This is a genomic window from Achromobacter sp. SX5, from assembly GCF_056711425.1.
Genome location: NZ_CM160041.1, coordinates 57,672 through 169,476, shown reverse-complemented (window position 1 = coordinate 169,476; position 111,805 = coordinate 57,672). Strand labels below are relative to the sequence as shown.

General features: G+C 67.6%; 108 protein-coding genes and 2 tRNA genes (2 of these 110 only partly in view). 75 read left to right on the top strand and 35 right to left on the bottom strand.

The features are described from left to right. The 12 genes from hisC to AC1M14_RS00750 form a co-directional block, all read left to right on the top strand. Positions 1–537: the 3' portion of a histidinol-phosphate transaminase gene (hisC, locus tag AC1M14_RS00805; protein ID WP_479730773.1), read on the top strand. The gene continues 564 nt to the left of window position 1, outside the view; 537 of the gene's 1,101 nt are visible here — the last part of the coding sequence; its start codon lies beyond the left edge, outside the window; it ends in the stop codon at positions 535–537. A gap of 1 nt (position 538) precedes the next feature. Next, positions 539–1,126 (top strand): imidazoleglycerol-phosphate dehydratase HisB, encoded by a 588-nt coding sequence (gene hisB / locus AC1M14_RS00800; protein ID WP_102773026.1) that lies wholly within the window; start codon positions 539–541, stop codon positions 1,124–1,126. Positions 1,127–1,158: 32 nt separating this feature from the next. Continuing rightward, complete coding sequence (locus AC1M14_RS00795; RefSeq protein WP_102773025.1) at positions 1,159–1,857, top strand: imidazole glycerol phosphate synthase subunit HisH; 699 nt, start codon at positions 1,159–1,161, stop codon at positions 1,855–1,857. A gap of 55 nt (positions 1,858–1,912) precedes the next feature. Beyond that, on the top strand, positions 1,913–2,653 hold the full coding sequence (hisA, locus tag AC1M14_RS00790; protein ID WP_102773024.1) for a 1-(5-phosphoribosyl)-5-[(5-phosphoribosylamino)methylideneamino]imidazole-4-carboxamide isomerase: 741 nt from the start codon (positions 1,913–1,915) through the stop codon (positions 2,651–2,653). Continuing rightward, positions 2,650–3,453 carry an imidazole glycerol phosphate synthase subunit HisF gene (gene hisF / locus AC1M14_RS00785; protein ID WP_102773023.1) on the top strand — a complete coding sequence of 268 codons (804 nt, stop codon included), beginning with the start codon at positions 2,650–2,652 and terminating at the stop codon, positions 3,451–3,453. The genes hisA and hisF overlap by 4 nt, the downstream gene beginning before the upstream one ends. 120 nt (positions 3,454–3,573) lie before the next feature. Then, positions 3,574–3,978 carry a phosphoribosyl-AMP cyclohydrolase gene (gene hisI / locus AC1M14_RS00780; protein ID WP_102773022.1) on the top strand — a complete coding sequence of 135 codons (405 nt, stop codon included), beginning with the start codon at positions 3,574–3,576 and terminating at the stop codon, positions 3,976–3,978. Next, on the top strand, positions 3,975–4,325 hold the full coding sequence (locus AC1M14_RS00775) for a phosphoribosyl-ATP diphosphatase (RefSeq protein ID WP_102773021.1): 351 nt from the start codon (positions 3,975–3,977) through the stop codon (positions 4,323–4,325). Before hisI ends, AC1M14_RS00775 begins: the two co-directional genes overlap by 4 nt. A gap of 18 nt (positions 4,326–4,343) precedes the next feature. Next, complete coding sequence (locus tag AC1M14_RS00770; protein ID WP_102773020.1) at positions 4,344–4,712, top strand: histidine triad nucleotide-binding protein; 369 nt, start codon at positions 4,344–4,346, stop codon at positions 4,710–4,712. 14 nt (positions 4,713–4,726) lie between these two features. Beyond that, complete coding sequence (tatA, locus tag AC1M14_RS00765; RefSeq protein ID WP_102773019.1) at positions 4,727–4,954, top strand: Sec-independent protein translocase subunit TatA; 228 nt, start codon at positions 4,727–4,729, stop codon at positions 4,952–4,954. Positions 4,955–5,026: 72 nt separating this feature from the next. Next, positions 5,027–5,524, top strand: coding sequence for a Sec-independent protein translocase protein TatB (gene tatB / locus AC1M14_RS00760; protein WP_102773018.1), 498 nt, complete (start codon positions 5,027–5,029; stop codon positions 5,522–5,524). Continuing rightward, positions 5,521–6,312 (top strand): twin-arginine translocase subunit TatC, encoded by a 792-nt coding sequence (gene tatC, locus AC1M14_RS00755; RefSeq protein ID WP_102773017.1) that lies wholly within the window; start codon positions 5,521–5,523, stop codon positions 6,310–6,312. Before tatB ends, tatC begins: the two co-directional genes overlap by 4 nt. A gap of 76 nt (positions 6,313–6,388) precedes the next feature. After that, positions 6,389–6,754: a helix-turn-helix transcriptional regulator gene (locus tag AC1M14_RS00750; RefSeq protein WP_479730772.1), complete on the top strand. Its 366-nt coding sequence runs from the start codon at positions 6,389–6,391 to the stop codon at positions 6,752–6,754. Here AC1M14_RS00750 and AC1M14_RS00745 read toward each other — a convergent pair. Then, positions 6,751–7,911 (bottom strand): trypsin-like peptidase domain-containing protein, encoded by a 1,161-nt coding sequence (locus AC1M14_RS00745; RefSeq protein WP_102773015.1) that lies wholly within the window; start codon positions 7,909–7,911, stop codon positions 6,751–6,753. The genes AC1M14_RS00750 and AC1M14_RS00745 overlap by 4 nt on opposite strands. Before the next feature lie 19 nt (positions 7,912–7,930). Here AC1M14_RS00745 and AC1M14_RS00740 point away from each other — a divergent pair, with 19 nt between their 5' ends. Continuing rightward, positions 7,931–8,707 (top strand): Nif3-like dinuclear metal center hexameric protein, encoded by a 777-nt coding sequence (locus AC1M14_RS00740; RefSeq protein WP_111826200.1) that lies wholly within the window; start codon positions 7,931–7,933, stop codon positions 8,705–8,707. A gap of 85 nt (positions 8,708–8,792) precedes the next feature. On the opposite strand, the gene mscL is transcribed toward AC1M14_RS00740, so the two are convergent. Continuing rightward, a complete protein-coding gene (gene mscL / locus AC1M14_RS00735; protein ID WP_102773013.1) occupies positions 8,793–9,239 on the bottom strand; it encodes a large conductance mechanosensitive channel protein MscL in 447 nt (148 codons plus the stop codon). A 140-nt stretch (positions 9,240–9,379) separates the two neighbouring features. On the opposite strand from mscL, the gene petA reads away from it, so the two are divergent. The 9 genes from petA to AC1M14_RS00690 all read left to right on the top strand — a co-directional run bounded on the left by petA (position 9,380) and on the right by AC1M14_RS00690 (position 16,107). Next, a complete protein-coding gene (gene petA, locus AC1M14_RS00730; protein ID WP_102773012.1) occupies positions 9,380–10,021 on the top strand; it encodes a ubiquinol-cytochrome c reductase iron-sulfur subunit in 642 nt (213 codons plus the stop codon). Positions 10,022–10,091: 70 nt separating this feature from the next. Continuing rightward, entirely contained in the window at positions 10,092–11,480 is a 1,389-nt protein-coding gene (locus AC1M14_RS00725; protein WP_102773011.1) for a cytochrome b, read from the top strand. 23 nt (positions 11,481–11,503) lie between these two features. After that, positions 11,504–12,355 (top strand): cytochrome c1, encoded by an 852-nt coding sequence (locus AC1M14_RS00720; protein WP_102773010.1) that lies wholly within the window; start codon positions 11,504–11,506, stop codon positions 12,353–12,355. 154 nt (positions 12,356–12,509) lie between these two features. Beyond that, positions 12,510–13,121 carry a glutathione S-transferase N-terminal domain-containing protein gene (locus tag AC1M14_RS00715; protein WP_006216817.1) on the top strand — a complete coding sequence of 204 codons (612 nt, stop codon included), beginning with the start codon at positions 12,510–12,512 and terminating at the stop codon, positions 13,119–13,121. Between the two features lie 12 nt (positions 13,122–13,133). Further along, positions 13,134–13,583: a ClpXP protease specificity-enhancing factor gene (locus tag AC1M14_RS00710; RefSeq protein WP_102773009.1), complete on the top strand. Its 450-nt coding sequence runs from the start codon at positions 13,134–13,136 to the stop codon at positions 13,581–13,583. 76 nt (positions 13,584–13,659) lie between these two features. After that, positions 13,660–13,735: transfer RNA gene (locus AC1M14_RS00705), tRNA-Thr, on the top strand. Positions 13,736–13,943: 208 nt separating this feature from the next. Further along, entirely contained in the window at positions 13,944–14,702 is a 759-nt protein-coding gene (locus tag AC1M14_RS00700) for a GAF domain-containing protein (protein WP_258231402.1), read from the top strand. Position 14,703: 1 nt separating this feature from the next. After that, positions 14,704–14,910: a sulfatase gene (locus tag AC1M14_RS00695; RefSeq protein ID WP_111826202.1), complete on the top strand. Its 207-nt coding sequence runs from the start codon at positions 14,704–14,706 to the stop codon at positions 14,908–14,910. A gap of 171 nt (positions 14,911–15,081) precedes the next feature. Further along, complete coding sequence (locus AC1M14_RS00690; protein WP_479730771.1) at positions 15,082–16,107, top strand: ABC transporter substrate-binding protein; 1,026 nt, start codon at positions 15,082–15,084, stop codon at positions 16,105–16,107. 6 nt (positions 16,108–16,113) lie between these two features. On the opposite strand, the gene AC1M14_RS00685 is transcribed toward AC1M14_RS00690, so the two are convergent. The 4 genes from AC1M14_RS00685 to AC1M14_RS00670 form a co-directional block, all read right to left on the bottom strand. Then, positions 16,114–17,592: a surface lipoprotein assembly modifier gene (locus tag AC1M14_RS00685; RefSeq protein ID WP_479730770.1), complete on the bottom strand. Its 1,479-nt coding sequence runs from the start codon at positions 17,590–17,592 to the stop codon at positions 16,114–16,116. Between the two features lie 96 nt (positions 17,593–17,688). Next, complete coding sequence (locus AC1M14_RS00680) at positions 17,689–18,576, bottom strand: HupA family protein (protein WP_479730769.1); 888 nt, start codon at positions 18,574–18,576, stop codon at positions 17,689–17,691. A gap of 143 nt (positions 18,577–18,719) precedes the next feature. Next, positions 18,720–19,607 (bottom strand): Slam-dependent surface lipoprotein, encoded by an 888-nt coding sequence (locus tag AC1M14_RS00675; RefSeq protein ID WP_479730768.1) that lies wholly within the window; start codon positions 19,605–19,607, stop codon positions 18,720–18,722. Positions 19,608–19,670: 63 nt separating this feature from the next. Further along, positions 19,671–22,676, bottom strand: a complete 3,006-nt coding sequence (locus tag AC1M14_RS00670; protein WP_479730767.1) for a TonB-dependent receptor domain-containing protein — start codon at positions 22,674–22,676, stop codon at positions 19,671–19,673. Positions 22,677–23,008: 332 nt separating this feature from the next. Between AC1M14_RS00670 and AC1M14_RS00665 the strand changes: the two genes are divergently transcribed. Genes AC1M14_RS00665 through AC1M14_RS00655 form a run of 3 tightly spaced genes read left to right on the top strand, consistent with a single transcriptional unit; the run spans position 23,009 to position 25,847 of the window. Then, a complete protein-coding gene (locus AC1M14_RS00665) occupies positions 23,009–23,800 on the top strand; it encodes an ABC transporter permease (RefSeq protein WP_479730766.1) in 792 nt (263 codons plus the stop codon). Further along, positions 23,797–24,576, top strand: coding sequence for an ABC transporter ATP-binding protein (locus tag AC1M14_RS00660; protein WP_102773002.1), 780 nt, complete (start codon positions 23,797–23,799; stop codon positions 24,574–24,576). The genes AC1M14_RS00665 and AC1M14_RS00660 overlap by 4 nt, the downstream gene beginning before the upstream one ends. Next, complete coding sequence (locus AC1M14_RS00655) at positions 24,573–25,847, top strand: NnrS family protein (protein WP_479730765.1); 1,275 nt, start codon at positions 24,573–24,575, stop codon at positions 25,845–25,847. The genes AC1M14_RS00660 and AC1M14_RS00655 overlap by 4 nt, the downstream gene beginning before the upstream one ends. Before the next feature lie 10 nt (positions 25,848–25,857). On the opposite strand, the gene AC1M14_RS00650 is transcribed toward AC1M14_RS00655, so the two are convergent. Continuing rightward, a complete protein-coding gene (locus AC1M14_RS00650) occupies positions 25,858–26,619 on the bottom strand; it encodes a Crp/Fnr family transcriptional regulator (RefSeq protein WP_479730764.1) in 762 nt (253 codons plus the stop codon). Positions 26,620–26,773: 154 nt separating this feature from the next. Between AC1M14_RS00650 and AC1M14_RS00645 the strand changes: the two genes are divergently transcribed. Together AC1M14_RS00645 and AC1M14_RS00640 are read left to right on the top strand one after the other, a co-directional pair. Next, positions 26,774–26,849, top strand: a tRNA-Asn gene (locus AC1M14_RS00645). A gap of 106 nt (positions 26,850–26,955) precedes the next feature. Next, positions 26,956–28,161 carry an aminotransferase class V-fold PLP-dependent enzyme gene (locus AC1M14_RS00640; protein WP_479730763.1) on the top strand — a complete coding sequence of 402 codons (1,206 nt, stop codon included), beginning with the start codon at positions 26,956–26,958 and terminating at the stop codon, positions 28,159–28,161. Positions 28,162–28,182: 21 nt separating this feature from the next. Here the strand turns inward: AC1M14_RS00640 and AC1M14_RS00635 are convergent, their stop codons facing one another. After that, entirely contained in the window at positions 28,183–29,082 is a 900-nt protein-coding gene (locus AC1M14_RS00635; protein ID WP_102773514.1) for a DMT family transporter, read from the bottom strand. A gap of 129 nt (positions 29,083–29,211) precedes the next feature. On the opposite strand from AC1M14_RS00635, the gene AC1M14_RS00630 reads away from it, so the two are divergent. The 7 genes from AC1M14_RS00630 (at position 29,212) to AC1M14_RS00600 (ending at position 38,710) form a co-directional block, all read left to right on the top strand. Further along, complete coding sequence (locus AC1M14_RS00630; protein WP_479730762.1) at positions 29,212–30,105, top strand: helix-turn-helix domain-containing protein; 894 nt, start codon at positions 29,212–29,214, stop codon at positions 30,103–30,105. Between the two features lie 78 nt (positions 30,106–30,183). Next, on the top strand, positions 30,184–31,611 hold the full coding sequence (locus AC1M14_RS00625; RefSeq protein WP_479730761.1) for a DUF2868 domain-containing protein: 1,428 nt from the start codon (positions 30,184–30,186) through the stop codon (positions 31,609–31,611). After that, complete coding sequence (locus AC1M14_RS00620; protein WP_479730760.1) at positions 31,604–32,992, top strand: GTPase/DUF3482 domain-containing protein; 1,389 nt, start codon at positions 31,604–31,606, stop codon at positions 32,990–32,992. Before AC1M14_RS00625 ends, AC1M14_RS00620 begins: the two co-directional genes overlap by 8 nt. A gap of 344 nt (positions 32,993–33,336) precedes the next feature. Next, the gene (locus AC1M14_RS00615; protein WP_102772995.1) at positions 33,337–34,947 is read left to right on the top strand and encodes an ABC transporter substrate-binding protein; all 1,611 of its coding nucleotides are present in this window, start codon (positions 33,337–33,339) and stop codon (positions 34,945–34,947) included. A 116-nt stretch (positions 34,948–35,063) separates the two neighbouring features. Next, on the top strand, positions 35,064–36,035 hold the full coding sequence (locus AC1M14_RS00610) for an ABC transporter permease (protein ID WP_102772994.1): 972 nt from the start codon (positions 35,064–35,066) through the stop codon (positions 36,033–36,035). A 10-nt stretch (positions 36,036–36,045) separates the two neighbouring features. After that, complete coding sequence (locus tag AC1M14_RS00605) at positions 36,046–36,972, top strand: ABC transporter permease (protein WP_102772993.1); 927 nt, start codon at positions 36,046–36,048, stop codon at positions 36,970–36,972. Between the two features lie 7 nt (positions 36,973–36,979). Further along, entirely contained in the window at positions 36,980–38,710 is a 1,731-nt protein-coding gene (locus AC1M14_RS00600) for an ABC transporter ATP-binding protein (RefSeq protein ID WP_479730759.1), read from the top strand. A 162-nt stretch (positions 38,711–38,872) separates the two neighbouring features. Here the strand turns inward: AC1M14_RS00600 and AC1M14_RS00595 are convergent, their stop codons facing one another. Next, positions 38,873–40,348, bottom strand: coding sequence for a YdgA family protein (locus AC1M14_RS00595; protein ID WP_111826213.1), 1,476 nt, complete (start codon positions 40,346–40,348; stop codon positions 38,873–38,875). Between the two features lie 305 nt (positions 40,349–40,653). On the opposite strand from AC1M14_RS00595, the gene AC1M14_RS00590 reads away from it, so the two are divergent. The 4 genes from AC1M14_RS00590 to AC1M14_RS00575 all read left to right on the top strand — a co-directional run bounded on the left by AC1M14_RS00590 (position 40,654) and on the right by AC1M14_RS00575 (position 45,242). Beyond that, positions 40,654–42,150 (top strand): DEAD/DEAH box helicase, encoded by a 1,497-nt coding sequence (locus tag AC1M14_RS00590; RefSeq protein WP_479730758.1) that lies wholly within the window; start codon positions 40,654–40,656, stop codon positions 42,148–42,150. 41 nt (positions 42,151–42,191) lie between these two features. Further along, complete coding sequence (locus tag AC1M14_RS00585) at positions 42,192–42,821, top strand: LysE family translocator (RefSeq protein ID WP_111826215.1); 630 nt, start codon at positions 42,192–42,194, stop codon at positions 42,819–42,821. A gap of 108 nt (positions 42,822–42,929) precedes the next feature. After that, a complete protein-coding gene (locus tag AC1M14_RS00580) occupies positions 42,930–44,537 on the top strand; it encodes a peptide chain release factor 3 (RefSeq protein ID WP_102772987.1) in 1,608 nt (535 codons plus the stop codon). Between the two features lie 24 nt (positions 44,538–44,561). After that, the gene (locus AC1M14_RS00575; RefSeq protein ID WP_181390938.1) at positions 44,562–45,242 is read left to right on the top strand and encodes a hypothetical protein; all 681 of its coding nucleotides are present in this window, start codon (positions 44,562–44,564) and stop codon (positions 45,240–45,242) included. A 69-nt stretch (positions 45,243–45,311) separates the two neighbouring features. Here the strand turns inward: AC1M14_RS00575 and bfr are convergent, their stop codons facing one another. Further along, on the bottom strand, positions 45,312–45,788 hold the full coding sequence (bfr, locus tag AC1M14_RS00570) for a bacterioferritin (protein ID WP_102772985.1): 477 nt from the start codon (positions 45,786–45,788) through the stop codon (positions 45,312–45,314). Positions 45,789–46,016: 228 nt separating this feature from the next. Then, positions 46,017–46,925 (bottom strand): DMT family transporter, encoded by a 909-nt coding sequence (locus tag AC1M14_RS00565; RefSeq protein WP_102772984.1) that lies wholly within the window; start codon positions 46,923–46,925, stop codon positions 46,017–46,019. Positions 46,926–47,038: 113 nt separating this feature from the next. Between AC1M14_RS00565 and AC1M14_RS00560 the strand changes: the two genes are divergently transcribed. Next, complete coding sequence (locus tag AC1M14_RS00560; RefSeq protein WP_479730757.1) at positions 47,039–47,896, top strand: LysR substrate-binding domain-containing protein; 858 nt, start codon at positions 47,039–47,041, stop codon at positions 47,894–47,896. Positions 47,897–47,923: 27 nt separating this feature from the next. Here the strand turns inward: AC1M14_RS00560 and AC1M14_RS00555 are convergent, their stop codons facing one another. Next, positions 47,924–48,205, bottom strand: coding sequence for a (2Fe-2S)-binding protein (locus AC1M14_RS00555; protein WP_102772982.1), 282 nt, complete (start codon positions 48,203–48,205; stop codon positions 47,924–47,926). 121 nt (positions 48,206–48,326) lie between these two features. Then, positions 48,327–49,754, bottom strand: a complete 1,428-nt coding sequence (gene rpoN, locus AC1M14_RS00550) for an RNA polymerase factor sigma-54 (RefSeq protein WP_479730756.1) — start codon at positions 49,752–49,754, stop codon at positions 48,327–48,329. Positions 49,755–49,770: 16 nt separating this feature from the next. On the opposite strand from rpoN, the gene AC1M14_RS00545 reads away from it, so the two are divergent. The 3 genes from AC1M14_RS00545 to leuA all read left to right on the top strand — a co-directional run bounded on the left by AC1M14_RS00545 (position 49,771) and on the right by leuA (position 53,659). Continuing rightward, positions 49,771–50,391, top strand: a complete 621-nt coding sequence (locus tag AC1M14_RS00545; RefSeq protein ID WP_102772980.1) for a hypothetical protein — start codon at positions 49,771–49,773, stop codon at positions 50,389–50,391. Between the two features lie 170 nt (positions 50,392–50,561). After that, positions 50,562–51,542 (top strand): tripartite tricarboxylate transporter substrate binding protein, encoded by a 981-nt coding sequence (locus tag AC1M14_RS00540; RefSeq protein WP_102772979.1) that lies wholly within the window; start codon positions 50,562–50,564, stop codon positions 51,540–51,542. Between the two features lie 404 nt (positions 51,543–51,946). Then, positions 51,947–53,659, top strand: coding sequence for a 2-isopropylmalate synthase (gene leuA, locus AC1M14_RS00535; RefSeq protein WP_209165490.1), 1,713 nt, complete (start codon positions 51,947–51,949; stop codon positions 53,657–53,659). Positions 53,660–53,721: 62 nt separating this feature from the next. On the opposite strand, the gene AC1M14_RS00530 is transcribed toward leuA, so the two are convergent. Beyond that, positions 53,722–55,050: an amidase gene (locus AC1M14_RS00530; RefSeq protein WP_102772977.1), complete on the bottom strand. Its 1,329-nt coding sequence runs from the start codon at positions 55,048–55,050 to the stop codon at positions 53,722–53,724. Positions 55,051–55,366: 316 nt separating this feature from the next. Between AC1M14_RS00530 and AC1M14_RS00525 the strand changes: the two genes are divergently transcribed. From AC1M14_RS00525 to AC1M14_RS00500, 6 genes are all read left to right on the top strand, one after another. Further along, positions 55,367–56,392: a substrate-binding domain-containing protein gene (locus AC1M14_RS00525; protein WP_102772976.1), complete on the top strand. Its 1,026-nt coding sequence runs from the start codon at positions 55,367–55,369 to the stop codon at positions 56,390–56,392. 36 nt (positions 56,393–56,428) lie between these two features. Continuing rightward, entirely contained in the window at positions 56,429–57,226 is a 798-nt protein-coding gene (locus tag AC1M14_RS00520) for a phosphodiesterase (protein ID WP_479730755.1), read from the top strand. Positions 57,227–57,347: 121 nt separating this feature from the next. Continuing rightward, positions 57,348–58,403 carry an ABC transporter ATP-binding protein gene (locus AC1M14_RS00515; protein WP_479730754.1) on the top strand — a complete coding sequence of 352 codons (1,056 nt, stop codon included), beginning with the start codon at positions 57,348–57,350 and terminating at the stop codon, positions 58,401–58,403. 37 nt (positions 58,404–58,440) lie between these two features. After that, on the top strand, positions 58,441–59,736 hold the full coding sequence (locus tag AC1M14_RS00510; protein ID WP_102772973.1) for an ABC transporter substrate-binding protein: 1,296 nt from the start codon (positions 58,441–58,443) through the stop codon (positions 59,734–59,736). A 13-nt stretch (positions 59,737–59,749) separates the two neighbouring features. Next, on the top strand, positions 59,750–60,625 hold the full coding sequence (locus tag AC1M14_RS00505; RefSeq protein WP_102772972.1) for a carbohydrate ABC transporter permease: 876 nt from the start codon (positions 59,750–59,752) through the stop codon (positions 60,623–60,625). Next, positions 60,622–61,422, top strand: coding sequence for a carbohydrate ABC transporter permease (locus AC1M14_RS00500; protein WP_102772971.1), 801 nt, complete (start codon positions 60,622–60,624; stop codon positions 61,420–61,422). The genes AC1M14_RS00505 and AC1M14_RS00500 overlap by 4 nt, the downstream gene beginning before the upstream one ends. Positions 61,423–61,506: 84 nt before the next feature. On the opposite strand, the gene AC1M14_RS00495 is transcribed toward AC1M14_RS00500, so the two are convergent. Both AC1M14_RS00495 and AC1M14_RS00490 read right to left on the bottom strand, forming a co-directional pair. Next, positions 61,507–61,824 (bottom strand): hypothetical protein, encoded by a 318-nt coding sequence (locus AC1M14_RS00495; RefSeq protein WP_102772970.1) that lies wholly within the window; start codon positions 61,822–61,824, stop codon positions 61,507–61,509. A gap of 85 nt (positions 61,825–61,909) precedes the next feature. Further along, a complete protein-coding gene (locus tag AC1M14_RS00490; protein WP_111826221.1) occupies positions 61,910–62,257 on the bottom strand; it encodes a DUF1840 domain-containing protein in 348 nt (115 codons plus the stop codon). Positions 62,258–62,555: 298 nt separating this feature from the next. Between AC1M14_RS00490 and argS the strand changes: the two genes are divergently transcribed. The 5 genes from argS (at position 62,556) to AC1M14_RS00465 (ending at position 67,962) form a co-directional block, all read left to right on the top strand. Beyond that, positions 62,556–64,253 carry an arginine--tRNA ligase gene (gene argS, locus AC1M14_RS00485; RefSeq protein ID WP_209165486.1) on the top strand — a complete coding sequence of 566 codons (1,698 nt, stop codon included), beginning with the start codon at positions 62,556–62,558 and terminating at the stop codon, positions 64,251–64,253. Between the two features lie 9 nt (positions 64,254–64,262). Next, positions 64,263–64,964, top strand: a complete 702-nt coding sequence (locus AC1M14_RS00480) for an SPOR domain-containing protein (protein WP_102772967.1) — start codon at positions 64,263–64,265, stop codon at positions 64,962–64,964. A 79-nt stretch (positions 64,965–65,043) separates the two neighbouring features. Continuing rightward, a complete protein-coding gene (locus AC1M14_RS00475; RefSeq protein ID WP_102772966.1) occupies positions 65,044–65,673 on the top strand; it encodes a thiol:disulfide interchange protein DsbA/DsbL in 630 nt (209 codons plus the stop codon). Positions 65,674–65,809: 136 nt separating this feature from the next. Then, positions 65,810–67,018, top strand: a complete 1,209-nt coding sequence (locus tag AC1M14_RS00470; RefSeq protein WP_479730753.1) for an ABC transporter substrate-binding protein — start codon at positions 65,810–65,812, stop codon at positions 67,016–67,018. After that, on the top strand, positions 67,015–67,962 hold the full coding sequence (locus AC1M14_RS00465) for an alpha/beta hydrolase (protein WP_479730752.1): 948 nt from the start codon (positions 67,015–67,017) through the stop codon (positions 67,960–67,962). The genes AC1M14_RS00470 and AC1M14_RS00465 overlap by 4 nt, the downstream gene beginning before the upstream one ends. A 15-nt stretch (positions 67,963–67,977) precedes the next feature. Here the strand turns inward: AC1M14_RS00465 and metC are convergent, their stop codons facing one another. Beyond that, positions 67,978–69,171, bottom strand: coding sequence for a cystathionine beta-lyase (gene metC, locus AC1M14_RS00460; protein ID WP_102772963.1), 1,194 nt, complete (start codon positions 69,169–69,171; stop codon positions 67,978–67,980). An 80-nt stretch (positions 69,172–69,251) separates the two neighbouring features. Continuing rightward, entirely contained in the window at positions 69,252–69,965 is a 714-nt protein-coding gene (locus AC1M14_RS00455) for a nitroreductase (protein ID WP_102772962.1), read from the bottom strand. A 99-nt stretch (positions 69,966–70,064) separates the two neighbouring features. On the opposite strand from AC1M14_RS00455, the gene AC1M14_RS00450 reads away from it, so the two are divergent. After that, positions 70,065–70,691 carry a LysE family translocator gene (locus AC1M14_RS00450; protein ID WP_209166043.1) on the top strand — a complete coding sequence of 209 codons (627 nt, stop codon included), beginning with the start codon at positions 70,065–70,067 and terminating at the stop codon, positions 70,689–70,691. An 18-nt stretch (positions 70,692–70,709) separates the two neighbouring features. Here the strand turns inward: AC1M14_RS00450 and AC1M14_RS00445 are convergent, their stop codons facing one another. After that, a complete protein-coding gene (locus AC1M14_RS00445) occupies positions 70,710–71,777 on the bottom strand; it encodes an MBL fold metallo-hydrolase (protein WP_111826227.1) in 1,068 nt (355 codons plus the stop codon). A gap of 75 nt (positions 71,778–71,852) precedes the next feature. Between AC1M14_RS00445 and AC1M14_RS00440 the strand changes: the two genes are divergently transcribed. Beyond that, positions 71,853–72,233, top strand: a complete 381-nt coding sequence (locus tag AC1M14_RS00440; protein ID WP_102772960.1) for a MerR family transcriptional regulator — start codon at positions 71,853–71,855, stop codon at positions 72,231–72,233. Between the two features lie 18 nt (positions 72,234–72,251). On the opposite strand, the gene AC1M14_RS00435 is transcribed toward AC1M14_RS00440, so the two are convergent. Continuing rightward, positions 72,252–73,223 carry a tripartite tricarboxylate transporter substrate binding protein gene (locus AC1M14_RS00435; RefSeq protein ID WP_209166042.1) on the bottom strand — a complete coding sequence of 324 codons (972 nt, stop codon included), beginning with the start codon at positions 73,221–73,223 and terminating at the stop codon, positions 72,252–72,254. Positions 73,224–73,260: 37 nt separating this feature from the next. Beyond that, positions 73,261–74,436 (bottom strand): M20 aminoacylase family protein, encoded by a 1,176-nt coding sequence (locus AC1M14_RS00430; RefSeq protein ID WP_111826229.1) that lies wholly within the window; start codon positions 74,434–74,436, stop codon positions 73,261–73,263. Positions 74,437–74,680: 244 nt separating this feature from the next. On the opposite strand from AC1M14_RS00430, the gene AC1M14_RS00425 reads away from it, so the two are divergent. From AC1M14_RS00425 to AC1M14_RS00400, 6 genes are all read left to right on the top strand, one after another. After that, positions 74,681–75,859 carry an isovaleryl-CoA dehydrogenase gene (locus tag AC1M14_RS00425; protein WP_102772958.1) on the top strand — a complete coding sequence of 393 codons (1,179 nt, stop codon included), beginning with the start codon at positions 74,681–74,683 and terminating at the stop codon, positions 75,857–75,859. Between the two features lie 10 nt (positions 75,860–75,869). Further along, complete coding sequence (gene aceK, locus AC1M14_RS00420; protein ID WP_479730751.1) at positions 75,870–77,747, top strand: bifunctional isocitrate dehydrogenase kinase/phosphatase; 1,878 nt, start codon at positions 75,870–75,872, stop codon at positions 77,745–77,747. A 33-nt stretch (positions 77,748–77,780) separates the two neighbouring features. Next, entirely contained in the window at positions 77,781–78,962 is a 1,182-nt protein-coding gene (locus tag AC1M14_RS00415; RefSeq protein ID WP_102772956.1) for an acetyl-CoA C-acetyltransferase, read from the top strand. Between the two features lie 77 nt (positions 78,963–79,039). Continuing rightward, positions 79,040–80,647: a carboxyl transferase domain-containing protein gene (locus AC1M14_RS00410; protein WP_111826231.1), complete on the top strand. Its 1,608-nt coding sequence runs from the start codon at positions 79,040–79,042 to the stop codon at positions 80,645–80,647. A gap of 46 nt (positions 80,648–80,693) precedes the next feature. Beyond that, positions 80,694–82,706 carry an acetyl/propionyl/methylcrotonyl-CoA carboxylase subunit alpha gene (locus tag AC1M14_RS00405; protein WP_479730750.1) on the top strand — a complete coding sequence of 671 codons (2,013 nt, stop codon included), beginning with the start codon at positions 80,694–80,696 and terminating at the stop codon, positions 82,704–82,706. Between the two features lie 146 nt (positions 82,707–82,852). Continuing rightward, on the top strand, positions 82,853–84,073 hold the full coding sequence (locus AC1M14_RS00400) for an MFS transporter (RefSeq protein ID WP_209166037.1): 1,221 nt from the start codon (positions 82,853–82,855) through the stop codon (positions 84,071–84,073). 13 nt (positions 84,074–84,086) lie between these two features. Here the strand turns inward: AC1M14_RS00400 and AC1M14_RS00395 are convergent, their stop codons facing one another. Next, positions 84,087–85,544, bottom strand: a complete 1,458-nt coding sequence (locus tag AC1M14_RS00395) for an MFS transporter (protein ID WP_479730749.1) — start codon at positions 85,542–85,544, stop codon at positions 84,087–84,089. Positions 85,545–85,633: 89 nt separating this feature from the next. On the opposite strand from AC1M14_RS00395, the gene AC1M14_RS00390 reads away from it, so the two are divergent. From AC1M14_RS00390 to AC1M14_RS00375, 4 genes are all read left to right on the top strand, one after another. Then, on the top strand, positions 85,634–86,236 hold the full coding sequence (locus AC1M14_RS00390; protein WP_102773511.1) for a TetR/AcrR family transcriptional regulator: 603 nt from the start codon (positions 85,634–85,636) through the stop codon (positions 86,234–86,236). Positions 86,237–86,376: 140 nt separating this feature from the next. After that, positions 86,377–86,922, top strand: coding sequence for an RNA polymerase sigma factor (locus tag AC1M14_RS00385; protein ID WP_479730748.1), 546 nt, complete (start codon positions 86,377–86,379; stop codon positions 86,920–86,922). Beyond that, positions 86,919–87,872, top strand: a complete 954-nt coding sequence (locus tag AC1M14_RS00380; RefSeq protein ID WP_479730747.1) for a FecR family protein — start codon at positions 86,919–86,921, stop codon at positions 87,870–87,872. Before AC1M14_RS00385 ends, AC1M14_RS00380 begins: the two co-directional genes overlap by 4 nt. Before the next feature lie 121 nt (positions 87,873–87,993). Next, a complete protein-coding gene (locus AC1M14_RS00375) occupies positions 87,994–90,417 on the top strand; it encodes a TonB-dependent siderophore receptor (protein WP_479730746.1) in 2,424 nt (807 codons plus the stop codon). 43 nt (positions 90,418–90,460) lie between these two features. On the opposite strand, the gene AC1M14_RS00370 is transcribed toward AC1M14_RS00375, so the two are convergent. Continuing rightward, entirely contained in the window at positions 90,461–91,213 is a 753-nt protein-coding gene (locus AC1M14_RS00370) for an SDR family NAD(P)-dependent oxidoreductase (RefSeq protein WP_479730745.1), read from the bottom strand. A gap of 52 nt (positions 91,214–91,265) precedes the next feature. Continuing rightward, entirely contained in the window at positions 91,266–91,595 is a 330-nt protein-coding gene (locus tag AC1M14_RS00365) for a YegP family protein (protein WP_479730744.1), read from the bottom strand. A 263-nt stretch (positions 91,596–91,858) separates the two neighbouring features. On the opposite strand from AC1M14_RS00365, the gene AC1M14_RS00360 reads away from it, so the two are divergent. After that, complete coding sequence (locus AC1M14_RS00360; protein ID WP_102772945.1) at positions 91,859–92,218, top strand: hypothetical protein; 360 nt, start codon at positions 91,859–91,861, stop codon at positions 92,216–92,218. Between the two features lie 3 nt (positions 92,219–92,221). On the opposite strand, the gene AC1M14_RS00355 is transcribed toward AC1M14_RS00360, so the two are convergent. The 3 genes from AC1M14_RS00355 to AC1M14_RS00345 are packed head-to-tail and all read right to left on the bottom strand — an operon-like array spanning position 92,222 to position 94,690. Further along, positions 92,222–92,923, bottom strand: a complete 702-nt coding sequence (locus AC1M14_RS00355; RefSeq protein ID WP_102772944.1) for a 4-carboxy-4-hydroxy-2-oxoadipate aldolase/oxaloacetate decarboxylase — start codon at positions 92,921–92,923, stop codon at positions 92,222–92,224. Continuing rightward, positions 92,920–93,642, bottom strand: coding sequence for a PIG-L deacetylase family protein (locus tag AC1M14_RS00350; RefSeq protein ID WP_479730743.1), 723 nt, complete (start codon positions 93,640–93,642; stop codon positions 92,920–92,922). The genes AC1M14_RS00355 and AC1M14_RS00350 overlap by 4 nt, the downstream gene beginning before the upstream one ends. 58 nt (positions 93,643–93,700) lie before the next feature. Further along, complete coding sequence (locus tag AC1M14_RS00345; protein ID WP_209166031.1) at positions 93,701–94,690, bottom strand: tripartite tricarboxylate transporter substrate binding protein; 990 nt, start codon at positions 94,688–94,690, stop codon at positions 93,701–93,703. A 104-nt stretch (positions 94,691–94,794) separates the two neighbouring features. On the opposite strand from AC1M14_RS00345, the gene AC1M14_RS00340 reads away from it, so the two are divergent. Further along, entirely contained in the window at positions 94,795–95,700 is a 906-nt protein-coding gene (locus tag AC1M14_RS00340; RefSeq protein ID WP_111826245.1) for a LysR substrate-binding domain-containing protein, read from the top strand. Between the two features lie 43 nt (positions 95,701–95,743). On the opposite strand, the gene AC1M14_RS00335 is transcribed toward AC1M14_RS00340, so the two are convergent. The 5 genes from AC1M14_RS00335 to AC1M14_RS00315 are packed head-to-tail and all read right to left on the bottom strand — an operon-like array spanning position 95,744 to position 100,239. Continuing rightward, complete coding sequence (locus tag AC1M14_RS00335; protein WP_102772940.1) at positions 95,744–96,601, bottom strand: isocitrate lyase/PEP mutase family protein; 858 nt, start codon at positions 96,599–96,601, stop codon at positions 95,744–95,746. Next, on the bottom strand, positions 96,601–97,125 hold the full coding sequence (locus AC1M14_RS00330) for a LeuD/DmdB family oxidoreductase small subunit (RefSeq protein ID WP_479730742.1): 525 nt from the start codon (positions 97,123–97,125) through the stop codon (positions 96,601–96,603). The genes AC1M14_RS00335 and AC1M14_RS00330 overlap by 1 nt, the downstream gene beginning before the upstream one ends. Continuing rightward, positions 97,122–98,393, bottom strand: a complete 1,272-nt coding sequence (locus AC1M14_RS00325) for a 3-isopropylmalate dehydratase large subunit (RefSeq protein ID WP_479730741.1) — start codon at positions 98,391–98,393, stop codon at positions 97,122–97,124. The genes AC1M14_RS00330 and AC1M14_RS00325 overlap by 4 nt, the downstream gene beginning before the upstream one ends. A gap of 21 nt (positions 98,394–98,414) precedes the next feature. Then, on the bottom strand, positions 98,415–99,257 hold the full coding sequence (locus tag AC1M14_RS00320; RefSeq protein WP_102773508.1) for a GntR family transcriptional regulator: 843 nt from the start codon (positions 99,255–99,257) through the stop codon (positions 98,415–98,417). Positions 99,258–99,291: 34 nt separating this feature from the next. Beyond that, on the bottom strand, positions 99,292–100,239 hold the full coding sequence (locus AC1M14_RS00315; protein WP_479730740.1) for a Bug family tripartite tricarboxylate transporter substrate binding protein: 948 nt from the start codon (positions 100,237–100,239) through the stop codon (positions 99,292–99,294). Between the two features lie 96 nt (positions 100,240–100,335). Here AC1M14_RS00315 and AC1M14_RS00310 point away from each other — a divergent pair, with 96 nt between their 5' ends. The 4 genes from AC1M14_RS00310 to AC1M14_RS00295 all read left to right on the top strand — a co-directional run bounded on the left by AC1M14_RS00310 (position 100,336) and on the right by AC1M14_RS00295 (position 106,407). Continuing rightward, positions 100,336–101,328: a GAF domain-containing DNA-binding protein gene (locus AC1M14_RS00310; protein WP_258231399.1), complete on the top strand. Its 993-nt coding sequence runs from the start codon at positions 100,336–100,338 to the stop codon at positions 101,326–101,328. A 195-nt stretch (positions 101,329–101,523) separates the two neighbouring features. Next, positions 101,524–103,098 carry a serine hydrolase gene (locus tag AC1M14_RS00305; RefSeq protein WP_479730739.1) on the top strand — a complete coding sequence of 525 codons (1,575 nt, stop codon included), beginning with the start codon at positions 101,524–101,526 and terminating at the stop codon, positions 103,096–103,098. A 114-nt stretch (positions 103,099–103,212) separates the two neighbouring features. After that, on the top strand, positions 103,213–105,255 hold the full coding sequence (locus AC1M14_RS00300; RefSeq protein WP_479730738.1) for an alkaline phosphatase D family protein: 2,043 nt from the start codon (positions 103,213–103,215) through the stop codon (positions 105,253–105,255). A gap of 90 nt (positions 105,256–105,345) precedes the next feature. Then, the gene (locus AC1M14_RS00295; protein WP_209166026.1) at positions 105,346–106,407 is read left to right on the top strand and encodes a Fic family protein; all 1,062 of its coding nucleotides are present in this window, start codon (positions 105,346–105,348) and stop codon (positions 106,405–106,407) included. Between the two features lie 69 nt (positions 106,408–106,476). On the opposite strand, the gene AC1M14_RS00290 is transcribed toward AC1M14_RS00295, so the two are convergent. After that, positions 106,477–107,670 carry an acetylornithine transaminase gene (locus AC1M14_RS00290; RefSeq protein WP_479730737.1) on the bottom strand — a complete coding sequence of 398 codons (1,194 nt, stop codon included), beginning with the start codon at positions 107,668–107,670 and terminating at the stop codon, positions 106,477–106,479. 196 nt (positions 107,671–107,866) lie between these two features. On the opposite strand from AC1M14_RS00290, the gene AC1M14_RS00285 reads away from it, so the two are divergent. Then, entirely contained in the window at positions 107,867–108,832 is a 966-nt protein-coding gene (locus tag AC1M14_RS00285; protein ID WP_111826250.1) for a Bug family tripartite tricarboxylate transporter substrate binding protein, read from the top strand. A 43-nt stretch (positions 108,833–108,875) separates the two neighbouring features. On the opposite strand, the gene AC1M14_RS00280 is transcribed toward AC1M14_RS00285, so the two are convergent. Then, the gene (locus AC1M14_RS00280) at positions 108,876–109,076 is read right to left on the bottom strand and encodes a hypothetical protein (protein ID WP_102772931.1); all 201 of its coding nucleotides are present in this window, start codon (positions 109,074–109,076) and stop codon (positions 108,876–108,878) included. A 318-nt stretch (positions 109,077–109,394) separates the two neighbouring features. On the opposite strand from AC1M14_RS00280, the gene AC1M14_RS00275 reads away from it, so the two are divergent. Together AC1M14_RS00275 and AC1M14_RS00270 are read left to right on the top strand one after the other, a co-directional pair. Further along, complete coding sequence (locus AC1M14_RS00275; RefSeq protein WP_102772930.1) at positions 109,395–109,580, top strand: CsbD family protein; 186 nt, start codon at positions 109,395–109,397, stop codon at positions 109,578–109,580. A gap of 29 nt (positions 109,581–109,609) precedes the next feature. Further along, entirely contained in the window at positions 109,610–109,738 is a 129-nt protein-coding gene (locus tag AC1M14_RS00270) for an entericidin A/B family lipoprotein (RefSeq protein WP_209166023.1), read from the top strand. Positions 109,739–109,808: 70 nt separating this feature from the next. On the opposite strand, the gene AC1M14_RS00265 is transcribed toward AC1M14_RS00270, so the two are convergent. Next, positions 109,809–110,948 carry a DSD1 family PLP-dependent enzyme gene (locus tag AC1M14_RS00265; protein ID WP_479730736.1) on the bottom strand — a complete coding sequence of 380 codons (1,140 nt, stop codon included), beginning with the start codon at positions 110,946–110,948 and terminating at the stop codon, positions 109,809–109,811. A 258-nt stretch (positions 110,949–111,206) separates the two neighbouring features. Here AC1M14_RS00265 and AC1M14_RS00260 point away from each other — a divergent pair, with 258 nt between their 5' ends. Next, on the top strand, positions 111,207–111,805 hold the 5' portion of the coding sequence (locus AC1M14_RS00260) for a TAXI family TRAP transporter solute-binding subunit (protein ID WP_102772927.1). 364 nt of this gene lie beyond the right edge of the window; the window shows 599 of its 963 coding nt (coding positions 1–599); it begins with the start codon at positions 111,207–111,209; its stop codon lies off the right edge, out of view.

The window sequence follows — 111,805 nt, the reverse complement described above, 5'->3', positions numbered from 1 at the left end:
GGGCTGGTGGTGCTGGACGAAGCCTACCAGCCGTTCACCGACGCCACCTGGATGCCGCGGGTGCTGGACGCCCCCAACGTGCTCGTCATGCGCACGGTGTCCAAGATCGGCCTGGCCGGCCTGCGCTTCGGCTACCTGGCCGGCCACCCGGACTGGATCGCCGAACTGGACAAGGTCCGCCCGCCCTACAACCTGGACGTGCTGACCCAGGCCGCGCTGACCGCGGTGCTGCGCCACAAGCCGGTGCTCGACGAGCAGGCCGCGCGCCTACGCGCCGACCGCGAACCGCTGGCCGCGGCCCTGGCGGCGCTGCCCGGCGTGCGCGTGTTCCCGTCCGCGGGCAACTTCCTGCTTGTACGCTTTTCCGGCAAGCTGGACGGCAACGCCGTGCATCAAGCCCTGAAAACGCGCAAAATATTGATTCGCAACTTTTCCAACGCCCATCCGCTACTGGCCGACTGCCTGCGCATCTCGGTGGGCGCCCCGGCCGAAAACGCCGCCTTGCTCTGTGCCCTGCAAGAGATTCTGAGTGCTTAACATGCGTACCGCAGAAATCACCCGCAACACCAACGAAACCCGCATCCGCGTGGCCGTCAACCTCGACGGCACCGGCAAGCAGACGATCGACACCGGTGTGCCCTTCCTCGACCACATGCTGGACCAGATCGCGCGCCACGGCCTGATCGACCTCGACATCAAGGCCGAGGGCGACCTGCACATCGATGCGCACCACACGGTGGAAGACGTGGGCATCACGCTGGGCATGGCCATCGCCAAGGCCGCCGGCACCAAGGCCGGCCTGCGCCGCTACGGCCACGCCTACGTGCCGCTGGACGAAGCGCTGTCGCGCGTGGTGGTGGACTTCTCCGGCCGCCCCGGCCTCGAATACCACATCCCGTTCACGCGCGCGCGCATCGGCGACTTCGACGTGGACCTCACCCGCGAATTCTTCCAGGGCCTGGTCAACCACGCCCTGATCACGCTGCACATCGACAACCTGCGCGGCTTCAACGCCCACCACCAGGCCGAAACCGTGTTCAAGGCCTGTGGCCGCGCGCTGCGCATGGCCCTGGAGGTCGATCCCCGCATGGGCGACGCCGTGCCCTCCACCAAGGGCGTGCTGTAACGTTCGCGATCCACCGCTCCAGGCAGAAAGAAGTGACCACTATCGCCATCGTCGACTACGGGATGGGCAATTTCCATTCCGTCGCGCGCGCCCTGAAATACGCCGCCCCCGACGCGGACATCCGCATCTGCAGCCAGCCCCAGGAAATCGCCGCGGCCGACCGCGTCGTGTTCCCCGGGCAAGGCGCCATGGCGGACTGCATGCGCACCCTCAATGAATCCGGCCTGCGCGAGGCCGTCGTGCGCGCCGCGCGCGAAAAGCCCCTGCTGGGCGTGTGCGTGGGCGAGCAGATGCTGTTCGAATCCAGCGAAGAAGGCGGCACGGCCTGCCTGGGGCTGTTTCCCGGCGTGGTGCGCCGCTTCGCCGGCCCGCGCTTCGCCGACCCGCTGCCCGGCGGCGACGAGGCCTGCCTGGCCGACGCCGGCGCCGCCGGCGCGGCCGGCACCGGGGCCGAACGCCTCAAGGTCCCGCACATGGGATGGAACAAAGTGCGCCAGACGCGCTCTCATCCTATCTGGGCCGGCATTCCGGACGAAACGCACTTCTATTTCGTCCATAGCTATTACGCCGACCCGGCGGACGCCGGCCTGACCGTCGGTGAAACCGATTATGGCCTTGCCTTTACCTGCGCAGTGGCGGCAGCTAACATTTTCGCGGTGCAGTTCCATCCCGAAAAGAGCGCCGAGCACGGTTTGCGCCTGTATCGCAATTTTGTAGACTGGCAGCCGTAGGCACTGGCCTGCGTCCGCCCGCCCATTCAACCCCTATATTTTCTCGCTGCCCACCATGCTGCTGATCCCCGCCATCGATCTCAAAGACGGGCGCTGCGTGCGCCTGCGCCAGGGTGACCTGGACGATGCAACGGTGTTCTCCGAAGACCCCGCCGCCATGGCCACCCGCTGGCTGGACCAAGGCGCCCGCCGCCTGCACCTGGTAGACCTGAACGGCGCCGTCGCCGGCAAGCCCAGGAACGAAGCGCCCATCAAGGCCATCCTGAACGCCGTCGGCGACGACATCCCGGTGCAGATCGGCGGCGGCATCCGCGACCTCGACACCATCGAGCGCTACCTCGACGCCGGCATTTCCTACGTCATCATCGGCACGGCCGCCGTCAAGAACCCCGGCTTCCTGCAGGACGCCTGCGGCGCCTTCCCCGGCCAGATCATCGTCGGCCTGGACGCGCGCGACGGCAAGATCGCCACCGACGGCTGGAGCAAGCTGACCCGCCACGACGTGCTCGACCTCGCCAAGAAGTTCGAGGACTACGGCTGCGAGGCCATCATCTACACCGACATCGGCCGTGACGGCATGCTCTCGGGCGTCAACGTCGAAGCCACGGTCCGCCTGGCCCAGCACGTGCGCATCCCCGTCTACGCCTCCGGCGGCATCGCCGGCATCCAGGACATCGAAGCCCTGTGCGCCGTCGAGGAAGAAGGCGTCGAAGGCGCCATCCTGGGCCGCAGCATCTACGAAGGCACGCTCGACTTCCAGTCGGCGCAGGCCCGCGCCGACGAACTGGCAAAATGACCGACTCCAGCAGCACCCCCGCGGGCAGCGCGCTGACCCGCCGCATCATCCCCTGCCTCGACGTCACGGCCGGCCGCGTCGTCAAGGGCGTGAACTTCGTCAACCTGGCCGACGCCGGCGACCCCGTCGAAATCGCGCGCCGCTACAACGAGCAGGGCGCCGACGAGCTCACCTTCCTGGACATCACCGCCACCAGCGACGGCCGCGACCTGATCCTGCCCATCATCGAGCAGGTGGCCTCGCAGGTCTTCATCCCGCTGACCGTGGGCGGCGGCGTGCGCCAGGTCTCCGACATCCAGCGCCTGCTCAATGCCGGCGCCGACAAGATCAGCATCAACAGCGCTGCGGTGGCCAACCCCGAACTGGTGCGCGCCGCGTCCGACTACCACGGCTCGCAATGCGTGGTGGTGGCGATCGACGCGCGCCGCGTGTCGGCGGCCGGCGAACCCGCGCGCTGGGAAGTCTTCACCCATGGCGGACGCAAGGCCACCGGCCTGGACGCCGTGGCCTGGGCCCGCCGCATGGCGGCCTACGGCGCCGGCGAAATCCTGCTGACCAGCATGGACCGCGACGGCACCAAGTCCGGCTTCGACCTGGAACTCACCCGCGCCGTCTCCGACGCCGTGCCGGTGCCGGTGATCGCCTCCGGCGGCGTGGGCTCGCTGCAGCACCTGGCCGACGGCGTCACCGCCGGCCGCGCCAGCGCTGTGCTGGCGGCCAGCATCTTCCATTTCGGCCAGCATACGGTCGGCGAGTGCAAACAGTTCATGGCTGGACTGGGTATCCCAGTCCGGCTGTAAGTACTCCCCCCGGAGCGCCTGCGGCGTTTGCTGGCAGAGGGCGGACGCTCGCGCACCTGCAACAAGGTATTGCCGTAAGATTACAGTTCAGTTGCGCCACGCGCGATTATGGATAGACAGATGAGCAACGAACCCGCCTGGATCGCCGACGTCGTCTTCGACGGCGACGGCCTCATTCCCGCCATTGCGCAGGACGCCGACAACGGCCAGATCATGATGGTGGCCTGGATGAACCGCGAATCGCTGGCCGAGACCGCGGCCACCGGGCGCGCCGTTTACTGGTCGCGCTCGCGCCAGCGCCTGTGGCGCAAGGGCGAGGAATCCGGCCACGTGCAGGAAGTGCGCGAGCTGCGCCTGGACTGCGACGGCGACGTGATCCTGCTCAAGGTGCACCAGAAAGGCGGCATCGCCTGCCACACCGGGCGCGCCAGCTGCTTCTACCGCCGGCTGGAAGGCCAGGGCGTCCAGGCGTCCTGGATCACCGTGGACCCCGTGCTCAAAGACCCCGAACTGATCTACAAATGACCGACCAAGCCGCAAGCGCCGCCGAGATCCTGGCGCGCATCGCCGATACCCTGGCCACCCGCCGTCCCGAAAACGGCGGCGATCCCAAGGCGTCCTACGCCGCCAAGCTGCTGGCCAAGGGCCCCGACGCCTTCCTCAAGAAAATCGGCGAAGAAGCCACGGAGCTGGTCATGGCCGCCAAGGATGGCGTGCCCGACCGCATCGTCAGCGAAACCGCCGACCTGTGGTTCCACTGCCTGGTCGCGCTGACCCACTTCAACCTGCGCCCCGAAGACGTGCTGGCCGAACTGGCCCGCCGCGAAGGGCTGTCGGGCCTGGCGGAGAAGGCAAGCCGCCCGCAAGACTGATCACGGAAACCCGCAAAAATGAGCGATAACTGTATCTTCTGCAAGATCGCCACCGGCGATATCCCGTCCAAGAAAGTCTATGAAGACGAGGATTTCGTCGCCTTCCACGACATCAATCCGGCCGCGCCGGTACATTTATTGCTTATCCCTCGACGTCATGTCATATCCATGCAGGATATTACGGCCGAGGACGCAGGTTGGTTGGGTAGAATGATGTCATTGGCGCCGCGGCTCGCCGCGGAAAACGGTTGCAGTCCAGGCCCCGATGGCGGATTTCGCATCATGATCAACTCCGGCGTCGAAGGCGGCCAGGAAGTCCCGCATCTGCATTTCCACATCATCGGCGGCCCGCGCCCCTGGAAAGGTCGCGTGGCCCCCACCGCGTAATTCGGAGAAACATCATGGGTAGTTTCAGCATTTGGCACTGGTTGGTCGTTCTGGTCATCGTGGCGCTGATCTTCGGCACCAAGAAGCTGCGCAACATCGGCTCGGACCTGGGCGGCGCCGTCAAGGGATTCAAGGAAGGCATGAAGGAAGCCAACGGCGACAAGCCGGCCGAGCCCATCGCTCAGCAGCGCGTCTCCGGCGACACCATCGACGTGCAGGCCAAGGAAAAATCCAACTCCTGAACCTCCGCCTGTCTCCCGGGCCCGTCCTGACCGGGCCGGCCCTCATCGCATCAACTTCCTAGCGGCCGTCGAATGTTTGATGTCAGCCTCACTGAACTGATGGTGATCGGCGTCGTCGCCCTGATCGTCATCGGACCCGAACGCCTGCCCAAGGTGGCCCGCACCGTCGGCCACCTGCTCGGGCGCGCGCAGCGTTACGTCAACGACGTGAAGTCCGATATCCAGCGCGAGATCGAGCTCGACGAGCTGCGCAAGTTCAAAAGCGAAATGGAAGACGCCGCCCAGGGCGTGCAGAAATCCCTGAACGAGACCCAGGCCTCGCTGCAGGAGCCGGTGCAGCAGTTCCGCGCCGAGCTCGACGAAGTCGCCCGCGCCGCCAGCGGCAAGGCCGACGCGCCGGCCGAGCCCGAACGCAGCATCGCCCCGCCCGGCCAGAACCACAGCCTGGACCTGGATCTTCCCCCGGCGGCCGAGCCCGCTCCGGCCGCAGCCCCGCAACCCGCCCCGGCGCCCAGCGCGCCCAAGGCTGACGAGGCCAAGCCCGTCTTGCCCTCCGGAACTCCGACGTGACCCAGGACGCCTCCCAAGAAGAAGGCCAGCAGGAGACCTTCATCTCCCACCTGGTCGAGCTGCGCACCCGGCTGCTGCGCGCCGTGGCCGCCGTGATCTGCGTGTTCATCGTGCTTTTCATCTACCCCGGCGCATCGGCCATCTACGACGTGCTGGCCCAGCCCATGCTGGCCTCGCTGCCGGAAGGCACGCGCATGATCGCCACCGGCGTGATCACGCCGTTCATGGTGCCCGTCAAGGTCACCCTGATGGCCTCGTTCATCCTGGCGCTGCCGGTGGTGCTGTACCAGGCCTGGGCCTTCGTGGCCCCGGGGCTGTACAAGCACGAAAAGCGCCTGGCGCTGCCGCTCATCGTCTCCAGCACCTTCCTGTTCATCGCGGGCATGGCGTTCTGCTATTTCGTGGTGTTCCGCACGGTGTTCCACTTCATCGCCACTTTCGCGCCGCAATCGATCACGCCGGCGCCGGACATCGAGGCCTATCTCAGCTTCGTCATGACCATGTTCATGGCGTTCGGCATCACCTTCGAAGTGCCCGTGGCCGTCGTGCTGCTGGTGAAGATGGGCGTGGTCGAACTATCCAAGCTGAAGTCCGCCCGCGGCTACGTGGTGGTGGGCGCCTTCGTCATCGCCGCGGTGGTCACCCCGCCCGACGTGGTCAGCCAGTTCATGCTGGCCGTGCCGCTGTGCCTGCTTTACGAGGTCGGCCTGATCTGCGCCCGCATGGTCACGCCCAAACCGGACGAGGCCGACGAAGCAGCCTCCGGCTCCCTGACCGAACGCCAATAAGCCGCCCGCACGGTCCCGCAGCCATGCAGGACCGTTTCACGTTGTAGGCCCATGGCTGCAATCCTAGATTGCAGCCATGTCACTTTCCCAACGCCTGTACACCCTGATGCGGTGGCGCGGCATCAAAAGCCAGAGCCAACTGGCGCGCATCTCCGGCGTGCCGCAGTCCTGCATCCACCGCATCCTCACCCGCCGCGACGGTTATTCGCCGTCGCGCGCCACCTTGCTGCGGCTGGCCCGCGCGCTCGATACCTGCGTGCCCTGGCTGACCGACGGCGTAATGCCCGGCGCGGACGCATCCGGCTGCCCCGGCGCGGGGCCGGAAGACCATGCCGACGGCTACGATGCCGAAATCCGCGCGCTGCTGCGCCAGCAGCCGCCCGCCACCAAGAAAGCCGTGCTCATGGCGCTGCGCCTGATGCTCAAGACCCGCGCGTACTAGCGCGGCTTGCCCGGCCGCGTGCCCACCACCAGCGCCAGTTCCGCCGCCTTGCCGCCGCGCAGGATGCCCAGCGTGGCGCGCTGGCCCGGCGGCAGCTGGGCGATCTCGGAGAGCAGGCCGGCGGTGTCGGCCACGCGCTTGCCGTTGACCGACTGCACGATGTCGCCCACCCGCAGCCCGCCGCGCGCGGCCGGCCCGTCGCGCATCACGCCGGCGATGATCACGCCCGTCGTGTCGCGGTCCAGTTCGAACGCGCGCGCCAGCTCCGGCGTCACGTCCTGCGGTTCCACGCCCAGCCAGCCGCGCTTGACCCCGCCGGTCTTGACGATCTCGTCCATGACCTTGCGCGCGATCTCGATGGGCGTGGCGAAGCCGATGCCCATCGAGCCCCCGGACTCGGAATAGATGGCGGTATTGATGCCGACCAGATTGCCCGCCGCGTCGATCAGCGCGCCGCCCGAATTGCCCGGATTGATGGCCGCGTCGGTCTGGATGAAATGCTCGTACGTATTGATTCCCAGGCCGTTGCGGCCCAGCGCCGACACGATGCCCAGCGTGGTGGTCTGCCCCACGCCGAACGGATTGCCGATGGCCAGCACCACGTCGCCCACGCGCAGGCCGCGGTCCGGCGCCAGCGTGGCCGCCGGCAGCGATCGCAGCGTGGCCAGACGCAGCACCGCCAGGTCGGTGTCCGGGTCCGCGCCCACCACCTTGGCGACGTCGCGGCGGCCGTCGCTCAGGGCCACCTCGATCGCGTCGGCCGCCTGCACCACGTGGTAATTGGTCAGCACATAGCCGTCCTGGTTGACGATCACGCCCGAACCCAGGCTGGTCGAGGCCTGCCGCCGGGTCACGCCCGGCATCTGGCCGAACAGCTGGCGCAGCACCGGATCGTCGGGCAGCGGAATCAGCGGCACGTTCACGTGCTTGGTGGTGTATACGTTGACCACGGACGGCGCTGCGCGCGCCACCCCGTCGGCATAGGACGCCACCGCCGGCGCGCGCGCGGCGGGCATGCCGCCCGCGGCGCTGGCCTGCCGCCCTCCCGCGGCCGGCCCGGCAAGCTGCAGCAGGTCGGGCCGCAAGGTCGTGACGACGAATAGAATACCCAGGCAGACCGTGACGGCCTGAGCGAATATCAGCCAATATCGGCGCATGTTTCTGATAGGACTAGCAATGAGTAAAGTGGACTCCCAGGTCCTGGCCAACTGGCTGGACGACACCCTGCAGGCGGCGCGCTTCAAAGACTACTGTCCCAACGGGCTGCAGGTGGAAGGCCGATCCGGAATCGGACACATTATCGCCGGAGTGACGGCCAGCGAAGCCCTGCTGCGCGTCGCCGTCGAACGCGGCGCCGACGCGGTGCTGGTGCATCACGGCTGGATGTGGCGCAACGAGGATCGCCGCGTCATCGGCACGCGCCGCACCCGCATGGCGCTGGCCCTGAAGAACGACCTCAACCTGTACGCCTATCACCTGCCGCTGGACGCGCACCCGACGCTGGGCAACAACGCGCAACTGGCCCGCGTGCTGGGCCTGGCCCCGTCGCTGCGCGACGACGGCTCGCCGCAGACCTGCGGGCCGGACAATCTGGTGTGGCTGGGCGAGGCCGGCGGCCTGAAGACGCTCGGCGAGCTGGGCGAACGCGTCGCCCAACGCCTGGGCCGCCAGCCCTTGGTGGTGGGCGACCCCAAGCAGCCGCTGGCGCGGATCGCCTGGTGCACCGGCGGCGCCCAGGGCATGCTGGCCGACGCGGTGGACGCGGGCGCCAGCGCCTACATCACCGGCGAAGTGTCGGAATCGACCGTGCACCTGGCGCGCGAGACCGGCGTGGGCTTCATCGCCGCCGGCCACCACGCCACCGAACGCTACGGCGTGCAGGCGCTGGGCCAGGCGGTGGCGGAGCGTTTCGGCATCAAAGTCGAATTCGTCGATATCGACAACCCGGCGTAAGACGGCCCCCACGCCGCCGGGCTGTCCCGCCTTGGGACGGCCCGGCGGCGGGGCCAAAAAAAGCGCCCCGCAGGGCGCTTTTTCATTACTTCTTGAGCAGATCGCGGATTTCGCGCAACAGCGCCACGTCCTCCGGCGTCGCAGCCGGTGCGGCCGGCGCTTCCTCGGCCTTGGTGCGGGCCTTGTAGATGGCCTTGACCATCCAGAAGATCACGAAGGCCAGCAACACGAAGTTGATGATGATCGTGACGAAGTTGCCCCACGCGAAAACGTTGGCGCCTGCCTTGGTCAGGTCGGCGTACGTCATCGGGCCGTTGTAGCCATCCGGCATCGACAGGACCAGGAACTTGTTTGAAAAATCGACCGAACCGCCAAGCACGAAATTAACCAGCGGCATGACGATGTCCTTAACCAGCGAGTCGACGATCTTGCCGAACGCCGCACCGATGATGACACCGACCGCCAGGTCTACTGCATTCCCTTTTACCGCGAAATCTCGAAATTCTTTGACGAAACCAGTCGCTTTGCTCATAAAAGCACTCCCTTCGTGATACGCCCCCCAGTGGGCTGGCGCTATAATACGCGGTTGCTATGTTGTTACATATTCCCGCGAAGCCGATGCCGCAGAAGTGATGCTACTCGTAGAGCGGGCGCATCAACAAGGATAGGAAGATGAGTCAGGATACGCTGGTGCATGATGATGACGGTGCGGTTGATCCAAATCTGCCGCCCGATCCTTCGCGACGTTTCTGGGTAACCACCGCCTGTGCTGTGGGTGGCGTAGCAGGTGTCGCTACGGCAATACCGTTGGTAAGCACGTTTTCCCCTTCTGAAAAGGCCCGCGCGGCCGGCGCGCCCGTGGAAGTCGACATCGGCGACATTCCCGTCGGCGCCATGAAAACGGTCGAATGGCGCGGCAAGCCCGTCTGGATCATTCACCGTTCGCCCGAACAGATCGCCGGTCTCAAGAGCCAGGACGCCCTGCTGGCCGATCCTGATTCCAAGCGGCCCGGCTTCACCCCCGCCTACGCCGAAAACGAGGGCCGCTCGCGCAAGCCCGAGATCTTCGTCTGCGTCGGCATCTGCACTCATCTGGGCTGCTCGCCCACCGCGCACTTCGAAACGGGCGGCGGTGGCGGCATGGGCGCCAACTGGCAAGGCGGCTTCCTGTGCCCCTGCCACGGCTCCACGTTCGACCTGGCCGGCCGGGTCTACAAGAACAAGCCCGCCCCCGACAACCTCGAAGTTCCGCCGTACCAATATCTCAGCGACACCCGCATCATCGTGGGCGTCGACGAGGACAACAAGGCCTGACGCTCGCGTCGCGCTTTTTTCATTACGTAAGTAAATCCGCATTACGCCACGTGAGAGAAGGAGCCGTTAGATGGCTGGCGAGAAAACCGTCGAGACGACAGGCCTGTTGGGCTGGCTGGACCGGCGCTTTCCGGTGACCTCCACCTGGAAAGCCCACCTGTCCGAGTACTACGCACCTAAGAACTTCAATTTCTGGTATTTCTTCGGCTCACTGGCCCTGCTGGTGCTGGTGCTGCAGATCGTGACCGGCATTTTCCTGGTCATGCACTACAAGCCGGATGCCGAACGTGCGTTCCAATCCGTCGAATACATCATGCGCGAAGTCCCGTGGGGCTGGCTGGTGCGCTACATGCACTCCACCGGCGCGTCGATGTTCTTCGTCGTCGTTTACCTGCACATGCTGCGCGGGCTGCTCTACGGCTCGTACCGCAAGCCGCGCGAACTGGTGTGGATCTTCGGCGTCGCGATTTTCCTCTGTCTGATGGCCGAAGCCTTCTTCGGCTACCTGCTGCCCTGGGGCCAGATGTCCTACTGGGGCGCCCAGGTGATCGTGAACCTGTTCTCGGCCATTCCCTTCATCGGCCCCGAACTGTCGATCTGGATCCGCGGCGACTACGTCGTCTCCGACGCCACCCTGAACCGCTTCTTCGCCTTCCACGTCATCGCCATTCCGCTGGTGCTGGTGGGGCTGGTCGCCGCCCACCTGGTGGCGCTGCACGAAGTCGGCTCGAACAACCCGGACGGCATCGAGATCAAACAGGGCCCGAAGGACAAGTACGGACGTCCCAAGGACGGCATCCCGTTCCATCCCTTCTATTCCGTGCATGACCTGATGGGCGTGGCCGGCTTCCTGCTGGTGTTCGCGTTCATCGTGTTCTTCGCCCCGGAAATGGGCGGCTACTTCCTCGAGTTCAACAACTTCATCCCCGCCGACTCGCTGAAGACGCCTCCGCACATCGCGCCGGTCTGGTACTTCACGCCGTTCTACTCGATGCTGCGCGCCACCACCGACGAATTCACCTGGGTGCTGGCGGGCGCTTCCGTGCTGGGCGCCATCGCGCTGCTCCTCAAGAGCAACCTGAAGGGCTTCATGCGCATCGCCGTCCCCGGCATCCTGATCGTCGTGGCCGTGCTGCTGCGCGTGATCGACGCCAAGTTCTGGGGCGTGGTCGCCATGGGCGGCACGGTCGTCATCCTGTTCTTCCTGCCGTGGCTGGACCATTCCCCGGTCAAGTCCATCCGCTACCGCCCCACCTGGCACAAGTGGATCTACGGCATCTTCATGGTCAACTTCCTGGTGCTCGGCTACATCGGTACGCAGCCGCCCAGTCCGCCGTTGAACCTCACGTCGCAGATCGGCACGCTGCTGTACCTGGCGTTCTTCTTCCTGATGCCGGTCTGGAGCCGCCTGGGCACATTCAAGAAAGTGCCCGAGCGCGTTACGTTCCACGCCCACTGAGCCCACCAGATAACGGATTAACCATGATCAAGAAGCTGATTGGTGCCGTGGCCTTGATGCTCACGTGTACCGCCACTTTCGCCGCCGAGGGCGGCTACCCGCTGGACAAGGCCCCGTACCGCGTCAACGACATGGCGTCGCTGCAGAACGGAGCCAAGCTGTTCGTCAACTACTGCCTGAACTGCCATAGCGCGTCCTCGATGCGCTACAACAAGCTCAAGGACATCGGGCTGACCGACCAGCAAATCAAGGAAAGCCTGCTGTTCACCGGCGAAAAGGTCGGCGACATGATGACCGTCGCCATGACCGCCAAGGACGCCAAGCAGTGGTTTGGCACGACGCCCCCGGACCTGTCCGTGATCGCCCGCGCCAAGTCCGTGAACGCCGGCCCTTCCGGGTCCGACTACATCTACACCTACCTGCGCACGTTCTACCGCGACACCTCGCGCGCCACTGGCTGGAACAACCTGGTGTTCCCGTCCGTCGGCATGCCGCACGCCCTCTGGGAAGTGCAGGGTCCGCGCGAACTCACCACCGTCGCCATGCACGAGGTCGAAGGCAAGGAAGGCGCCCCCAAGACCTGGGAACGCGTCACCACGGTGTACGATGCACAGGGTTTTTCCACGGTCAAAGCCGAACCGGTAGCCAACTACCAGGGCCATGCCACCTTCGATGCCAAGTTCAAGGCCGCCAACCCGGCCCAAGTCGCAACATACGACAACGACGTCGCCGACCTGACCGCGTTCATGTCCTGGATGGCCGAACCCGTCCAGACATTCCGCGTCCGTCTCGGCGTCGGCGTCATGTTGTTCCTGCTGCTGTTCTTCCTGGTTACCTGGCGCCTCAATGCCTCGTACTGGAAACACGTACGCTAACCGCAACGCCCCGCCAGGTTTTACGCCGTCCCCCGCTGTAATTAGGGACGGACAAGGCGGATAGGGCAGTACGCCTATCCCGCCTGGCAATTGGGGCCAGCGCCTGCTAGATTAAGGCGCTGGCCTTTCGTTTTTCAATAAAGGACTTACCGCCATGATGGTGCTCTATTCCGGAACCACGTGTCCGTTTTCGCAACGCTGCCGCTTCGTGTTGTTCGAAAAAGGCATGGATTTCGAGATCCGCGACATCGACCTGTACAACAAGCCCGAAGACATCGCGGTGATGAACCCGTACGGTCAAGTGCCCATTCTGGTCGAGCGCGACCTGGTCCTGTACGAGTCGAACATCATCAACGAGTACATCGACGAACGCTTCCCGCATCCGCAGCTCATGCCCGCCGATCCGGTCATGCGCGCCCGCACCCGCCTGTTCCTCTACAATTTCGAAAAGGAACTGTTCGTCCACGTCTCGACGCTCGAAGACCGCAGCGCCAAGCCCGACGAAAAGAAGCTGGCCAACGCTCGCCAGAACATCCGCGACCGCCTGGCCCAGCTCGCCCCCATGCTGCTGAAGAACAAGTACATGCTGGGCGAAGAGTTCTCCATGCTGGACGTGGCCGTGGCCCCGCTGCTCTGGCGCCTGGACCACTACGGCATCGAACTGCCGAAGAACGCCGCCCCGCTGCAGAAATACGCCGAACGCATCTTCTCGCGCCCGGCCTATATCGAAGCGCTGACGCCTTCGGAAAAAGTGATGCGTCGCTAAGGTTGTTTTGTAATGGGTGAAACTTCGACCAAACCATATCTGATCCGCGCGCTGCATGAATGGTGCACCGACAACGGCTACACGCCGTACATCACCGTGCAGGTCGACGAGCACACCATGGTGCCCGTCGCCCACGTGCGCGACGGGCAGATCACACTGAACGTCGGCACGCTGGCCACCAACCGCCTGGTGCTGGGCAATGAATTCATCGAATTCCAGGCCCGCTTCAGCGGCGTGACCGAAAACGTCTACGTACCCGTAGGCGCCGTCAGCGCCATCTACGCGCGCGAAACCGGCGCAGGCATGGGCTTCGAAGTGCAGCCCTACGAACCGCCGGAAGCCGGCGCCCAGGGCGCCGCGGCCCCCGCCGCCCCCGAAGGCTCCGACGCCGTCGCCGCCTCCGGCGACGATGGCGGCGACGACGACGAACCCAAGCGCCCGCGCCTGACCATCGTCAAGTAACGCCCTGCGGGCGCCCCACGCGGGGACTGCGTTTTTTCATTACAATGCGGTCCCTGCGCGTGCCCCCGCACGCATCGCCGGTGTAGCTCAGTTGGTAGAGCAGCTCACTTGTAATGAGAAGGTCGAGGGTTCGATTCCTTTCACCGGCACCAATGTTTCCAAGCGCTTGGCCCAGCCGCGAGGTTGGGCTTTTGCTTTTCCGGGCGATGCCGAGCCAGCCATATGCGCCCGGCGGCAACGACAAGTCGCAGTCCTGGACTCGTCCGGTTCTTACCCGCACCAGACGGGAATCCGTGCCATCCCTGCTGCTACGCGACGATACAATCATGTCGGCTCTATGGCTCCAGGAGGCTTGGCCGCATGCGTACAAACCATCTTCCAGGGGCAGGGCAAAAACGCTTTTGGCAAAAAAAATGGCCCCGAGAAGCCTTGTTCAACGGCCCGCCCATTATTGTCGCCGGTTCGGCCGCAGTAAAAAGCTGGCGTGATCCCCAATTCGATCAATGGATGTTCGGGCTTGCCACGGCCGCCTGCGTCTGGCTGGTCTTGTCGGCCATAGTCCGGATTGTGATCGCTCGCGCCGAAGACCAGAAAGATGGCCCGGATGTCGTCCATGAAGGGCTCTATGCAGCGGTGTCAGCAGTGCATACCCTGCTTTCCGAATGGTGCACCAAACGCCGATGCGGCGCTGACATTCGAGCAACCTTCCATCGAGTCGTTCCGCCCATTCATGAGCCGCAGGAGATCGAGCAGATCATCAACTATGCCGGCGCCAATGGCGAAGGCGTTGGCCGGACGTTCTCCATCCATACCGGCATAACCGGCAGAGCCATCCGAAGCAAGAAGCCGCTGGTAATGTCCAGTCAGGATGGGACGGAGGAGCAACTTCGTACCGAACTGGTGCGCGAATGGGGATACACGGAAGCGGAAGCCCGCAAACTGGGTCCCGGCCGCTACTCGGCAATGGCCGTGCCCGTTCTGGACCGATCTGGACAGCATCCCATTGGCGTGATCTACTTTGATTCAAGTGACCGTGCGCTCTTCGAACGCGACGATGTTGTGGAGATTGTCGGTGCTGGCGCCAAGGCCATTAGCGACTTTGTCACGAAAAGGTATTGATATGAACCTTGCCACCAAGAAGTCGTCCGAGACTTTCGTCAAAGAGTCCAAGCTCATTTCGAAACCGGGTGCAGTCATCAAAGTTCGCGAACTGACGCTTACCGAATTCGGAATGCGGGCAATTACGAGCGGAAGCGCCGGCATCAGGCAAGGGGCGCTCGAGGACGCCGGTCCGCCATCGCCGCTAAAGCAGCGGGTTCCCACCTGAATTCAAAAAGGAAGTCCGTGGACTTCCTTTTTTACGCGCGATAGATCTCCCGGCGCAGTCGCATCTGTTCGCCTACGTATCGGCCGCCACGCCAAGTTGATAATTATCATTCGCATTTGAACGCAAAGCACAAAGACTGCGGGTTGGATACCAACCGGAGGGCTTTGCGGCATGCATACTCAACACTCACATCAGGAACTGCCCGTTTCACGCAGCCGGCGCGCCTTGCTGGCGGCGGCGGCCTTGGCGGCGCTGCCGGCCGTGCGCGTGCGCGCCGCGGCCGCTACGGACCGGCTGGTGCTGGCCGGGCCGCCGATCACGGTGTCGTTCCCCCTGATCCACATGGTCGAGTCCGGCGCGCTGGCCGAAGAGGGCGTGACGCCCAAGTTCGCGCTCTGGACCAATCCCGACCAGATGCGCGCCTGGGCGGTGGAAGGCGGCGCCGACTTCATCGCCTCGCCCACCAACGTGGCCGCCAACCTGTACAACCGCGGCGTACCGCTGCGGCTGTTGAACGTGTCCGTGTGGGGAATATTGTGGCTGGTCACGCGCAATGGCGAAACGGGCTCGCTGGCCGACTTCCGCGGCCAGGAAATCGCCGTGCCGTTTCGCGGCGACATGCCCGATATCCTCTTCGGCGTGCTGGCGCGCGCGCAAGGGCTGGACCCGCAGAAGGACTTCTCGCTGCGTTACGTCACCACCCCATTCGATGCGGTCCAGCTGCTGGTCCTGCGCCGCGTGAGCCACGCGGTGCTGCCCGAGCCCGCCGTGTCCATGGCGCTGCGCAAGACGCAGTCCCTGCCCGTGTCCGCCGTGGCGCCCAAACTGCATCGCGGCCTGGACCTGTCCGCGGAATGGGGCAGGGTCCTGAAACGCGAACCGCGCATTCCCCAGGCCGGACTCGCGGCGTTGGGCAAGGCGCTGGGCAATGCCGCACTGTGCCAACGGGTGCGCCGGCAATACGCCGCATCGCAGGCCTGGTGCCTCGAAAACCCCGAGGCCTGCGGCGAACTGGTCGCCAAGCATATCCGCATGCTGACCCCGCAGGCCGTGGCCGACGCCTTGAAGGCCTCGCGCGACAAGCCCATGGCCGCGGCCAGCGTGCGCGCCGAACTGGAGTATTTCTTCGAGCGTGTGCATGAAGTCCAGCCCGGCTTGATCGGCGGCAAGCTGCCCGCCGCGGATTTCTACGGCTGAGGCGGCTCAAAACACGCGGCGCAGCGTCAGCCCCACTTCGTTCTGGGCGTAGTTGTAGGCCCAGTCCGGATTGCTGCGATTGATGCTGCGCCGCAGCCGCAACTCCGGCGTCATGCCCCCTATCTTCCAGCCCTCGGCGCCCAGCGTCACCAGATAGACCTGCAACCGGTCGCCTCGGCGTCCCCCCAGGAATCCGTCGTAGGCGTCATTACGGCCGATGCGGAAAATGCCTTGCGCGTTCAGGTAGAAACCGGGCTTGCCCCTGAAAGCATGAAAGACGCCGGCGCGCAGCACCACTTCCTTGCCGCTGGCCGGCTTGAGCGCAAATGCCTTGCGCACCACGTCCACGCCGGCGGTGATCGAGGTCGAAGCCCGCGGCAGGTAACTGACCGACAACCCGGCCTGGTATTGGCTGTAGTCGCTGTTGATGAACCGCGCCCGCGCGCGATAACGAAAGCGGCGCGCGTCCAGCAGAACGTTCATCTGCCATTTTCTTGCGAGGCTGCGACGCCACTCCCATTGCAGCCCGCCGGCCAGATAATAGGTGTAGCCGTCGCGGAAATAGTGCTCCACATAGGGCAGCAGGCTGATGTTGTTGCGCGCGTCGAGGTACTGGTAGCCCAGATACAGCACCGAGGTGGCGCTGCTGTAGTTGCGGACCAGCGAACTGGCGTCCGCGTCGCCGCGGCGGTAATAGGTTCCGTAGCTGATCGGCCGCAACAGCAGGTTATGGTTGCCGGCCAGATTGTCGCGGCGCTCCAGCACAAGCTCATAGTTCACCAGGCTGGAACCGATGGGGTCCGGCATCTTGCGATCATTGAGGCACAGGCTCAGGAACCGGCTCAAGCAAGTGCGGGCGCCGTTGGCCTGATTGATGTTGCTGTCGTAACCCGTGCCGACCGCCACGCCGCCATGCCAGCCGGCGCGGGCGCCCAGCGCGGACAGGTACTGCTGCGTCTGCATGCGGCCGGAGTCGGGCAGCATGCCGCGCTGCACCTGCTCGAACATGGCGCGCGCCTCGGCATCGCGATTGTCCTCGAACAACAGCCGCGCCAGTTCCAGGCGGATGCGGGCGTCCTCGGGATCGGCGGCGTGCGCGGCCTGCAGCCGGCGCACCGCCAATGCGATAGCGCCAGCCTGGCGGGCCAGCAACCCTTCGGCCATATCGACCAGCGCCGGACGATGGTCGCGCAACAGCCGATAACGGCCGACGAATTCGACCAGCCGTTCCCACTGGCCGGTATTCAAGGCGATATAGATGGCGGGTTCCAGATCCTGCAGGTTCGTCTGCACTTCGTAGATCTTGCCTTCGTGCACCACCGCGCCGGGCGGCGCAACGGGCTCGCCGAATTGCCGTACGCGCTGCTCGGTCGCGCGGCGTGTCCGTTCGAGCAGGTAGCGGGTATCGTCGTCGCTGGCATACGCAGCGGGCAGGCAGGTCAACAGCAGGCACAGCGCGGCGCCGCGACAAAAAAACATGGGCATGGGGTATCGGATCGGGAAGGAATGAGTACGAAGTTCAGCAGGTCGTTCCTGCGTCGCCGCAACCGGCTGTTCCGGCGCTCAGCTGGGGCCTCGGGTCTAGCGGCGCTTGCCCCCGAACGCGACGTGATCGGCGGCCGTCCGGCCCTTATAGATGCCGGCCAGCGCCTCCGCGTTGTTGTAGAAGCGGCCTGCTATCTCTTTGCCCTTGATGAACCTGCCATTGGAAATAATGATGGTGCCGGCGAAGTCGACACGGTCGCGGCCCCGTGCGATGGCGCCGACGATCGTGCCGCGGCTACCGCTGTAGTTGGCGGTGAGCACGCCCTTGTACAGCTTGGGCGCGTACGGCAGGTTGTCGCCCACGCCAGTCTGACGGATGCCGGTCACGTCATACCTGGCGGCGACCAGCGTTGGCATGCGAGTGACGGCGTTGTCGCCCGCGTACCATACGGTGCGGCTGCGGCTGCTCATGTTCAGGTCGGCGCTGTCGCCCCTTTTGGGATGGGAGACGGACTCGGACCATTCGCCGAAGTACACGCCGTTGCCCTTGGTGGTGCCCTTGACCTGGCCTATGACCAGGCCACCGAACTGCGGCCAGTGCGGCGGATACGGGATCATCGTCTGGCGAATGCTGTAGATATTGGCCGTGCGATTGCGGGAGCTGTGCCAGACCTGCGCGACCCTGAGGGACAAAAAGGCAAGATGGTGCACGTAGAAAGGACCCGGACTATTGGCCCACGACACGCTTCCGACGATGTTTACCGGTTCGCCGTGCACATCTATGTAGGCAGATGGCCAGCCATCCGCACGCGTCATGCTCAGCCCGGTATAGCCCCGGTCGGCGACATAAAACGGGAAGTTGGAAGCACCGACGGTCACCATCCTGTAATTCGACGAGCCGCCCTGCACGTTGGCCGCTTGCACGTGCAGCGCCGACAAAGCAGCTATGGCCAGGATGGCGTTAGCAATAAATTTTTTTTTCATGCTGCATCTCCAAAAGTTGGAAGTGCGCTGGTTCCGGAACGAAGGCCCACAAACTTTCCTGCGCCGCCGCAGCCGACTGTTCCCGGTGCGGCGGCGCGAGGCCCGTGCTCGTCCTCCTGTTGCTTCAGCTGCGGGCCTGGGGTTTAACGGCGCGTGCCCCCGAACGCGACGTGATCAGCGGCGGTCCGGCCCTTGTAGATGCCGGCCAGCGCCTCCGCGTTGTTGTAGAAGCGGCCTTCGATCGCATTGCCCTTGGTGAACTTGCCGTTGGAGGCAATGGTGGTGCCGGCGAAGTCGACACGGTCGCGCCCCCGTGCGATGGCGCCGTCGATCGTGCCGCGGCCGCCGCTGTAGTTGGCGGTGAGCACCCCCTTGTACAGCTTGGGCGCGTACGGCATGTTGTCGCCCACGCCGGTCTGACGGATGCCGGTCACGTCATACTTGGCGGCGACCAGCGTCGGCATGCGGGTAACGGCGTTGTCGCCCGCGTACCATACGGTGCGGCTTCCGTTGGCCATGTTCAGATCGGTGCTGTCACCCGGGTTGAGATACGGAACGGACTTGGCCCATTCGCCGAAGTACACGCCGTTGCCCTTGGTGGTGCCCTTGACCTGGCCTACGACCAGGCCGCCGAATTGCGGCCAAAACGGCAAGTAAGGAGTCATCACCTGGCGGATGCTGTAGACATTGGCCGCGCTATCGCGGGTGCTGTGCCAGACCTGGGCGACCTTGATGAACGAAAACACGGGGACGCGCGCGTAGTAGGCACCGGAGCTATTGGCCACCGACTGGCTTCCGACGATGCTTACCGGTCCGCCGTGCACGTCGATGTAGGAGGAGAACCAGCCATCCGTGCGCTTCATGCTCAGCCCGGTGTAGCCGAGGGTGGTGATGAAGAGCGGGAAGTTGGAGTAGCCGACGGTGACCATGTTGCCATTCGATGAGCCGCCCTGCACGTTGGCCGCTTGCGCGTGCATCGCGGACGAGGCGGCCACGGCCAGGATGGCGGTGGCGATAAGGGTTTTCTTCATGATGATTCTCCATAGAGAGGAGTGGGAAGGCGCCGGTTTTCATGAAAGCCGGCAAAAACACGTTCAATAGCGCAGCGCCACGTCCAGCCGTACGGTGCGGCCCGGCCCCGGGGACGCGACCTTGGAAAGCGGGTCGAGGTAGTACAGATCGGTCAGGTTTTCCACGCTCAAGCGCGCGCTGGCACGGCGGCTGAAGTTGTATTCGGCATACAGGTCGAACAGCATTACCGGGTCCCAGTAGTAGGGACGCATGTTCAATATGCCGCTCCCGCTCTGGGAAATACGTTCCAGCTTCTTGTTCTCGGCGCGGCTGTGATAGCGCATGCGCACGCCCAGGTTCAGCTTGCGCTCCAGCAGACGCGTACCCAAGTCCAGGTTGATGGAGTATCGCGGCTGCAGTGCGTAATAGGACATGCTGCCCGGAAATCCGCCAGGCATGCATGTAGAGAAACTGTGGAAGCTGGGGTCGAGTTGCACCGCGAAATCGGCATCGCACATATCCTGGCGCAGCCGCAGGGTGGCGCCCAGATTGCCGAAAAAGCGGCCGCTGTCGAACCGGCTTTGGAATTCCAGCCCGCTCATGACCTTGCGATCGAACTGGATGACGTTCATGCTTTCGGTACGGTCGTAGAAGTTGCGTATGCTGTTGTGGTAGTAGCTAAGCTTGACGTCGGCCTGGGGCACGGCTTGCAGCAGCCCGCCCAGGTTGTAGGCCAGCCCTGTTTCCCAGGCTTGGCTGCGCTCGGGCTTGGTCTTGACGGGGAATTCACCCCACACACCGCGATTGGCGACTTCCAGGATGCTGGGAAAGCGAGCGGTGCTGGCCACCCGGCCATAGAGGCGGGCGCGCTCGGCCAATTGGTACGAGGCCACCAGTTGCGACGACCAGGCGCGGCCGCGCCGTTTGTCCGGGCGCTGCCAGGGATCGGCGGGCATGCGATGGCCGTACATGATGGCGGCGTTTTTCACGGCCTTGTACTTCCGATGCGTGCCGCCTTGCGCTACCGTGGTTGCGTCCAGATCGAGCTGGCCGTTGTAGTAGGGGTTTTCGTAGCGGTCGACCTTGCCGTTCCTAAGGGGGACCGGTGTTTCGACGAGCCAGTATTGCAGCCCGGTATCCAGATCAGGATTGGGATTTGCACCGGCGAATCGATTGGCGGTTCGATATTTTTCCCATTCCTTGTACTCTATCGAATCGTCACCCGCCTCCACTGCTCGGGAGTACCTCGCCAGTTCCTCGTCGCTGGCGAGCTGCTGGTGATAAACGAGCTGGCTCGTAACGATCTGTTTACGGGCCCAGTCTGGGTTCTTCCTGGCCCGGGCCAGGTCGGTTTCGTCGTCGAAGCTCCAATAGTTGCCATAGCGTATCCCGGTGCTGATGCGCAGCTTCTCGGTGGCCTGCCAATCCAGATTGAGGCCTGCCCCGTACTCCTCGCGCCGGCCCGAGGCCGGACCGAGCGCCACAGAGGCCTTAATGGCCAGCATTATTCCGCCTTGATCCACAGGCAGGTATTCCGTCTTGCGTTCGTATTGCCAGTCGGCTGCCGCCGTCAGCGCCAGGCTGTCGGTCAACTGGAAGCGGTTGCTCAGATCCAGCCCGCTACGGATTGAACGGGTGTCCTGCTGATTGCCGATGAAAATGTTGTAGCGGCCATCGATGTTGGGCTCCTTGGCAGGCGGCGCGACATTGCACATTGAACGGGTGGGGTCGAATACACATCCCTTCACCCAAAGATCCCAGGGATCATCGCTGTCAGAAACCCGATAAGTGGTATCACCGTTCTGGTAGCGCGTGCTCTCGTTGACGGTGCGCCAGAGCGACACTTTCAGATCCATCCAGCGCGAGCCTTCGGGTCTGAACGTATAGCCCAACCGATAGATGGTTTGATCGACGCGAGTGGCAGGATAGGGGTATCGGAATTTGATACGGGCGAGATCGAGATCATATGCATCCACCAATCCCATCAAGAAATCCGACGCCAAAGCCGGCAACTCGCCGAACGCCAGCCTGTTGCGGGTGTATGCAAGACTGATTTTCTGGTTGTGAGGCAGATGCCAGTTGTTCTTGAACAGCAAGCTTTCGGCCGCGGTGCTGGTATAGGGAACCTCGCGGCCAGGCGCATACAGCCTGGCCAAATTGGGATACAGGTTCTGCGGCAGGGAAGTACCGCGGGGCACCGGCTTTGAGCGGAAATTTTCAGCGCCTCGCGTGCCTGCAAAGTAGTTGCCACGAACGGCATCGCTATAGGCCAGCATCAGGTCAAATACCGGGTGCCGATAGGCGCCGCTGATGAAGACTTTGCGATCGTGCAGATTGAAACGCGACACTTCGCCACGGTCTCGCAATTCCGATTTCGGCACAGTGAAAGCCACGCCCGCCTGTGCCCCTAGCGGCTTCGCTGAGAAGGCGCCGGTAATGTCGCGGTAGTCCATGCCAACGATATCGAAGGGATCAGACGTATCCTTGACCGATCCGCTGGCGGTGCTGGCCTTGAATTCCAGGCCCCAGTCGCGCCCTTCGGGAATGATGTCCTTGGCTTCGATGGTGCGGATCGCCACCGAGCCGCCAATGCCGCTCTTGATGTCGCGGGTCAGGGACGGGCCTTTTTCCACTGTGATGCTGCGGAACAGGTTGGGGTCCACGTAGTTGCGGTTGTTGATACCGCGCAGCGCCATCCAGACGTCCAGCGACTGCTCGGTGCCGTCCACCGTGACGGGGATGCGGCCGTTGCCGGCCAGGCCGCGTATGTTCGGGAACAACGCCGAGCCGTTGCGGTTGTCGGTGTTGTAGACGCCGTTCATGCCGGCGAACACGTCGCCTACCGAGACGCCCTGATAGCGCTCCATGTACTGGCGGTCCACGTACAGATTCGAGACGTCCTTGTCGTAGACGTCGTCGTGCCCGGTTTCGTCTTCGGTGCGATCGCCCTTGACCACCACTTCCTGCAGCTCGTGCACGTTCTTGTTCTTGCCCGAGTCTGGCTGCGCCTTCGGCTTTTCCTCCGGATGGGCGGGCGCCGGCAGCGCGTGGACGCTGGTTGCGCCCAGCGCGGCAAGCAGCAAGCTCAAGGTCCTGGCGGTGAATCGATGTGGTACGTGCATGGGCCCCCCGGGCTTTCCTGTTTGCGGTGATGGGTAGGGAAGAGCCGCGTGACCCGTTGTGCGTAGGGCTGCGTGGCGAGGCCATTGTGCGAACGCAGCATCGGTAACGATAATGATAATTATCAAGATTGAAAATTCGATGAAGCGGCGCATCGGGTTCGCGAGCCGGGCCGCCCGTTGATGACAATTGTCATTACGGCCGGGCTCCCGGGCCGCAGATACTCGCGGATCGAATTCGCGACCTTCAAGGGAGTGACTTTCCATGCCGGATCTACCGATGCGCCAGACGCGGGTCAGCCATGCGCCGCTTGCTTGACGCGTGCGGCGCGGTGCTGGCATATCTCTGGAGCGGCTGGGGCGCCATCGCCAGCCTGCTGCTGTTCTGCGCCCTGTGGGAATTGGCGGCGCGGCATTACGGCGCGCTGATCCTGCCGGGGCCGGCCGAGACCATGATGAAGCTGGCGGCCATGACGGCCGCGGGCGAGGCCGTGCCGGAGCTGGCCATATCGGCGCGCCGGGGCCTGGCGGGGCTGGGCGGCGCGGTGCTGGCGGGCAGCGTGCTCGGCATGCTGGCGGGCCGTTCGCTGACGGCGGCGATGGTGTCGCGCCCGCTGGCCACGCTGCTGCTGGGCATGCCGCCCATCGCCTGGCTGGTGCTGGCCATGCTGTGGTTCGGCGTGGGCGACGCGACGCCGGTGTTCACCGTGTTCATCGCCTGCCTGCCCATCGTGTTCGCCGGCGCCATGCAGGGCGCGCGCACGCTGGACAACCAGCTCATGGACGTGGCGCGGGTTTACCGCCTGCCGTGGTGGGCGGTGCTGGCCGACGTGCAGTTGCCGCACGTGGCCTCGTATCTGCTGCCGGCCTGGATCACGGCGCTGGGCACTTCCTGGAAAGTGGTGATGATGGCCGAACTGCTGGCGGCGGCCGACGGCACCGGCGCGGCGCTGGGCGCGGCCCGTGGGCAGCTCGACAGCACGGCCGCCATGGCCTGGGTCGTGGCCGTGCTGGGGCTGCTGCTGACGACCGAATACCTGTTGCTGGAACCCTTCAAGCGCATGGCCGAACGCTGGCGCAGCCTCGATTCATGAGCGCGCTGCACATCCGCGAACTGTCGCAGCGCTACGGGCTGTCCGAGGTCCTGGAAGGGATCGCGCTGGATCTGCGCGCGGGCGAGACGCTGGCGCTGATGGGGCCGTCGGGCTGCGGCAAGAGCACCTTGCTGCATATCGTCGCCGGGCTGCTGGCGCCTTCCGAAGGCATGGTGCATATCGGGTTCCGGGGCATAGGCTGCATGTTCCAACAGCCGCGGCTCATGCCGTGGAAGAACGTGGTCGGCAATATCGGCATGGGGCTGAAGGCGCTGGGCCTGCCCGCCGCGGCGCGGCGGCAGCGCGCCATCGAATGGGCCGGCCGCCTCGGGCTGGCCGAAGAGGACCTGCGCAAGTATCCGCACGAGTTGTCCGGCGGCATGCAGAGCCGCGTGGCGCTGGGCCGCGCGCTGGCGCTGGCGCCCGACCTGCTGTTGCTCGACGAGCCTTTCTCGGCCCTGGATATCGGTCTGAAACTCGAGTTCTACGCCATGCTGCGCCGGCAGGTCGAGCACAGCGGCACCGCCGTGCTGATGATTACGCACGACCTGATGGAGGCCGTTCGGCTGGCCGACCGCATCATCATGATGGCGCCGGGGCCCGGACGTATCCAGGACGAGTTCACCCTCGGCCTGCCGCAGTCGCGGCGCGATGAAGCCTGGATCTACCAGACGGCGGCGCAGCTCATCCAGACCCCGGCCATGCGCGCCGGCTTCGGCCTGCCCGACGCATCGCCGCAGGCGCCGGACCTTGCAACCGGGAGCGCGCGCGCATGAACCTGCGGCATCCTCTGTTCAGCTGCGGCTTTCGGCCGTTCTTCGTACTGACCACCGCGAGCGCGGTGCTGTTCCTGGCGATCTGGCTGCTGGCGCTGCAGTCCGCGCTGCCCGGGCTGGACGGCTGGCGGCCGCCCGGCGGCGTCTTGCTCTGGCATGGCCATGAACTGCTGTACGGATTCGGCATGGCGGCGGTAGCTGGGTTTCTGTTGACGGCGGTGCCGGAGTTCACGGGCGCCGCGCCGCCGCGGCCCGGCGTGCTGGCGGCGCTGGCCGGGCTGTGGCTGGCGGCGCGCGTGGCCTACGCGGCCGCGCAATGGCTGCCCGGCGGCAGCGGCGTGGTGCTGGCGGGCGTCTGCAATCTGGCGTTCGTGCTGGCGCTGCTGCTGCGGCTGGCGCCGGCGCTGTGGCGCGATCCGGCGCGCAGCCACCTGGGCTTCGCCTGGGCGCTGGGCGCGCTGGGCGCGGCGCAGGCGGGCTATTTCACGGCCCTGCTGCGGCAGGCGGACGCGCTGGCCTGGCTGCACGTGGGCGTGGACCTGATGATGATTCTGATCGTGCTGGCCGGCAGCCGCGTATCCATGAACGTGGTCAACGGCTATATCGAAGCGGGCCGCCCCGGCGCGCCGCCGCCCGGGCTGGCCGGCTACGTGGCGCGTCCGCCGCGCAGGCATCTGGCGGTGTTCTGCATCGCGGCCTGCAGCGTGGCGCAATGGTTGCTGGGCGGCGGGCCGGTGACCGGCTGGACCGCGCTGGCGGCGGCGGCAGCCATGCTCAACCTGCTCAACGACTGGCATATCGGCAAGGCGCTTTTCACGCGCTGGGCGCTGATGCTGTATGCCAGCTACTGGCTGGTCGCGCTGGGCTACGGCGCGATGGGGCTGGCGTGGCTGACCGGACTGGCGCCGGCGTCGTCGGGACGCCATGTGTTGATGGCCGGCGCGATGGGCTTGTCCATCTTCACCATCATGAGCCTGGCCGGACGCATACACGCCGGACGCTGGCTGGATCGCCGTCCCTGGGTGCCCGTGGCCGCCGCCGTGCTGGCGCTGGCCGCCCTGCTGCGCGCCGCGGCCGGCCTGCCGACGCTGGGCGCGTGGGCGTCATGGCTGCTGCTGGGCGCCGGCCTGGGCTGGACCGGCGTGTTCGCGGCCTATCTGTGGCACGCGTGGCCAGTGCTGTGCGGGCCGCGGACCGACGGGCAGCAGGGCTGCGCAGAACCGCTGGGCAAGCAGCGCAGCCCGATGTCGCGCCACGGGACGCGCTGCTGAAGCGCGGGCCTCAGTGCAGCGAGCAGCAGCGAAACAGCGCGCTGTCCTGCGCGGCCACGCTGTGGCGGCTGGCGAACTTCGGCCCCGGCGGCGGCAGGCGCGCATGGCGGCACATCGCGTCGACGTCGAGCAGCACCAGTTCGCGATTGCGTCCGCCGATCAGCCCGGCGCGCCGGAACGCGCCCAGCGTGCGAGACAGGTTTTCGGGCGTCATGTTGAGCTGGCGCGCCAGCACGGCGTGGCTGGCCGGCAGCGTGATCCATGCGCTGCGGTGTTCGCGGTACAGGTCCAGCAGATAGGTGACCAGGCGCTGAGTGGCGTTGGTGATGGTCAGCAGATCGATGCGGTTGATGGCGTGCACCACGTGGCTGGAGACGATCTGCAGCAGCGTATAGGCGAAGGCCGGCGAATGGCGCGCCATGTCGAGCAGCGGCTCGCGGTCCAGGCGGTAAAGCACGGTGCGCGCGCTGGCCTGCGCAGACAGCGGATAGTCGCGGTTGTCTGAGAACATGACGGTGGCGGCGACCAGGCAGCCGCCTTCCAGCGTCTGCACGACTTTCTCGTCGCCGTTGTAGCTGGGCAGGTACATGATGAGGCCGCCGCGCTCGATCCAGAAGAAGTGTTCCGCGGCCTCGCCCATATGGAACAAGTGCTGTTTGGGTGATAGCACCATGCGCCGCGCGCTCGAGGCGAGCGCCTCCAGGGTGCTCCGGTTGGCCTGCTTGAACGCCGGGAAGCTTAGCAGTGCCTTGTTCAGGAATGAGGAATGCATGGGGGTTCCTGTAGCGAGTAGTAGCACCTCGTCGGCACGCGCCTTATATTAATAAGAACAGTTATCAATCGCAATGATGTAAAAGCGCCTTGCATCGTCCGGCCCGTTTTGCATTCTTTCCATTTTTTGTGCATAATTCGGCCCCTCTACCTGTTCCCCGATAGCTCAGTCGGTAGAGCGACGGACTGTTAATCCGCAGGTCGCTGGTTCGAGCCCAGCTCGGGGAGCCAAAGAATGCAGTACTGAAAGGCCCGCAATTCGTTGCGGGCCTTTTGCATTTGGACGAACGCCGCGCAACCGATAGCATGAGGGTTCCACCGCCTCGCCGGAGCCTTCATGCCCGCCTCCCAGACTGCTTCCCTTCTTACCGACTCCACCCTGGAATCGCTGCGCGCCCGGACGCCGGGCCTGCGAAGCACCGTGCACTTCAACCATGCGGGCGCATCGCTGCCTTCGACCGGCACGCTGGAGGCCATCCACGCGCATCTGCAGCGCGAAGCCACGATGGGGCCGATGGAGGCCGGCGTGGCCGCGCGCGAACAGACCGAGCGCGCCCGCCTGCTGGCGGCGCGTCTGCTCAATGCGCAGCCGGACGAGATCGCGCTGACCGGCGGCAATTCGCCCGGTTGGAGCGCGGCCTTCGCCGCGCTGCCGCCCTGGCGGCCCGGCGACCGCATCCTGGTCGGCCGCCACGAATGGGGCGGCAATCTGGCGGCCATGCGCCTGGCCGCGCAGCGCACGGGCGCCATCGTGGAGACCATTCCTTCCGACGAAAGCGGCTGCGTGGACCCGCAGGCGCTGGAGGCCATGCTGGACGAGCGGGTGCGCCTGATCGCATTGACCTGGCTGCCCGCCAACGGCGGCCTCATCAACCCGGCCGCCGCCATCGGACTGGTGGCGCGGCGCCACGGCATCGCCTACTTCGTGGACGCGGCCCAGGCCGTCGGCCAGTTGCCGGTGGACGTGGCGGAGATCGGCTGCGACGTGCTGTCCGGCGCGGGGCGCAAAGCCTTGCGCGGCCCGCGCGGCACCGGCCTGTTGTACGTGCGGCGGGACTTTCTGGACAAGCTGACCCCGGCCTGCGTCGACACGCATTCGGCGCCGCTGGGCGCCGACGGCCAGCCGGTGCTGCGCCAGGACGCGGCGCGCCTGGAATCCGCCGAGAACTCGCTGGCGCTGCGCTGCGGCCTGGCCAACGCCTTGCAGGAAGCGCTGGATATCGGCGTGGACGCGATCCGCATGCGCATCGACGCGGCGGCCGAGACGCTGCGCGCCCAACTGGAGGACATCGCCGGAATCACGGTGCTGGACCAGGGCCGCGAGCGCTCGGGGCTGGTGTCGTTCAATATGGCGGGGCGCGACGCCGTATCGGTGCAGCGCGCCCTGGCCGGACGCGGCGTGACCATCGGCAGCAACGGCGTGCCCTACACGCCGCTGGACATGCAGGCCCGCGGCCTGACGCAGATCGCGCGGGCGTCGGTCAGCTACCTGACCAGCGGGGAGGAGATCGACCGGCTGTTGGAGGCGTTGCGCAGCATTTAGGACTCAATCCCGACCCAGTTTCTAGGACGCAATCCCGGCGCGGCGCGCGAAGGGCGACCATTTCGTGAACACGAGCAGGTTGCCCAGCATCACCAGGCCCAGGCCGAGCAGCGCCGTCGGCGTCCAGTGATAGCCTTCGGCGTAGGCCGACACGCTCAGCGCCACGACCGGAAACAGCACCGTGCAGTACGCGGCGCGCGCCGGCCCCATGCGCCCGACCAGCGTCAGGTAGGCGGTGAACCCGATCACCGAGCCGGGAATGGCCAGGTACAGCAGGGCGCCCACATACGAGGCCGAGCCGTCGAACTCGAAGGGCAGGCCGGCGGCCAGGCAGCCGGCCAGCAGAATGGCCGCGCCGTACAGCATGCTGTAGGCATTGCCGGTCAGCGGCCGGATGCCGGCGCGCTGCTGCAAAGACGACAGCATGTTGCCGGTGGAGAAGCAGAACGTGCCCAGCAGCGCGAAGCCCAGGCCCAGCAGAGTTTCATGGCTGGCCTCCTGGCCGGCCAGTTCCGGCCAGAACAGCAGCACCAGGCCGCAGCAGCCGAGCGCGCCGGCCACCATCACGCGCGGCGCGATGCGCGTGCCGAACCACAGGCGGGCGTTCAGCGCGTTCCACAGCGTGGCCGCGGAAAACACCACCGACACCAGGCCGCTGGGTATCCATTGCGTGGCGGTGTAGAAGCACAGGAAGTTCAGGCAGAACAGGCACAGCCCCTGGCCGACGCACAGCCAGTGGCCGCGACGGTCCAGCCGCTGCAGCTTGCGGGTCAGCAGCAGGGCGCCGAAGAGGATCAATCCGGCCAGCGCGAAGCGGTAGAAGATCGATACCGGTATGGCGACCACGCCCAGCTGCAGCTTGATGGCGATCCAGGTGGTGCCCCAGATGACGACGGTGAGGAAATACAGGAACAGGTTCACGTTGAGGGCTTGCGGCAGAAACGGACGGCCAGTATGCGCGTCCGGGCGCGCTTTGGATTGCCGTTTCTTGCGGTTTTTTGGCGGTTCGCGCGCGCGCCGCACGCGAGATCGCAGTAGCATTTCAATCCTATGGCTCCCGTCGCATCGGCTCCGACCGACTTCTCCGTTTTCCGCACGCTGTCGCGCTCCACCGCGAGGCTGGCGCGCGCCGTGACGCTGGGCGAGGGCATGGCGATCTCGCAATGGTCGCGCAGCGCCTGCGAGACCATGGGCTACGACGCGCCGGGCCACCACACGCTGTCGCTCTACCTGCGCGGCGGCGACAAGTCCTTCCGCCTGGGCCACGATGCGCTGCACGGCGGCGCCGGCAAGTTCTGTGTGCTGCCGGCCGAGCATTACTCGCGCTGGAGCATGAACGATCCGGTGCATTTCCTGCACCTGTACATCGCGCCCGAACGCCTGGCGCGCGAGGCGGTGCTGCGGCTGGACCGCGAGCCGCGCACGCTGGAGCTGCGCGACCGCACCTATATCCAGGACGCGTCGCTGATCGACGTCTGCCGGCAGCTGCTGGGCACCGACTGGAACCAGCCGGCCGACCGCCTGGCGGCCAGCAGCGCCGCCGAGACCGTGCTGCACCACCTGCTCGACCAGGGCGTGGCGCGCAAGGCCGGCGCGCCGGCCCGGGGCGGCCTGGCGCCCGCCGTGCGCCGCCGGGTCATGGACTACGTCGAGGCCCATCTGGCCGAACCGCTCACGCTGGACCAGCTGGCCGGCGTGGCCGCGCTGTCGACCTATCACTTCGCCCGCATGTTCCATGCCTCTTTCGGCGAACCGCCGCACGCCTGGGTGCGGGCCAGGCGCGTCGCGCGCGCACGCGGGCTGCTGGCGGCCGGCAAGGGCGACCTGGCCGGCATCGCCCAGGCCTGCGGTTTCGGCAATGCCAGCCACCTGGCGCGCGTCTTCCGCGACGCGGTCGGGGCCACGCCCGGCCAGTACCGCAGCGCCCACAGGACGGCGCACTAGTTCCGGCCCTGTTTCCGCGGCCGCGCGGTCTACAATGGGGGACCGCCCGTAGGGCCTGACCGCGCCTGCCCCGACGCGATGCCGTCTTCGACCTCTCGCGACCCTGAATCCGCCGATCCGAGCCGCCTGCGCGCGCACTGGCTGGCCGAACTCGTCCGCCTGCGCGAAGCGCACTGGGGCCCGCTGGAAGACGCCGACGCAGTGCGCCGCGTGCGCCAGCTGGACGCCGGCCTGCCGGCCCGCATCCTGGCCCGCGCGGCGCTGCTGGCGCAACGCGAGCAGCTCGTCCCGCTGGTCGATGCCTGGCGGCGCAGCGCGCTGGCCATCCTGGCCGCGCTGTTCGCGCTGGCCGCGGTTTCCGGCGCCGCCGCCGCGCTCGGCGCGCTGGGAGACGGCACGCGCCCGGTCAACGTGCTGTGGGCGCTGGGCGCCTTGCTCGGCCTGCACGCGCTGACCTTCCTGCTGTGGCTGGCGAGTTTTCTGTTCAAGGCCTCCAGCGCGACCGGGCTGGGCCGACTGTGGCTGTGGGCCACGCGCAAGCTCGCCCGCGGCCCGGACGGCGCGCTGGTGCCGCAAGCCTTCCTGAACCTGCTGGCCCGCGCCGGCGCGCTGCGCGGCCTGTTCGGCGCCGTCAGCCACCTGCTGTGGCTGACCGCCCTGTGCGCGGCCCTGGCCGCGCTGCTGGCGGTGCTGTCCACCGCCAGCTACCGCTTCATCTGGGCCACCACGCTGCTGGCGCCCGACACCTTCGTGACGCTCACGCAGGCCGTGGGATGGCTGCCGGCGCAGCTCGGCTTTCCGCTGCCGGACGCCGCGGTGGTGCGCGCCAGCGACGGCGCCCAGGTCCTGCCCGCCGATGCGCAGGTGCAGTGGTCGGTCTGGCTGATCGGGGTGCTGGTGGTCTACGGCATCGTGCCGCGCCTGCTGGCCGGGACGCTGTGCGCGGCCGCCGCCCTGCGCGCGCTGCGCCGCCTGCGCATCGATCCCGCGCTGCCCGGATTCGCGGCGCTGCGCGACCGGCTGGAGCCGCCCGCCCTGTCCAGCGGCATCGACCGCCCGGTCGATCCGCTGCATGAGCCGCGGGTACGCGCGGCCCCGCCGCCCGCCCTGGACGGCCGCCCCGTGATCCTGGGGCTGGAGCTGCCGCAGGACCTGCAATGGCCGCCCGCGGACGTGCCGGCGGCGGTGCAGCAGGCCGGCAACCTGGACACCCGCGAAGAGCGCAACCGCGTGCTGGACGCGCTGGCCCACGCCACCGCCACGCGCCTGCTGATCGCCTGCGACGCGCGCCAGACGCCCGACCGCGGCACGCTGTCGCTGATCGCGGAACTGGCCGCGCACGCGGCCCAGACCCGCGTCTGGCTGATCCCGCCGGCGGCGCAGGCCCCTGCCGCCAGCCGCGCGCCGCTGTGGCGCGAACGCCTGCTGGCGCTGGGTCTGCCGGCCCAGGCCGTCGTGCAGTCGTCGGCCGCGCCCTATGCCTGGCTGGAGTCCGGCGATGGCTGACGCCCTCATCAAGATCGCGCTGGTCGGCCACACCAACACCGGCAAGACCTCGCTGCTGCGCACGCTGACGCGCGACACCGGCTTCGGCGAGGTCGCCGACGGCCCCGGCACCACGCGCCACGTCGAAGGCGCCCGCCTGCGCCTGGAAGGGCGCGCGGTGCTGGAATGGTTCGACACCCCGGGCATGGAAGACAGCATCTCGCTGCTGGAGTACCTGGAACGGCTGGACCGCCCCGGCGAACGCCTGGACGGCCCGGCGCGCATCCGCCGCTTTCTCGACACGCCCGAGGCGCATGGCCGCTACGAACAGGAAGCGCGGGTGCTGGCCAAGATGCTGGAGTGCGACGCCGCGCTGTACGTGATCGACGCGCGCGATCCGGTGCTGGGCAAGCACCGCGACGAGCTCGCCATCCTGGCCGCCTGCGGCCGGCCGCTGCTGCCGGTGCTGAATTTCGTCAACGCGCCGGCGCACCGCGCCGATGAATGGCGCGACGCCATGGCCCGCCTGGGGCTGCACGCGGTGGTGGAGTTCGATACCGTCGCCCCGCCGCTGGACGGCGAGCAACAGCTGTACGCCAAGCTCGGGGTGCTGCTGGACCGCCACGCCGGCGCGCTGGCGCAACTGGCCGACAGCCTGGCCGCGCAGCGCCGCGCGCGGCGCGCGGCCGCCTACGAAATGCTGGCCGACCTGCTGGTCGACGCGGCCGCGCTGCACCTGGCCAGCGCCAGCGACGAAGCGGCGCTGGCCGCCGCTTCCGAGCGCCTGCGCACGCTGGTGCGCCAGCGCGAGCAGGCCTGCGTCGAAGCCCTGCTGGCGCTCTACAACTTCCGTCGTTCCGATTTTGCGGGCGATGCGCTGCCGCTGGCCGGCGAACGCTGGGGCATGGATCTGTTCCATCCGCAGGCCTTGAAAGACATGGGCGTACAGGTGGGCATGGGCGCGGCCGCCGGCGCGATGGCGGGCGCCGCGGTGGACCTGCTCAGCGCCGGCCTGAGCCTGGGCACCGGCATGCTGATCGGGGCCGCCGCCGGCGGCCTGTGGCAGGGCGTGGAAAAACTGGGCAAGCGCATGGCCGGCAAGCTGCGCGGCTGGCGCGAACTGAGCGTGGACGACGCCGTGCTGCGCCTGCTGGCGCTGCGCCAGCGGCAGTTGATCGAAGCGCTGGAGCGCCGCGGGCACGCCGCGCGCGAACCGCTGCAACTGGACCGCCCGGATGACGAGGCCTGGCGCAAGGGCCCGCTGCCCGAAGCGCTGAAAGAAGCGCGCAGCCGGCCCGAGTGGTCGGCGCTGGGCGAACACTACGAAGACAGCGAACGGCGCAAGCGCATCGTCGGCGAATTGGCGAAAACCCTGGCTTCGCAGCCGCCGCTCCCCGCCTGACCCGCAGGGCCGCGGCACGCACCATTCAAGGCCGGCGGCAAGCGCGTACTAACCCCAATCCAAACCGATTGACGCTTAAACGAATGCGTCTATAAGATTCGTTTTGCATCGGCGGGTCCGTCCCCGTCATGATAATCACAAGGGGTTGGATCGATCGTGAATTCGAAGTCCCACGCAGTGATTCCCGGCCGCGCCATCACCGGCCCGCGCGCGCTTCGCGCTGCATCCCGTTCGACCCCGCTCCGCCTTTCGTCGTAAGCAGCAACGCCATGCCCCGCCCCGATGGGGCCAGGGGCCTATCACTTCTGTCGCGCTATCCGCGCATCACACGGAGCATGAGGGCTATGCGTACTTTTCCCCACCTGAAGCAAGCGGCGCTGGCTGCGGCCGTCGCGGCATCGCTGGCGTTCAGCGCCAGCGCCGTCGCCGCCAAGACCTTCCATTGGTCGTACCAGGGCGACGCCACTTCCATGGACCCGATGGCCCTGAACGAAACGTTCACGCTGGGCTTCCAGGGCAATATCTACGAAACGCTGGCCGGCTACGACGGCAACCTGAAACTGACCCCGCTGCTGGCCGAAAGCTGGGAAAACCCGGAGCCCACGAAGTGGGTGTTCAAGCTGCGCAAGGGCGTGAAGTTCCATGACGGCTCGCCGTTCACGGCAGACGACGTGATCTTCTCGTGGAAGCGCAGCCTGACCCCCGGTTCGGACATGAAGGGCTACGGCGCCAAGGCGTCCGACATCAAGAAGATCGACGACTACACCATCGAGGTCATCACCCCGACGCCCAACCCGATCCTGCCGCGCGAGTGGGTGTTCCTGTACATCATGAGCAAGTCGTGGTCGGAGAAGAACAAGACCACCGAGGCCACCAACGTCAAGGGCGACAACCAGGGCAACTACGCCAACCTGCACGCCAACGGCACCGGCCCCTTCATGCTGGCCGAACGCCAGCCCGACGTGAAGACGGTGCTCAAGCGCTTCGACGGCTACTGGAACAAGAACATCAAGACCAACGTGGACGAAGTCATCTTCCAGCCGATCACGCAGGAAGCGACGCGCGTGGCCGCGCTGATCTCGGGCGAGATGGACCTGGTGCAGCCGGTGCCGGTGCAGGACTGGAAGCGCCTGGAAGACGCCAAGGGTGTCAAGCCGCTGACCGCGCCCGAAGCCCGCGCCATCTTCATCGGTATGGACCAGGACCGCGACGAGCTGCTGTTCTCGGACGTCAAGGGCAAGAACCCGTTCAAGGACCCCAAGGTCCGCGAAGCGGTGGTGCTGGCCGTGGACACCAAGGCCATCAACGAGAAGATCATGCGCGGCGCGGCCAAGCCGCTGGGCTCGCTCATCGCCACGGCGATCAACGGCTATGACGAATCCTTCGGCGCGCCCTACAAGCCGGACCCCGAACGCGCCAAGAAGCTGCTGGCCGAGGCCGGGTATCCCAAGGGCTTCACCGTCACCATGGACTGCCCGAACGACCGCTACGTCAACGACGAAAAGGTCTGCCAGGCGGTGGCCGGCATGCTGGCGCGCGTGGGCATCAAGATCAATCTGCTGGCGCAGACCAAGTCCAAGTACTTCGGCAAGATCCTGCTGCAGGCCGGCAATCAGACCAGCATGTACATGCTGGGCTGGACGCCAAGCTCGACCGACGCGCACAACACGCTGCTGAACCTGACGTCGTGCCGCGACGCCAAGACGGCCGCGGGGCAGTTCAACCTGGGCGGCTACTGCAACAAGAAGGTCGACGAACTCACCGCCAAGATCGGCGTCGAGACCGACCAGGCCAAGCGCAACGCGATGATCAAGGAAGCCTTCGGCATCGTGCGCAGCGACTTCGGCTATCTGCCGCTGCACCAGCAGCCCATGTCCTGGGGCGTGAAGGACAACATCCAGGTCGTGCAGCGCGCCGACGACGTGCTCGACCTGCGCGACGTCGTGATGCCCTGACGGCTTGACGCAAAGGCCCGGTCGGCGCGCGCCGCCCGGGCGCGCCCGGCCCAGCCCCGCTTTGCGCAAGCAGCGAAACGCGGCCCGGCGTTATCCGAACCAGAGGGGCACTCCTAATGCTTTCCTTTATTGCGCAACGGCTTATCCAGTCGGTGCTGGTGATGTTGACGGTGGCGCTGATCGCGTTCGCCATGTTCCGCTACGTGGGCGATCCCATCGCCAGCATGGTCGGCCAGGACACGACGCCCGAACAACGGGCGCAGCTGCGCGAGCAGCTGGGCCTGGACGATCCCTTCGTGGTGCAGTACGCGCACTTCGTGGCCGACGCCGTGCGCGGCGATTTCGGCATCTCGTACCGCCATCGCCGCCCCGTCAGCGAACTGCTCGAAGAACGCATGCCGGCCACGCTGGAACTGTCTTTCGTTTCCGCGGTGATGGCGCTGGTGCTGGGCATCCCGATGGGGATCTACACCGCGCTCAAGCGTCACGGCGTGCTGTCCAAGGCCTTCATGGCGATATCGCTGGCCGGCATCTCGCTGCCCACCTTTTTGATCGGCATATTGCTCATCCTATTCTTCGGCGTGCAGCTGCGCTGGCTGCCCAGCTTCGGCCGCGGCGACGTGGTGAGCCTGGGATGGTGGACCACGGGCTTTCTGACCAAGTCGGGCTGGCAGGCGCTGATCATGCCGGCCATCACACTGGCGCTGTTCCAGATGACGCTGATCATGCGCCTGGTGCGCGCCGAGATGCTGGAGGTGCTGCGCGCCGACTTCATCAAGTTCGCGCGCGCCCGCGGCCTGCCCGAACGGCTGATCAATTTCCGCCACGCGCTCAAGAACACCATGGTGCCGGTCATCACGATCACGGGGCTGCAGCTGGGCTCCATCATCGCCTTCGCCATCATCACGGAAACCGTGTTCCAGTGGCCCGGCATGGGGCTGCTGTTCATCCAGGCCATCAGCATGGTGGACATCCCCGTGATGGCGGCCTACCTGGTGCTGATCGCCTTCATGTTCGTGGTCATCAACCTGATCGTCGACCTGCTGTACTTCGCCGTCGACCCGCGCCTGCGCGTGCAGAGAAAATAAAGGAATCAGCATGATCGCCCGCATCGCCCCTTTCTTTTCGCGCGCCGCCGACAGCGACCTGTGGCACAGCTTCAAGCGCACGCCCGGCGCCATCATCGCCGCCATCGTCACGCTGGCCATCCTGCTGGGCGCGCTGTTCGCGCCCATCGTCGCGCCGCACAACCCCTTCGACCTGGCTTCCCTGAGCATCATGGACGCCAACACCCCGCCGTCCTGGGAAGAGGGCGGCAGCCCGGATTTCCTGCTCGGCACCGACGACCAGGGCCGCGACATCCTGTCGGCCGTGCTGTACGGCTCGCGCGTGTCGCTGCTGGTGGGCTTCGCCTCGGTGCTGTTCTCGATGGTGCTGGGCGTGACGCTGGGCCTGATCAGCGGCTATGCCGGCGGCCGGGTCGACAGCTTCATCATGCGCATCGCCGACGTGCAGCTGTCGTTTCCCGCCATCCTGGTGGCGCTGCTGATCGACGGCGTGGCGCGCGGCCTGCTGCCGCGCGACCTGCATGACCAGCTCGCGCTGTACGTGCTGATCTTCGCCATCGGCATCTCCGGCTGGGTGCAGTATGCGCGCACGGTGCGCGGCTCCACGCTGGTCGAGCGCAACAAGGAATACGTGCAGGCGGCGCGCCTGATCGGCATCGGCCCGATCACCATCCTGCGCCGCCACATCCTGCCCAACGTCATGGGACCGGTGCTGGTCATCGCCACCATCCACCTGGCGATCGCCATCATCACCGAAGCCACGCTGTCGTTCCTGGGCGTGGGCGTGCCGCCGACCGCGCCGTCGCTGGGCACGCTGATCCGCATCGGCAACAGCTACCTGTTCTCGGGCATGTGGTGGATCTCCATCTTCCCCGGCATCGCGCTGGTGGCGCTGGTGCTGTCGGTCAACCTGCTGGGCGACTGGCTGCGCGACGCGCTCAACCCCAAGCTGCGCTGAGGACGCCATGGCCCTGTTGAACATCGAAGACATCCGCATCGAATTCCCCAGCCGCCGCGGCACGCTGGTGGCGGTGGACGGCGTATCGCTGGCGCTGGAAAAAGGCGAAATCCTGGGCGTGGTGGGCGAATCCGGCGCCGGCAAATCGACCATCGGCAACGCCGTGATCGGGCTGCTGGAAGCGCCGGGACGGCTGGCCGGCGGCGAGGTGCTGCTCAACGGCGAACGCATCGACACCCTGAGCCCGGCGCAGCAGCGCCGCGTGCGCGGCCGCCGCATCGGCATGATCTTCCAGGACCCGCTGACTTCGCTGGACCCGTTGCAGACGGTGGAAAGCCAGCTGGTCGAAACCATGCAGGTGCACCTGAACCTGTCGCACGCCGAGGCGCAGAAACGCGCCGTGCAGCTGCTGGAACAGGTCGGCATCGACCAGCCCGAGCTGCGCGTCAAGCAATACCCGCACCAGTTCTCCGGCGGCATGCGCCAGCGCGTGGTGATCGCGCTGGCCCTGTGCTGCGAGCCCGAAGTCATCATCGCCGACGAACCCACCACCGCGCTGGACGTGTCGATCCAGGCGCAGATCCTGGAGCTGCTCAAGCGCCTGTGCCGCGAAGAGCAGGTGGGCATGATCATCATCACCCACGACATGGGCGTGATCGCGGACGTGACCGACCGCGTCGCGGTGCTGTACCACGGCAAGCTGGTCGAGCAGGGCCCCACCGCCAAGATCCTGGGCGACCCCGACCATCCCTACACGCGCAGCCTGATCTCGGCCGTGCCGCGCCCGGACATCAAGCTCAAGCGGTTTCCGCTGGTGACCTACATCGAGGACGTCAAGACGCCGTCGCAGCCGCTGGACCTGGCCACGCACTGGCTGGGGCAGCGGCGCGACTTCGGCGCGCGCACGGACGGCCCGCTGGTGCAGGTGCGCGACCTGAGCATGCGCTTCGTGCTCAAGAGCGCGTTCTTCAAGCGCAACCAGCGCACGCTGGACGCGGTCAAGCGCGTCAATTTTTCCATCGCCGAAGGCGAGGTGTTCGGCCTGGTGGGCGAATCGGGCTCGGGCAAATCCACCGTGGCGCGCCTGATTTCCGGGTTGTACACGCCCAGCGCGGGGTCGGTGAATTTCGGCGGCGTCGAACTGACCGCGCTCAAGGGGGAAAGGCAGCTCAACCCGTTCCGGCGGCAGATCCAGATGATCTTCCAGGACCCGTTCTCCTCGCTCAATCCGCGCATGCGCGTGCTGGACATCGTGGCCGAGCCGATCCGCTTCCACAAGCTGGCCGCCAGCGAGGCCGAGGCGCGCCGCATCGTGGCCGACCTGCTCGAGGTGGTCGGCCTGGGCGGGCGCGCGGCCGAGCGCTTTCCGCACGAGTTCTCGGGCGGGCAGCGCCAGCGCATCTGCATCGCGCGCGCCCTGGCCACGCGCCCCCGCTTCCTGATCTGCGACGAGCCGACCTCGGCCCTGGACGTCTCGATCCAGGCGCAGATTCTCAACCTGCTCAAGGACCTGCAGGAAGAGCTGGGGCTGACCATGCTGTTCATCAGCCACGATCTGCCGGTGATCCGCCAGATGTGCGATCGCGTGGGCGTGATGCGCTACGGCGAACTGCTGGAAGTCGCCGCCACCGAAGACCTGTTCGAGCGGCCCCAGCATCCGTACAGCAAACATCTGCTGGGGCTCATGCCGCGCCTGCAGTCCATGTCCCGGGAGGGGCTGGATGTGGTGGCGGGTTGATGGGTGTCGCGCGCTCGATAACTGAGCTCTTGCTCAGGGGATCTCGCGCTATACCCATCCTACGGCCATGTTGCTCGTAGGATGGGTATAGCGCGAGACCGTACAGATAAGAACCCAAATCCCCAGCGCGCGACACCCATCAGGCAGCCCCAGCCGCCGCGCTCAGCGCCCCCCGCCCATCGCGCCGCTCAGCACCATCATCAGGAACTGCTCGACCGGCATCTTCTTGCCGTTGAAGTCCACCTGGCCGTCGGCGTAGTTCAGGTAGGTCACGATGTTGTCGTTTTCGATCTTGGCCAGGCCCATCGCCGTGGCCATGGTGCCCACCATCTCGGCCTGGCCCTTGGCGGTCTGCAGGGCCTGCTCGGCCGGCACGCCGCGCACCTGCGGCTCGATGGCCATCAGGTCGCTCAGGTTGGCCTTGGACAGCACCAGCCTGGCCGCGAGCTTGCGCACCACATCCTTGGCGGTGTCGGCGAACTCGCCGTCCATCGTGGCGGGCTTGGTCAGGTCCAGGTCCAGCGTGAAGGTCGAGGTGCCGTTGGCGGTGCGCACTTCCAGCGGCGCCACGTTCAGCGTCGGGTTGCCGGCCAGCAGCAGTTCGACGTTGGTCTTGAGCACCTGCTTCTCTTCATCGGTGAACTCGGGCGTCTGCTCTTCGTCATCGCTTTGCAGCATGCGGCGCGAAGCGGCTTCGTAGACGTCGTTGATGGCCTTGAACGCCTTGGCGTCCAGGCGCTGGGCGTCGATGACCAGCTTGGCGCCGGCCATGTCCTTTTCCTGGATGTTGATCATGCCCAGGTCGAGCACCATCTTGGCGCCCACGGTGGCGTCGGCTTCGGTCATGTCGACGGCCATGCTGGTGTCCTTGAGCTGGACCGGCGGCTTTTCCTTGGACGTGATGGTCCAGTTCTTGATGCCCAGCTTCTGGCTGCCCACATACATGTCGTTCTTGCCGGGCGTCATGTCGCTGGTCAGCGTCAGGCCCTGCAGGGCCATGCGCTCGATGTCGCTGTCCTCGGAGGCCGGGCCGGCGGCCACCAGGCTTTCGGCGGCCAGCGCGATGGTGCCGTGCTTGCTGTCGGTGGCGTAGGTGACGTCGCCCTTCATGCCCGAGAACGACAGGCTGGTGTCGTCCTTGGCGAACTCGACCGGCGCCATGTCGAACGTGCCGGCGACGTTCCTGGCGTAGCTGACGCTGTAGGCGCCCGACAGCGGCACGACGCCCTTGGTGGCGGCGAACCAATCCTTGACGGCGGGCGTTTCTTCGAGCTGGAAGCGGCTGGCCACCATGGCCGGGGCGAAGGAGCCGGACTTCAGGTTCGACAGCGGGAACGGGCCGTGGTCCAGGTGCTCGACGAACTGGATTTCATGTTCCTGGGCCGGCTTGCCGTCGGCCGCGGGCTCGGTGATCTTCACGCGGTAGCGCTCGGTCGACGAGAATACGCCGCGCTCGAACGACACCAGCTCGACCACGGCGGCCACGCCCCACTTCTCGCCGAATTTCTGCAGTTCGACGTTGGCCTGCTCGACCGATTGCTTGACGAAGGCCTCGGCCTTCTGGCCCGTGTACCACGCCGTGCCGGTCCAGACCGCGCCCAGCGCGACGACCACGCCCACTACTGCCGATTTCTTCATAACAACCCTTTGTTCTTCAAATATGGAGGAAAGCGCACGGATTATAGGGAGTGGAGCCTAGGGAAAACACTTATTTGGTGCACAGGCGCTGCTATTTGTTACCTGGTGATACGCATCCGCCCCCGTGAACCGGTGCTGCAGCGCCACATCGGCTACAATCGTTGCGTGTGTTTTGCCAATCTGCACACGTCCGCTAGGCCCTTCGCTGCCAAGCCTCGCCCATCAGGGCGCTTCCCTTTTCTCCTTGTTCGTCCGCCTGGATTGGAGTCTCTCAACTTGAGCGACGGGCTGCCGTTGGAGTTGTCTTGACTACCTCTTTCCCTTTCGCCGACCTCGGGCTGGCTGATTCCCTGTTGCGTGCCATCGCCGAGACCGGCTATACCGCGCCCACTCCCATTCAGGCCCAGGCCATTCCGCAGGTGCTCAAAGGCGGCGACCTGCTGGCCGCCGCCCAGACGGGCACCGGCAAGACCGCCGGCTTCACGCTGCCCATCCTGCATCTGCTGATGCAGAAAAAACCCGAACAGAGAAAGCCCGGCCGCCCGCGCTGCCTGATCCTGACCCCGACGCGCGAACTGACCGCGCAGGTCGCGGAATCGGTGCAGACCTACGGCAAGTACACGTCGCTGACGTCCATGGTGATGTTCGGCGGCGTCAATATCAACCCGCAGATCTCCGCGCTGAGAAAGCCGCTGGACATCCTGGTGGCCACGCCCGGCCGCCTGCTGGACCACTGCGGCCAGAAAACCATCGACCTGTCCGGCGTCGAGATCCTGGTGCTGGACGAAGCCGACCGCATGCTGGACATGGGCTTCATCCGCGATATCCGCAAGATCCTCGCGCTGCTGCCCAAGCAGCGCCAGAACCTGCTGTTCTCGGCCACCTTCTCCGACGACATCCGCACCCTGGCGCGCGGCGTGCTGAACAATCCCGGCGAGGTCTCCGTGACCCCGCGCAACACCGCCACCGAGCTGGTCACCCAGACCGTGCACATGGTGGAACAGCACCACAAGCGCGACCTGCTCAGCCACATCATCCGCGAAAGCGGCTGGCACCAGGTGCTGGTGTTCACGCGCACCAAGCACGGCGCCAACCGCCTGGCCGAAAAGCTGGTCAAGGACGGCCTGACCGCCGCCGCCATCCACGGCAACAAGAGCCAGTCGGCCCGCACCCGCGCGCTGGCCGGCTTCAAGGACAGCTCCGTGGCGGTGCTGGTGGCCACCGACATCGCCGCGCGCGGCCTGGACATCGACCAGCTGCCCCAGGTGGTGAACTTCGAGCTGCCCAACGTGCCCGAGGACTACGTGCACCGCATCGGCCGCACCGGCCGCGCCGGCGCCACCGGCGCCGCGGTCTCGCTGGTCGACAATAGCGAAATCAAGCTGCTCAAGGACATCGAGCGCCTGATCAAGAAGACCATCGAGCGCAAGCCGGTCGAAGGCTGGACCCCGCCCGCCACCAGCGCCGCCGCCTACGAGCGCCAGGAGCGCGAGGAAGACAACCGCAGCCCGCGCGGCGGCAATCGCAACGGCCGCGGCGGCAACGCCAATGGCGGGCGCGGACGTCCGGCCCAGGGCCAGCCCCGCTCGGCCGCCGGCGGCCGCGCGCCGGCGCCGGCCCGCGCCGGCGAAGGCCGCGCCAGCCACGCCCCGCGCGACGGCAAGCCCGCCGACCGCCCGGCCCACGCCGGCCGCAACGAAAACCGCCCGCAGCAGAACCATCGCCGTCCGGAAGGCGCCGCCCGTCCGGCCGGCAATGGCGGCGCGGGACGCCCCGCGCGCGCCGCGCTGCTGAGCAAGTAATATCACCGGCAACCCCAGAACCGCGATCACGGACCCGCGCCATGCCCTTATCCACCTGGTTGACGTTTTTCCTGGCCTCCTGGGCCATTTCGTTCTCGCCCGGCGCGGGCGCGATCTCGGCCATGTCTTCCGGGCTGAAGTACGGGTTCGCGCGCGGCTACTGGAACACGGCCGGCCTGATCATGGGCATCCTGTTCCAGTTCGTGGTCGTGGCCGTGGGCCTGGGCGCGGTGCTGGCCACCTCCGAGATGGCCTTCAACGTCGTCAAGTACCTGGGCGTGGCCTACCTGATCTACCTGGGCGTGCGCCAGATCCGCACCGACGCGGCGCCGGTCACGGTCGACGCCGGCGACCCCAAGCTGGCCTCGGTGCGTGAGCTGGTGCTGCGCGGCTTCCTGATCAACACCATGAACCCCAAGGGCACGGTGTTCCTGCTGGCCGTGGTGCCGCAGTTCGTCGACACCGCGCTGCCGCTGACGCCGCAGTACGCGGCGCTGGCGGCCACGCTGGCGTTCACCGACCTGGTGGCGATGGGCGTGTACACGCTGCTGGCGGCGCGCGTGCTGCGCATGCTGCGCGACGCCAAGCACATCCGCTGGATGAACCGAACCTTCGGCTCGCTGTTCATCCTGGCCGGCGTGTTCCTGGCCTCGTTCCGCCGCCATTCCTGAACCCTTGCGCGGGGCATGCGCCGGCGACGGCGCATGCCCCGCGCGCTTTCGTGCCCGATACCGGACCGCGCCGGGCGATGCAACGGCGCTGAGTAAAATCCACCGATCATGAACATCACCCAAGAAGTTGCGCGGCGCCGTACGTTCGCCATCATTTCCCACCCTGACGCAGGCAAGACCACACTGACCGAAAAGCTGCTGCTGTTCGCAGGCGCGATCCAGATCGCCGGCAGCGTCAAGGCGCGCAAGGCCTCGCGCCACGCTTCTTCGGACTGGATGGAGATCGAAAAGCAGCGCGGCATTTCCGTGGCGTCCTCGGTGATGCAGATGGAGTACCGCGACTGCGTCATCAACCTGCTCGACACCCCGGGCCACCAGGACTTCTCCGAAGACACCTACCGCGTGCTGACGGCGGTGGACGCCGCGCTGATGGTGATCGACGCGGCCAACGGCGTCGAGCCGCAGACCATCCGCCTGCTGCAGGTCTGCCGCGCCCGCAACACGCCCATCATCACCTTCATCAACAAGATGGACCGCGAGGTGCGCGAGCCGCTGGAACTGCTGTCCGAGATCGAAGGCCACCTGGGCATGGACGCGGTGCCGTTCTCGTGGCCGGTGGGCATGGGCAAGGCCTTCGGCGGCGTGTTCGACATCCGCCGCGACCGCATGCGCGTGTTCCGCCCCGGCCAGGAGCGCCGCTCGGACAACGACGACTTCATCGAAGGCCTGACCAATCCCGAGATCGCGCGGCGCTTCGGCTCGGCCTTCGAGCAGGCCAGCGGCGAGATCGAACTCATCAACGAAGCCGCGCCGGCCTTCGACCGCGACCAGTTCCTGGCCGGCAAGCAGACCCCGGTGTTCTTCGGCTCGGCCATCAACAACTTCGGCGTGCAGGAAGTGCTGGACGCCCTGGTCGACCAGGCGCCGCCCCCGGGCCCGCGCACGGCCCTGCAGCGCGAGGTGCAGCCCGAAGAACCCAAGTTCACCGGCGTGGTGTTCAAGGTGCAGGCCAACATGGACCCGGCGCACCGCGACCGCGTGGCGTTCGTGCGCGTCAGCTCCGGCCGCTTCGAGCGCGGCATGCGCCTGAAGGTCGCGCGCACCAACAAGGAAATGCGGCCCAACAACGTCGTGTCCTTCCTGTCGCAGCGGCGCGAACTGCTGGACGAGGCCTATGCCGGCGACGTGATCGGCATTCCCAACCACGGCGTGCTGCAGCTGGGCGACGTGCTGACCGAGGGCGAGACGCTGCAGTTCACCGGCCTGCCGTTCTTCGCGCCGGAACTGTTCCAGGCGGTGGAAGTGAAGGACCCGCTGCGCACCAAGCAGCTGCGCACCGGCCTGACGCAGCTGGGCGAGGAAGGCGCCATCCAGGTGTTCCGGCCCGAGGCCGCCGGCGGCGCGCTGCTGCTGGGCGCGGTCGGCCAGCTGCAGTTCGAAGTGGTGGCCCACCGCCTCAAGACCGAGTATGGCGTGGAGGCCCGGATGCTGCCGTCGCGCTACACAATGGCACGTTGGATTACTTCTGAAAACCCCAAGGCGCTGCGCAAGTTCATGGATGCCAATGCAGCCCATATCGCCTATGATGTGGTGGATGCGGCGGCGTTTTTGATCGGTTCTCCCGCGCAATTGCGCGTTGCCGAAGAACTGTATCCCGATGTGAAATTCCACGCCATGCGCGAGCACGGCGGCAAGGTTTTCGGAGACAAAGCGTAGGCCCGTTGGGGTTCCGCATGGCAGATGAGGGTAGCAATGTCTTGGCGTTTTTTATTCGCAACGCTCCTGGTCGCGCTCGGCGCGTCCGCCTGGGGCGGCATACAACTGGGTGACTGGCTGGTGGCGCATGCGCCGACCGCCGCGCCCGCTCCTGGCCAGGACACCCTGGCCTCGCAGCAGCCGGTGCTGGACGCCAATGGCCGTCCCTACGTGGCGCAGCCGCCCCAGCCCCGCATCGACGGCACGCTGGGCGTGCCGGACAAGCCCGCCGACCGGCAGTGGCAGGTCAACACGGTGTCGCTGTTCGACAGCGTGAGCGATCCTTCCGTGAAGATCTCGCGCGAGCGCATCAGCCCCGAACAGGCCCGCGAAATCGCCGCGAACTCGCAGGTGCCGCTGCCCTCGGGTCCGTCGGACGTCAGCACGCTGGACCTGCAGGCCCCCGGCACCTCCGCCGCCATCAACGGCGGCCAGATGCAGGCCGGCGGCTACGGCACGACCCAGATGGTGCAGGCGCCCCCGCCGCCGAATTCCTCGCAGGCGCCCGGCGCGCCGGGCTGGCAGGACGCCCTCAAGCGCGAACTGGCGCACTGCGCCACCCAGGGCTTCTTCGAGCGCCCCTCCTGTTCCTGGGCCGCGCGCAACAAGTACTGCGGACCCAACCGCGCCTGGGGCACCATGGCCGAATGCCCGGCCCGCCCCTGACGGCGCGAACCCGACCCTCCATGAAAAATGGCGCCCACCGGGCGCCATTTTCTTATCCGCGAGCGGCGATCATTCCGGCACGGACATCTGGCTCTGCAGGTAGTTCTGCAGGCCGACCTTGTCGACCAGCTCGATCTGCGTTTCCAGGTAGTCGATGTGCTCTTCGGTGTCGTCCAGGATGTCCTGGAACAGGTCGCGAGAAACGTAGTCGCGAACCGACTCGCAATGGGCGATCGCTTCCTTGACGGTGGCCTGGGCGGCCTGTTCGAGCTTGAGGTCACAGGCCAGCAGCTCGGGCACGTCCTCACCGATCAGCAGCTTGTGCAGGTCTTGCAGATTGGGCAGGCCGTCCAGCATGAAGATGCGTTCGATCAGACGATCGGCATGCTTCATCTCGCCTATGGATTCTTCGTACTCGTGCTTGCCCAGCTTGTCGAAACCCCAGTGGTTCAACATGCGGGCATGCAGGAAATACTGGTTGATGGCCGTCAGCTCGTTGGTGAGTTGCTTGTTCAGAAACTGGATGACGGTTTTATCGCCTTTCATGATGGACTCCTTGCAGTCAGGCGCGACGCGAATGCATCGCGACAAAGGAGCGCACGATGCCGCGCGTACGCAACCCCGGCAGACTACCATTTGTGACGTGGCCAAAGCTACCTTTGCCCTGCATTTGGTAAACCGCTTTAGGAGCACGACCATAAAGCGATAGGCCAATGAGAATGAGTATGCGTGCGGCTTGGCGGCCCGCGGAATACGGGTCGGCCACTGCGGAATTCAGCCGGCGCGCCGCGTCGCCAGCCAGATGCCGAAGGCGATCGGCACGATGCCCAGCAGGTCCAGCCACGACACCGCTTCGCCCAGCACCAGCCAGCCGAACAGCAGGCCCAGCGGCGGCATCAGGAAATGCAGCGCGCTGGCCGAGGTGGCGCTGGCGCGCCCCAATATCATGAACCACAGGTAGTAGCCGCCCATCGACACGGCGACGATCATGTAGGCCATGCTCCAGAAGAGGCTGGCCGTCAGGTGCGCGTCGCCCAGGCTCTCGCTGGCCAGCGCGAACGGCAGCAGCGCGGCCGCGCCGGCCAGCGACTGGATGCCGGTCGAGGTCCACAGACCGGTGGCGGGCGCAAGGCGCTTGTAGAGCAGCGTGCCGGCCACCAGCGCCGCCAGCCCGCCGGTGACCAGTAAAGTGCCGTGCAGGTCCTCCTGCATGCCCGACAGCCGCGAGCGCAGCACCAGCGCCACGCCGGCCAGCCCCAGGCACAGGCCGGCCAGCTTGCGCCAGCCCAGCCGCTCGCCCAGCACCGGCCCGGCCAGCACGCCGATGAGCAGCGGATTGGTGCTGATCAGCACGGCGGTGAAGGCCGAGGACACCGTGGTCATGCCCGACCAGCTCAGCCCCAGGTACAGGGCGTTGTTCAGCACGCCCAGCAGCACCAGGACCGCCAGGTCGCGCGCCGGCGGCAGCCGCCAGCGCCCGCCCGCCGCGGCCAGGCCCAGCATCAGCGCGCCGGCGATCAGGAAGCGCAGGGTCAGCAAGGTCAGCGGCGGACAGTCGCGCACCGCGATCTTGGCGGCCGCGAAGGCCGAGCTCCAGAGCAGGCAGAACGCCGCGATGGGCAGCCAGCTCAGGCCCGGCGCGGCGGGCAGGGCGTTGGAGGACAAGGTGGAGACGGCCTTCATGGGAGATCCGAAATAGCGCGAACGATGGAGCGATTCTGCGCGGCGGCCGATCCATTGACAAACTCTTTATTCGGATCGAAAGTATTTGAAAATCAGATGCTTCGGGTGCGCCAATGGATCTCGATCTGCTCCATAGTTTCGTGTCGGTGGTCGACGCCGGCGGCTTTACCGCGGCCGGCGAGCGCGTGCACCGCAGCCAGTCCACCGTCAGCCAGCAGATCCGCAAGCTGGAGGAATCGCTGGACTGCGCCCTGTTCGTGCGCGAAGGCCGGCAGGTCTCGCTGACCGAGGACGGCGAGCGCCTGCTGGGCTACGCCCGGCGCATGCTGGCGCTATCGACCGAGGTGCGCGAGGCGGTCAGCGGCCGCAAGCGCGTGGACGTGATCCGGCTGGGCATCCCCGACGACTTCGCCGCCGACTCACTGGCCGCCGTGATTTCGGAATTCGCGCGTTCGCAGCCCGGCGTGCGGCTGTCGGTGCGCTGCGACCTGACCGCCGCGCTCGTGCGCGGCCTGGAACGCGGCGACCTGGACGTGGCGCTGGTCAAGCGCGAGCCCGGCGTCGGCCGCGCCGCGGCGGCCTGGACCGAACATCTGCACTGGATCGGCGGGACGCCGCAGGCGCCGGCGACCGACGAGCCGGTGCCGCTGGTGGCTTTCCCGCAGGGCTGCATCTATCGCAACCGGGCGATCCACGCGCTGGAGGCCGCGGGCCGACATTGGCGCATCGCCTACGAAAGCCCGAATCTCCTGGGCCTGCAGGCGGCGCTGAAGGGCGGGCTGGGGATCGCCTTGCTGGAGCGGCGCTGCATCGTGCCGGGCCACCACATCGTCGATGCGGAGCTGCCCGGCGTGCCGCCGACCGAACTGGCGCTGTGCGTGCCCGACGCGGGACGCGCGCCGGTGCGCCGGCTGGCGACGGTGATCGAGGAGTTTTGCGAGAAGGAAATGACGCGGCCCGCCGCAAGCTAGCAGCGAGCCGGGAGAGGAATCCGCCGTTTAAGCCGTGGCGACGAGCGCGATGGGGAAGCTGCTGTTGGCAGCGGGCGCGCCCGGTTCGGCCACGGTGGCCGGCGGATTGACCGGAACGGCAATCGAGCGCACGTCGCACACGCTGGAGCAGCGGCCGCCCGGCAGGTATTCGGCGGCGGTCGCCGCGCAGCAGCCGCAGCACGTGGCCACGCCCAGCTCGAATTGCAGGTCGGAAAGCGTCGTCGCGCCGGCGTCCACGCTGGCGCGGACTTGGCGTTCGGTGATGGCATTACATACGCAAATGTACATGAGAATAATTATCGAAAATTATTCAATAACTGACAAGTCCCAGGCGTAAATAAATTTGCAACCAAAGTGTCACGCAAGTGCTTGAAATCAGGGACGAATTCGAATTTATCCGTCCCTGATTTCAGCGGGCGGCGGCCTGGGCCTTGCGCAGCGCGGCCGGCGCGATCCGCAGCGCCTCGCGGTACTTTGCCACCGTGCGGCGGGCGATGACGATCCCCTGATCGGCCAGTTTTTGGGTGATCTGGCTGTCGGACAAAGGCTTGGCGCGGTTTTCCTCGGCCACCATCTGGCGGATGAAGGTCTGCACCGCGGTGGCCGAGGCGGTGTCCCCGCCCTCGGTGGCCACGCCCGTGCCGAAGAAGCGCTTGAGTTCCAGCGTGCCAAACGGAGTGAGCATGTACTTCTGTGTTGTGGCGCGTGAAATCGTGGATTCATGCAAGCCCAGCTCGCCCGCGATGTCCTTCAGGATGAGCGGCCGCATGGCGCCCGGCCCCTGGCTGAAGAACGCGGTCTGGTGCTCCACGATGGCCTGGGCCACCCGCAGGATGGTGTCGAAGCGCTGCTCCACGTTGCGGATCATCCAGCGGGCCTGCTGCAGCTGGGCCTGCAGGCCGGCGTGCGCCGATTCCTTCTGGTTGCCCAGCATCTGGGCGTACAGCCCGTTGATCTGCAGCCGCGGCACGGCGGCGCTGTTCAGGGTGGCCTGCCAGCCGCGGCGGGTCTTGCGCACGATGACGTCGGGCACCGCGTAGTCGGCGGCGGGCACGGTCCAGGCCCGTCCGGGACGGGGTTCGAGCCGCAGGATCAGGGCATGCGCGGCGCGCACCGTGGCTTCGTCGCAGCCCACGGCGGCGCACAGCCGGGCGGTGTTGCCGGTAGCCAACAGCGCCAGGTGCTGCGCGCAGATTTGCCGCGCACAGTCCAGCACGGCAGCGTCGGCCGCCTCGGGCAGGCAGGCGAGATCGGGGTTGCGCAGTTGCAACAGCAGGCATTCGGCCATGTCGCGCGCACCGATGCCGGGCGGATCGAACGATTGCAGCAGCGACAGCGCGGCCTTCAGCTCGTCGAGGTCGGGCTCCATTTCGACCGGCAGCCAGCCCAGGATCTCCTCCAGCGGCGAGCCCAGATAGCCGTTTTCGTCCAGCTCGTCGATCAGCAGCCCCGCCAGCGCCACGTCGCGGGCCTGCGCCCGGGTCAGGACCAGCTGGCCCAGCAGGTATTCGCGCAGCGTGTCGGGCCGGGCCGCCTCGGGCATGGAGGAGTCCTCGTCCGGATAGACGCCGCCCGAGCCGGGCATTTCCTCGGCCGGCGTTTCGCGTTCGAGCGGCGGCTCTTCGTCCTGCACGGAGGACTCGCGCTCGGACTCGGCCTGCGCTTCGGCCGGCTGGGGGTCCTCGTCGCGTTCCAGCAAGGGGTTTTCCGCGAGCACCTGCGAAATCTCGGCTTCGAGCTCGAGCGTGGACAGCTGCAGCAACCTTATGGATTGCTGCAGCTGTGGCGTCAGCGTCAGATGCTGGCCGGGTCGCAGTTCTAAAATAGGACGGGTCATAGGTACAATATTTTGCATGATGAATCTGACTTCGCCCGCAAGCGTCCGCCAGGACTGCCGCCTGATCGGCCAGACCCTGCTCAAACTGGCGCTACCCCGACTCATAGTGCGTGCGATCGTCATCGCCGTCGCCCTCGTCATCTGGTATCTGGTCGCCCAGTGGATACTGGCATTCGGCCGCAGCATGAACTATGACTTCCTGCACAGCCTGGGCCAGCCGACCGTGGACATGGTGCAGAAGGTCAACCCCTACCTCTGGTGGGCCGTCGCCGCCATCTGGTCTCTGATTGTATTTTTCACCGTCCGCGCCTGGCTGTCCGCCAGCCTGGCCGCCGGCAGCGCCACGCCGGTGGACACCGACGTGCTGGCCGGCCTGGCGCCGCAGCTCTCGGATGAATCCCTGGGCGTGCTGCGCTGGACCTGGGGCGACCGCCAGGAACCGTTCACCGTCGGCGACCTGCGCCGCTCGCTGTCCGAACTGCGCCACCGCCGCATCGACAAGATCGCGATGGTGGCCGACCAGGCCGCTATCCTGGACAATCCGGCGGCGGCCGCCGGCCGCGATCCCGGCGAAATCCGCCGCCAGCCGCGCACCGACCACTACGTCGAACCGCGCATCGGCGGCCCCGCCGACTGAAGCCGCGCAGGCCGCCCACGGGCGGCCTGTTCGTTTCAGGCAGCCGCCAGCCGGCCGCTCCTATACTCGGACTCCAGGCTCGCATAACCGCCGGCCGCCTTCGCATCGACTCCAACCGACCGGCAGCGCAGACCTGCCGGATGCGCGGCCCGCCCCCTGGAGTTTTTTTCATGCATTTCTCTCCCAGCCGGTACGCCGCCGGCCTGCTGCTGGCCTGCTCGGCCGCCTTTGCCTGCGGCGCCGCCGGAGCCGCCGAATGGCCCGACAAACCGATCACTTTCGTCGCCCCGTTCACGGCGGGCGGCGCCAATGACCTGGTCGCGCGCATCATCGCCAAGGCGGTCGGGTCCCAACTGGGCCAGCCCGTGATCGTCGAGAACCGGCCCGGCGCCGGCGGCGTGATCGGGGCGGCGCACGTGGCGCGCAGCCCGGCCGATGGCTACACCTACCTGGTGGGCAGCAACGGCACCGTCACCAACAGCCTGATCCGCTCAGACCAGCCCTACAAGGACGACATGCTGACCCCGGTCGCGCTGCTGTCGATCACGCCCTCGGTCATCGTCGCCAACCCGTCCAATCCGGCCAAGGACCTCAAGGACTTCGTGGCCCGCGCCAAGCAGGCCAGGACCGACCGCATCACGTTCTCGACCGCGGGCAACGGCAGCACGCCGCATTTCGTCGCGGAAATGCTCAAGGAAGCCTCGGGCCTGCCGGTCGAGCCCATCGCCTACAAGAGCGGCTCGGAGGGCGTGACCGCGGTGGTCGGCAACCAGGTCGACGCGACCTCGGAGGCCAGTATCGTCACGCTGCCGCTGATCCAGAGCGGCAAGCTCAAGGCCCTGGCCACCACCTGGGACAAGCGCATGGCCAGCGCGCCGGACATCCCGACGACGGCCGAGCAAGGCTTTCCGGGCGTGCGCATCGGCCACTGGGCCGGCCTGTTCGCCCCGGCCGGCACGCCCGCCGACGTGCTGGACCGCATGAACGCCGCGGTGGACAAATCGCTGCAGACGGCCGAGGTGCGGGACGCGCTGCGCCAGAGCAGCATCGAGCCCGGCGGCGGCTCGCGCGCCAGCTTCGCCGAATTCGCCGCCAACGAACGCGAACGCCTGGGCAAGGTCGTGCAGAACGGCCACATGCAGACGCAATAAACGGCCGCGCAAAAAGCCGGGGAGCCATCCGTCCCCGGCTTTTTCATCGTATTTTGTTTGCGCTGCACGAAAAAATATGTTTGACTAGCAACCTATGGCCGCTTACCGCAACCCCCTCGCGATTGCTATCGGACGCTTTAACGCTCCGGTTGCCGGCCTGCGCGCTCGCACCTCCTCCATCGCGCTATCGCTATACCTACCGATCGGTTGCCGGGCCTAGTGTCCCCGTGGTAGCTCGGCAGCCACGCTTGCCACACGCGATTTTTCCCTTTTATCTCTGAATCCAGCCAGACGACGACGGTGAACCCGTCAAGGCAAACCCGCGCAGCACGCCGCAAACCGGCCGCGCAGCTTCCGGAACGACTCCGGATAGGGATTCAAAAGAAACCGATCGAGGTGTAGTCATGATGCTTGCCAACCCCGCCACCAAGTACGTCCCGTTCACGCCGTTTGCCCGCGATTTCTCGGAGCGCACCTGGCCCAGCCGCCGCATCACCGCCGCGCCGATCTGGATGAGCACGGACCTGCGCGACGGCAACCAGGCCCTGATCGAGCCCATGAGCGTCGAGCGCAAGCTCCGCTTCTTCGAACAGCTGGTGAAGATCGGCTTCAAGGAAATCGAAGTGGGCTTCCCGTCGGCCTCGCAGACCGACTTCGACTTCGTGCGCAAGCTCATCGACGAAAAGCGCATTCCCGACGACGTCACCATCATCGTGCTGACGCAGTCGCGCGAAGACCTGATCAGCCGCACGGTGGAATCGGCCGCCGGCGCCAAGCAGGCCATCGTCCACTTGTACAACGCCTGCGCGCCGGCGTTCCGCAAGGTCGTGTTCAACATGAGCAAGGACGAGATCAAGAACATCGCCACGACCGGCACGCGCCTGGTCAAGCAGTACATGGCCCGGCATCCCGAGACCAAGTGGCGCTACCAGTACTCGCCGGAAGTGTTCAGCACGACCGAACCCGAATTCGCGCTGGAAGTCTCCAACGCCGTGGCCGACGTATGGGAGCCCACGCCGGACTGCAAGATGGTGCTGAACCTGCCGGCCACCATCGAGGCCACCACGCCGAACATGTACGCCGACCAGATCGAGTGGATGCACAAGAACCTGGCGCGCCGCGACAGCATCGTGCTCAGCGTGCACCCGCATAACGACCGCGGCACCGCCGTGGCCGCCGCCGAATTCGCCGTGATGGCCGGCGCCGACCGCATCGAAGGCTGCCTGTTCGGCAGCGGCGAGCGCACCGGCAACGTCGACCTCGTCACGCTGGCGCTGAACCTCTATACCCAGGGCGTGCATCCGGGCCTGGATTTCTCGGACATCGACGAAGTGCGCCGCTGCGCCGAGTACTGCAATCAGCTGCCGGTGCACCCGCGCCATCCGTACGCCGGCGACCTGGTCTTCACCGCGTTCTCCGGCTCGCACCAGGACGCCATCAAGAAGGGCTTCGCCCAGCAGCAGCCCGACGCCGTGTGGGAAGTGCCGTACCTCCCGATCGACCCGGCCGACCTGGGCCGCAGCTACGACGCGGTGATCCGCGTCAACAGCCAGTCGGGCAAGGGCGGCGTGTCGTACCTGCTCGAACAGGAGCACGGCCTGGTGTTGCCGCGCCGCCTGCAGATCGAATTCAGCCGCGCCATCCAGCGCGTGACCGACGAGACCGGCCGCGAGGTCACCGCCGACGACGTGCACACCATCTTCAGCCGCGAATACCTGGAGCAGAAGGCGCCCTGGAAGCTGGTGCGCCACCGCATCGACGGCAACCCGGCCGCCGGCGAAGGCCAGCATTTCAGCATCGAGGCCGAACTGGAATACAACGGCGAACGCCGCGTCGTCACCGGCAAGGGCGACGGCGCCATCTCGGCTTTCGTGGCGGCGCTGGACGTGCCGGTGCGCATCATGGACTACCATGAGCACGCCATCGGCACCGGCACCGACACCCGCGCCGCGTCCTACGTGGAGCTGCGCGTGGGCGATTCCGGCACGGGCTTCGGCGTGGGCATCGACCGCGACATCGTGACGGCCTCGTTCCAGGCCGTGCTGAGCGCCGTCAACCGCCACATCAACGCCGGCGCCGTGACCACCACCGAGCAAGAGACTGCCGAGACCGCGTGATCCGCGACCCGGCATGAAAGCAGCCCGCCGCTACCCGGCGGGCTTTTTGTTTCCGGGCGGCGTCAGCCGCGCGGCCACATGTCGGATGCGCCGATGTCGGGCGAGTTGGCGGCCAGCAGGCGCTGATGCACCCAGGCCGCGATGGCCAGCATGGCGTGGTCGCCGTGGCGCTTGCCGATCAGCTGCAGGCCCACCGGCAGGCCCTGCGGGCCGGTGGCGAACGGCAGGTTCAGGCAGGGCAGGCCGAACAGCGTCCAGGCCCGCGAGAACTGCGGATCGCCCGTGCCCAGGTCCGCGAAGGGCGCTTCGCCGGCCGCGCTGGGCGCGATCAGCACGTCGTACGTGTCGAGCCACGAGTCCACGCGCGCGCGCGGCTCGGCGGCGCGGGCCAGGTTCTGCTGGTGTTCTTCGGCCCCGATGCGCATGCCCGCCTCGATGATGGCCTGCAGCTTGGTGCTGAGCTGGCCCATGTGCTCGATGCGCTCGTAGGCCAGCGCCTGCGACAGCTCGAACGCCATGATGTCCGCGTGCAGCTGCACCAGCGCGCAGTGTTCCTGCGGCTGCGGCACTTCTTCCACCACGGCGCCGGCGCGCGACAGGATGGCCGCCGCCTGCGCGAAGGCCTCCTTGGTCTCGGACTGGGCATGGCGCCACTGCAGGGTGCGGAACATGCCGATGCGCGGCTTGCCGTCGTACGACAGGTCCAGCATGCGCGGGTCGCGCATCAGGACCGAGGCGAACAGCGCCACGTCCGGCACCGAACGCGCGAAGCCGCCGACCGTGTCCAGCGACTCGGCCACGCTCTTGACCCCCGCGCGCGAAATGCTGCCGAAGGTGGGCTTGTAGCCGACCACGCCGCAATAGGAGGCGGGGCGGATGATGGAGCCCGCGGTCTGCGTGCCCAGCGCGAATGGCACCATGTCGTCGGCCACCGCGGCCGCCGAGCCGCTGGAGGAGCCGCCCGGCGTGTAGGCCTCGTTGCGCGGATTGCGCGTGGGGCCGGCATGGTAGGTGGCGAATTCGGTGGTCACGGTCTTGCCGATCACGATCGCGCCGGCCTCGCGGCACTGCGCCACGCTGGCCGCGTCCAGGCCCGGGCGGTGGCGTTCGTAGATGGGCGAGCCGTAGCGGGTGGGCAGGTCCGCGGTGTCGAACAGGTCCTTGACGCCGATGGGCAGGCCATGCAGCGGGCCGCGCAGCGCGCCGCGGTCCAGCGTCTGCGCGCGTTCCAGCGCAGCCTGCTTTTGCAGCGCGGTCCAGGCATGCACGGTGTTCTCGCGCTGCTCGATGCGCGCGAAGCAAGCGCGCACGAGCTGCTCCGCGGTCAGTTCGCGCCGTTGCAGCTTGCGCGCGGCTTCGAGCGCGCCAAGCTTGTTCAAGGCTATAGACATGGTCCTTTCCTCTTTACCGGCGCCGCGCATGGCGCGCGGCGGCTGAGCGACGCACCCGGTCCCCTTGACCGGGGGTTCGCCGGAAGACGCGGCGGGTAAATTCCGCCGCGCATTTCGGACCAACCGACTGCTGCCAATGTCCACCACGCGTCAATTGGGAAAAACACGGAAATCACCGCTTTTCTCCACGGAAACCGCGCGTCGCGCCTTGGCTTTTCTGTTGCGTCGGCACCAGCATAGCGCAAACCCGTGCAATACAAAGGTCATATTTGTCTAGTAAGATGAAATCGTTTTCACGACCCGACAGCAATTCCGCATGGCATCGCGCCCGTCGCCCCGATTCTCCATCATTGAAGTGGCCCGCAAGGCCGGGGTTTCGCCGGCCACGGTGTCGCGCGCCTTCAACCAGCCGGACATCGTGCATCCCGACACGCTGGCCCATATCCGCAGCGTCGCCAAGCGCGCGGGCTTTCGCCCCAACCGCGTGGGCCGCAGCCTGCGCTCGGGCAGCACGCGCACCATCGGGCTGATCCTGCCCACGCTGTCCAACCCGGTGTTCGCAGAATGCTTCGAAGGCGCCGAGCGCCGCGCGCGCGAATCGGGCTACAGCGTGATGCTGACGGCCACCGGCTACGATCCGGCGGTCGAATCGGCCGCGGTCCAGGGCCTGATGGACCACCAGGTCGACGGGCTGATCCTGACGGTCGCCGACGTGGCCAAGAGCGCGACGCTGGACGACCTGGACAGCGCCGGCATTCCCTATGTGCTGGTCTACAACGAATCGGCCGCTCATCCCTATGCCTCGGTGGACAACCGCGCCGCCGCCAGCGACATGGTGGCCCATCTGGCGGCGCTGGGCCATCGCCGCATCGCGCTGGTCACCGGGCCGCTGACCGCCTCCGACCGCGCGCGCCGCCGCCTGACCGGCGCGCGCGCCTGCGCCAAGCGCCTGGGCCTGGATGCCATCCAGCACATCTCCATGAGTTCGCACACCGGCAGCGACGCCGATGCCCTCAAGGCCGCGCTGCGCGGCAAGCAGGCGCCCACCGCCCTGTTCTGCTCGAACGACCTGCTGGCCACGGCGGTGATCGCCGACCTGGTCGGGCTGGGCCTGTCCGTGCCGGCCGACATCTCGGTCTGCGGCTTCGACGGCATGCGTTTCGGCGCCTTGCTGACGCCGCCGCTGACCACGGTGGCGCAGCCCAGCGACGGCATCGGCGTGGCGGCCTGCTCCAATCTGCTGGCGCAGATCCACGGACAACCGCCGCAATCCGACCGCCTGCCGCATTGCATCGTGGTCGGCGGCACCGCGGCGCCGGTGCGGCGCAAGGCCGCCGGCTAGGCGCCGCCACTTCAACGCTTTCGATATCCAAGCATCATGCTCATCGCACAGATTACCGACCTGCACATGCGCACCCCGGGCGACAAGGCCTACGGCATCATCGATCCGGCCGCCTTCCTGGCGCCGGCCGTGCGCGCGCTCAACGCCCTGACGCCGCGGCCCGACTGCGTGCTCATCACCGGCGACCTGACCGACCTGGGCCGGCCCCAGGAATACCAGGCGCTGCGCGAGCACCTGCAGGCGCTGGAGATTCCGTACTTCCTGCTACCCGGCAACCACGACGATCGCGCCCAGCTGCGCGCCGCGTTTCCCGACCACGACTATCTGCAAGGCGACGGGCCGTTCATCCAGTACGCCATCGAAAGCTATCCGCTGCGCCTGCTGGCGCTGGACACCGTGGTGCCGATGAAGAGCCACGGCGAACTGTGCCAGGACCGGCTCGACTGGCTGGCCACGCGCCTGGCCGAACAGCCGCAGCGGCCCACGCTGGTGCTGATGCACCATCCGCCATTCCTGACCGGCATCGAGCACATGGACGCCATCGGCCTGCTGGCCGGCGCGCCCGAGCTCGAGCGCATCGTGGCGCGTTTCCCGAACGTGGAACGCGTGCTCTGCGGCCATCTGCACCGCACGATATTCCAGCGCTTCGGCGGCACCATCGCCTCGACCTGTCCGGGCACCGCGCACCAGCTCGCGCTGGAGATCGGGCCGCGCCCGACGCTGCAATACATCATGGAGCCGCCGGGCTATCAATTGCACTGGTGGCATGGCGGCAACCTGGTCACGCACCACGCCGTCATTGGGGAATACCCCGGACCTTACCCATTCGCCTGAGGCCTGCGGCTAGACTATCGGACCTCGCCTTGCCATACATCCGTCATGTTTGCGCTGCACAATGAAAAGGATTTCATCGCAGGCAACAATGCGGATCCAACTATCGGATCTTCGAGACAGCATGTCATCCATCGTTCTGGATAACCTCACCAAGCAGTACGGCGCCGCCGCCGCGATCCATGGCGTCAGCTTCACCGTTCCCGCCGGCAGCTTCACGGTCCTCCTGGGTCCGTCGGGCTGCGGAAAGTCCACCACCCTGCGCATGATCGCCGGGCTGGACACGCCCACCTCGGGCAGCATCCGCATCGGCGACCGCGACGTGACCCAGCTGCCGCCTTCCAAGCGCCGCATCTCCATGGTGTTCCAGTCGTATGCGCTGTTTCCGCACCTGTCGGTGCGCGAGAACATCCTGTTCGGCCTGAAGGTGCGCAAGGAGCCGGCGCGCGACTACGACCGCCGCCTGCAGCGCGTGGCCGGCCTGCTGGGCCTGAACCACCTGCTCGACCGCAAGCCCTCGCAGCTGTCCGGCGGCCAGCAGCAGCGCGTGGCGCTGGGCCGCGCGGTCATCTCCGAAGCCCCGGTCTGCCTGATGGACGAGCCGCTCTCCAACCTCGACGCGCAGCTGCGCCACGAAATGCGCCGCGAGATCCGCGCGCTGCAGCAGGAGCTGGGCATCACGATGGTGTACGTCACGCACGACCAGACCGAGGCCATGAGCATGGCCGACCAGGTGGTGCTGCTGCGCGGCGGCCAGATCGAACAGCACGACACGCCCGACGGCCTGTACGCGCGCCCGGCCAGCGAATTCGCCGCGCGCTTCATCGGCACGCCGCCCATGAACCTGATCGGCCTGGCCAGCGGCAACGGCGCCACCGTCATCGCCGGCGCCGACGGCCCGGTCATCGCCAGCGCGCCGGCCGGCGCGGCCAAGCTGGGCGTGCGGCCCGAACACATCCGGATCGACGACGGCGGCATCCCCGCCACCGTCGAAAGCGTGGAGTACTTCGGCGCGGACTCCATCGTGGTGTGCCGCGTCGGCGACACCAGCGGCGTGGCCGTGCGCGTCAGCGGGCATCTGCGCGCGCGCGCCGGCGAAGCCCTGCGCCTGTCCTGGCCGCAGGCGCAGCAGCACTTCTTTGCCGCCGATTCGGCGGTCATCAACACCGTCGGGCACTAGATCAAGCCCGCACACAGCACAGGAAAGGAAAACCAACATGCGACGCACCGTACTGAAGACCCTGGCCGCCAGCCTGGCCGCCGCCTGCCTTTCGCTGCCTGCGCAGGCGCAGAACAAGCCCGTCGAGGTCGAGTTCTATTACCCGGTCGCCGTGGGCGGCCCCATCACCAAGATCGTCGACGACATGGTGGCGGACTTCCAGAAGGAAAATCCCAACATCCGGATCAAGCCGATCTACGCCGGCTCCTACCAGGACTCGATCGCCAAGGCGCTGACCGCGCTCAAGGGCGGCACCCCGCCGCAGCTGGCGGTGCTGCTGTCGACCGACATGTTCACGCTGATCGACGAGGACGCCATCGTCCCGATCGACAGCCTGGCCAAGAGCGAGGCCGACAAGAAGTGGCTGGGCGGCTTCTATGACGCCTTCATGCAGAACAGCCGCACCGGCGGCCACACCTGGGGCGTGCCGTTCCAGCGCTCGACCATCGTCATGTACTACAACAAGGACCTGTTCAAGGCCGCCGGGCTGGACCCCGAACGCGCGCCGGCCACCTGGGCCGAACTGGTCGAGTACGGCAAGAAGCTGACCAAGCAGGACGCCGCCGGCAACACCACGCAGTGGGGCATCGAGATCCCCTCGGGCGGCGCGTTCGCCTACTGGCTGTTCCAGGCGCTGACCACGCCGAACGACGCGATCCTGATGAACGAGGCCGGCAACGAGGTCTACCTGGACAAGCCGGCGGTGGTCGAGGCCGCGCAGTTCTGGCACGACCTGTCGGCCAAGCACAAGATCATGCCGGCCGGCACCATCGACTGGGGCACCACGCCCAAGGACTTCCTCGAAAAGAAGGCCGCCATCGTCTGGACCACCACCGGCAACCTGACCAACATCCGCAAGAACGCCGACTTCCCGTTCGGCGTCGCCATGATGCCCAAGCAGAAGCGCGGCGGCAGCCCGACCGGCGGCGGCAACTTCTACATCTTCAAGAGCGGCACGCCGGAGCAGCAGCAGGCCGCGCTCAAGTTCGCGCAGTGGGTCACCACGCCCGAACGCGCCGCCGACTGGAGCATCGCGACCGGCTACGTCGCGGTGACCCCGGCCGCCTGGGAAACCGAGAAGATGAAGAAGTACGCGCAGGAAGTGCCGGCCGCCACGGTCGCGCGCGACCAGCTGGAAGTCAGCGTGGCCGAGTTCTCCACGCATGAAAACCAGCGCGTCACCAAGACGCTCAACGATGCGCTGCAGGCCGCGCTGACGGGCTCCAAGACGCCCCAGCAGGCGCTGACCGACGCCCAGCGCGAGGCCGACCGCATACTGCGTTCCTACAAGTAAACCGACAAGCATGATGAGCCGCTCTTTGAATGCGCTTTATGGCTGGCTGCTTCTGCTGCCAGCCATCGTGCTGCTCGCCGCGTTCACGCACTACCCGGCGCTGGCGACGCTATGGCACAGCTTTTTCTCCACCCCCAAGGGCGCGCGTCCGGCGCGCTACGTGGGGCTGGAGAACTACGCGCTCATGCGCGACGATCCGGTGTTCTGGCAGTCCCTGTGGAACAACCTGTGGTTCGCGCTGGGCACCATTCCCACCTCCATCGGCATCGCGCTGATCATGGCGCTCTGGGTCAACCGCAACCTGCGCGGGCGCGGGTTCCTGCGCATGGCCTACTTCACGCCCACGGTGCTGCCGATGGTGGCGGTGGCCAATATCTGGCTGTTCTTCTACACCCCGCAGTACGGCCTGATCGCGCAGGTGATGCAGCTTTTCGGCACGCCCGGGCCGAACTGGCTGGGCTCGCGCGAAACCGCGCTGCCGGCGCTGATGCTGGTGACCGTGTGGAAGGAAGCGGGCTTTTTCATGATCTTCTACCTGGCCGCCTTGCAGACCGTCTCGCCGTCGCTGCGCGAAGCCGCCATGCTCGAAGGCGCCTCGCGCTGGCAGTACTTCCGCCGCATCCTCTGGCCGCTCTTGATGCCGACCACGCTGTTCGTGCTCATCAACGCGCTGATCAACGCCTTCCGGCTGGTGGACCACGTCGTGGTCATGACGCGCGGCGGGCCGGACAACGCCAGCACGCTGCTGCTGTACTACATCTACCAGGTGGGTTTCAGTTTCTGGGACACGGCTTACGCCGCCACGCTGACCGTCGTGTTGCTGGTGGTGCTGGCGCTGACCGCGCTGGTCAAGTTCCGCTGGCTGGACCGCAGGACGCACTATCAATGAAAGACAAGCTCGATACCCTGGGCGCCTGGGCGCTCGGCCTGCTGTGGATCCTGCCCCTGGCGTACGCCATGTGGGCGGCGTTCCACCCGCCCGCCTACGCCACCCGCTTCGACCTGTTCGCGCCGCTGACGCTGGACAACTTCGTGCGGGCCTGGCATGCCGCGCCGTTCCCGCGCTACTTCCTCAACACCTTCCTGCTCGTCACGATGGTGCTGGCCGCGCAGCTGGTGCTGTCCACCCTGGCGGGCTATGCGTTCGCGCGCCTGGAATTCCGCGGCCGCGACTTCGTCTTCATGCTGGTGCTGCTGCAGCTGATGATCATGCCCGACGTGCTGCTGGTGGAGAACTACCGCTCCATGAGCCAGCTCGGCATCCGCGACACGGTGTTCGCCATCGGCCTGCCGTACTTCGCCTCGGCCTTCGGCATCTTCCTGTTGCGCCAGACCTTCAAGACCGTGCCGCGCGAACTCGAAGAGGCCGCCCGCATGGAGGGCGCCAACGCGCTGCAGATCCTGTGGAAGGTGTACGTGCCGCTGGCCAAGCCGATCTACGTGGCCTATGGGCTGGTGTCGGTCAGCCACCACTGGAACAACTTCCTGTGGCCGCTGATCATCACCAACTCGGTGGAGTCGCGCCCGCTGACGGTGGGGCTGCAGGTGTTCTCGTCCACCGATCAGGGCATCGACTGGTCGGTCATCACCGCCGCCACGCTGATGTCGGCCGCGCCGCTGCTGATCGCGTTCCTGCTGTTCCAGCGCCAGTTCGTGCAGTCGTTCATGCGGGCGGGGATCAGGTAGCGGCGGCCGATGGGTGCAGCGCGACAACTGTCGGGACAAGGGCCCCGGCGCAGAACGCGCGAAACCCATCGGGGCGAACCCCTTCTAATACCCCACCGTCAGCCCCGGCAGGTCCACCGTGATGCGCGGCCGTTCCAGCGCCAGCGCCAGGTTCTCGGCGAATTCGCGGGCTTCTTTTTCGTCGGTGGACAGGGTGTCGTAGCCGAGCGCGTCCGCCACGCCCAGCACCTTGTCCAGCAGCAGCACCTTGCCGCTGGGACGCAGGGGCTCGCAGCCCAGCGTTTCCCAGGCGCCGTCGAACCAGTCGCGGGCCTGGTTCTGGCGCTCGGGAGACGGTTCGACGTCGGCCGCGAGGTCCACGGAACGGCGGGGATCGAAAACGATGGTGATGTCGCTGCGCATGGGGGTTCCTTCAAAAGGCGTCAGCCCAGAAGCGTAGGGAAAAAAGCGCCGCCAGATTGTCGGTCCGGCGACATTGGCCCGCGGGTTACCAGCCGCGCGACACTTCCCAGGTGACTTCCGCGCCGGCCGCCAGCGACTGGCGCATCATGTCCAGCAGCGGGAAGGCGCGCTCCTTCATGCCCACCATGCGGGCCATCGGGGACACCGGCGGCTTGTCTTCGTCCTCGTCCTCGGCGCCTTCGTGGGCGCGCTGGTAGTCCTCGATCGCGCGCTCGATGCCGTCGATGGCGGGCTGCAGCTGTTCCACGGTGAAAACGCCGCGCTCCGGAATCTTGTCTCCGAAGGACTTGCCGGCGGCGTGCAGCAGCGCGCTGGCATGGTCGGTCAGCATCAGGACCTCGGCCACGACCTTGGAGTGAAAGGTGATCAACATATTCCGGTCTCCACAATGATTACTTACATACACTACCGCAACGCCCGGGGGATGCCAACTAGGGTCCCGCCCCGCGGATACGCCCGCGGGCCATCCGTCCCCCGCAGACCCCGCGCGCGCCGGGCCGCCCGCCAAATCAAGCTATGATTCAGGGGATTCCCGTGACAGGAGGGCCTGCGCCGCCCCGAAACCGGGCATGCGCGCGGCCGCCGGCCCACCGGCAGGCAGAGCGCCCCATCCTGTCCGCTCCGCCCCGCGCGGGCGCGTCCGTCACCAACTCAGAACTCTCCAGACGCCCATGCTCCTCGAGCAACAGAAACAGCTTATCTCCCTGATCCAGGCCGCCGTCGCGCAAAGCCTGCCCGACGCCGCCGCCGATGCGGCCCGGGCCAACGTGCTGCTGGAGCGCCCCAAGGTCGCCGCCCACGGCGACGTCGCCACCAACGTGGCCATGCAGCTGGCCAAGCCGGCCCGCCGCAACCCGCGCGAACTGGCCCAGGCCATCGTGGACGCGCTGATGGCGCAGCCCGGCGCGGCCGGCCTGGTCGAAAGCGCCGAGGTCGCCGGCCCCGGCTTCATCAACCTGCGCGTCACCGCCGCGGCCCGCCAGGCCGTCATCGCCGCCGTGGCCGAACAGGGCGCCGACTTCGGCCGCGCGCCCCGCAGCGGCGAGAAGATCCTGGTCGAATTCGTGTCGGCCAACCCCACCGGCCCGCTACACGTGGGCCATGCCCGCCAGGCCGCGCTGGGCGACGCCATCTGCCGCCTGTACGACGCCAGCGGCTGGGACGTGACCCGCGAGTTCTACTACAACGACGCCGGCAACCAGATCAACAACCTGGCCATCAGCGTGCAGGCGCGCGCCCGCGGCCTGAGCACCGATTCCCCCGAATGGCCGGCCGACGGCTACAAGGGCGACTACATCGCCGACATCGCGCGCGACTTCCAGGCCCGCGCCACCGTGCACTCCGACGGCGTGGACGTCACCGCCTCGGGCGACGTCGACAACCTGGACGACATCCGCGTCTTCGCCGTGGCCTACCTGCGCCGCGAGCAGGACCTGGACCTGCAGGCCTTCGGCCTGGCGTTCGACAATTACTACCTGGAAAGCTCGCTCTACACCTCCGGGCGGGTCGAGGCCACCGTGCAGGCGCTGATCGCCGGCGGCCACACCTACGAAGAAGGCGGCGCGCTGTGGCTGCGCACCACCGAGCTGGGCACGGGCGACGACAAAGACCGCGTCATGCGCAAGAGCGAGGGCGGCTACACCTACTTCGTGCCCGACGTGGCCTACCACAAGGCCAAATGGGAGCGCGGCTTCCACCGCGCCGTGAATATCCAGGGCAGCGACCACCACGGCACCGTGGCGCGCGTGCGCGCCGGCCTGCAGGCGCTGGAAGAGGGCATCCCCAAGGACTACCCGTCCTACGTGCTGCACAAGATGGTCAAGGTGATGCGCGGCGGCGAAGAGGTCAAGATCTCCAAGCGCGCCGGCAGCTACGTGACCATGCGCGACCTGATCGACTGGGTCGGCCGCGACGCGGTGCGCTACTTCCTGATCCAGCGCCGCGCCGATACCGAGTTCGTGTTCGACGTGGACCTGGCGCTGTCCAAGAGCGACGAGAACCCGGTCTACTACATCCAGTACGCGCACGCCCGCATCTGCTCGGTGATCGCCAACGCCGCCATGCCGGCCGCCGACGTGGCCCAGGCCGACGCCGCGCTGCTGACCGCCCCGACCGAATTCGCGCTGATGCAGCGCCTGGCCGAATTCCCCAACGTGATCGCGCTGGCCGCGCAGGAGCTGTCGCCGCACCACATCGCCTTCTGGCTGCGCGACTGCGCCTCGGACTTCCACGCCTGGTACAACGCCGAGCGCGTGCTGGTCGACGATACCGCGCTTAAGCTGGCGCGCCTGCGCCTGGCCTCGACCACGCGCCAGGTGCTGGCCAACGGGCTGGCGCTGTTGGGCGTCTCGGCGCCCGAGCGGATGTAACATCGGTTCATGGCAACCAAGCGCAAAACCTCCCGCCGTTCCTCCGGCGAAAGCGGCAGCACCCTGTACGGGGCGCTGGCCGGCCTGCTCCTCGGCCTGATCGTGGCCGCCGTCGTCGCCTTCTACGTCACCAAGGCGCCCGTGCCCTTCGTGGACCGGGCCAGCCGCCAGGGCGACACCGGCAAGCTGCCCGATCCCCGCCTGGCGCCCGACCCCAACGCCGGCCTGTACGGGCGCGACGGCGGCGCGGGCCCGGCCCCGACCGGCCCGACCGCGACGGCCCCCGCGCCGCTGCCCGGCGCAGGCACCGCCGCCCCCAAGACCGATGAGCCGCCCTCCAAGATGGACGACCTGGGTGCGCTGATCGCCACGCTGCCGTCCACCCGCCAGGCCGCCCCGGCCGCGCCCGCGCCCAGCGCCGCGCCGCCCACGCCGATCTCCAAGGCCCCGGCGCCGGCCGCCAAGCCGGCTCCCGCGGCCACCGGCACTTACTACCTGCAGGCCGGCGCATTCCGCGGCGAAAGCGATGCGGAGTCCCTCAAGGCCCGCATCATCCTGCTGGGCCTGCCGGTCGCGGTGCAGAAGGCCGAGGTCGGCGGCAAGCCCATCAACCGCGTCAGGGTGGGGCCGTTCGCCCGCCTGGACGACATGAACCGCGCCCGCGGCCGGCTGGGCGAGAACAAGATCGAAACCGCGGTGGTGCGCCAGTAAGCGGCCGTCCGCGGAGGCGGACGGAACTTATGCGGCCCCGCCCCTGTCTGTAACTTTTTTGCTCAGGAACCTCTCATCCATGCTGTCCCCCAAGATTATTCGCATCCTGGCCGCGGCCGCGTTGACCGCCACCACGTTCCTCAGCCCGGCGAGCCACGCCCAGGGCACGCAGCAATACGTGCCCATCAATCCGCCGCTGCCGTCGGACACCCCGGGCAAGGTGGAAGTGCTGGAGTTCTTCGCCTACACCTGCCCGCACTGCGCGGCGATCGAACCGCTGGTCGAGGACTGGGCCAAGACCAAGCCCGAGGATGTGGTGCTCAAGCAGGTTCCCATCGCCTTCAACGCCGGCATGAAGCCGCTGCAGCAGCTGTACTACACGCTGCTGGCCCTGGACCGCGCCGACCTGCATCCCAAGGTCTTCACCGCCATCCACGGCGAACACAAACGCCTGTTCGACAAGAAGGCCATGGGCGAATGGGTCGCCGCGCAAGGCGTGGACCGCGCCAAGTTCGACTCGGTATTCGATTCGTTCAGCGTGCAGACGCAGGTGCAGCGCGCCACCCAGCTGGCCGAGGCCTACCGCATCGAAGGCACGCCGTCCTTCGCCGTCGGCGGCAAGTTCATGACCTCGCCCGTCATGGCCGGCAACAGCTACGAAGGCGCGCTTAAGGAAGTCGACCGCCTGATCCCGATGGCGCGCAACTGACGCGCCCGGACCCCGGTCCGCAACGCCCCGAGCCTTCACTGGCCGGGGCGTTTTTTTGTGTCCGGGCCGCCGCGGCCACGCTACACTTTTCCCACAATAAATCGCCGCGGCGGCGGCATATCAAGGGGAGGAAGACATGAAACAGCAAATCCTGCGCGGCCGTGCAGCCGGCCTGTGCCTGGCGCTGGCCGCGGGCCTGGCGCATGCCAGCGACGCCGACGGCGTGAAGATCGGCGTGCTCACCGACATGGCGGGCGTGACCGCCGACGCCACCGGCAAGGGCTCGGTCGAGGCGGCCCGGCTGGCCATCGAGGAAATCGGCGGCAGCGTGCTGGGCAAGCCCATCTCGCTGGTGTCGGGCGACCACCAGCACCGCCCCGACATCGGCAGCAGCATGGTGCGCAAGTGGTACGACACCGACGGCGTGGACGTGGTGGTGGACGTGCCCAACTCCTCGGTGGCGCTGGCGGTGCAGGGCATCGCGCGCGAGAAGAAGAAACTGGTGCTGTTCTCCAGCCCCGGCACCACCGCGCTGTCGCAGGCGCAGTGCTCGCCCTACGGCGTGCAATGGACCTACACCACCTATGCGCTGTCGCGCGGCACGGCCACCGCGGTGGTCAACGAGGGCAACAAGCGCTGGTTCATCCTGGCGTCGGACTACGCCTTCGGCAAGCAGCTGGCGGCGGACACGGAAGCCGTGGTCAAGGCCAACGGCGGCGAGGTGGCCGGCACCGTCTACCACCCGCTGAATGCATCGGATTTCGCCTCCTTCCTGCTGCAGGCGCAGGCCTCCAAGGCGCAGATCATCGCCATCGCCAACGCGGGCGGCGACACCATATCGGCCATCAAGCAGGCGGCGGAATTCGGCATCGGCGGCGCGCAGCAACTGGCCGCCATGCTGCTGCTGATTACCGACGTCCACAGCCTGGGGCTGCAGGCCGCGCAGAAAACCTACCTGACCGTGCCGTCCTACTGGGACATGAACGCCGGCACGCGCGCCTTCGCCAAGAAATTCGAAGCCCGCGTGGGACGTCCGCCCACCTTCCTGCAGGCCGGCGTCTACGGCTCGGTGCGCCATTACCTGCAGGCCGTGAAGGCCGCCGGCACGGTCGAGGCCGACGCCGTCATGGCGAAGATGAAATCGCTGCCCATCGACGATCCGTTCAGCCTGAACGCGCGCATCCGCGAAGACGGCCTGGTGGTGCGCGACATGATGCTGGCGCAGGTCAAGACGCCGGCGCAGTCCAAGGCGCCGTGGGACTACTACAACATCGTGCGCACCATCCCGGGCGCCACGCTGGCCTGGCCCCTGTCGGACAGCCAGTGCCCGCTGGTCAAGCCATGACGCGGACGCTGGCGCTGGCCGATTTCGGCAGCTTCTACGCGGGCGGACGGCAGGTGCGCATCGACGGCCTGCCGCGACGCGACATCGCATTCACGCAAAGCGCCTCGCTGGCCTATGACCCCAACGGCCTCTACCACTTCGAGCAGGCCTACGTGCAGTACTTCATTCCGGCCGCGCTGGCGCATCCGCTGCCCATCGTGATGCTGCACGGCGGCGGCATGACCGGCGCGATGTGGGAGCAGACGCCGGACGGGCGGCCCGGCTGGATGCAGCATTTCCTGCGCCAGGGCCATGCGGTGTATGTGGTGGACAACGTCGAGCGCGGCCGCGCGGGCTGGGCGCCGTTCCAGGAAGTCTGGCCGGAGCCGCCCATCATCCGCAACGCCGAGGAAAGCTGGACGCTGTTTCGCTTCGGCCGCGCCGAGGACTACGCGGCGCGCCGGCCATTCGCGGGACAGCGCTTTCCGGTGGCGGCGTTCGACGCCTTCATCCGCCACGCGGTGCCGCGCTGGCTGGGCAACAACGATGCGGCGCTGCGGGGATTCTGCGCGGCGCTGGAGCGCGTGGGGCCGTGCCTGGTGATGGCGCACAGCCACGGCGGCGAGGTCGCCTACCGCGCGCTGCATGCGCGCCCGGACCTGGTGCGCGGCGTCATCGGCATCGAGCCCTCGGGCTTCTCGCCGGAGGTGGCGGCCGCGGCCGTGGCGGACAAGCCCTTTCTGTTCGTCTATGGCGACTACCTGGACGCGACGCCGCTGTGGGAAAAGCTGTGCGCCGCCGGCCAGGCCTATGCCGGCGAACTGGCGCGGCAGGGCGCGCGCGTGCAGACCTGGCGCCTGGCCGACATGGGCGTGGCCGGCAATTCGCACATGCCCATGATGGACGACAACAGCGACGATATCGCCGCGCGCATCGGCGCCTGGATACGCGGCGCGGCCGCCTGAGCGCGCCGCGCCGCCTTACTCGCGCACGGCGGCGGCCTTTTCCAGCGCCTGGGTCAGGTCGGCGATGATGTCCTCGGGCGATTCCAGGCCGATGTGCAGGCGCACCAGCGCGTTGTCGCCGTCGCCCCAGTAGCGGTGCTTGGCCAAGTCCTTGCCCGACACCAGCTGCACCAGGCTTTCGTAGCCGCCCCAGGAAAAGCCGATGCCGAAGAGCGTCAGCGAATCGACGAACACGCGCGCCGCCGCCGGCGACAGGCGCAGCTCGACCGACAGCATGCCGTTGGAGCCGGTGCAGTCGCGCTGCCACAGCGCATGGCCCGGGTCCTGCGGCCAGGCCGGATGGAACAGGCGCACGGTCTCGGGGCGGCTTTTGAAGAACTCGCACACCTGCAGCGCGTGGCGCGCGTGCTGGGCCATGCGGATGGGCATGGTGCGCACGCCGCGCAGCGCCAGCCAGGCGTCGTCGGCGCTGATGGAATAGCCCATCGCGTACTGCGTGCGGTTGAGCTTGCGGGCGATCTGTTCGTCGTTGGTGACCACCGCGCCCAGCATCAGGTCGGAGTGCCCGCCCACGTACTTGGTGCCGGCGATGACCGAGACCTGCGCCCCCAGGGTCAGCGGACGGTAGATATAGCCCGAGCCCCAGGTGTTGTCGGTGGCCAGCACCAGGCCGTGGCGCTGCGCCACGGCGGCCAGCGCGCCCATGTCCAGCATCTCGAACAGCAGCGAGCCCGGCGACTCCACGTACAGCAGGCGGGTGTTGGGACGGACCAGTTCGTCCAGGTCTTCGCCGGCCGCGAAATAGGTGATGTCGATGTTCATGCGCTTGAGCACGGCATCGTCCAGTTCGCGCATCGGCCCGTACACGCAGTCCGAGATCAGGGCGTGGTCGCCGGCCGAGCACAGCGCCAGCATCACCAGCGTCATGGCCGACAGGCCCGAGGGCGCCAGGTAGCAGTGCGTGCCGCCTTCGAGCTGGGTGAAGACCTGTTCGAGCGCGGCGTGCGTGTCCATGCCCATGCGGCCGTAGGTGGCCGCGCGGCCGCCGGCGGCCTTGCTGCGCTGCGCCTGCTCCAGCGCCGCCATGTTCGCGAAGCGCACCGTGCTGGCCCGCATCGGCGGCAGCGGCACCGGCGCGTTGCCGGTTTCGGGGTTGAACGGGGCGGTGCCCGCATGCTGCAAGAGCGTATCGATGTGTTTGGTAGGCATGTTCGTAAGAACGGCTGGCGGGTGGACGGAGGAAAACGGATAGGGTGAACCTTATCAGGCGGCGCGCGGCCTGTCCCGGATCAGCCGACCCAGGTGACGGTTTCGGACTGCGGCGCGCGGCGGGTGCGGTAGCTGTTGGCGGGATGCGCGGTATCGGCGTAGCCGAACGAAATGCCGCACACCACGCGGCGGTCGGCGGGCAGGCCCAGCACCTCGCGCAGCACTTCCGGATACATGGCCAGCGAGGCCTGCGGCACGGTCGCCACGCCGTTGGCCTGGGCCGCCAGCAGGAAATTGGCCACATACCCGCCGCAGTCCATCGCGCCGTATTCGCCCAGCGCCTCGTCGGTGGTGACGATGGCCACGTGCGGCGCGTCGAACAACTGGAAATTGCGCATTTCCTGGCGGCGGTAGGCCTCGCGGTCGCCGCGCGCCACGCCGACGGCCTCGTAGAGCTGGAAGCCGGCCTCGCGCCGCCGCGCCAGATAGGCGCCCTGGTACTCGCGCGGGAACGGAAAGTCCGGCGTGAAGCCGGCCTGCTGCGCGCGGCGCTGCAAGGCCTGGCGCAGGCGCTCGGTGCCCGCGCCCTCGGTGACCGCCACCTGCCAGGGCTGGCAGTTGCACCACGAAGCCGTGCGCTGCGCCAGCGCCAGGATGCGTTCGATGGTGGCGCGCTCCACCGCTTCGGGCAGGAACGCGCGGCAGCTGTGACGGGCGTGCAGCCAGGCTTCGAGCGCGGCGTCGGGGCGCGGATCTTGGGCGTCTTGCGGGCGGGACGTGGCGGCGGCGGGCATGGGTCGGGGTCTCCTGGTTCGGGTCTGGTGGTTCGTCTTTGCCTTTATCATGCCATTTCCGGCCCGCCCCGTAGCGGCCCCTCGCTTGCGGACATCTCCATGCTGCCCCTAGACACCCTGATCGCATTCTTCGGCATCGCCGTCCTGCTGGCCCTGACCCCGGGGCCGGACAACCTGTTCGTGCTGATGCAATCGGCCATCTGGGGCCGCAAGGCGGGCATGCTGGTGGTGTTCGGGCTGTGCACCGGGCTGCTGGTCCATACGGCCGCCGTGGCCGTGGGGCTGGCCGCCGTGTTCGCGGCCTCGCCGGTGGCCTTCACCGTGCTCAAGCTGGCCGGCGCCGCCTACCTGGCCTATCTGGCGTGGCAGATCCTGCGCGCGCCGGTCGGCGGCGAGACGGGCGCCGCCCCGGCGCCCATGAAGCCGGGCGCGCTGTACCGCCGCGGCATCGTGATGAACCTGACCAACCCCAAGGTGCTGCTGTTCTTCTTCGCGTTCCTGCCGCAGTTCACCTCGCCGGCGCAGGGACCGGTGGGCGCGCAGACCATGCAGCTGGGCGCCGTGTTCATGCTGTCCACGCTGCTGGTGTTCGGCGCGATCGCGTTTTTCTCGGGCGCGTTCGGCGAACTGCTGCAGCGCTCGGTCCGCGCCAAGCGCTGGCTCAACCGCATCGCCGCGCTGGTGTTCGTGGGCCTGGCGCTGCGGCTGGCGACGGCGTCGCGCTGAGGCGCGCGACGCCTGCGCTCAGGCGGCCGAAAAGCGGACGATGCCGTCGGTTCCCAGTTCGCGCTTGAGCCTGCCCTCGAAGTACAGCGCATGCAGGTGCGCCAGCGCCTCGCCCATGGCGAAGGTCAGCTGGTGCAGGTCGAGCTTGCGCTTGAACAGCACGGGCACGATGTCCGAGGTGGACTGGGGCTGGCCGGCACAGGCCTCCAGCACTTCCGCCAGGCGGTCGCGATGGTGCTCGTGCTGCTGGGCGATGCGTTCGTGCAGGCCCTTGAAAGGGCGGCCGTGCGCCGGCAGCACCAGCGTGTCGCGCGGCAGGTCGGCGTAGCGGTCCAGCGAGCGCAGGTACAGCGGCAGCGGGTTGGCGTCGGGCTCGTAGTCGAACACGCTGACGTTGGTGGAAATGCGCGGCAGCACCATGTCGCCGGAAATCAGCACCGCCAAGTCCGGCGAGAACAGCGAGGCGTGTTCCGGCGCATGGCCGTAGCCGACGATCACGCGCCAGTCGCGCCCGCCGATGCGGACCTGGTCGCCGTGCATGATGCGGGTGTAGCGCGCGGGCACCGACGGCACCAGGTTGGGGTAGTAATTGGCGCGCTGGCGGATCTGTTCCTGCGCGCCGGGATCGGTCAGGCCGTGGCGCGCGAAGTGGTCGACCGCCGCCTGGCCGCCGGGGCCGGCGCCCGCGTCCGTGCGGCGCGAGGACCACAGCGAGGCCACCATGAAGTCGGTCATGGTCATCCACAGGCGCGCGTTCCAGCGCTCGCACAGCCAGTCGGCCAGGCCGACGTGGTCGGGGTGCATGTGGGTGACCAGCACCCGCAGCACGGGCAGGCCGTCGAGTTCGTTCTCGAAGACCTGCTCCCACAGGGTCTTGACCTCGTCGCGCGCGATGCCGCAATCGACGATGGTCCAGCCCTCGCGGCCGTCGATGTTGTCGCGCAACAGCCAGAGATTGATATGATCCAGCGCGAACGGCAAAGGCATGCGGATCCACTTGACGCCATCGGCCACCACATGCGCGCGGCCCGCTTCCGGCTGGAAGTCGGCCCAGGGGTACTGCAGTTTCTGCTCGTTGGGGTTCATCGCCTCTCTCGCTCCACGCTTGACGTTCCGGTCAAGTCATCATAATTTACGTTTACGTAAACTGCCACAGCTCGCATGTCCTCGTCAACCTGGACCATCTCCGAACTCGCACGCGAATTCGACGTCACGCCCCGCACGATCCGCTTCTATGAAGATCAGGGGATCGTCAGCCCGGCGCGCGAGGGGCGCAACCGCATCTTCGGCCCGCGCGACCGCACGCGGCTGAAGCTGGCCCTGCGCGGCAAGCGGCTGGGCCTGCAGCTGTCGGAGATCCTGACCCTGATCGACATGTACGACGGGCCCGGCGACACCGAGGTCCAGCTGCGCCAGTACCTCAGCGTACTCCAACAGCATCGCGCCACGCTGGAGCAGCAGCGCCGCGACATCGAGGACACCCTGCGGGAAATCGCGCAGCAGGAGCGGCAATGCCGCGAGCTGCTGGCGCAGAAACCCTGAGACGCCGCGGCCGCGCGATCACTGCGCCTTGATGCCGCCAGCCTCGATGACGCGGGCGTTGTTGGCGTATTCCTCCTGCACCTGTTTGGCGAAGGCCGCGCCGGCGGCGGTGCCCGGCTGCAGGTAGGACTTGGCCAGCAGGTCCTTGAATTCCGCGCTGGCCACGGCCCTGGCCAGCGCCGCCTGCAGCGGCTGCGCCACGGCGGGCGGCAGGTTCGCCGGGGCGAACACGCCGAAGTTGGAGTAGTACTGCGCCTGCGGCAGCTTGAGCTCGGCCATGGTCGGCACCTCGGGCCAGGCCGCCAGGCGCTGCGGCGCCATCACGGCCAGCGGCTTGAGCGCGCCGCTGGCGACGTGCGGCAGCACCACGTCGCTATTGACCACCAGCAGCTCCACCACGCCGCCCAGGCCGTCGGTCAGCGCCTGGCTGTTGCCGCGGTAGGGCACGTGCAGCATTCTGGCGCCGGTCCCGGCCGTGACCGCCGCCATGCCGATGTGGGCCACGGTGCCCTGGCCCGGCGTGCCGTAGCGCACGCCATCGGGATGCGCCCTGGCGTATTCGACCAGGCCGGCGAAGTCCCGCACCGGCAGCGCCTTGGTCGCGACGATGGCCACGGGCGCGACCGCCACGCTGGCCAGCGGCGTCAGGTCCTTCATCGGGTCGTAGTTGGTCTTGGACAGGTGCGGATAGATGGTCAGCGGGCTGGTGGAGGCCAGCAGCAGCGTGGCGCCGTCGGGCTGCGCGCGCGCCACGAAGTCGGTGCCCAGCGACGCGCCGGCGCCCGGCTTGTTCTCGACGATGACGGTGGCGTTGGCCTCTTTGCGCAGCACTTCGCCCAGGCGGCGCCCGATCGCGTCGGCGCTGCCGCCGGCGGTGTAGGGCACCACCAGCGTCACCGGCCTGGCCGGCCAGTCCTGCGCCAGCGCGCCGCCGGCCATGATCGCCAGGGCCGCCCCCGCGGCCCCGATCAGCAGAGTCTTCTTTTTCATATCGTCCTGTCGTGGATGTTGCGTGGAAGGGATGCGCTCAGGCCAGGTAGCGCTGGGCCAGGCGGATCCAGTAGGAGGCGCCGGCCGGAATCAGGGCGTCGTTGAAGTCGTAGCTGGCGTTGTGCAGCATGCACGGGCCCAGGCCGTGGCCGGCCATGCGGTGCTCGCCGTCGCCGTTGCCCAGGAACACGTAGCAGCCGGGTTTCTCCTGCAGCAGGAAGGCGAAGTCCTCGGACGCCATGGCCGGCTCGATCACGCGCGCATGGTCCTCGCCCGCGACCTCGCGCATGACTTCCATGCAGAACTCGGTCTCGGCCGCCGTGTTGACCAGGGCCGGGTAGCGGCGCTCGAAGAACACCTCGGCCTCGCAGCCGTGGGCCGCCGCGATGCTGCCCGCGATCTCGTTCATGCGCCGCTCGATCAGGTCGACCACGCCGGTGCTGTAGGCGCGCACCGAGCCGCCCAACCAGGCCGAATCCGGAATCACGTTGATGACGCTGCCGCCGGCCTGCACCTGCGTGATCGACAGCACCGCGGCGTCCAGCGGCCGCTTGCTGCGCGTCAGGATGGTCTGCAGCGACTGGCCGATGGCGAACAGCGCCGGCACCGGATCGCTGCAGTCCTGCGGCGCGGCGGCGTGGCCGCCCTTGCCGCGCACCGTGATCCTGAAGCCGTTGGCGGCCGCCATCATGGGGCCGGCGCAGACGCCGAAGGTGCCCGCCGGCAAGCCCGGCCAGTTGTGCATGCCGAACACCGCCTCGCAGGGGAAGCGCTCGAACAGGCCGTCCTGGATCATGGCGCGCCCGCCCGCGCCGCCTTCCTCGGCCGGCTGGAAGCACAGGTACACCGTGCCGTCGAAACCGCCTGCCGTCTGCAGGTGGCGCGCCGCGGCCAGCAGCATGGCGGTGTGGCCGTCGTGGCCGCAGCCGTGCATCTTGCCGTCATGGCGCGAGCGGTGCTCGAACTGGTTTTCTTCCTGCATGGGCAGCGCGTCCATGTCGGCGCGCAGCATGATGGCGCGCGCCGACGCGCCGCGCCGGATCACGCCGACCACGCCGGTCTTGGCGATGCCGGTATGCACCTCGATGCCCCAGCCGCGCAGCGTGTCCGCCACCACCTGGGCCGTGCGGTGCTCTTCGTAACAGAGCTCCGGATGGGCATGCAGATCGCGCCGCAGCGCCACGATTTCGTCCAGATGGGATAGTTCCAGCACAGCAACTCCGTCACAGTCATTTAGGTTTGAAAGACCTCTGGAATGGTACAGAGGGGCGCCCGCCGGCAAGAATCCGTTTCCCTAGGGATAACCCGTATCCAATTTACGTTTACGTAAACGTAATATTTGCACTGCATCATTGCCTGGCGACTGCCGATCGGCGCATGATGAGCCTCTCGGACAATTCGGCGGCGCCACCGGAGCGCCCATATAAAAGTAAGCACCTACTATCACGGAGAACGCGATGAATCTTCCCGGCCTGAACTTCGACCTGGGCGAAGATCTGGACATGCTGCGCGACGCGGTGCGCACTTTCGCGCAGGCCGAGATCGCGCCGCGCGCTGCAGAAATCGACCGCAACGACCAGTTCCCCATGGACCTCTGGCGCAAGTTCGGCGATCTCGGCGTGCTGGGCATGACGGCCGACGAGGAATACGGCGGCGCCAACCTGGGCTACCTGGCCCACATGGTCGTGATGGAGGAGATTTCCCGCGCCAGCGCCTCGGTCGGCCTGTCCTACGGCGCGCACTCCAACCTGTGCGTCAACCAGATCAACCGCAACGGCACGCCGGCCCAGAAGGCCAAGTACCTGCCCAAGCTGATCTCCGGCGAACACGTGGGCGCGCTGGCCATGAGCGAGCCGGGCGCCGGCTCCGACGTGGTCAGCATGAAGCTGCGCGCCGACAAGAAGGGCGACCGCTACGTGCTCAACGGCAGCAAGATGTGGATCACCAACGGCCCCGACGCCGACACCCTGGTGGTCTACGCCAAGACCGATCCCGAGGCGCACCAGCGCGGCATCACCGCCTTCCTGGTGGAAAAGGGTTTCAAGGGCTTTTCCGTGGCGCAGAAGCTGGACAAGCTGGGCATGCGCGGCAGCCACACCGGCGAACTGGTGTTCCAGGACTGCGAAATCCCCGAGGAAAACGTGCTGGGCCAGGTCAACGGCGGCGTCAAGGTGCTGATGAGCGGCCTGGACTACGAGCGCGCCGTCCTGTCCGGCGGCCCGCTGGGCATCATGCAGGCCGTGATGGACGTGGTCGTGCCCTACATCCACGACCGTAAGCAGTTCGGCCAGGCCATCGGCGAATTCCAGCTGATCCAGGGCAAGGTCGCCGATCTCTACACCACGCTGCAGGCCAGCCGCGCCTTCTGCTACCAGGTCGGCAAGAACCTGGACAAGCTGGGTTCGGAACACGTGCGCCAGGTGCGCAAGGACTGCGCCGCGCTGATCCTGTACACGGCCGAGAAAGCCACCTGGATGGCCGGCGAAGGCGTGCAGATCCTGGGCGGCAACGGCTACATCAACGAGTATCCGGTGGGACGCCTGTGGCGCGACGCCAAGCTGTACGAGATCGGCGCCGGCACCAGCGAGATCCGCCGCATGCTGATCGGCCGCGAGCTGTTCAACGAAACCGCCTGAGCGCCCCGCCATGATCCGCATGTCCGACGTCCAGCACATCGAGCAGGCTCCCGCGCCGGGGCCCTCGCCGCTGGAGGTCGCGCAGCTGATCCTGGCGGGCTTCGACCGCCATTACGCGCTGTTCCGCTACAGCGCCCAGCGCGCCAAGGCGCTGTTCGAATCCGGCGACTGGCACGGCATCCAGCACCTGTCGCGCGAGCGCATCGAGTACTACGACATGCGGGTGCGCGAATGCGCCGCGCAGCTCGAAGGCGCGCTGCGCGGCCGTCCGGGCGGCGCCCATGCGTCCAATGGCTCCAATGGCGCCAACGGGGCGGACGCTCCCGCGCCGCTGGCGCCGGCGCAGACCGCGTTCTGGCAGCAGGTCAAGCACGAATACGTGAGCCTGCTGGGCGACCACCGCCAGCCCGAATGCGCCGAGACCTTCTTCAACTCGGTCTCGTGCCGCATCCTGCACCGCGACTATTTCCACAACGATTTCCTGTTCGTGCGCCCGGCCGTGGCCACCGACTACCTGGACAGCCGCAAGCCTTCGTACCGGGTGTACTACCCCGTGGCCGAAGGCCTGCAGGCCAGCCTGATCCGCATGGTGGCGGACTTCGGGCTGGCGCTGCCCTTCGAAGACCTGCCGCGCGACACGCGCCTGCTGGCGCGCGCAGCCGTCAGGCAGCTGCGCGCCCAGCTGCCGCGCCACGTGGGCCGGCGCATCGCCAGCGACTGCCAGGTCCATGCGCTGGGTTCGCTGTTCTTCCGCAACAAGGGCGCCTATATCGTCGGACGCCTGATCAACCAGTCCACGGTCTATCCGTTCGCCGTGGCGCTGATGCGCAATCCCGCCGGCCAGGTCCGGCTAGATGCGCTGCTGCTGGGCGCCGACGATCTCAGCACGCTGTTCAGCTTCACCCGCGCCTACTTCCTGGTCGACATGGAAACGCCGGCCGCGGTGGTGGATTTCCTGTCCAGCCTGCTGCCGCGCAAGCCCAAGGCCGAGCTCTACACCATGATCGGCCTGCAGAAGCAGGGCAAGACGCTGTTCTACCGCGATTTCCTGCACCACCTGGCCCACTCGCACGATGCGTTCGACATCGCGCCCGGCATCAAGGGCATGGTCATGTGCGTGTTCACGCTGCCGTCCTATCCCTACGTGTTCAAGCTCATCAAGGACCGCATCGACAAGGACGGCATGGACCACGCCACCGTGCGCCGCAAGTACCAGATGGTCAAGCTGCACGACCGCGTGGGCCGCATGGCCGACACCTGGGAGTATTCGCAGGTGGCGCTGCCGCGCAGCCGCTTCGCCCCGGCGCTGCTGGAGGAACTGCGCCGGCTGGTTCCCAGCCTGATCGAGGAATCGGGCGACACCGTGGTCATCCGCCACGTCTACATCGAACGGCGGATGACGCCGCTGAATCTGTACCTGCAGCAGGCCGGCGACGCGCTGCTGGAACCGGCGGTGCGCGAGTACGGCGACGCGATCCGGCAGCTGGCCGCGGCCAACATCTTCCCCGGCGACATGCTGTACAAGAACTTCGGCGTCACGCGCCTGGGCCGCGTGGTCTTCTATGACTACGACGAAATCCAGCGCATGACCGAAATGAATTTCCGACGCATCCCGCCCGCGCCCAACGAAGAGGCGGAAATGGCGTCGGAACCCTGGTACGCCATCGGCCCGAACGACGTTTTTCCGGAAGAATTCGGACGCTTCCTGCTGGGCGATGCGCGCGTGCGCGGCGCGTTCATGCGTCACCATGCCGACCTGCTGGAACCGGAATGGTGGCAGGCCTGCCGGGCCCATGTCGCGCAGGGCCGGATTGAAGAATTTTTCCCTTACGATACGGACAGACGCCTGCGTCCCGCCCGCCTTCAGGGCGCCGACGCGGCCTCGTAACCCGAGCTGTCCCGACCCTCACAGGAGCTAGTCATGTCAGATCCCATCGTCATCGTTTCCGTCGCCCGCACCCCCATGGGCGGCATGCTGGGCGCCTTGTCCGGCCTGGCCGCGCACGAGCTGGGTTCGGTCGCCATCAAGGCCGCCGTCGAACGTGCGGGCATCAAGCCCGAACAGGTCGAAGAAGTCATCATGGGCAACGTGCTGCAGGCCGGCCAGGGCCAGGCGCCGGCGCGCCAGGCCGCGCTGGGCGCGGGCCTGCCCCTGGGCGTGTCTTGCACCACCATCCACAAGGTGTGCGGCTCGGGCCTGAAGGCCGCCATGTTCGGCCACGACCTGCTGGCCGCGGGCACCGCCAACGTGGTCGTCGCCGGCGGCCAGGAAAGCATGAGCAACGCGCCGTACCTGCTGCTCAAGGGCCGCCAGGGCTATCGCTACGGCCACAGCACCGTCTACGACCACATGGCCCTGGACGGCCTGGAAGACGCCTATGACAAGGGCAAGGCCATGGGCGTGTTCGCCGAAGACTGCGCGGCCAAGTATTCCTTCACCCGCGAGCAGCAGGACGCCTTCTCGCTGGAATCGCTGCGCCGCGCCCGCGCCGCGTCCGAGGACGGCAGCTTCAAGTGGGAAATCGCCCCCGTCACCGTCGCCGGCCGCAAGGGCGACACCGTCATCGACACCGACGAGGCGCCCGCCAAGGCCATGCCGGAGAAAATCCCCACGCTCAAGCCCGCCTTCAAGAAGGACGGCACCGTCACCGCCGCCAACTCGTCCTCGATCTCCGACGGCGCGGCCGCCATGGTGCTGATGCGCGCCTCCACCGCCGAGAAGCTCGGCGTCAAGCCGCTGGCCCGCATCGTGGCCCACAGCCAGCACTCGCAGGAACCCAACTGGTTCACCACCGCCCCGGTCGGCGCGCTGAAGAACCTGTTCGCCAAGACCGGCTGGAAGGCCGAGGACGTGGACCTGTACGAGATCAACGAAGCCTTCGCCGTGGTGACCATGGCCGCCATGGCCGACTTCAAGCTGCCGCATGAAAAGGTCAACGTCCACGGCGGCGCGACCGCCCTGGGCCACCCCATCGGCGCCTCGGGCGCGCGCCTGATGGCCACGCTGATCGGCGCGCTGCGCAAGACCGGCGGCAAGCGCGGCGTGGCCACGCTGTGCATCGGCGGCGGCGAAGCCGTGGCCATGGCCATCGAGATGGTCTGAAGCACCGCTACGGTCCGGAGCGCGCCGCGCTTCGGACCGTACCCCTCATCCGCCAAACCAACCGGGTAGCCCCCCTCATGCCCATCATCGAATCCCGCATCAATACGCGGTCGCAGGAATACACCGATAATGCGCGCGCCATGCAGGCGCAGCTGGACGACCTGAACCAGAAACTCGCGCAGACCGCGCTGGGCGGCAGCGAAGCCGCGCGCGCCAAGCACGTGGCGCGCGGCAAGCTGCTGCCGCGCGAGCGCGTCGAGCACCTGATCGATCCGGGCGCTCCGTTCCTGGAACTGTCGCCGATGGCGGCCCACGGCATGTACGGCGGCGACGCGCCGGGCGCCGGCGTCATCACCGGCATCGGCCGCGTGGCGGGCACAGAATGCGTGATCGTGTGCAACGACGCCACGGTCAAGGGCGGCACCTACTACCCCATGACGGTCAAGAAGCACCTGCGGGCGCAGGAAATCGCCGCGCAGAACCACCTGCCCTGCGTCTACCTGGTGGATTCGGGCGGCGCCAACCTGCCGCAGCAGGACGAGGTCTTCCCCGACCGCGAGCACTTCGGCCGCATCTTCTACAACCAGGCGCAGATGTCCTCGCAAGGCATCGCGCAGATCGCCGTGGTGATGGGCTCCTGCACCGCCGGCGGCGCCTACGTGCCCGCCATGAGCGACGAGTCCATCATCGTCAAGAACCAGGGCACCATCTTCCTGGGCGGCCCGCCGCTGGTGAAGGCCGCCACCGGCGAGGAAGTCAGCGCCGAGGACCTGGGCGGCGGCGACGTGCATACGCGCCTGTCCGGCGTGGCCGACCACCTGGCCGCCAACGACATGCACGCGCTGCAGCTGGCGCGCAACGCCGTGGCGCGCCTGAACCGCAAGAAACCCCAGCCGCTGGCCACCGCGCCGGTGCGCGAGCCGCGCTACGACCCGAGCGAGCTCAACGGCATCATTCCGGCCGACACGCGCAAGCCCTACGACGTGCGCGAAGTCATCGCGCGTATCGTCGACGGCTCCGAATTCGACGAATTCAAGGCGCGCTTCGGCCCCACGCTGGTCACCGGCTTCGCCCACATCCACGGCATGCCGGTGGGCATCGTCGCCAACAACGGCATCCTGTTCTCGGAGTCCGCGCAAAAGGGCGCGCACTTCATCGAGCTGTGCGCGCAGCGCAAGATTCCGCTGGTGTTCCTGCAGAACATCACCGGCTTCATGGTGGGCCGCAAATACGAGAACGAAGGCATCGCCCGCCACGGCGCCAAGATGGTGACCGCGGTGGCCACCGCCGCCGTGCCCAAGTTCACCGTGCTGATCGGCGGCTCTTTCGGCGCCGGCAACTACGGCATGTGCGGCCGCGCCTATTCGCCGCGCATGCTGTTCATGTGGCCCAACGCCCGCATCTCCGTCATGGGCGGCGAGCAGGCCGCCAGCGTGCTGGCCACGGTCAAGCGCGACGGCATCGAAGCCCGCGGCGGGCAATGGTCCGCCGAGGAAGAGGCCGCCTTCAAGGCCCCCATCCGCGAGCAATACGAGCATGAAGGGCATCCGTACTACGCCACCGCGCGCCTGTGGGACGACGGCATCATCGCGCCCGCCGACACCCGCCGCGTGCTGGGCCTGGCCTTGTCGGCGGCGCTGAACGCGCCCATCGAAGACACCCGGTTCGGCGTATTCCGCATGTAGGTCGGCGCTGCCGCACTCCAAGAACACTTCAGCCCGGATCACATCCATGTTCGATACTCTGCTGATTGCCAACCGCGGCGAAATCGCCTGCCGCGTGGCCGCCACCGCCCGCCGCATGGGCATCCGCACGGTCGCCGTGTATTCCGACGCCGACGCCAACGCGCGCCACGTCGCCGCCTGCGACCGGGCCGTGCATATCGGCGGCGCCGAGCCGCGCGCCAGCTACCTGCGCGCCGACGCCATCCTGCAGGCCGCGCGCGACACCGGCGCCCAGGCCATCCACCCCGGCTACGGCTTTCTCTCCGAAAACGAAGACTTCGCGCAGGCCGCCGCCGCGGCAGGCATCGCCTTCGTCGGCCCGCCCGCCTCCGCCATCGCCGCCATGGGCAGCAAATCGGCCGCCAAGGCCCTGATGGAAAAGGCCGGCGTGCCGCTGGTGCCGGGCTACCACGGCGAGAACCAGGACCCGCAGTTCCTCAAGACGCAGGCCGACGCCATCGGCTACCCGGTGCTGATCAAGGCCAGCGCCGGCGGCGGCGGCAAGGGCATGCGCGTCGTCGAATCCTCCGGCGCCTTCCTCGACGCGCTCGCCTCGTGCCAGCGCGAAGCCGCCTCCAGCTTCGGCGACGACCGCGTGCTGATCGAGCGCTACCTGCAAAAGCCGCGCCACATCGAAATCCAGGTCTTCGCCGACACGCACGGCAACTGCGTCTACCTGTTCGAGCGCGACTGTTCGGTGCAGCGTCGCCACCAGAAAGTCATCGAGGAAGCCCCGGCGCCCGGCATGACCGAAGAACGCCGCCGCGCCATGGGCGACGCCGCCGTGGCCGCCGCGCGCGCCGTGGGCTACGTCGGCGCCGGCACGGTGGAATTCATCGCCGAACCGGACGGCCGCTTCTACTTCATGGAAATGAACACGCGCCTGCAGGTCGAGCACCCGGTCACCGAAATGATCACGGGCCACGACCTGGTGGAGTGGCAGCTGCGCGTGGCCGCCGGCCAGCCGCTGCCGGCGCGCCAGGAAGACCTGCGCATCGACGGCCACGCCATCGAGGCCCGCATCTACGCCGAGAACCCCGAGAAGGGCTTCCTGCCTTCCATCGGCACGCTGGCCTACCTGGGCCTGCCGGCCCACACCGCATTCGCCAACGGCGACATCCGCGTCGACGGCGGCGTGCGCATGGGCGACACGATCACGCCTTACTACGACCCGATGATCGCCAAGCTCATCGTGCACGGCGCCGACCGCGACCAGGCCCGCGCCCGCATGCTGCAGGCCCTGGCGCAGACCCAGGCCGTGGGCGTGCAGACCAACGTGGCGTTCCTGTCGCGGCTGATGCAGGACAGCGCCTTCGCCGCCGCCGACCTGGACACCGGCCTCATCGAACGCCAGCGCGCCACGCTGCTGCCCGAACCGCAACTGGCCGGCCCGGCCGTGCTGGCCCTGGCCAGCGCCGCGCTGCTGGTGCGCCAGGGACTGGGCGCGCCGGCCAGGACCGCCACCGATCCCTGGGACGCGCGCGACGGCTGGCGACTGGGCGGGCGCTACCACCGCGAGCTGCAATGGGTGGACAACGGCGAAACGCGCAAGGCGCTCATCGCGCGCGACGGCGCGGCCTGGACGCTGGACTGCGGCGACGGCCCGCAGGCCTTCCAGTGGCGCGCCCACGCCAGCGCCAATCCCAACCTGGCCTATGGCCTGCGCATCACGCTGGGCGGCCATGAAAGCGCCGGCACCGTGGTGCTGCACGCCGACCGCGCCCACGTCTTCACCGACGCCGGCTCGCACGCGCTGGAACGCTACGATCCGCTGGCGCATTCGCAGGATACCCAGGGCGAACACGGCGGCGGCCTGACCGCGCCCATGCCGGGCAAGATCATCTCGATCTCGGTGCAGGCCGGCGACACCGTCGAAAAGGGCCAGCCCCTGCTGGTCATGGAAGCCATGAAGATGGAACACACCATCTCCGCCCCGGCCAATGGCAAGGTCGCGGAAGTGTTCTACGCGGTCGGCGACCAGGTGGCCGAAGGCGCGGAACTGGTGGCGATCGGGGAATAGTCGGGCGCCATCGCGGGAAATGGATCGGGGCGGCCCACGGGCCGCCCCGATCCGTTTACGCAACGGACGACGCCTCTGCTATTAGTTTCCCGTCAGCGACTTGTCCCTAGAATGCCTGTTTCCCCGTGCGCCCCGTCCGCTTCCCGATGCCCGCTCCCGACGCCCCCAGCCCCTTGTCCCGCCCCGCGTTCCTGCATTTCCTGTGCGCCCGCGTGGGCGCCTCGCTGGCCTTCCAGATCGTGTCCGTGGCGGTGGGCTGGCAGGTCTATGAACTGTCCGGCAGCGCGCTGGACCTGGGGCTGATCGGGCTGGCGCAGTTCCTGCCCATGGCCGCGCTGACGCTGGTGGTCGGCCACGTGGCCGACCGCTACGACCGGCGCAGGATCGTGGCGATCTGCATGGCGGTCGAGGCGCTGGCCACGCTGACCCTGGCCGCGGCCGCGCTGCATGGCCTGGGCGGGCGGCCGCTGATCTACGCGACCCTCATCGTCATGAGCTCGGCGCGCGCCTTCGAGGCGCCCACGCTCACCACGCTGATTCCCGCCATCGTGCCGCGCCAGTGGCTGCCGCGCGCCACCGCGCTGTCGTCCTCGGGCGGACAGATCGCGCAGATCGCCGGGCCGGCGCTGGGCGGCGTGGGCTACGGCCTGGGCGCGGGCTGGATCTATTGCGTGGCCGCCGCGCTGTACCTGGCGGCCTTCGCCTCCATCGCCAGCATGGCCGTGGACCGCGCGCCGCCGCGCAAGGAACCGACCACCTGGCGCACCCTGTTCGCCGGCATCACCTTCATCTTCCAGCGCCGGCTGCTGCTGGGCACCTTGTCGCTGGACCTCTTCGCCGTGCTGCTGGGCGGGGCCACCGCGCTGCTTCCCATCTTCGCCAAGGACATTCTGCAGGCCGGTCCCTGGGCGCTGGGCGCGCTGCGCGCCGCGCCGGCCTGCGGCGCCATGCTCATGTCCCTGACGCTGGCGCGGCTGAGCCTGGGCGAGCACGTGGGCCGCCTGCTGTTCGGCGCGCTCATCCTGTTCGGCCTGGCCACCACCGTCTTCGGGCTATCCACTTCGATCCCGCTGTCGGTGGGCGCGCTGGCGGTGCTGGGCGCGGCCGACGCCATCAGCGTGGTGGTGCGCTCCTCGCTGGTGCAGCTCAACACGCCCGACCACATGCTGGGCCGGGTCAGCGCGGTCAACACGCTGTTCGTCAGCGCCTCCAACCAGCTCGGCGAATTCGAGTCCGGCATGCTGGCCGCACTGGTCGGCGCCGTGCCGGCCGTGGTGATCGGCGGCGTGGGCACCGTGGCGGTGGCGGGGCTGTGGATGTGGTGGTTCCCGGAACTGCGCAAGCTGCGCTCGCTGGCGCCGGCATGACGCCGCCGCCGGTTCAATCGCCGCCCGCCTGCGCCGGCGCCGCGGCGGGCGCGGGGGCCTGCGCGGTCAGGCGCGCGAACAGCACGAAGCTGAGCGCCACCGCCGCCAGGTTGTAGAGCGTGGCCCAGGCCAGCGCATGGCCGTAGCGCTGCGCGCGCGCCGCCTCCGACAGGTCGGCCGCCCCCAGCGCGGCGTACAGCAGCACGCCGACCACCGCCACGCCCACGGTGGTGCCGGTCAGCTGCATGGTCGACGAAATGCCCGAGCCCATGCCCGCGTCTTCCGTGCGCACCGTGCCCAGCACGGCGTTGAGCGCCAGCGGGATCACGATGCCCTGGCCGGCGCCGTTCAACACCAGCGCCGCCACGATCAGCCTCATGTTGGCCACGTCCAGGATCGCGCCGGCCGCCGAAAGCGCGATGCCGGCGCCGAACACCAGCACGCCCAGCAACAGCGCGCGGCGGCCCAGCCAGCGCGCAAGCCGCGGGCCGCTGACCGAGGCGGCGAAGAACGCCATCGCCGACGGCGTGAACACCGCGCCCGCGGCCAGCGGGCTCAGTTCCAGCCCGAACTGCAGCAGCATGGTCAGCGACAGGAAGAACGAACTGATCGCGGAAAAGAACAGGAACACCGCGCTCACGCCGGCCACGAAGCGGCGGTTGGCGAACAGGGCCATCTCGATCAGCGGCACGCCGCCGCGGCCGGACAAGGCCAGCTCATGGCGCACGAAAACCGCCAGCGCCGGCGCCGCGGCCGCCGGACCGGCGTAGGACCACCACGGCCAGCCGTGCTCGTGGCCCAGCATGATGGGCACCAGCAGCAGGAACAGGCCCAGCGCCGCCAGCAGCGCGCCGGCCACGTCCAGCCGGTTCGAGACGGGCGCGCGCGTCTCGCGGATGCAGAGGCGGGCGGCCAGCATCGCGGCCAGCCCGATGGGCAGATTGATGAGGAAGATGGTGCGCCAGCCCAGGCCGGCATAGTCCTGCTCGATCAGGAAGCCCCCCGCCAGTTGCGAGATGGTCGCCGCCACGCCCTGCACCGCGCCCATCGCGCCGAAGGCCCGCGCGCGGCTGGCGCCGTCGAACATGACGCGGATGGAAGCCAGCACCTGCGGCATCAGCAGGGCGGCCGCGGCGCCCTGGACCACGCGCGCGCCAATTAGAATCCCGGGACCGGGGGCCAGTCCGCAGATCAGCGACGAGGCCGTGAACAGGCCCATCCCCCACAGGAAAATGCGGCGCCGGCCGTACAGGTCGCCCAGTCGCGCGCCGATCACCAGCAGCACGGCCAGCGCGGCGTCGTACGCGACGATGACCAGATGCACCTGCGAGAAACTCGCGCCCAGCCGAGTCTGCAGGCTGGGCAGCGATACATTGACGATGAAGAGGTCGAGAATGATGAGGAAATTCGCCGAAAGCAGGGCGGCCAGGGCGAACCAGCGGTTCGCGCCGGGTGTCGGAGTATCGGTCATGTCGTTGGCCCGAAAAGGATGAAGTATTAATATACGTACGACCGTATATTAAATTGAAGCATCGCATGGTGACAAGCGAGGACGGACTCATGGTTGAAACGGATCGCCGCCGCATCCGGGGCGAAAAAGCGCGCGCCGGCGTGCTGGCCCATTCGGCGCGCATCGCCTCGGTCGAAGGGCTGGAAGGCCTGACTTTCGGCCGCCTGGCCACGGAGGCCGGCGTGGCCAAGGGCAACATCCAGGTGCTGTTCGGCGACAAGGAAGCGCTGCAGCTCGCCACGCTGGAAAGCGCGGTGGACCTGTACCGCGACGCCGTGGTGGCGCCGGCCATGGCGCTGGCCAGTCCCGGCGAACGGCTGCGCGCGCTGGTCACGGGCTGGTTCCAGTTCGTGCAAGACCGCAGCCTGCCCGGCGGCTGCTTTCTTACCGCGGCCAGCAGCGAATACCGCGGCCGGCCCGGCGCGATCCGCGACCGCGTGCGCCAGCACCGGGACGAGGCGCGGCAGCGCTTCGAGACCCTGGCGCGCGAAGCCGTCGCCGCGCAAGAACTGCCGGCCGCCACCGACCCCGCCAGGCTGGCGTTCGACCTGCTGGCCTACCAGGCCATCGCCAACGTCGCCGCGGCCATGGGCGACGACGCCCAGTTCGCGATGGCGCGCGCGCGTTCGCTGGAAAGCATCGCCGCCGCATGACGGCGGGCGCGGCAAGCGCCCGCCATCCGCCGCCCCGCATCGCGCAAAGTTGATACAATAGGAATCATTATCATTCCATTCAACTCATGGCGATGCGCCCGGACCGCCGGCCGCACGGCGGACGGGGACTCAGGGGCATCATGGGGGAGCGTTTCTTCGGCGTCATCGCCGAGGCGTACAAGGCCTGGAACGCGGAGCTGGTCGGTTTCCTGAACCGCCAGCTCAAGCGCTCGCCCGAAGCCGCCCAGGACCTGGCGCAGGAAACCTTCGCCAAATGGCTGGCCGCCGGCAACGGCGCCGAACCGCCGGCCCAGCCCCGCGCCTACCTGTACGAAATCGCCCGCAACCTGCTGCGCGACCACTGGCGCCGCGAGAACGTGCGCGGCGCGCACCTGGCGGCCAGCCTGGACGATCGCGAGTTCGAGTCCGCCGCGGACAGCCTCGCCGCCGATCCCGCCAGCCAGCCCGAGGCGCGCGCCGACGTGAACCAGCGCCTGCGCCGCCTGCAGGCCGCCATCGACGCCATGCCCGCGCGCCAGCGCGAGGCCTTCCTGCTTTATCGGTATGATGAATTGCGTTGCGAGGAGATCGCCCGCCGCATGGGCATTTCGGTGCGGGCGGTGGAAAAGCACCTGCAACTGGCGTTGGCGCACTGCAAGCGCCACGTCCACGGCGAAGCATCATGATCCGGTCCCGTTCCCTATCCGCTGTCGAAGAGGCCGCGAGCGCATGGTTCATGCGCCGCCGCGAACGCGCGTCCGATCCGCAGGCCGAACAGTCGTTTCAGGCCTGGCTGGCCGAATCGCCGCAACACCGCCGCGAATACGACCGCCTGGCGCAGGTCTGGGAAGACATGGCGGCCTTGCCGCGCCCGGCCGCCGCGCGGGCCGGCATGTCGCGGCCGGCCCGCCGGCCCGCGCTGCTGCGCTGGAGCGGGGCGCTGGCCGCCCTGCTGCTGGCGGCGGGCCTGGCCTACCAGTACCTGCCCGTGAACTATGAATCGGTGGCCAATGCGTCCACCCGGACCCGCAGCCTGGTGCTGGCCGACGGCACCCGCGTCCATGCCAACGTGGGCACCCGCGTCAGCGTGCGCTACACGCTGGCGCAGCGCCGCATCGACATCGAAGGCGGCGAGGTCTACATCGACGCCGCGCCCGACCGGCGCCCGCTGGTGGTCCAGGCGGGCGGCGCCGAACTGCGCGACATCGGCACCGAATTCAACGTGCTGCTGCTGCCCGACATGCTGCAGGTGGGCGTGCGCAGCGGCCAGGTAATGCTGGCCGCCGAGGGCGCGGACGAGCACAGGCGGCACACGCTGCGGGCCGGCGACAGCGTGCTGCTGGCGCGCGCCGACGGCCGGCTGCTGGACCGCCAGCGCGTGGCCGCCAGCGAAATCGGCGCCTGGCAGAACGGCGTGGCGGTGGTGCATGACGCGACCCTGCAGCAGCTGGCCGGCTACCTGGCGCTGTACCGCGGCGCCCCGGTGCGCTTCGCCGACGAGCGCGCGCGCGGCCTGCGCCTGTCCGGCACGCTGGACCTGCGCCAGCCCGACGCCTTGCTGGACACGCTGCCCGGCCTGTTGCCCGTCACGCTCGACCGCCGGCCCGATGGCTCGGCGGTCATCGCCAGCCGCTGAAACCCGCGTCCGGATAATTGAGAATTATTTTTCTTCCGGCAGGTACGGGTTTCGACGGCTGGCGCGTCTTCCCCGGTGTAGATCCGCTACTGGATCGGCTTTTTTGACTTGGGGAAAGTCCATGGCGCAACGCCATCTCCGCCGGCTCGCCGCCGGCCGTTACGCGCTGCTGTGCGCGCTGTCCATGCATGCCGCGCTGGCGGTCCAGGCCTTCGCGCCGTCCGTCGCCCACGCGCAGAGCGCGCCGACGCACGCTTTCGACCTGCCCGCCGGCAGCCTGGCCGACGCGCTGGTGGCGCTGGGCCGCCAGGCGCAGGTGCAGGTGCTGTTCAGTCCCGACGCCGTCGCCGGCCTGCAGGCGCCCGCCGTCTCGGGCAACCTGAGCGCGCAGGCCGCGCTGAACCGCCTGCTGATGCGCAGCGGCCTGGTCGCCGTACCCACGGCCACGGGCTTCGTGGTGCGCACGCCGGCCGGGTCCCCGGACGCCGACGCCGCCACCATGGCGCCCGTCACCGTCACCGGCCACGATCCCGCCACCACCGAAGGCACGGGCTCCTACACGACACCCGCCGTCGCCCTGGGCAAGAACGAACAAAGCCTGCGCCAGATCCCGCAATCGGTCTCCGTCGTCACGCGCCAGCTGCTGGACGACCAGAACCTGGTGAACCTGGACGACGCCATGCGCACGGTCACCGGCATCACCGTCGAGGCCGGCAGCATCGGCGGCAACCACGGCAATTTCTACTCGCGCGGCTACGCGCTCGACACCATCCAGGTCGACGGCGTCAACACCCCGGCGAGCACCGGCAACGACCTGAGCTCGGGCTTCGGCCTGGCCATCTACGACCACATCGAAGTGCTGCGCGGCCCGTCCGGCCTGTTCCAGGGCGCGGGCGACCCCGGCGGCACCGTCAACCTGGTGCGCAAGCGCGCGCAAAAGGAATTCGCCTTCGGCGGCCAGCTCATGACCGGCTCGTGGGACCGCTATTACGCCGAAGCCGACCTCACCGGCCCGCTCGACAGCGACGGCCGGCTGCGCGGCCGCGTGGTCGCCTCCTATGACGACCGGCGCTCCTTCGTCGACGGCGTCTACACCGAAAAGCCCCTGTTCTACGGCACGCTGAGCTTCGACCTCACGCCCGACACCGTGCTCAGCGCCGGCGCCACCTACCAGCAATACAAGGGCCGCCCGTTCTTCGGCCTGCCCGGCTACACCGACGGCAGCCTGCTCGACGTGCGCCGCTCGACCAACCTGGACCCCAGCTGGAACCACATCACCGAAGAAATCACCGAATACTTCGCCGACGTGGAACACCGCCTGTCCAATGGCGGACGCATCAAGGTCAGCGGCGTCTACCGCGAACAGGACGAACCCAGCCGCGAATTCGGCTGGTCCGACTGCGCGGTCGATCCGGTCACCGGCGACACCTGCCTGGTTTCGTGGAAGTACCGCAGCCACTGGAAGACCTACGGCCTGGACGCCTTCGTGGCCACGCCGTTCCAGGCCTTCGGCCGCGAACACGAACTGATCGTGGGCGCCGACTACCGCAACATCCACAAGAACTTCCGCTATGGCGGCGGCGACAACGCCGACATCAATCTCTACCACCCCGACAACGACATCCCCAAGCCGGACTACCAGTTCACCAACGGCAACGACGGCAAGACCGAGCAGTACGGCCTGTATGCGCGCACCAACCTGCGCGTGGCCGACGCCGCCACCCTCATCGCCGGCGGGCGCCTGACCTGGTGGCAGAACCGCACCCAGAACCGCAACGCCTACTTCAACCAGTTCACCAACACCACGAGCGACATCGACGGCAAATTCACGCCCTACCTGGGGCTGGTCGTCGACCTCAACGAGCAGGTGTCGGCGTACGCCAGCTACACCAGCATCTTCACACCGCAGACCGTCACCGACGTCAACGGCCAGCTGCTGGACCCGCGCACCGGCAAACAGGTCGAGATCGGCCTCAAGGGCGAATTTCTGGACAAGCGCCTGAACGCGCATGCGGCGCTGTTTCGCATGGAAGACGAAAACCGCGCCATGACCGACCCCGACAACCCGCTGTTCTCGATGGCGGCCGGCAAAATGCGCAGCCAGGGCTTCGAAGCCGAAATCAGCGGCAGCCCCGCGCCGGGCTGGGACATCACCGCCGGCTACGCCTACACCGCCACCAAGACCTTGAAGGGCACCGAGGAACAGAAGTCGCAGCAATACGCCTTCATCACGCCGCGCCACACCTTCAACCTGTGGACCAAGTACACCTTCGCCACCGGCGCGCTCGAAGGCCTGTCGCTGGGCGCGGGCCTGCGCAGCGTCAGCAGCATGTACCGCATGAACGGCCCGGTGAAGTTCGAGCAGCGCCCGTACACCACCGTGTCCGCGCAAGCCGGCTACCGCTTCAACAAGCACCTCGACGCCACGCTGACCGTGAACAACCTGTTCGACAAGGTCTATTACCAGCGCGTGTGGGCGGCGTATGGGTCGAACTACTATGGCGAGCCGCGCAGCGTGATGCTGAATCTGCGCGCGAAGTACTGACGCGAAACACCGACGGTACGGGCGGGGCCTGCGCGCCCCGCGCCTACGTCAGGTTCAAACCGCCGTCGGAAAGCAGCACCTCGCCGGTCAGATAGTCCGACGCCACAAGCAGGGAGACCGCCTGGGCGATATCCTGCGGACCGGCCGCGCGGCGCATCGGCGCCTGGTCGCGCCACAAGGCCTGGGCCTGGGTCCAGTCGGCCGTCAGCGGCGTATCCACCAGGCCGGGCGCGACCGCATTGACCCGGATGTCCGGAGCAAGCGAAAGCGCGAGCAGGCGCGTCACGTGATTGAGCGCCGCCTTGGTCGCCGCATAAGGAATGGATGCGCCTTTGGGCCTGATCCCGGCGTGCGAGCTCACGTTGACCACGCAAGCGGGCCTGCCCCGCGCCGCCGCCTCTCGCAACGCGGCCTGCGCCTCGGCCACCAGCCGGAACGGCGCAACCACATTGACCTCATGCAGTTCATGCCAGATGTCCGGCGTGGCGGCGGCCAGATCCGCGTGAGGAATGACCCGGCTGATGCCCGCGTTATTGACCAGCACGTCCAACCGCCCCCATGCCGCGACGGCCTCGCGGACCAGCCGGACCCTGTCGCCATCGACCGCCAGATCCGCCTGCACATAGACCGCCTCGCCCAGCTCGCGCGCCAGGGCATGGCCGGCCTCGACCGAACGCCGCGAATGCACGACCACGGCGTAGCCGTCCCGCGACAGACGGCGGGCGATGGCCTCGCCTATGCCGGAAGTCGAACCCGTGACGAGCGCGACGGGACGCAAATACTGGGGATTGGACATTGCAGAATCTCTTGGGCGGCGGCCGGCACGGCGTGCCGTGCCGGCGTAACGCTCAGGTATTGTCTTTCACGGTAGGCGTGGCGCCATTCGCCTTGACGGACGCAACGCCTTTGTCCCGCGCGGCCGTGGAGGAATACATCTCGCTGCGCCCGATGGTCTGGCCGTTTGCCCCGGTCAAGGTGAAATAGGGCGAACCATCGGTGGCCGTCTTCAACTGATACCGCGCATCGGCCTGCGAATTCTGGCGGACCGATGCGATGCCATCCTGAGCGCTGGCCTTGGTGGTGTACCGCTCGCTCGTAAGAATGACTTCGTTGTTGCCGGCTTTCAGATTGAACATGTACTGATCGCCGCTGCGCTTCAAATCGTAGTAACCGCTCATAGAAATCTCCAATATCTGGCTTGGTCTAGGAACTGGAAAATACCGCGATGCGCACACTTGAACGCCGGCAGATCATAATGCACGCCGGGCAATCCGGGTACACGGCCCCCGTCCGCCCCTAGGCAGGCCAATAATCCACTTTCGCAACCTTTTATTTCACCTCGCCACCTCCGGACAGCTATCTAAACAACTGCAAAGCGCCACAAAATCCGCAACAGTTATGCGCTAGGATGGTTTCGTGTTCCTCTCAAAGGAAACCCATCATGGCTACCAGCTCGCAAACGCCGCAAGCCTTCACGTCGGTCCGTCCCAACGTCATGGAGGTCGAATACGGCGCATTTCGGGGTTATGTGGACGTCATCGACCATGCTCGGCAGATACCCATGTGCAAGACGCACTTCTGCGGCACGGTCTGGCCATCGCGCGACATGGCCGAACATCAGGCGATGGAACTGGCGCGCAGCCTTCGCGCCGCGGCCGGCGCATCCCGGGCAATGCTGCTCACCGCCAGCCTGAGCGACGCCGCGGCGGGGCGCAAGCCGCTGGAGTTCGTGCCCGTCAGCCTGGTCAAACAGCAACCCACCGTTCCGGTCGTCAAGCGCCATCTGCGGCTGGTCGCCTGAGAACTATCCGAGCGGTTCCGCCGAGTCGACATACACCAGGCCGGCCTCGCGCAGTTTGTCGCGCATGCCGTAGATGTCCAGTCCCAGTTCGCCGGCCGCCAGGCGCGCCCGCGTGAGGTTTTCCTTATGCAGGCGCGCCTCGCTCGCTTCGGCCACATCGGCGGCGCGCTCGCGTTCTACCACGACCACGCCGTCCTCGTCGGCCACGACGACGTCACCCGGACGCACCAGCGCGCCCGCGCACACCACTGGGATGTTGACGCTGCCCGGCGTGGCCTTGACCGTTCCCTTGGCGCAGATCGCGCGCGCCCAGACCGGGAAACGCATGGCCTCGAGCGCAAGCACGTCACGGCAGCCCGCGTCGATGACCAGGCCGCGAACGCCGCGCGCGGCAAACGAGGTCGCGAGCAGTTCGCCGAACATGCCGTCATGGTTGTCGGTGGTGCAGGCCACGACCAGCACGTCGCCGGGCTGGCATAGCTCGGCCGCGACGTGCAGCATCCAGTTGTCCCCCGGCTGCGCCAGCACGGTGACCGCGCTGCCGGCGACGGCCGCGCCGCGCCAGACCGGACGCAGGCTGGGGCGCAGCAGGCCGCTGCGGCCCTGGGCCTCATGGACGGTGGCGACGCCCGCCGCCTGCAGGCGCGCGATGATTGCGGCGTCAGCGCGGGCGATGTTCCGGACGGCGATTGCCTGCGTGCTCATGCGAACGCTCCCGTGACCTGCGGGAAGATGCGCTGGTATCCCTCGGCATGCGTGATCTTCAGATCGGAATTGCGCGAGGCCTGCACGCCGCGCTGCAGCGCCACGCGGGTGTAGTACTCCCACAGGTGTTCCTGCGCCGCCATGGTTTCGAAGGCGCGGCGCTTGACGTCCCAGACTTCGGAGATGTCCAGCAGGACTTCCGGCTTCCATTCGCACTGTTCGGGCTGGTGCGGTTCGAACAGGAACACCGGCGGCGCGCCCAGCACGGGCTGGTCCGGCCGATGCCCGTGCGCCTGGGCGATGATGCGCGCCTCCTGCGCCACGTGGGTCGCCAGCGGATGGTCGAAGTTGTACGGGTCCTTGAGCGAATGCGTGAGCACGAAGGCCGGCCGCAATTCGCGATAGATGTCGGCCAGCTGGAACAGGGCGTCGTCGCTCACCCGCAGCGGATAGTCGCCGCAATCCAGAAAGCGCACCGAGGCGCCGAGTATGCCGGCCGCGCGCGTGGCCTCGTCGCGGCGCGCCGCCTTGACGCGGTCCAGGGTCATGCCCGGCTCGCGCCAGAGTTTGGCGGATTCGCCGCGTTCGCCGAAAGACAGGCACACGACCGTCATGATCCAGCCGCGCCGCGCATAGAGCGCGATGGCGCCGCCGGCGCGCCAGACGAAGTCGGCCGAATGGGCGCTGACGACCAGGCCGTGTTGCGTTGTGCTGCTCATGCTTTCATCCCAGGAAAAAGTAAACCGGCCTTGCCGCCGGGGTCCCGCCCATGCGGGCTCAATCCGCGCTGATGCCCGCCGCGCGGATCACCTTGCCCCACTTCACCGTTTCTTCGGCAACGAAGCGGCCGAAGTCCTCGGCGCTGCCCGGCGTGATCTCGGCGCCCATCTCGCCCATGCGTTGCTTGATGGCGGGATCGGCCAGCGCGGCCTGCAGGGCCTGGTTCAAGCGCTGCACCACGGCCGGCGGCATGCCCGCGGGGCCGACCAGTCCCCACCACACCGTGGCGTCGGCGCCCGGCAGCCCTTGGGCGGCCGCGGTCGGCACGTCGGGCAACAGTTTGGACGGATGCGGATTGAGCACGGCGAGCGCGCGCAACTTGTCGGACTTGATGTGCGAGACAACTTCGAGCGGATTGATCGACATGAACGACAGCCGTCCGCCGAGCAGATCCGTGACGGCGGGCGAGCCGCCCTTGTACGGAATGTGCAGCGCCTTGAAGCCGCCCTCGGCCTTCAGCAGTTCACTGCCCAGGTGGCCCGAACTCCCGTTCCCGGCCGAGCCATAGCTGAGCCTGTCGGGCTGCGCGCGGCCTTCGGCCACCAGATCCTTCAGGCTTTTGGCGGACGCGTCGCTGCGCACCACCACGACCAGCGGCGCGTAGCCGATGGCGCCGATCGGCGCGAAATCCTTGGCGGGATCGAAACTCAGCTTCGGGAACAGGGCGGCGTTGCTGGCCAGCGTGTTCGAGGCGGTCAGCAGGGTGTAGCCGTCGGGAGCAGAGCGCGCGACGTGCTCCATGCCGATATTGGTGGCCGCTCCCGGGCGGTTGTCGACGATGACCGGCTGCTTCAGTTCATCGGACATCTTTTGCGTGATCAACCGGGTCACGATGTCCACGCCGCCGCCGGCGGCATACGGCACCACGATGCGCACCGGCTTGTCCGGAAAGCCGTCGGCCGCGCGGACGCCGAAAGGCGCCACCATCGCGGCGGCCAGCCCCAGGACGGCGCCGAGCCGGCCCAGTTGTCGGGAATAGACCTGCATTGCTGTCTCCTGTGTCGTTGTTCTAGTGTCGACATGGTGCGCGGGTCAGACTAATATCGTCCAATACTTTTGCGATAGCCGATTTATTTGGTTTTCAAATAACCGTGGATTTCCGCCAACTGCGTTACTTCGTTGCCGTCGCCGAGGAACTGAGCTTCAGCGCCGCCGCCCGGCGCCTGCACGTCAGCCAGCCGCCGCTGAGTCTGCAGATCAAGGCCCTGGAGACGGAGCTTGGCGCGGTGCTGCTGGATCGCAACAAGCGCAACGTCGCACTGACCGAGGCGGGCGCCCTGTTTCTCGACCAGGCGCGGCGGGCCCTCGGCAATCTGGACCGGGCCGCCGAAGTCGTGCGCCTGGCGTCCAAGGGCGAAGCGGGCGAGATCCGGATCGCGTTCACGGCCTCGGTGCCCATGGCCGAGGCGTTCCCCCGCGTGGTGCGCTCGTTCCGCGACAATCATCCCGCGGCGCGCGCAGACCTGATTCACATGTCCACCGGACAGCAATTGCAGGCGCTGGCCGACAAGAGCGTCGACGTCGGCTTCCTGCGCCCGTCGCTGCTGTTCTGCCCGCCTCCCAATATCCAGACCCTGAATCTGTGGACCGACCGCCTGGTCGCGGTGCTGCCGGCCTGGCATGCGCTGGCGGCGCGGCCGGACCCCTTGCCGATGGCGGCGCTGGCCGACGAGGCCTTCATCCTGTTTCCCCGGGGGCTGGGCTGCGGGCTGTTCGAGCACGTGACGGTGCTGGCCAGCCGAGCGGGCTTCGCGCCGCGTCTGATGCAGGAAGCGCGCGAAGGCGCGACCATCGTCGGGCTGGTGGCCGCGGGCATGGGAATCTCCGTGCTGCCGGACACCTACGCGCGCACCGGCATTCCGGGCGTGGTGTACCGCGAGCTGGATACGCCCGACGCGACCAGCAGCCTGCTTCTGGCGTACCGGCGCGATGACGCGTCGCCCCTGCTGCGGCGCTTCGTCGACGAGGTCAGGCCCACCGCCGGCGCCGCCGTATGAAGCTGCCGCTATCCTGACCGGCGCGCGGCGGCGGCGCCGTGCCTCATTCGTACGACTTCGCCAGCGCCAGCAACTCGGGCGTGCCGATGGTCTCGTTCAGGCCGTCGAAGTCCATCATGCGATCGCGCCATGGCGCGGTGCTGCCGTGCTCGCGCAAGCTGCCGTAGTAGCCCTTCAGCATGTGCGCGACCGCGCGCGAGGCGCCGCCAGGGAAGATCACGATGCGAAAACCGCGCCTGGCCAGCGCCTGGGCGCTTTCCACGGGCGTCTGGCCGCCCTCGACCATGTTCGCCAGCAGCGGCACGCGGTGCGCGAAACGCGCGCACGCGGCGTCGAGCTGCGCTTCGGTGCGCAGGGCCTCCACGAAGATGGCGTCGACCCCGCATTCGAGATAGCGTTCGGCGCGTTCGAGCGCGGCGTCCAGCCCTTCGACGGCGAGCGCGTCGGTGCGGGCGAGGATCAGCGTGCGGTCGCGGGCGTCCATGGCGGCGCGCAGCTTGCCGCACATCTCGGCCACGGGCACCACGCTCTTGCCGGCGAGGTGGCCGCAGCGCTTCGGAAAACTCTGGTCCTCGATCTGGATCATGGCCGCGCCGGCCCGTTCGAAGCCGCGCACCGTGCGCTGCACGTTGAGCGCGTTGCCGAAACCGGTATCGCCGTCCACGATCACCGGCGTGTCCACGCGTTCGGTAATGCGGGCAAGCGTGTCGGCCACCTCGGTATAGGTGGTGAGTCCGACGTCGGATCGTCCCAGCCGCGCATAGGCGATGGACGCGCCCGACAGGTAAAGCGCCTCGAAGCCGGCCTGCTCCGCGATCAGCGCCGTAAGCGCATCGTAGATTCCCGGCGCCAGCACGGCATGTCCGGCGTCGAGCCGGGACTTCAACACGGATACGGTCATCATGCCCTCAGGGGATGGCGCGCCAGGCTGCCATCGGCGAGCCGGCGCTTCAGTAGATTCATCAAGCCGCCGGCGCGCACCATGTCGAGCAGAAAGCCCGGCACTTCGGCGCACGGCAGCGCATCGCCGTTGGCGCGCAGCACGCGCCGGCCCGGCAGATCGAGCGTGACGGACTCGCCTTCCTGCAATTCGGCGGCGCGCTCGCAGGTCACGAGCATCAGGCCCACGTTGAACGCATTGCGGAAATACAGGCCGTTGAAGTTCGGCGCGATCACCGCGGCCACGCCCAGATGCACGAGCGCGGCCGCCGCCTGCTCGCGCGAGGAGCCGATGCCGAAATGGCTGCCGGCCACCAGCACGTCGCCCGGCCTGACGCTCGATGCGAACTCGGGCCGCACGCCCTGCAGGCAATGGCGCGCGATCTCCTCAATGCCGAATTTCATGTAGGCGCCGGGCGCGAGCTGGTCGGTGTCGACGTCGTCGCCCACGCGCCAGACGCGATGACGGGTAGCGGGCGTCGTCATGCCAGCACCTCCCTGGGATCGATGATGCGGCCGGCAAGCGCGGCGGCCGCCACGGAATAGGGCGAAGCGAGAAACACCCGGGCGGTTTCGGCGCCCATGCGCCCCTTGAAATTGCGCGCCGTGGTCGAGATGACGTTGACGCCTTCGGGTATCGACCCGCCATAGCCGGAGCAGGCGCCGCAGGAATTCGGCAGCACTTGCGCCCCCGCGTCCCGCAGCGCATCCATGACGCCTTCTTCCTGCGCGCGCTGCTGGTCGCGCGCGCTGGCGGGCGCCACCATCAGCGTCACGCCGGCGGCCAGGCGGCGGCCGCGCAGCACCTCGGCGGCGGCGCGCAGGTCCTCAAGCTTGGCGCCGGTACAGGCGCCGATATAGGCCGCCTGTATCGGCGTGGCCGGATAATCGCCCGCCGGCGCGGCGTTGGCGGGGCTGTGCGGCGCCGCCACCTGCGGCGCCAGCGCATCGGCGTCGAACCGGTGCGTTTCCGCTTCCGCGCCGGCGTCGGTGCGCCAGTGCGCCACGTCGATGTCGTGCGCGCGCGGCACGCCGGCGGCGTGCAGATAATCCAGCGTGACCCGGTCGGGCGCGATCAGCCCCACCTGCGAGCCCAGCTCGGCCGACATGTTCGACAGCGTCATGCGCTCCTGCATCGACAGCGCGCGCACGGCCTCGCCGCAGAACTCGACCGCCTGGTAGCGCCCGCCGTTCATGCCGAAACGGCCGATCATGGCAAGCGCCATGTCCTTGGCCGTGACGCCCCTGGCGAGCCGCCCGTCCCATTGCATGGCGATCGTCTGCGGCACCTGCACCCAGATTTCGCCGCTGGCCACCACGCCCAGCATCTCGGTGCTGCCCACGCCGAACATGTATGCGCCGAACGCGCCGCCGGTGGGCGAGTGCGAGTCGCCTCCCACACAGAACATGCCGGGGCGGATGTGGCCGTGCTCGGGCACCACCACGTGGCAGATGCCGATGGAATCGTAGACGTGCGGCAGCGCCTGTTCGCGCGCCCAGTCGCGCGCGATGCGCACGATGCGGCGCGACTCGTCGTCCGACTCCGGCACGTAGTGATCCATCACCAGCACCACCTTGTCGCGGTCCCACAGCCCCGTGCCCAGCGATTCGAGCATGGGTTTGAGGCGGCGCGGACCGCTGGAATCATGGAACATCGCCAGGTCGACCCGGCAGGTGACGATTTCGCCCACCGCGACCGTGTCGCGGCCGCTGGCTGCCGCCAGCAGCTTCTGGGCCAGGGTTTGCTCAGGCATGATTGCTTCCTGGTGTCTGCGTCAGATCCGCGCCGTCCGCGCCCCGGCCTTGGACGCGCGCGGCCGCGCCGGCAGCGGCGCGGGGCCGGGCGCGCCCACGCCGGCCGGCAGCCAGTTCGGCTCGCCCTTGGTCTCGTGCGCCTGCATGTCCATGCGGTATTCGTAGCGATCCGGGCGGTAGCGCGCCAGCAGCCATTCCACCGGCCGGCCGGCGTCGTCGCGCACCAGCCGGCGCAGCGTCAGCAGCGCCGAACCCACCGGCACTTCCAGCGCCGCGGCGATCTGCGGATTCGCCAGTTCGGCCGAAATGGATTGCTGCGCCCGCGCCACGCGCACGCCCAGTTCCCGGAATATCGCCAGCAGCGGCCGGCTGTTCAGATCGGCCTTGCGGATGCGCGCGCCGATGTCGCCGGGCACATAGCTCTCCAGATGCGAGAACGGCGCGTCCTCGTAGCTGCGCACGCGCACCGCGTGCTGCACGGCAGCGCCGGACGGGAGTTCCATGGCCGCCGCCACCGCCGCCGGCGCGGGCATGACGGCAAGCGACACGACCCGCACCTGTGTCTGCATGCCCATGTTCGACAAATGCCGCATCAGCGCTTCCATGCCCGCCCCGGCCTGCGGCGCGTCCACCCAGCCCTTGCTGTCGGCGGCGAAAGTGCCGCGGCCCTGGCGGCGCTCGATCAGGCCGTCGGCCTCCAGCGCCTCCAGCGAGCGCCGGATCGTCAGGCGCGAGACCCCGTATTCCTCGGCCAGGGCATTCTCGCCAGGCATCGGCGCGCCTCCCGCAAAACCGCCGCCCGCCAATCGTTGCTTGAGCAACAGATAGACCTGGTGATACAGAGGAAGCGGATTCTTGGACACGGACATGCTCCGGAAAAGGCGGACCAGGCGACGCTCAGTCGATGGTGGCGCCGGTGAATTTGACGATTTCAGCGTAACGCGCGATGTCCTCGCGCACGAAGGCGTCGAGCTCCTCGGGCGTGCTGCTCACGGCCGTGGCGGCTTCGCCCTCCAGCAGGCGCCGGAACTCCGGCGTATCCACTGCCTTGCGCGCGGCGGCGTTCAGCGACTTTACAACTTCGGGCGACAGCCCGGCCGGGCCGAACATCGCAAACCACGCATTGGATTCGAAGCCCTTGATCGTGTCGCCGATGGGCGGCACGTCGGGGAACTGCGGCAGCGGCTTGGGGCTGGTCACGCCCAGCGCCTTGAGCGCGCCGGACTTCATGTGCGGCAAGGCGTTCAGCGAACTCGCGACCATCATGTCCACCTGGCCGCCGAGCAGGTCCGTGATGGCCGGCGCGGTGCCCTTGTACGGCACGTTCAGGATGTCCAGGCCCGACATCATCTTCATGCGTTCGCCGGCCATGTGCAGCGACGAACCGAGCGCGCCGATCGCCATCGTGTATTTGCCGGGATGCGCCTTCACTTCCTTGACGAACGCGGGCATGTCGTTGGCGGGAAAGTCCTTGCGCGTCACCAGCACGCTGGGCACGTTGGCCAGCATGCTGATGGACTTGAAATCCTTGACCGGATCGAACGGCAGATTGCGATACAGGGAGGCGTTGATCGAGAAACTCGTGAACGTGACCAGCAGCGTGCTGCCGTCGGCCTTGGACTTGGCCACGTAGTCGGCCGCGATGTTGCCGCCGGCGCCGGGACGATTCTCGACCAGCACCGTCCGCTTCAGCTCCTGCGCCATGCGCTGCCCGATGTTGCGCGCGACGGTATCGGTCGTCCCGCCGGGCGGCGCGCCGACGATCAGGCGGATCGGGGCTTCCTGCGACATGGCGGGGAACGCGAAAACAGCTGCGAGCACGCAGCCGGAAATGAAGCGGCGCATGGGTTGTCTCCTGGTATGTTGTATTGATGTTAATACAAGTATACGTGGCTGGTTTTGCGGAGGCAAGCAAGCGTCATCCGTTCCCGCCTCGAAACCTTGTCATTCCTGATCACCACGGCGAAAATTCCCGCGCACGGACGATGCTCGATCCGGCCGCCGGGGGAATCGCAAGTGAAGGATGCTGGCCAGTACACGACGCACGCGGTGACCGTGCTGCAAACCAGTCCGCCATCGGACTGGCCTTATCGCTGCGCGATGAGTCTGCTTCGGCATCCCGTCGACGATGCGATTTCGGAACATCTGGCGTATATGGGCGAGTCTTCGGGCGCGGACCGGGCATGGATGATCGAATACCGTCCCGACCTGCTGCGGCTGCGCAATACGCATGAATGGTGTCGATGCCGGACGCAGCCGTATGTGGCCGAGCTGCAGGACGTGCCGACCACGCTGATCGCGTGGCTGCATCGGTTCATGGTGCAAGGCCAGGCCGTGGCCATCCATGACGTAAACGATATGCCGCGCACGGCGCGGACCATCCAGCTGGAGTTCCAGCGCCAGGGGAACAAGAGCGTGCTCAGCGTGCCGGTTTTCCACGACGGGAAGCTCCACGGGATCATCGGTTTCGATACGACGGTCAGGCACCGGACCTGGTCCGCGGCGGAAATCGGGGCGACGTTCCAGTGCGCCAACCTGATCGGACAAGCCAGATACTCGAACGCGCGCGCTTCCAAAGGGGCGGCGTTGCACGAAGGCGCCGCGCCGGTGGTGTATCTGCGCATGCGCGGCGTGGTGCGGGGCGTGCGGCCCGACGCGATCGTGGGAGTGCGGTCCGCGGGAAACTACAGCGAGATCTGGCTGGAGGACGGGTCGATGGTGCTCGATTCACGGGCGCTGGGCGTATGGTCCAGCCTGTTGCCGCAACAGCGGTTTTTCCGGGTCCACCGTACCGCCATTGCGAATGCGTTGCACGTCATGGACGTGGATCGCCGCAGCGTGGACAAGTGGCTGATCCGGATGCGCGCCGTGGGCGGCGCATGGCCGGTGTCGCGCGCCTACCGCAAGCAGCTGCGTGAGCGCATGGGGATCTGAACGCGGCGATTCGTGTCCGCGCGTCTGCGTGTCCATGCGGTTCGTCATGCCGGCATGTTGGTTCGTCCTTGCGCCGGTGGTGGCTCGACGGATTCTTGGGATGATTTCTCAAGCGACGGCGCGTTCGCACGGTCAGGACGCGCGGCGTTTCCCGCATCGCCCATCCAGCGGAATCCCGATCCCGAGGACATCACCATGAACGGAAAAGCACTCATCGCCGCCGCATGCATGCTTGCGCTGGGCGGCGCCACGGCCGCATGGTCGCAGACGGTGGCCATCGACCGCGCGTCCAGCCCGCCGGCAGACGCCGTCGCCATCCCGGACGGCAGCAGGGAGCGCGCCGTCCGGGAGCTGCCGAAGATCGTTCAGGACATCATGACGCGCAGCCGCGTGCCGGGCATGGCGGTGGCCGTGGTGATCGACGGCGAGACGGTGTTCGCGCAAGGCTACGGCACGCGCGAGTCGGGCAGGAACGCGCCCGTGGACGCGCAGACGGTGTTCCAGATCGCCTCGATCTCGAAGTCCTTGTCGGCGACGGTGGCGGCGATCGAAGTCTCCAGGGGCACGGTCGCGTGGGACGATCCGGTCCTGCGGCATCTGCCGGACTTCCGCCTGAGCGACGCCTATGTGTCCGAGCACGCCACGATAGGCGATTTCTATGCGCACCGCTCCGGGCTGCCCGGCACGGCAGGCGACGACCTGGAAGACCTGGGATTCAAACGCAGCGAGGTCCTGGCCCGGCTGCGCCTGTTGCCGCTGGACGCCTTCCGTGCGTCCTATCACTACGCCAACTTCAGCACCACGATAGGCGCGCAGGCGGTGGCCCGGGCGGCGGGCCGCCCATGGGAAGCACTGGCCGAGGACACGCTGTTCAAGCCCTTGGGCATGCATGCCACCAGCTACCGCTATGGCGATTTCCAAGCACGCGCCAATCGCGCCGTGCTGCACGCCTACCAGAAAGGCGTCTTCGTTCCAGCGGGCCAGCGCGACGCCGACCAGCAGGCGCCCGCCGGCGGCGTATCGTCCACGGTCGTCGATCTGGCGCAGTGGCTGAAACTGCTGCTGGCCGATGGCGTTTATCAGGGCAAGCCGATGATCGCCGCGGGCGCGCTGCTTCCCGCGCTGTCCGCCCAGGCAGTGAGCGCGCCCGCCCACGACCTGGATGCGCGATCGGGCTTTTATGGCTATGGCTTCAACGTCAATACCGAGCCGGGCGGGCGTCCTTCCATGGGGCATTCGGGCGCATTCCTGATGGGCACGGGAACCTCGTTCAGAATCGTGCCCTCGGCCGGGATCGGCATCGTGGTGTTGACCAATGGCGCGCCGGTGGGCGCGGCCGAGTCCGTCGCCGCCACATTCATCGATACAGCCTTGTACGGCCGGTCCACGCGCGACTGGTACGCGGCCTATCATGGCGCCATGCTCGGCTTTTTCGAGCCGCAGGCCGACCTGTCGAGGCAGGCCAGGCCCGTGCCGCCTGCGCCGCCCCAGCCGCTGCGCCAGTACACGGGCCGCTACGACAACGCCTACTACGGCCCCGCCGAGGTCCAGGAGGCCGATGGCGCCCTGACCCTGACGCTGGGACCAAAGGGCATGCGTTTCCCGCTGCGGCACTGGAACGGCGACACTTTCGCCTTCGCCCCCGCCGGCGAGGCCGAGCTGGTCGACTCGCTGGCGTCCATCGAGTTCAAGCTCGTTGCCGGCCAGGCCCCAGGCTTTCAGATCAAGTTCTACGACGACAACGGCTTCGGGCGCTGGACCCGCAAGTAGCCGGCCACGCCGTCCTGTCACCGCCATGCAACGCCCTGGTGCGCTAATACCGGCGCCACCTCCGCCAACCCGGCGCCGCGCGCCGGCGCCGCCTTACCTTGGGCATTGCTCGACATGGACCGTAGAAAATTCCTTAAATGGGGCAGCTTCCTGACCGTCTCCGCCGCCACCGCCGGCCTGGCCGGCTGCAACAGCGATGACGATGACGGCGACGACAGCAACGTAGACAACGGCAACGGCGGCGGCGGCGAGCCGCCGGCGCGGCGCTTCCAGTACCCGCAAGGCGTCGCCTCGGGCGATCCGCGGCCCGACAGCATCGTCCTGTGGACCCGCGTGATCGGCGATGACGGCGCGGCCGTCGCCGTGCGCGTGCAGCTGGCCCGCGACGAGACCTTCACCCAGCTGCTGGTCGATGCCGCCGTCAGCGCCGAGCCCGACTGGGACCACACCGTGCGCCACAAGGTCACGGGCCTGGACGCCGGCAGCAACTACTACTACCGCTTCGTGGCGGGCGCCAGCACCAGCCCCGTCGGCCGCACGCGCACCGCGCCGGCGGAAAACGCCGCGGTGGCGCAACTGAAGTTCGCCTTCATTTCGTGTCAGGACTGGAGCGTGAACCATTGGGCCGCCTTCGACGAGCTGGCCGCGCAAGACCTGGACTTCGTGGTGCACCTGGGCGACTACGTCTACGAAACCGTGAAGGCGGGCTTCCAGGCCGGCGGCGTGGAAAGCGCGCATGCGCCGCTGTCGCTGCCCGACGGCACGGCGCGGGCCGATGGCGCGTTCTACGCGACGACGCTGGCCGACTATCGCAGCCTGTACCGCAGCTACCGTTCGGACCCGCGCCTGCAGGCCCTGCACGCGCGCTTTCCGGTCATCGCCATCTGGGACGATCACGAATTCTCGGATGACTGCTGGCAGGACCGCCAGACCTACGAAACCGTGGACGACGAAACGCCCGGCACCGCGCGCCGCCGCGGCGCCAGCCAGGCCTGGTTCGAGTTCATGCCGGCCGACGTGTCGCTGGACCCGGCCAATCCGTCGTTCCAGAACATCCAGATCTATCGCGCATTCCGCTTCGGCAGCCTGGCCACGCTGCTGATGACGGACGAACGCCTGTACCGCGCCGACCACGTGATCCCCGAGCAGCAGGCAGGCAGCGAGATCGGCAGCCGCTACTTCGTGCCCAAGCGCCTGCTGTCGCAGGTCGAGGCGATGAAGCTGGCGAGCGCCGGCGGCCAGCTGACGCCGGTGTCCATCCTGGGCGACACGCAGCGCAACTGGTGGAAGGCGCAGCTGGCCGCCAGCACCACGTCCTGGAATCTGTGGGGCAACGAAGTTTCGCTGCTGCGCATGCAGTTCAACGGCGCGCAGGCCGTGGCCGGCCTGCTGGCGCAGGGCCTGGCGGCGGCGCAACCGGCGCTGGCGCCGCTGGCGCCGTTCATGGCGGCCGCGCTGGCGCAGGATTTGAAGGATGCCGACCACACCAGCGGCAGCCCCGTCACCGCGTATCCCGCCTTGTCCGCGCTGCTGGACGCGCAGGCGGGCATTCCGCTTGCGGCCTTCGCCGCGCAGATCAAGCCCCTGCTGGACGCGCAGCTGCCGCCTTCGCTGCTGCTCGACGAATACCTGCTGAACGCGGACCAGTGGGATGGCTACAACGCCGAGCGCAAGGACCTGATGGCCTTCGTGCGCGACAAGGGCGTGCGCAACCTGGTGGCGCTGACGGGCGACATCCACGCCTTCTTCGCCGGCCCCGTCATGGACGACTACGACGCCGCGACGCCCAGGCCCGTGATGGTGGACCTGGTGACGGCCGGCATCTCCAGCAATTCCTTCTTCAGCTATTTCAAGAACGTGGTCGACACCGATCCCGCCTTCGCGCCGGCCAGGCCGCTGATCTACGGCGAGGCGGCGGGCGAAATCAGAAACACGTTCAACGACACCTTGAAGCAGTTCAACGCCGACTGGCTGCGCTACATCGACACCGACGCGCAAGGGTTCGCGGTGGTGACGCTGACCGAGACGGAACTGCGCTGCGTGTTCCACAAGCTCAAGCCGCTGGACGGCACGCAGGCGCCGGCCTTGCCCGCCGTCGCGTCGCAGACGGTGCTGACGGTGGCGTCGGGGACGGCGGCTGTGACGGTGGCGGCGTAGGTTGGGGTTTATTCGAATCAGCTCAATTCCGCTCATTGCATGAGCCGATTGCCGCTAAATTGAGTCGATTCGATCCCCCTGGCTCACATCATGACCATCCGCGAAAATATTCTTCGAATCTCCAAGGAATACCGACGCGCATTCGTCGACGACTACGTACCGAACCGGAGTTCCCTGTTGCCGCCATCGCTGGCCCAGGCCTTGGCCGACGAAGGGGGCATGCAAGGCCAGTTTCCGGCCGGCACTTACGCGCGCCGTGTCCTGGAGCCATTGTTGCTGGACCTGTCCTGGTCATCCTCGCGCCTGGAAGGCAACCGCTACTCCTTGTTGGCCACGCAGGAACTCTTCAGGCTCGGCGCGGCGGGAGCGGACCTGGACGCGGTAATGCTGCTCAACCACAAGGCCGCCATCGAGTTCATGATCGATGCTGTGCCCGCGCATGGCTTGACGTCGGCCGTGATCAGCAACCTGCATGCGATTCTGATGCAGGACCTGCTGGCCGACGCCCAGGGCCTGGGCCGTATCCGGCAGGCCGTGGTCAATATCGGCGGAAGCACCTACATGCCGGTGCAGGCGCCGTCGCTGCTACAGGAGATGTTCGACCACATCCTGGAGAAGGCGCGGCTTACCAAGAACCCGGTGGAAGCCGCTTTCTTCCTGTGGGTGAACCTGGCCTATCTGCAGCCTTTCGAAGATGGCAACAAACGCACCAGCCGTTTGTCGTCGAACATCCCGCTGATGCTTTACAACAACGCGCCGCTGTCCTTTCTTGACGTGGAGCCCCACGACTACGCCCACGCCATGATGGGCGTTTACGAACACTGCGACGTAACGCTGGCGGTGGAACTGTTCACCTGGGCTTATCGCCGCTCGATCCGCAAGTACGCAATACTGCTCGATGCGGCGGGCGTGCCCGATCCCGTGCGGCTGCGATTCCGGGAAAAGTTGAACGACGTGATCGGCCAGGTGGTGCGCGAACGGTGGACGGCGGATGCCGCGGTGGCCGCGCTGGCGCTGCCTGAAGAGGAGGTCCGGCTATTGCGCCCGATGCTGGCCCGGGAGCTGCGCATACTGGATCTGCACAACTGCGCGCGTTATCGGCTGCCGATGGCGCAGGTGCAGCGATGGATCGACGCGGGACGGCCGCAATAACGCCCATCGCGCAAAGCACGAGGGCCGCGATGATCGCGGCCCTTGCTGTTTACTGCCTGCAGGTTTGAATCACGCCTTGCGCACCTGCGCAATCAAGCCATCCAGCTGCTTGAGCATGGTGTCGATTTCTTCGGCCGTGACGTTCAGCGCGGGCATGAAGCGCAGCAGGTTGCCGCGCGGGGCGTTCAGCAGCAGGCCGTTGGGCGCCAGGTTGCGGGCGGCTTCGACGATGGCGGGGCCGTCGTCGCGGTCCATGACCAGGGCGCGCAAGAGGCCCAGGCCGCGCTCGCCCTTCATGCCGTACTTGGCCGACAGGGCCAACAGGCCTTCGGACAGCTGCTTGGCGCGGGCGTTGACGGATTCCATGAAGCCCGGGGCGGCCAGCGCGTCGAACACGGCCACGCCGACGGCGGCCATGAGGGGGTTGCCGTTGTAGGTGCCGCCCTGGTCGCCGTGGGCGAAGACGCAGACTTCCTGGCGCGCCAGCAGCGCGGCCAGCGGCACGCCGCCGCCGATGCCCTTGGCCAGCGTCATGATGTCGGGCACCACGTCGGATTGCTGGTAGGCGAACATCGTGCCGGTGCGGCCCATGCCGGTCTGGACTTCGTCGACGATGAAGAGCAGCTTGTGCTCGTCGGCGAACTTGCGCAGGCCCTGCATGAATTCCTTGGTGGCCGGGATGACGCCGGCTTCGCCCTGGACCGGTTCGAGCATGATGGCGACGGTCTGGTCGTCGATCAGCTTGCGCACGGATTCCAGGTCGTTGATTTCGGCCTTGGGGAAGCCTTCGACCTGCGGGGCGAACATCTTGTCCCAGCCCGGCTTGCCCGACGCGGACATGGTCGCCAGCGTGCGGCCGTGGAAGCCGTGATTCATGGTGATGATCTTGTACGCGCCGTTCTTGTTGACCTGGCCCCACTTGCGCGCGAGCTTGATGGCGCCTTCATTGGCCTCGCCGCCGCTGTTGGCGAAGAACACGCGGTCGAACACCGAGGCGCCGGTCAGGCGCTGGGCCAGGGCGATGGACGGCTCGTTGTAGAAGGCCGGCGAGGGGTTCATCAGCAGCTTGGACTGGTCCAGCAAGGCCTTCTGCATTTCCGGGGCGCAGTGGCCCAGGGTGTTGACGGCCCAGCCCTGGACGAAGTCCAGGTATCGCTTGCCCGCGTGATCCTCCAGCCAGGACCCCTGGCCTCGCACGAACACGAGGTCCGGGCGGGCGGTGATCTCCATGAGGGTGTTGACGTTGAACTGGCTGAATTCCATGGCGGTTCCTGCGGAATGAGAGAACAGGGGTGGGGAAACAAGGGAAATGTAGCACCGGCGGGGGAATGCTATCGTGACGAACCCCTGCCGATCCGCCCCAGGGCCGCCTCAAGAGGGCCGCCAGCGCGGGCGCTCTATTTTATGCAACAGGCGCAGACCCCGCGCGCAGCCCTTTGTCGCTTTTTACTGACCAATCATGAAACGTACTCTTTCCAGTCTCGCGGCCTGTCTGATGCTGGCGGCGGCCGGCGCCCCGGCGCAGGCGCAGTATCCCGAACGCCCCATCCGCCTGATCGTGCCGTTCCCGCCGGGCCAGGCCACCGACATCTTCGCGCGCGCGCTGGCCGAAAAGCTGGGCGCGGCGGTCAAGCAGCCCATCGTGGTCGAGAACCGGGCCGGCGCCGGCAGCAATATCGGCATGGAGCAGGCGGCGCGCGCCGCGGCGGACGGCTACACGCTGGTGATCGCGGGCAGCGCCGCGGCCGTGAACCAGACGCTGTACAAGACCATCAACTACAGCCTGACCAAGGATTTCGCGCCGGTGTCGGGCGTGTTTTCGGTGCCGCTGATGTTCCTGGCCACGCCGGCCTCGGGCATCACCTCGCTCAAGCAGCTGGTCGAGCAGGCGCGCGCCAATCCGGGCGAGCTGGCCTACGCCAGCGCCGGCATCGGCGGCACGCAGCATCTGTCGGCCGAGATGTTCAAGGCGGCCGCCGATGTGGACATCCGCCACATTCCGTACAAGGGCAGCGGCCCGGCGCAGGCGGATTTCCTGGGCCATCAGGTGCCGCTGATGGTGGATTCCGTGACCGCCGGCCTGCCGCACGTGCAGAGCAAGAAAGCGGTGGCGCTGGCGGTGACCACCGCCAAGCGGCTGCCGCAGCTGCCCGACGTGCCGACGGTGGCGGAATCGGGTTATCCGGGCTTCGAAGCCATCGGCTGGGCCGCGGTGCTGGCGCCGCGCGACACGCCGCCGGCGGTGACGGGCTATCTGAGCCAGCAGATCGGCCAGGTGCTGAAGGCGCCGGAGATGCAGAAATTCTTCCGCGACCGCGGCGCCGAACCCATGCCGATGACGCCGCAGGACACCGGCGCGTTCATCGCCGGCGAAGTGCAGAAGTGGGGCAAGGCCGTCAAGCAGTCGGGCGCCCAGGTGGACTGAGCGCCCGCTGTCGGCCCGGCGGTCTGCGCCGGGCCGTCCTGCCTCAAAGCGGCTGGGTCACCACGGGCTTGGCCGGATCGCCGGGCTGTCCGGGGTCGCCGGGACGGCCGGGTACGGTGTCATCCTGTCCGGGCCGCGGCGTGGGGCGCTGACCCGGCGCCTGCTTGTCCGGCGCGTCGCCGGGCCGCTGGCCGGGAGGCTGGGTGGGATCGGACGGGTCGTTGGGTTGCTGGTGTGCTTGCATGGCTTTTCTCCTGAAAGGTTCAAGGCTGGCTGCACCGGGGGCAGCGCCGCAACGCGGGCCGCCCGTGCAAGTCCACGATAGGCGCGGCCATCCAGCCTGCACAGATCACGGTGAACGAATTCATCTAGTGTTTTTTCCCTACCGCGCCGCAACGCGCCTGGGGGGCCGCTCGGCAGGTGCAAAAACACTAGTCAATCTGGTGCGCTCACGTCTTACGCATGCGCCGCGCGATTTCTATAGTGGGTCCGTCCGCAGCCGGAGCCGGCCTCGCGCGGCTCCCGGGCCTGCGGTTCATGCAACCTGAAAAGGAGAGACGACATGGACAACGACCGCATCAAGGGCGCCGCCAAGGAAGTCAAGGGCGCCATCAAGGAAACCGCCGGCAAGGTGACCGGCAACCGCCAGACCGAAGCCGAGGGCAAGGCGGAGAAGACCGTCGGCAAGGTGCAGCGCAACGTGGGCGAGGCCAAGGATCAGGCACGCGACTTGCTGGACAAGAAATAGTCGCGGCCGTGTGCCGAAAGGAGAAAAACATGACGCATCGAATCTGGCTTGCGCTGGTGCTGGCAGTCGCCGCCGTCACGGCGGGCTGCAACACGATGGAAGGCGCCGGCAAGGATATTGAACGCGGCGGGGAAAAGATCCAGCAGAAGGCCCAATAGGGCCCCGGACATCCCCGCATCAGGGCCGGCGCGTCGATGGCGCGCCGGCTTTTTGGCGTGCCGCGCCCGGTCAGCGCGAGAATCCGCGCGCCGCGATTTCCCAGATGTCCTGCACCACGCCGTCCTTCACCACCACCAGGCCGTCGTGCAGGTTGAAAGTGGGATCGACGTGCGAAGGCACCAGGCGCAGCACCGCGCCCAGCGCCGGCGCCTGCGCGCCCGGCGCCACGCGCACCACGCCGTGTTCGTCGTTGATGGCGGCGTAGCTCAGCCCCGGTTCGCCATACAGCGCTGGCGGGCCGCATTCGGCGGTGGTGGACTTCAGGCCGGCGTCCAGGATGACGCGGTCGGGAGCCGGCGCGCTCATGACGGTGGAAAGCACGAACAGGCTGTTCTGGAAGGTGAGCGGACCGTTCCATTCGTTGGCGCCGTAATCGCCGTCCATGAAGGCGTAGGAGCCGGCCTGCAGCTCGGTGTAGACGCCGCTGGCCGCGTCGAATTCCGCGCTGCCGGTGCCGCCGCCCGTGATGGTGTCGCAGGCGATGCCGCTTTCGCGCAGCAGCTGCGTGTACGAGGCGGCGATGCCCGCGGCCTGGCGGCAGACCGCGGCGCGCTCTTCGCGCGTGCGCAGATGCTGCACCGAGCCGTGGTAGGCCTGCAGCCCGACGAAATTCAGGCCCGGCAGGGCGCGCGCCTGCTGCGCCAGCGCCAGCACCGCGGCATCGTCGGACGCGCCGCAGCGGCCCTGGCCCACGTCCACCTCCACCAGCACGTCGATTTCGGCGCCGGCCTGCGTCATGGCGGCCGACAGCTGCGCCAGGTTTTCCGCGTTGTCCACGCACACGCTCATCTTGGCGGCGCGCGCCAGCTGGCCCAGCAGCGCCAGCTTGGCCGGCCCGACCACCTCGTTGCTGATATGGATGTCGCGGATGCCGGCGGCCACGAAAGGCAGGGCTTCGCTGACTTTCTGGCAACAGATGCCGCGCGCGCCCAGGGCCAGCTGGCGCAGCGCGATCTCGGGGCATTTGTGCGCCTTGGCGTGCGGCCGCAGGGCCACCTGGTGGCGGTCGGCCCAGGCCTGCATGGCGCGCAGGTTGGCTTCGAAGGGCGCCAGGTCCAGCACCAGGCTGGGCGTATCGATACGGGCCAGGGGATCGCCCGGCTGGGCGGCGGGGGGCAGCGCTATGCCGCGTATGACTTCCAGGGACATCGGTGAACGCTCCGTTATCTGCACCCGCGTCGCAGGCAACCTCACACCATAACCAAATATGGGCCGGTCATAACCAAAATGCCATGCGACCCCCTGGTAAACGATAGCTCCGTAAGCATTGGCTACAAGGTGTCGGCATGACAGAATTTCATCATAAAGAACGCCCCCAGGGGAGGGCGCGTTTTTTGCCGCCGGGCGCAAGATCCGGCGGCACGAAACGACGATATTCAATCATCGCGAAATCACGGAGAAGCCCGCATGAAACTGAAGCACTGGATCACCACCCTGACCCTGGCCGTCGCCGCGGTCGGCGCCGTCGGCAGCGCGCAAGCGCAGCAATTCTTCCGCATCGGCACCGGCGGCACGGCCGGCACCTACTACCCGATCGGCGGCATCATCGCCAACGCGGTGTCGCAGCCCGGCAAGCTGATCGCCACGGCGGTCGCGTCCAACGGGTCGGTGGCCAACATCAACGGCATCCTGGGCGGTTCGTTCGAGGCCGGCTTCACGCAATCCGATGTGGCCTACTGGGCCTATAGCGGCACCGGCACGTTCGAAGGCAAGCCCAAGGCGCAGGATCTGCGGCTGATCGCCACGCTGTACCCGGAAAGCATCCACCTGGTCGCGCGCAAGGGCGCCGGCATCAAGAGCGTGGCCGACCTGAAGGGCAAGCGCGTCTCCATGGACGAGCCGGGCTCGGGCACGCTGGTCGACGTGCGCCTGATCCTGGGCGCCTACGGCATGACCGACAAGGACATCAAGGCCGAATACCTCAAGCCGAACCAGGCGGGCGACAAGCTCAAGGACGGCGGCCTGGACGCCTTCTTCTTCGTGGGCGGCGCCCCGGCCGGCGCCAT

Bases quoted from the DNA above. Each gene is read 5' to 3' on its own strand.
- AC1M14_RS00285 (WP_111826250.1), top strand. From the start codon at position 107,867: ATGAAACGTACTCTTTCCAGTCTCGCGGCCTGTCTGATGCTGGCGGCG.
- AC1M14_RS00325 (WP_479730741.1), bottom strand. From the start codon at position 98,393: ATGCCTGAGCAAACCCTGGCCCAGAAGCTGCTGGCGGCAGCCAGCGGC.
- AC1M14_RS00615 (WP_102772995.1), top strand. From the start codon at position 33,337: ATGCGTACTTTTCCCCACCTGAAGCAAGCGGCGCTGGCTGCGGCCGTC.
- AC1M14_RS00630 (WP_479730762.1), top strand. From the start codon at position 29,212: ATGGCTCCCGTCGCATCGGCTCCGACCGACTTCTCCGTTTTCCGCACG.
- AC1M14_RS00330 (WP_479730742.1), bottom strand. From the start codon at position 97,125: ATGACGACGCCCGCTACCCGTCATCGCGTCTGGCGCGTGGGCGACGAC.
- AC1M14_RS00475 (WP_102772966.1), top strand. From the start codon at position 65,044: ATGCTGTCCCCCAAGATTATTCGCATCCTGGCCGCGGCCGCGTTGACC.
- AC1M14_RS00405 (WP_479730750.1), top strand. From the start codon at position 80,694: ATGTTCGATACTCTGCTGATTGCCAACCGCGGCGAAATCGCCTGCCGC.
- AC1M14_RS00675 (WP_479730768.1), bottom strand. From the start codon at position 19,607: ATGAAGAAAACCCTTATCGCCACCGCCATCCTGGCCGTGGCCGCCTCG.
- AC1M14_RS00515 (WP_479730754.1), top strand. From the start codon at position 57,348: ATGTCATCCATCGTTCTGGATAACCTCACCAAGCAGTACGGCGCCGCC.
- AC1M14_RS00655 (WP_479730765.1), top strand. From the start codon at position 24,573: ATGAACCTGCGGCATCCTCTGTTCAGCTGCGGCTTTCGGCCGTTCTTC.
- hisA (WP_102773024.1), top strand. From the start codon at position 1,913: ATGCTGCTGATCCCCGCCATCGATCTCAAAGACGGGCGCTGCGTGCGC.
- AC1M14_RS00490 (WP_111826221.1), bottom strand. From the start codon at position 62,257: ATGTTGATCACCTTTCACTCCAAGGTCGTGGCCGAGGTCCTGATGCTG.
- AC1M14_RS00370 (WP_479730745.1), bottom strand. From the start codon at position 91,213: ATGTCCAATCCCCAGTATTTGCGTCCCGTCGCGCTCGTCACGGGTTCG.
- AC1M14_RS00395 (WP_479730749.1), bottom strand. From the start codon at position 85,544: ATGACCGATACTCCGACACCCGGCGCGAACCGCTGGTTCGCCCTGGCC.
- AC1M14_RS00650 (WP_479730764.1), bottom strand. From the start codon at position 26,619: ATGCATTCCTCATTCCTGAACAAGGCACTGCTAAGCTTCCCGGCGTTC.
- AC1M14_RS00415 (WP_102772956.1), top strand. From the start codon at position 77,781: ATGTCAGATCCCATCGTCATCGTTTCCGTCGCCCGCACCCCCATGGGC.
- AC1M14_RS00525 (WP_102772976.1), top strand. From the start codon at position 55,367: ATGGCATCGCGCCCGTCGCCCCGATTCTCCATCATTGAAGTGGCCCGC.
- AC1M14_RS00560 (WP_479730757.1), top strand. From the start codon at position 47,039: ATGGATCTCGATCTGCTCCATAGTTTCGTGTCGGTGGTCGACGCCGGC.
- AC1M14_RS00770 (WP_102773020.1), top strand. From the start codon at position 4,344: ATGAGCGATAACTGTATCTTCTGCAAGATCGCCACCGGCGATATCCCG.
- AC1M14_RS00455 (WP_102772962.1), bottom strand. From the start codon at position 69,965: ATGCCCGCCGCCGCCACGTCCCGCCCGCAAGACGCCCAAGATCCGCGC.
- bfr (WP_102772985.1), bottom strand. From the start codon at position 45,788: ATGAAAGGCGATAAAACCGTCATCCAGTTTCTGAACAAGCAACTCACC.
- AC1M14_RS00470 (WP_479730753.1), top strand. From the start codon at position 65,810: ATGAAACAGCAAATCCTGCGCGGCCGTGCAGCCGGCCTGTGCCTGGCG.
- AC1M14_RS00640 (WP_479730763.1), top strand. From the start codon at position 26,956: ATGCCCGCCTCCCAGACTGCTTCCCTTCTTACCGACTCCACCCTGGAA.
- AC1M14_RS00400 (WP_209166037.1), top strand. From the start codon at position 82,853: ATGCCCGCTCCCGACGCCCCCAGCCCCTTGTCCCGCCCCGCGTTCCTG.
- AC1M14_RS00380 (WP_479730747.1), top strand. From the start codon at position 86,919: ATGATCCGGTCCCGTTCCCTATCCGCTGTCGAAGAGGCCGCGAGCGCA.
- AC1M14_RS00445 (WP_111826227.1), bottom strand. From the start codon at position 71,777: ATGAACCCCAACGAGCAGAAACTGCAGTACCCCTGGGCCGACTTCCAG.
- AC1M14_RS00565 (WP_102772984.1), bottom strand. From the start codon at position 46,925: ATGAAGGCCGTCTCCACCTTGTCCTCCAACGCCCTGCCCGCCGCGCCG.
- AC1M14_RS00270 (WP_209166023.1), top strand. From the start codon at position 109,610: ATGACGCATCGAATCTGGCTTGCGCTGGTGCTGGCAGTCGCCGCCGTC.
- AC1M14_RS00520 (WP_479730755.1), top strand. From the start codon at position 56,429: ATGCTCATCGCACAGATTACCGACCTGCACATGCGCACCCCGGGCGAC.
- AC1M14_RS00355 (WP_102772944.1), bottom strand. From the start codon at position 92,923: ATGAGCACGCAGGCAATCGCCGTCCGGAACATCGCCCGCGCTGACGCC.
- AC1M14_RS00720 (WP_102773010.1), top strand. From the start codon at position 11,504: ATGATCAAGAAGCTGATTGGTGCCGTGGCCTTGATGCTCACGTGTACC.
- AC1M14_RS00360 (WP_102772945.1), top strand. From the start codon at position 91,859: ATGGCTACCAGCTCGCAAACGCCGCAAGCCTTCACGTCGGTCCGTCCC.
- AC1M14_RS00665 (WP_479730766.1), top strand. From the start codon at position 23,009: ATGCGCCGCTTGCTTGACGCGTGCGGCGCGGTGCTGGCATATCTCTGG.
- AC1M14_RS00680 (WP_479730769.1), bottom strand. From the start codon at position 18,576: ATGAAAAAAAAATTTATTGCTAACGCCATCCTGGCCATAGCTGCTTTG.
- petA (WP_102773012.1), top strand. From the start codon at position 9,380: ATGAGTCAGGATACGCTGGTGCATGATGATGACGGTGCGGTTGATCCA.
- AC1M14_RS00465 (WP_479730752.1), top strand. From the start codon at position 67,015: ATGACGCGGACGCTGGCGCTGGCCGATTTCGGCAGCTTCTACGCGGGC.
- AC1M14_RS00390 (WP_102773511.1), top strand. From the start codon at position 85,634: ATGGTTGAAACGGATCGCCGCCGCATCCGGGGCGAAAAAGCGCGCGCC.
- AC1M14_RS00385 (WP_479730748.1), top strand. From the start codon at position 86,377: ATGGGGGAGCGTTTCTTCGGCGTCATCGCCGAGGCGTACAAGGCCTGG.
- mscL (WP_102773013.1), bottom strand. From the start codon at position 9,239: ATGAGCAAAGCGACTGGTTTCGTCAAAGAATTTCGAGATTTCGCGGTA.
- AC1M14_RS00505 (WP_102772972.1), top strand. From the start codon at position 59,750: ATGAGCCGCTCTTTGAATGCGCTTTATGGCTGGCTGCTTCTGCTGCCA.
- AC1M14_RS00620 (WP_479730760.1), top strand. From the start codon at position 31,604: ATGGCTGACGCCCTCATCAAGATCGCGCTGGTCGGCCACACCAACACC.
- AC1M14_RS00595 (WP_111826213.1), bottom strand. From the start codon at position 40,348: ATGAAGAAATCGGCAGTAGTGGGCGTGGTCGTCGCGCTGGGCGCGGTC.
- tatA (WP_102773019.1), top strand. From the start codon at position 4,727: ATGGGTAGTTTCAGCATTTGGCACTGGTTGGTCGTTCTGGTCATCGTG.
- AC1M14_RS00605 (WP_102772993.1), top strand. From the start codon at position 36,046: ATGATCGCCCGCATCGCCCCTTTCTTTTCGCGCGCCGCCGACAGCGAC.
- AC1M14_RS00295 (WP_209166026.1), top strand. From the start codon at position 105,346: ATGACCATCCGCGAAAATATTCTTCGAATCTCCAAGGAATACCGACGC.
- AC1M14_RS00335 (WP_102772940.1), bottom strand. From the start codon at position 96,601: ATGACCGTATCCGTGTTGAAGTCCCGGCTCGACGCCGGACATGCCGTG.
- AC1M14_RS00280 (WP_102772931.1), bottom strand. From the start codon at position 109,076: ATGCAAGCACACCAGCAACCCAACGACCCGTCCGATCCCACCCAGCCT.
- AC1M14_RS00300 (WP_479730738.1), top strand. From the start codon at position 103,213: ATGGACCGTAGAAAATTCCTTAAATGGGGCAGCTTCCTGACCGTCTCC.
- hisF (WP_102773023.1), top strand. From the start codon at position 2,650: ATGACCGACTCCAGCAGCACCCCCGCGGGCAGCGCGCTGACCCGCCGC.
- AC1M14_RS00410 (WP_111826231.1), top strand. From the start codon at position 79,040: ATGCCCATCATCGAATCCCGCATCAATACGCGGTCGCAGGAATACACC.
- AC1M14_RS00750 (WP_479730772.1), top strand. From the start codon at position 6,389: ATGTCACTTTCCCAACGCCTGTACACCCTGATGCGGTGGCGCGGCATC.
- AC1M14_RS00290 (WP_479730737.1), bottom strand. From the start codon at position 107,670: ATGGAATTCAGCCAGTTCAACGTCAACACCCTCATGGAGATCACCGCC.
- AC1M14_RS00540 (WP_102772979.1), top strand. From the start codon at position 50,562: ATGCATTTCTCTCCCAGCCGGTACGCCGCCGGCCTGCTGCTGGCCTGC.
- hisI (WP_102773022.1), top strand. From the start codon at position 3,574: ATGAGCAACGAACCCGCCTGGATCGCCGACGTCGTCTTCGACGGCGAC.
- AC1M14_RS00575 (WP_181390938.1), top strand. From the start codon at position 44,562: ATGAGGGTAGCAATGTCTTGGCGTTTTTTATTCGCAACGCTCCTGGTC.
- AC1M14_RS00375 (WP_479730746.1), top strand. From the start codon at position 87,994: ATGGCGCAACGCCATCTCCGCCGGCTCGCCGCCGGCCGTTACGCGCTG.
- AC1M14_RS00495 (WP_102772970.1), bottom strand. From the start codon at position 61,824: ATGCGCAGCGACATCACCATCGTTTTCGATCCCCGCCGTTCCGTGGAC.
- rpoN (WP_479730756.1), bottom strand. From the start codon at position 49,754: ATGACCCGTCCTATTTTAGAACTGCGACCCGGCCAGCATCTGACGCTG.
- AC1M14_RS00600 (WP_479730759.1), top strand. From the start codon at position 36,980: ATGGCCCTGTTGAACATCGAAGACATCCGCATCGAATTCCCCAGCCGC.
- AC1M14_RS00425 (WP_102772958.1), top strand. From the start codon at position 74,681: ATGAATCTTCCCGGCCTGAACTTCGACCTGGGCGAAGATCTGGACATG.
- AC1M14_RS00530 (WP_102772977.1), bottom strand. From the start codon at position 55,050: ATGTCTATAGCCTTGAACAAGCTTGGCGCGCTCGAAGCCGCGCGCAAG.
- AC1M14_RS00315 (WP_479730740.1), bottom strand. From the start codon at position 100,239: ATGCGCCGCTTCATTTCCGGCTGCGTGCTCGCAGCTGTTTTCGCGTTC.
- AC1M14_RS00510 (WP_102772973.1), top strand. From the start codon at position 58,441: ATGCGACGCACCGTACTGAAGACCCTGGCCGCCAGCCTGGCCGCCGCC.
- AC1M14_RS00480 (WP_102772967.1), top strand. From the start codon at position 64,263: ATGGCAACCAAGCGCAAAACCTCCCGCCGTTCCTCCGGCGAAAGCGGC.
- metC (WP_102772963.1), bottom strand. From the start codon at position 69,171: ATGCCTACCAAACACATCGATACGCTCTTGCAGCATGCGGGCACCGCC.
- AC1M14_RS00625 (WP_479730761.1), top strand. From the start codon at position 30,184: ATGCCGTCTTCGACCTCTCGCGACCCTGAATCCGCCGATCCGAGCCGC.
- AC1M14_RS00265 (WP_479730736.1), bottom strand. From the start codon at position 110,948: ATGTCCCTGGAAGTCATACGCGGCATAGCGCTGCCCCCCGCCGCCCAG.
- AC1M14_RS00350 (WP_479730743.1), bottom strand. From the start codon at position 93,642: ATGAGCAGCACAACGCAACACGGCCTGGTCGTCAGCGCCCATTCGGCC.
- AC1M14_RS00610 (WP_102772994.1), top strand. From the start codon at position 35,064: ATGCTTTCCTTTATTGCGCAACGGCTTATCCAGTCGGTGCTGGTGATG.
- AC1M14_RS00775 (WP_102773021.1), top strand. From the start codon at position 3,975: ATGACCGACCAAGCCGCAAGCGCCGCCGAGATCCTGGCGCGCATCGCC.
- AC1M14_RS00450 (WP_209166043.1), top strand. From the start codon at position 70,065: ATGCTGCCCCTAGACACCCTGATCGCATTCTTCGGCATCGCCGTCCTG.
- AC1M14_RS00710 (WP_102773009.1), top strand. From the start codon at position 13,134: ATGGGTGAAACTTCGACCAAACCATATCTGATCCGCGCGCTGCATGAA.
- leuA (WP_209165490.1), top strand. From the start codon at position 51,947: ATGATGCTTGCCAACCCCGCCACCAAGTACGTCCCGTTCACGCCGTTT.
- AC1M14_RS00275 (WP_102772930.1), top strand. From the start codon at position 109,395: ATGGACAACGACCGCATCAAGGGCGCCGCCAAGGAAGTCAAGGGCGCC.
- AC1M14_RS00545 (WP_102772980.1), top strand. From the start codon at position 49,771: ATGATGAATCTGACTTCGCCCGCAAGCGTCCGCCAGGACTGCCGCCTG.
- AC1M14_RS00440 (WP_102772960.1), top strand. From the start codon at position 71,853: ATGTCCTCGTCAACCTGGACCATCTCCGAACTCGCACGCGAATTCGAC.
- aceK (WP_479730751.1), top strand. From the start codon at position 75,870: ATGATCCGCATGTCCGACGTCCAGCACATCGAGCAGGCTCCCGCGCCG.
- AC1M14_RS00700 (WP_258231402.1), top strand. From the start codon at position 13,944: ATGCGTACAAACCATCTTCCAGGGGCAGGGCAAAAACGCTTTTGGCAA.
- AC1M14_RS00725 (WP_102773011.1), top strand. From the start codon at position 10,092: ATGGCTGGCGAGAAAACCGTCGAGACGACAGGCCTGTTGGGCTGGCTG.
- AC1M14_RS00715 (WP_006216817.1), top strand. From the start codon at position 12,510: ATGATGGTGCTCTATTCCGGAACCACGTGTCCGTTTTCGCAACGCTGC.
- AC1M14_RS00695 (WP_111826202.1), top strand. From the start codon at position 14,704: ATGAACCTTGCCACCAAGAAGTCGTCCGAGACTTTCGTCAAAGAGTCC.
- AC1M14_RS00305 (WP_479730739.1), top strand. From the start codon at position 101,524: ATGAACGGAAAAGCACTCATCGCCGCCGCATGCATGCTTGCGCTGGGC.
- tatB (WP_102773018.1), top strand. From the start codon at position 5,027: ATGTTTGATGTCAGCCTCACTGAACTGATGGTGATCGGCGTCGTCGCC.
- AC1M14_RS00555 (WP_102772982.1), bottom strand. From the start codon at position 48,205: ATGTACATTTGCGTATGTAATGCCATCACCGAACGCCAAGTCCGCGCC.
- AC1M14_RS00345 (WP_209166031.1), bottom strand. From the start codon at position 94,690: ATGCAGGTCTATTCCCGACAACTGGGCCGGCTCGGCGCCGTCCTGGGG.
- AC1M14_RS00745 (WP_102773015.1), bottom strand. From the start codon at position 7,911: ATGCGCCGATATTGGCTGATATTCGCTCAGGCCGTCACGGTCTGCCTG.
- AC1M14_RS00660 (WP_102773002.1), top strand. From the start codon at position 23,797: ATGAGCGCGCTGCACATCCGCGAACTGTCGCAGCGCTACGGGCTGTCC.
- AC1M14_RS00365 (WP_479730744.1), bottom strand. From the start codon at position 91,595: ATGAGCGGTTACTACGATTTGAAGCGCAGCGGCGATCAGTACATGTTC.
- AC1M14_RS00740 (WP_111826200.1), top strand. From the start codon at position 7,931: ATGAGTAAAGTGGACTCCCAGGTCCTGGCCAACTGGCTGGACGACACC.
- AC1M14_RS00585 (WP_111826215.1), top strand. From the start codon at position 42,192: ATGCCCTTATCCACCTGGTTGACGTTTTTCCTGGCCTCCTGGGCCATT.
- argS (WP_209165486.1), top strand. From the start codon at position 62,556: ATGCTCCTCGAGCAACAGAAACAGCTTATCTCCCTGATCCAGGCCGCC.
- AC1M14_RS00580 (WP_102772987.1), top strand. From the start codon at position 42,930: ATGAACATCACCCAAGAAGTTGCGCGGCGCCGTACGTTCGCCATCATT.
- AC1M14_RS00500 (WP_102772971.1), top strand. From the start codon at position 60,622: ATGAAAGACAAGCTCGATACCCTGGGCGCCTGGGCGCTCGGCCTGCTG.
- hisB (WP_102773026.1), top strand. From the start codon at position 539: ATGCGTACCGCAGAAATCACCCGCAACACCAACGAAACCCGCATCCGC.
- AC1M14_RS00690 (WP_479730771.1), top strand. From the start codon at position 15,082: ATGCATACTCAACACTCACATCAGGAACTGCCCGTTTCACGCAGCCGG.
- AC1M14_RS00685 (WP_479730770.1), bottom strand. From the start codon at position 17,592: ATGCCCATGTTTTTTTGTCGCGGCGCCGCGCTGTGCCTGCTGTTGACC.
- AC1M14_RS00435 (WP_209166042.1), bottom strand. From the start codon at position 73,223: ATGAAAAAGAAGACTCTGCTGATCGGGGCCGCGGGGGCGGCCCTGGCG.